This window comes from Candidimonas nitroreducens (assembly GCF_002209565.1).
GTDB lineage: Bacteria > Pseudomonadota > Gammaproteobacteria > Burkholderiales > Burkholderiaceae_B > Candidimonas > Candidimonas nitroreducens.
Map to the genome: position 1 here is coordinate 285,911 of NZ_NJIH01000006.1, position 114,589 is coordinate 400,499.

The window sequence follows — 114,589 nt, forward strand, 5'->3', positions numbered from 1 at the left end:
TCGTCGAGCAGGCTTTCGATATCGGCCGGCGCGGCCTCGGACAGGCACAAGGCTTGATCCTGGGCCGGCAGTTCCGCGATGAAGGGGCTGGGGCGCAGCTCGCGTTCGCCGGCGCGCCGCGCGTGGCTGATGCGCACCCGCGGCGCGCTGCACAGCAGATCCGCATAAAGTTCTGCCGCCCATTGCAGCTCGCGCTCGGGCGTGGCGCGCGGCGCGCCGGCGCTGCGCAGGGCCGCCAATGGGATCAACGGGTTGGGCCGCGGCGCGGCGGGCAGCACCTCGTCGTCCAGGCCCAGCACCCAGACGCCGTCCCAGCGGCCGCCCTCGGCTTCGAGCAGGCCGAGCACGTCGAGTCTTGCGGCCGGATCGCGCTGCGGCTGGAATGCGGTCTCGGCCAGTAATTGCTCCAACAGGTGCAGCGCCGAGCCGAAGCTCTTCGGCCCCAGCGCCGCCGCCAGGCCCGCCAGCCGGTCGCAGGCAGCGTCCAGCGCCTCCATGGTCTGATAGGCGCTGCTGTCCAGGGCATCGTCGCCCGGGAAACCCAAGGCCCGCAATATTTGCCGGAAGTGGCGCATCCAGGTGTCGCAGGCGGCAGTCTCGGGGCACGCCCGGGCGGCCTCCAGCGCCGCGCCCCAGGCCTTTGCCAGCAGCGGCGCATACTGCCCGAGTTCGCTGCCGAACTGCGCCGCGGCCAGCCGCAGGCGCCGGGTACGCCGCCAGCGCGCATCCAGCGCGGCGCGCGCCGGCGACTCGGCTCTGGCCCCGGCGCAGTGCCCCGCCAGCAAGGCCAGCCCAAGCTGCTGCGGGCCGCAGTCCACGCCGCGGGCATAGTCGCCCAGCACATCGAGCCATGCCAGCGCGCTGCGCGCCACGGGCCAGTCGCGCAAGGGCCGGCCCACCGCAATATTGCAAGCCAGCGGCGCCGCCGGATCCTCGGTATCCACCGTACCCTTGGTATCCGCCGTACCCTGGGTATCCGCGGCACCCTTGGCATCCGGTATATCAGGGATATCAGAGGCATCCGAAGCAGCCACGGTGGCCAGCTCGGCATGCAGCACCCGGCGCGCCAGCACCACGTCATCCTGCAAGCGCGGCGAGACAATGGCATAACGCCCCTGCGGATCGCCGCGCATGCAGTCCACGGCCCAGCGGGCGGCCAGGCGCCATTCCGCATCGGGCTCATCGGCCAGCACACGCTCGACATCGGCGGCCTCCGGCCGCCGTTCCCGCAAGCGCAGAACGCTTATGCCCTGCTCGCGCAGAGCGCGCAACAACAGTGCCAGGCGCGGCGGGAATTCGTTGAAGCCGGCCAGCACCAGCGTACGCGCCGGCAGCGCCATGCCGCCATCGAGCACGGCCTGTACGACACGCTCGCAGGACTGGTTCTCGTCTTCGGCGTCCAGGCTTTGGAGCAGTTCGCGGTAGCGCCTGCGCCAGGCGCGGAAGCGCAGGTATTCGGGGGTCTCCAGCCCTTCGGCAACGGAAATGCGCCAGTCGGACACCAGCCAATCGGCCTCGTAAGCCAGGCGCGCCGCCTGGGCCACATCCAGCAAGACGTGCTCGGCCTCGGCGGCCTCTATTACCTGGCGCCACAACTGGCGTGCGCCAAAGGCGTCGAGCACATGGGCCGCACTGCCCGCATCCGCGTCGAAAGCCAGTTGCTCCGCGGCCTGGCGCAGCCACGCACCCAGGGGCACGATGGCGGGCACGGCGATCACCGAGCGCCGCGCATCCAGCCCGCGCGACAGCTCGGCAAGAATGCGGCGCGCCAGCCGGTTGTTCACCGTCAGCACCAATGTTGCGTCGCCGGGCAGCGCGGCCAATGCCTCCAGCGGTATCGGGTCGTATGTGTCGTTCATGGTTTCTTGCATGCTGCGGGTGCCGGCCGGGCGATCGCCGCAAGCCGGCGCGTCGAGCAGCGCGGCGGCCGCCATGCAGCGCTCTTGCCGCCCGCGTTTTGTGCAGGCCACAAATTGGAATAAGCTTGTACCGCAGCCGCGGACGCGCCCGGGCATAGTACGAGGCGCCGGCCCAGGCCTGCCGCAGCCATCCCGCACTGTACACCATGACCACGGAGCAAGACAGTGAGTAAAACCGCCGCGCGCACGCAACCCAAGCGCGCCGCAAATACAAAACCGGCAGTCACAAAACCGGCAGCCGCGCCGGATGCCGTACGCCCCGGCCGCGGCCGGCCCGCCTCCGCGCAGCTCGCGGCCAAGCCTGCCGCCCGGCGGCCAACGAAGCCGACGGCCAAACATTCCGACGCCGCCCCGGCGCCGGTGGAGCTGGCCGGCTCCATTGCGCTGCGCTCGGGCTCCCGCACCTGGGGCAACCAGAAGCGCATGGCGCTCTTGGAAGCCATCGGCGAGGCAGGCTCGATCACCGCGGCGGCCAAGCGCATCGGCCTGAGCTACAAGGCGGCCTGGGACGCGGTCGACGCCATGAACAATCTGGCCGGCGAGCCGCTGGTGCTGCGCAGCACCGGCGGCCAGCGCGGCGGCGGCGCGCAGCTGACCGCGCGCGCCGTCGAACTGCTGCAGGTCTACCAGGCCTTGAATGCCGAACACCAGCGCTTTCTTGCCGCCCTGGCCCAGGCCGGGCGCGACCCCACCCACCACCTGAAATTGATACAGCAAATGATGATACAAACCTCGGCCCGCAATAAACTCGCAGCCACCGTCAGCCGCGTAGTCCAGGGCGCAGTCAATGACGAAGTCGTACTCGACCTGGGTGCAGGCCAGGAAATCACGGCCATCATCACCCGCGAAAGCGCACGCAACCTCGGCCTCGCGCCCGGCAAGCAGGCGCTGGCCTTCATCAAGGCATCTTCCGTCATGGTGGGCCTGCCCGACAGCGATGGCGCGCGCCTGAAGCTGTCGGCCCGCAACCAGCTGCCGGGCCACGTCAGCGAAGTCGTCGCCGGCGCCGTCAACTGCGAAGTGCGCATCGAACTGCCCCAAGAGCGCAGCCTGGCGGCCATCATCACCATGGAAAGCGCCAAGGCGCTGAAGCTGAAGAAAGGCACCGCGGTGCTGGCGGTTTTCAAGGCATCCAGCGTGCTGCTGGGCGTCATGGATTAGGGCCTGTTCACCAGTCTTGAAGGGGTGCGGCCTCCCTGCCTCGGTGCAGGCAAGCCGCACGCAGGGCTCAAGCGGCCGCTTGCACCTGCAGGTCGCCGCGCTCGGCCAACTCGGCGGGATTGACGCTGCCCACGATGGCTCCGGCACGGATCTCGAAGACCTCGTCGGCCAGCTCGGCCACGTCGTCGGGGTCATGCGTGATCAGGATCATGGGGATATCCAGCTGCCGCTGCAGGGCCGCGAGCTCCTGGCGCATCTTGCGCCGCAAGGTCACATCCAGCGCCGAGAAAGGCTCGTCCAGCAGCAGCGCGCGCGGCTCCAGGGCCAGGGCACGCGCCAGGGCAACCCGCTGCTTCTGGCCACCCGAAATTTCGCCCGGGTAGCTGTCGAGTATGGGCTGCAGTTCGAACGCATCGACCCAGCGGCGCGCGGCTTCTGCCAGCCGGCGGCGCCGCGGATTGCTCCATCCCGATCGCAGGCCGAAGCTTATGTTCTGCGACACAGTCAAGTGCGGGAACAGCGCATAGTCCTGGAACAGATACGCCAGGCGGCGCTCGCGCGGCGGCAGGCATATGTCCTGGCCGGAATCGAACAGCACGGCTCCATTCAGGACGATGCGCCCGCGTTCGGGGCGCACCAGGCCGGCGATGGCCTGCAGCGTCATGGTCTTGCCGGCGCCCGAGGGCCCGAACAAGGCAAGCCTGCGCTGCTCGGTGTGGAAGGCCACGTCCAGCCGGAATTCGCGCTGCCCGGACAGCAGGCGATGCTCGATGCGCACGCTCACGCTCATGAGGGCAGCCTGCGGCCGGCGCATGCGGCCTTCATCGCTTCGATCCCCTGCGCCCGTATGCCGGCAAAAAATGCCCCGCCAGCAAGAGCACCACGATGCAGGTGATGGAAGTCACCAGCACCAGGATATTGGCCAGGTCGTCGTTGCCCGCCTGCACCGCCTCGTAGATGGCAATCGACAGCGTCTGCGTACGGCCGGGAATATTGCCGGCGATCATCAGGGTGGCGCCGAATTCCCCCAGCGCCCGCGCGAAAGCCAGCAGCACGCCGGCAAATATGCCGCGCGAGGCCAGCGGCAGCACCACGCGGAAAAAGATCGCCGCCTCGCTCGTGCCCAGGATCCGCGCGGCGTTGCACAGCTGCGGGTCGACCTCTTCGAAGGCCGCGCGCGCCGACTTCAGCACCAGCGGGAATGCCACCACGGTCGCGGCCAGCACTGCGCCCTGCCAGGTGAACACCAGTTCTATGTTCCAGTGCGCCAGCCACACGCCCAGCCAGCCCCTGCGGCCGAACAGCACCAGCAGGTAATAGCCCATGACCGTGGGCGGCAGCACCAGCGGCAGGGTCAGTACGGAATCGACGAAGTTGCACCAGCGCGAGCGCCAGTGCGCCAAGCCGAACGCGGCCGCCGTACCCAGTACGGCGGCAAACAAAGTGGCCCAGCCGGCCACCTTGAGCGACAACAGCAGGGGAACGACCAATCCCGTCATGGCTTAGCGCGGTTTGTGCGTGATGCCGTCTGGCCCGGCGCGTCGCGCAGGGCCGCGGCCTACGAATGGGCGAAGGCCCGCGAAACAGGCCGGGCCATCGGGCCTGGCCGACACCGCACCCATGGAACACGATGCAGCGGGGCGTCCTGCCAGGCTCGCTCGCGACCCAGGCAAACAAGATGCCAGCCGGCAGGATACTACGAACTACACGTGCCGGCCGGGCCGAAGGGCTTTCAGGGCTTCTTGAAGCCATAATGCGCCAAGATCTCCTGGCCTTGCGGCGACAGCACGAACTTGACGAACTCGCCGGCATGCGGGCTCACACCCTTGCGCGCCACCACGGCAATCGGATACAGCACCGGCTTGGGGGCGGGCAGCGCCTGCACCACCTTGACCTTGTCGGGCATGATGGCCGCATCCGTCCCGAACACAAAGCCGGCCTCGACCTCGCCGCGCGCCACATAGTCCAGCGCCTGGCGCACGTTCTGCGCCAGCACCGCCTTGGGCTGCACCGCCTGCCACATGCCCACCTGCTTGAGGGAGGCCTCGGTATAGCGGCCCACCGGCACCGAGGCGGGATTGCCGTAGGTTACGCGCTTGACGTCGGCGCGCTTCAAGTCCTTGACATCGTGCAGGCCCAGCTTGCTGTCGGTCGGCACGATGAGCACCACGCCGTTGCGGGCGAAGTCCTTGCGCGTGGCCGGATCGACCGCCTTTTGCGCCACGGCCTTGTCCATGGCCTTTTCATCGGCCGAGGCGAACACATCGGCCGGTGCGCCATTGACGATCTGCTGCAGCACCACATCGGAAGCGCCGAAGCTGGTCAGTACCTTGGTGCCGGGATGCTTGGCCTCGAACTGCTTGGCCACGTCCTTGAACGCATTGGTCAGGCTGGCGGCGGCCGACACCACGATTTCATCGGCCATGGCGGCAGGCGTACCCACGGCGAATCCGGCGGCGACAACGGCCGCATACATCCATGCTTTCACTCTGTTCTCCTTTGATGTGCCGGCAATTCCATTTCCAAATCAACCGTGCATCGTGTCTGCTTCGTTTTCGCGTTCACGATCGATTCAGAAATGGAATCAGGCGGCGCGATGCCCGCCAACAGTGGCGGATCGGGCAGGCCCACCGGCTGCGCCGGCCTCGCCCTTGTGGCCGCCGTGCGCACCCATCGAAATATATATACCTATATAACGATAGTCAAATCGCCGCAGCGGCGGCTGCATGTGCACCCGCAGTTAACAGCAAGGCCGCAAACATCATGGAGCAGCCGTTGTCCGACGGCGCCCTGTCACTACCCGGACAGTGTGGCGAGCTGGCGTTCCAGCGCCTCATGGGCGCGTTGCGCGGCGCCGGCATCCACACGATCGGCCAATACCTGGCCGATCTGGCGCAACTGGCTGGCGGAGCAGCCGACGTTCATGCTGATGCGCATATGCGCCTGCAATTGCGCCTCGACTCCCGGCAAAACCGACAGCATGCTCAGGGTGGCGAACTCGCGGCTTTGCCAATCGAGGTTGTCGCGCTCGAATATGTCGCCGAACAAGTGGGTCTTGAGGTACTCGTCGATCGCGGGCGCGAAGTCGAGCACCGGCCCCTTGACGGCACCGCCAGACAACTTGGTCTGGTTGGCGGTTCCCGCGGTAAGCAAGGCCGCGCCCGTGGGAATGGGGCGAACCGGAGCCTGGCCGATCGCATCCTGGATGCCGCGCTGCCGGCGCGACTCCAGCACCCTCATCAGCGCTCCGAGAGCATTGAGGCTGCGCGGAAAGCCGGCGTATGCGTAGACCTGCACCAGAATTTCCCGCAAATCGCTGACCGTCAGGCCCGCGTCCAGGGCCTGGCTCAGGGCAGCATCCAATTTGACGATATCGCCCGAGGCTGCATTGGCTGCAACCGGCACAATGGCCTGCTGCCGCAGCGACAGGGAATCCGATTCGGCTGATGTACTAGACATGGTTGATGATTCCTCTGGAAGGCGCGAATTTTCACGATCGCGAGGCGGGTCGCGCCGGCCCGGATTGCCGGCACATTTCGCAGCCTCACGCTACGGATCCCGAGAAGGATCAGGCCTTGGGCGGGCCTGCAAGATATTCCTCGTCGCTGACCTTATCCATCCAGACGACGTTGACGCCGTCGAGGGCCTCCTGGATGGCGATATGCGTCATGGCCGTGGTGGGCGACGCACCGTGCCAGTGCTTGTGTCCGGGCGGACACCAGATCACGTCGCCCGCACGGATCTCGACAATGGGCTCGCCCTCGCATTGCGTCCAGCCGCAACCCGAGGTGACGACCAAAGTCTGGCCCAGAGGATGCGTATGCCAGGCGGAGCGCGCGCCAGGCTCGAAGGTAACGCTGGCGCACGAGACACGGGAGGGGGCGGGCGGGTTATTCAGCGGGTCGATACGAACCTGGCCGGTGAACCATTCGGCGGGGCCTTTGATCGCGGCCTGCGATCCGGCGCGTTTGAGTTCCATGGCAATGCTCCTGAAAAAATGCCCGAATGCCGCGACAACGGCTTGCGGCAAGGGCTTGGTGGAAATATATGGCACATGGGATTAGTTGAGAAGATAGTAAAATTAGTATATTTATGTGCATATAATTCACCAATGCCGAAAGAAAGCCTGAACGATCTGCAGGCGTTCGTGGCCGTGGCCCGCGAGCGCAGCTTCACCCGCGCAGCCGCCCAACTGGGCCTGTCGCGCTCCGCACTGAGCCACGCCATGCTGGCCCTGGAAGCGCGCCTGGGAGTCCGCCTGCTTACGCGCACGACGCGCAGCGTATCCACTACACAGGCCGGTGCCCGGCTGCTGGACGCCGTGGCCCCTAGGCTCGACGAGATCGCGCTGGAACTGGACTCGCTCAGCGCCATGCGAGACAAACCGGCGGGCACGGTGCGCATCACGGCGCACGACCATGCCATCGCCACCATCCTCTGGCCCCGGCTGCAGCCGCTGCTGGGCCAGTATCCCGACATCCAGATCGAGCTCAGCGTCGACTATGCCCTCACCGATATCGCCGCCCACCGCTACGACGCCGGGGTGCGCAGCGGAAACCGCGTCGACAAGGACATGATTGCCGTGCGCATCGGCCCCGACTTCCGCATGGCGGTAGCTGCAACGCCCGGCTATCTGGCAGGCAAACCGCTGCCAAGCACGCCGCACGAGCTGATCCAGCACCGCTGCATCAACCTTCGGCTGCCCACCCATGGCGGCCTGTATGCCTGGGACTTCGAAAAGGACGGGCAGGAAATCAATGTACGGGTGCAAGGGCAGACCGTATTCAACAACACCTTCCTGATGCTGCAGGCGGCCCTGGACGGCATGGGCTTCGCCTATGTGCCGCTAGACCTTCTACAGCCCCACATCGAGCAAGGCCGGCTGGTGCCGGTGTTGAAGAATTGGTGGCCGCTGTTGACGGGCTACCACCTGTACTATGCCAATCGCCGCCAGCTGGCGCCGGCACTGGCGTTGGTCATCGAGACGCTGCGCTGGCGCGAGGGCGGTATCGGCGCGGCGCCCCGCAGCTCCCATACACGCTGACATCCCGCGTCATGGATATAGAATGCTTCCGATGCATATACATCCCTTCTGCCACTCGCTTCGACACGATCCGCCGGCCGTCCGCCCTGCCGCTACGCCATGCATTCCGCCTCCGACTCGATAGACGCCTTCCTGGACGCCGTCTGGCTGGAGGACGGGCTGGCCGAGAACACGCTGGCCGCGTATAGGCGCGACCTGAGCGCTTATGCCCGCTGGCTGCACGACAAGGCGGGCAAGGACATCGACCAGGCCCAGTCTGCAGACATCCAGGACTGGTTCGTGGCGCTGCACCCCAGTTCCAAGGCCAGCACCTCGAACCGGCGGCTGGCGGCGCTGAAGCGCTACTACCTCTGGGCCTTGCGCCAGGGGCGGGTCGCCACCGATCCCTGCCTGACGCTGCATTCCGCCAAGCAGCCGGCACGCTTTCCCAAGACGCTGTCCGAATCCCAGGTCGACGACCTGCTGCAGGCTCCGGACGAGAACACCGAACTCGGGCTGCGCGACCGCGCCATGCTGGAAACCCTGTACGCAACCGGACTGCGTGTCTCGGAGCTGGTCAACCTCGGACTGCTGGACATGAACCCGCAGGAAGGCGTGGTGCGCGTCATCATGGGCAAGGGCGGCAAAGATCGCCTGGTGCCGCTGGGTGCCGAGGCGCTGCATTGGCTCGAACAATACCTGGCCCGCTCGCGCCCCGCCCTGCTCGGGCGCCGCCACTGCGACGCGCTGTTCGTCACCGCCCGCGCCGCTGCCATGACGCGCCAGTCCTTCTGGCTGATCGTCAAGAAATACGCCGCGCAAGCCGACATCCATACGCCGCTGTCGCCGCACGTGCTGCGCCATGCCTTCGCCACGCATCTGCTGAACCACGGCGCCGACCTGCGGGTGGTGCAGATGCTGCTGGGCCATGCGGACATATCCACCACCCAGATCTACACTCACGTCGCGCGCGAACGGCTCAAGGCCCTGCACGCGCGCCATCATCCGCGCGCCTGAGCCATCGATGGATCGATCAGCAATGAGCAGCCACTTATGCATCGGCGATCCATGCATCAGCCATCGGCGAACCGGCCGTCCATGAACCGGCCATCCAAAAACCAAAACCGCATCCTGCAATCCACGCCATGAACAGCAAGACCCGCCACGTATCCGAAACACCCGCCACGCAGATGTTGAAAAAGCATCGCGTCGCCTACGGCGAACACCCCTATGAATACGTCGATCACGGCGGCGCGGCCGAGGCGGCCCGGCAGCTGGGCGTAGCCCTGCATCAGGTCGCCAAGACCTTGATCATGGAAGATGAACACGGCCACCCGCTGGTGGTCGTGATGCATGGCGACTGCGAGGTCTCCACCAAGAATCTGGCGCGCCAGATCGGCGCCAAGAAAGTGGCGCCATGCACGCCCGAGACTGCGCAAAAGAATTCAGGGTACCAGGTGGGAGGCACCTCGCCCTTCGCCACGCGCCGGAAAATGCCGGTATGGGTGGAGGGCAGCCTGCTGGACTACCCGCTGATCTACCTGAACGGCGGACGCCGCGGCTATCTGATCAGCCTGGCGCCCGGCGCATTGGTGGATCTGCTGCAGGCCCGCCCCGTGCAAGCGGCGCTGCCGAAAGCGGGGGCGTGAACGGCACTGCTCATCAATAACGGTAGTAAGGCCGATAGGCCGGATGCACGACCACCACCGGCGGCGCCACCACCGCGGGTGCGGCGACATAACCTCTGCGCGTCGGCACCACCACACAGCCAGCCAACAACGAAAGCAGCGCGGCGGCCATGAGTATTTTTTTCATGATCGTGAACTCCCTGGAGTTGCGGGGCCTGCGGCCCGCGGCCCGATTGCCGCCAACCCTTCCCGCACGAGCCATTGCTCGACGTACCGATCATAAGCGGCCGTACACAGGCTGCGCGCACCCGCATCCGGGCAGTTATTTCGCCGAGTTACGGAACCGCGTCCAGCGCCCCGCGCGCGACATATCGCGTTACCAAGCTGCGGCATCGGCGCCACGCCCGCCACGCGCCAGCGTGTTTTCTTATACTTTTTTAATACATGCAGCCGCTTGTACAGACACATAAGGCCGCATACAAATGCGGCCTTCGAAAACATGCAGCCGTCGAAACCGCCGACGGCTGCACTCCCCGCAACTTCGCGGGCACGGCGCGGCGGCGACTGCGCCGCCGCAACCGCGATCAGACCGTCGGCATCACGAACTCGTTGCCCTTGCTGATGCTTTCCGGCCAGCGCTGCATGACGGACTTCTGGCGCGTATAGAAGCGCACGCCTTCCTCGCCGAATGCATGGGTGTCGCCGAACAGGCTGCGCTTCCAGCCGCCGAAGCCGTGCCAGGCCATGGGCACCGGAATGGGCACATTGATGCCAACCATGCCGACATGGATGCGGCGCGCGAATTCACGCGCGATGTGGCCGTCGCTGGTGAAGCACGACACGCCGTTGGCGAACTCGTGCTTGTTGATGAGTTCGACAGCCTGGCCGAAATCGTCGACGCGCACGCAGGCCAGCACCGGGCCGAAGATTTCTTCGCGGTAGATGCTCATATCGGGCTTGACGCGGTCGAACAGCGTGCCGCCGACATAGAAGCCATCGTCGTGGCCGGGAACCTTGTAGCCGCGGCCGTCCACCTTCAGTTCGGCGCCTTCTTGCACGCCCGCCTCGATGTAGTTCTCGATGCGCTCCTTGGCCTGGCAGGTGACGACCGGGCCCATTTCCGCATCCAGATTCATGCCGTCCTTGATCTTCAGGCTGCGCGCACGCTCTTCGAGCAAGGGGACGATGCGGTCGGCCACGCTGCCCACCAGCACGCCCACGGAAATCGCCATGCAGCGTTCGCCGGCAGAGCCGTAGGCCGCCCCCACCAGCGCATCGACGGCGCGCGACAGGTCGGCATCGGGCATGATCACCATATGGTTCTTGGCGCCGCCCAGCGCCTGCACGCGCTTGCCGAAATGGGCGCAGCGCTCGTGGATGTAGTGGGCAATGGGCGTGGAACCCACGAAGCTGACCGCGGCCACGTCGGGATGCTCGATCAGGGCGTCGACAGCCACCTTGTCGCCTTGCACGACATTAAACACGCCGTCGGGCAGGCCGGCTTGCTTGAGCAGGTCGGCCATGAGCAGCGAGGCGCTGGGGTCGCGTTCGCTGGGCTTGAGGATGAAGGTGTTGCCGGAGGCGATGGCCACCGGGAACATCCAGCAGGGCACCATGCATGGGAAGTTGAACGGCGTGATGCCGGCCACTACGCCCAGCGGCTGGCGCATGGTCCAGTTGTCGATGCCGGTGGCGACCTGGTCGGTATAGCCGCCCTTGAGCAGTTGGGGAATGCCGCAGGCGAACTCGATCACGTCCATGCCGCGCGCCACCTCGCCCTGGGCGTCGGTGAAAACCTTGCCGTGCTCGGCGGTGATCATCGCCGCCAGCGCGTCGGTATGCTGCTGCATCAGCGCAAGAAAGCGGTTGAGAATGCGCGCGCGCCGCACCGGCGGCGTATCGGCCCAGGCCGGCGCGGCCTTGCGCGCCGCCGCCACGGCGGCATCCACGTCTTGCGCCGTGGACATCACCAGATGCCGCGCCACGGCACCGGCGGAAGGGTTGAACACGTCCTGCTTGCGCCCCGAACTGCCGGGTACGCGTACGCCGTTGATGTAGTTGACGACGTCCTGGTCGTCGGTATAGGGCTGGGGAGCACTCATGGCGGGTCTCTGATCCTGTCTGAAGTTGGGCCCGGCGTTGCGGGCCGCGGGTAAAGGCTCCCGCCGGCGAGGCGAATCGATGGCCGGCAAGAGTGGATGCAGCCCAGTATAGGTTTCCCCTGCGGCGCCTTCAATGCCCTAAAACTGGACTCATTGTTCAAAAAAATTGACAATACGCAGGGCAGCGGAGCCCCGCGGCACGGAAACCATCATGAAAGAACACGGCAAGGAACCCCTGTGGTCGCACATCTACTGGCTCAACGCCCTGTCGGAGGCCGGCAGCTATACGGCCGCGGCCCGGCACCTGGGTGTCAGCAAGGCCGCCGTCAGCCTGCGCATCGCCGAACTGGAACAGGCTGCCGGCGTCACCCTGGTCAGCCGCACGACCCGCAGCGTGCGCCTGACCGAGGCGGGGGAATCGCTGGCCAAGCAGACCCGCCATGGCTTCGAATCCATAGAACAGGGGTTCGCCAGCGTGCGCGACCTGGCCGACAGCCCCAGCGGCACCTTGCGCGTGACCGCCCCCATGGCTCTGGGCCGCCAGAAAATCATCCCCACGATCGGCGCCTTCCTGCTGCTGCACCCCGAAGTGCGCATCGAGATCGAGCTTTCCGACCACTTGAGCTCACTTGCCCGCGAGGGCTTCGACCTGGCCATACGCCATACGTCGAACGTGCCCGAAACCCACGTGGCCTGGAAATTGCGCCCGAGCCGCACGCTGCTGGTGGCGGCGCCGGCCTATCTGGCGCGCCACGGCACGCCGCGCCGCCCCGAAGACCTGGGCGGCCACAACTGCCTGTCGTACCTGCGCCCAGGCCTGCCGCCGGTATGGGTGTTCGAGCCTAGCCAGCGCAAGCGCGACAGGCGCAGCGTCCCCATACACGGCAACTTCTGCGCCAACAACAGCGAGGCCCTACGCGAATTGGTGCTGGCCGGCCAGGGGGTGGCGCTGCTGCCCGACTTCAGCGCCGAACAGGACGTGGCCGCCGGGCGCCTGTGCCACCTGCTGCCTGGCTGGAAGCCGGCCAGCGTGTTCGGCGATGCCATTTATGCAATACGCCCCTACAGCGCCTACGTGCCGCGGGCGCTGCGCATGTTCGTAGCGCATTTGAAGGAGGCCATGGCGCAGTCATGAGCCCGCACGCGTACGAGTCGGCAACCCATATCCGTCTATAGCCGCGTGCAGGCCGGATCCGGCCTGCACGCGCACCGCTCCCCGCACGACTCAGCGGCCCGACCAGCGCGCGGCGCGCTTTTCGTTGAATGCGCGCACCCCTTCCCTGCGGTCTTCGGTGCGCACCAACAGATTATGCGCGGCGATATCCAGCGCATAAGCGCCGCGGAACTCCATGCCGCCGCCCTGCTGCACCGTGGTCTTGGCCCAGCGCAGGCTCAGGGGCGCACCCGCGGCGATCTGGCGCGCCAGCTCCAGAGCCCTAGGCAGTGCGCCGCCTGCGGGCGTGACTTCATTTACCACGCCCCAGTCGTGCGCGGTCGAGACCGGCAGCTCAGCCCCGGTATACAGCATCTGCTTGGCGCGCCGCATGCCGGCGGCGCGCGCCAGGTTCTGCAGACCGCCCCCGCCGGGCAGGATGCCCAGCTTGGATTCCGGCAGCGCATAGCGCGCGGTGGCATCGGCGATTATGAAATCGCACATTAGCGCCAGCTCGAACCCGCCGCCAAAAGCGATGCCCTGCGTTGCCGCTATCGTCGGCCAGGGGAATTCGCGCAAGGCCAGCAGCACGTCTTCGATGAGCTGGTGCTGCAAGGCCCAGGCCTCGTCGCTCATGCCATTGCGCTCTTTCAGGTCGCCGCCCGCCGAGAACGCACGCTCTCCTGCCCCGGTAAAGACCAGGCAGCGCACCTCGTCCCGGTAGGCCAGGTCGCGCAGCACGTCCCACAGCTCGTGCCACATCTGCGTGTTCATGGCATTGTGTACTTGCGGGCGTGCCAGGGTCACTATCTGGGTCGCCGCGCATTGCGGGTCGGGAGCGAGGCGGATCGTTTCCATATTGTTTTCCGGCATCATCAGGATCAGGGACTGGCTTGTCGATTTGGATATCGGCACGCTTCAGCGCGCCGCATCGGGCAAGCGCGGCAGAACCCCAGTATATATTTGCACCGGGCCGGCCCTAACGAGGATGGCAGTTGCGGCCACCCCCGAGGATGAAAGAGGCTTCTTTCACATTAAACGCTGCGGTATATGCCGAGGCTATGCGCCACGCCGTCCCAGTACTTGGTCTGCCGGCCGATGAAATCCGCAAAACCGGACGGGCTCTGGGGCGCCACGGCCTCCATGGCCAGCACCGGAAGCTGGGCCTCGACTTCGGGTTCGCGCATTACGGCTGCGAAGTCGGCATTGAGCTGCCGCACCATCGCATCGCTTACCCCCGCCGCCGCCATCAAGCCATACCAGCCCCCGTCCGGCGTGCCCTCGACACCGATACTGCCCAGAGCGGGCACTCCCGGCAGGAACTGGGACGGGTGCGCGCCGGAAATGGCCAGCGCCCGGATCCGGCCGGAACGCACGTGCGGCAGGCTGCTGGGCAAGCCGTCGAACATCAGCTGTATGGTTCCGGAAATAAGATCGGTCATGGCCAGCGAGCTGCCGCGGTACGGCACGTGCACCGCACGCACGCCGGTTGCGCGCATGAAAGTTTCCATGGCCAGATGGCTCGTAGAGCCCACGCCAATGGATCCATAACTGTACTTTCCCGGTGCCCGCTTCATGACCTGGATCAGCTCGTGGATATCGCGCGCCGGAAACGCCGGATGCACCATCAGGCCCACAGCGGTCGTGGACAGCAGAGTGACCGGCTTCAGATCCTTCTGCACGTTGTAGGAAAGATGCTTGTAGATGCTGGGGTTGATGACTATGGGTGAATTCGAAGTCAGCAACAGCGTGTACCCATCGGCGCCGGATTTCAGCACCTCATTCACCGCCAGCGTGCCATTGGCGCCCGCGCGGTTCTCGACGATGACGGGCTGTTTCCAAAGCGCATACAGGCGCTTGCCTATGGCCCGGGCCAGCACGTCCGAGCCTTGTCCGGGAGCAAAAGGCACGATCAGCCGCACGGGCCTGGAAGGGTATGTCCGTGCAGCCGCCCACACCGCTGCCGGCATCGCCAGAGCCGCCGCGCCCCCCATGATGAATGACCGCCTTTTCATGCCTAGCCTCCTGTTGATTGCAATTTTTTGATTATGATATATTGTTATATCAATTTCAAGAGCCGCCCTGGACGACAGCCATGACCAGTAACGATCCCGCCAGCTCGGCGCACATATCCACGGCCAAGCCCGGCGCGAACGAACTGCCCCTGTCTGGCGTACGGATTCTGGCGGTAGAGCAATACGGCGCCGGCCCCTTTGGAACCGGCTATCTGGCCGCACTGGGCGCCGAAATCATAAAAATAGAACAGCCCCAGGAAGGCGGCGACGTGACCCGGCACCTGGGGCCGTATTTCGATCCGCAACTGCCGGACACGGCCCGCAGCCTGTTCTTCCAAAGCCTCAACCTGGGCAAGAAAAGCCTTACGCTGAACCTCGGCAGCCCTCGCGGCAAGTCCATTTTCCGATCGCTGGCCAAGACGGCCAACGGCGTGGTCAGCAATCTGCGCGGCGACGTTCCGCAGCGCCTGGGCCTGACCTACGCACAGCTCGGGCCTGTGCAGCCCGCCATTGTCTGCGGCCACCTGACCGGCTACGGCCGCGACGGGCCGCGCGCCGCGTGGCCGGGCTACGACTATCTGATGCAGGCCGAGGCGGGTTATTTCTCTTTGACCGGAGAGCCCGACTCGGCTCCCGCGCGCATGGGCTTGTCCATGATCGACTACATGACCGGAGTGGTAATGGCTCTGGCCGTGGTCAGCGCCATACTGAAGGCGCGTGACAGCGGCCGCGGCTGCGACGTGGACGTATCCTTGTACGACGTGGCGCTGCACAACCTGAACTACCTGGCCGCCTGGCACCTGAATGCCGGATTCGCGCCGACTCGCCAGGCCCGCTCGGCCCACCCTTCCCTCGTGCCTTGCCAGCTGTACCGCACGCGCGACGGATGGATCTATCTCATGTGCAACAAAGAAAAATTCTGGGCCGCCCTGTGCGACGCAATCGGCCATCCGGGCCTGGCCGACATGCCCGCCTTCCGCAGCTTCAAGGACAGGCTCGAGCATCGTGACGAGCTCACCACGATACTGGACGGCATACTCGGAACGCGCGACACCGGAACATGGATGCAGGCGTTCGCCGGGCGCGTGCCGGCCGCGCCCGTGCATACGGTCGAGCAGGCACTGGGTTCGGAATTCAGCAACAGCGGCGGCCGCATCTCAGAGCTGGCCGCCGGGGATGCGCTCCTGCGCATGCCGCGCAACCCCATACGCGTGTCCGGCACAGGCCCGACCGGCGAAGGCGGCGCCAACGGGCCCGGCGACCCACCGCGGCCGGCTCCTGAAACGACACCGGCCCCGCAGCTCGGGGCAGACACTCGCGCACTGCTGCAGGAAATCGGTATTTCCGACGCCGAGCAGGCTACACTGAAGGCAGACGGAATCATCTAAAAAATATCCAGGCCTTCAGGCCTTGCCCATACCTTATGCCCCTAACGCATGGCGGCCCGCGCTACGCGCTGTTGGCCCAAAACCTCATCGGCAAGATCAAACAGGGGGTGTACCCGGCGGGCAGCCTGCTGCCGACCGAAGCCGAGCTGGGGCGACAGTTCGATGTCAGCCGCATCACGGTAAGGGCCGCGCTCAAGGAACTCGAAACCAAAGGCCTGATCACGCGCCGGGCACGCATCGGTACCCGGGTCAATGCGCCCCGGCCCGCCAGCGTGTTCGTGCAAACCGGCGACACGGTCGAGGAAATGCTGCTCTTCACCAAGGGCATGCCGTTTCGCAAGACTGGCTCGCGCAGCGTAATCGTCAACGCCGAACTGGCCGCCGCGATGCAACTGCCCGAAGGCCAGGAATTCCTCGAGCTGCGCGGCCTGCGCGGCCCCCGCCATCAGCCGATCGCGTACAGCCATCATTACATCCCGGCTTTGCGCGCCCCGCTGGCCAGCGCACTCGACGGCGCGGTCGCCGCCATCGCCGACATCGTCGCTGAAGCCTCGAACCGGCATATCGCAACCATCAGGCAGCAAATCGAACCCGCCAGGCTCAAGGCGACCGAAGCCAGGTTGCTGAACGCCAAACCGCAGCTCACGGCACTGCGCTCCCGGCGCTGGTTCTACGACCAGGACGGCAGCCTGCTGGTCGCAACGCTAAGCATCTTCCCGCAAGGACGCTACGTGTATAGCTCCGTACTACAGCGCAAGACGGAATAATGACGGCTACCTGCCGCCGCTGGCGTGCGCGGCGGCACCACGGCTTCCGTGCTGCGCGGGCGGCACTACCATGGGCCAAGCCGAGCCGGATGGCGCAGCCTGTTCCAGCAAAGGTCATTCCAGACGCCAGAAGCGGCGCGGCCTGACCGTAAACCTCTATCTGCCGGCCGTTATTCGATTCGCCAGGCTGCTTGCAAAGACGGGAGGCGCTTTGAAGCTCCAATCCAAGATATGCCTGCGTTGGCAGATCAGCCACCGCCCGTCATCGGCCCGGCGCAAGCTATCGATGTACCGAAGACCCCTTATAGCCATCTGATCATCGATCTCGGGGGGTGGAACCATAAAGGCGACAGCATATGTCTCAGTTTCCGCGGACTGCCCATCGAGCCGGACGAGATTGAAATTTCCCATGAAGTGCATGGTGATCTGCATCTCGCCCTTCGCAATCCGTTGGAACGTCCGCAGAGAGCCCATGACCGCGTCGATTCCGTGCTCTGGCGGCCGTCCATCATAAAGAACCTGGATATCGTCCGCAAAGCAGGCACGCACCAGCTCTTTGCTGCCGCTGTCGATGCCGCGGAAATAGCGGGCGATTACGTCGTGAATTTCAGCACGATCTGCCAGGGTCTTGATATCCATGCCGCCGCCTTATTGAGTGCTGCCTACTTGCCAAGGCCCGATTTCTTGCTGAAATCTTTCCACTTCTTGGTATCGGCCTGGACGAAATCCTGCAGCGCCGCCGGCGACCCGTTGAAAATCTCGTACCCCTGAGAGTTCATGAATTCGACTGTCTTAGGCATGACAGCAACTTGTCTTACCGCCGAGTTCAATTTTTCAACGACCGCGCCCGGTAAATTCTTCGGCCCGACCAACGCATAATACGTGTACGGATCGACACGCCCAAGCCCGGGAGCCTTGGCTTCCGACAAGGTGGGCACGTTGGGCAATTGCGGTACGCGCTTGGATCCCGTTACCGCCAATGCGCGAACCCGCCCGCTGGTTACCAAAGGCATGGCTCCCTGCACAGGCGAAAGCCCGATTTGCACACTGCCCTCCATAATGGCGGTCATGATCTGGGCATCTGCCTTATAAGGTATGTGAGTCATCTTGATGCCGGCCAGATTCGACAGAAGCTCGGTCTGGAGGTTGCTGGCCGAACCGACTCCCGAAGACCCGTAATTCAACGCCCCGGGCCGTTGCTTCGCGTAGGCAATCAATTCGTCGATATTTTTCGCCGGAAACGATGGGGTACAGACCACCACCCCCGCCGCCGTGCCGACCAGCGCAATAGAGGTGAAATCTTTCAGTGGATCGTAGGGCAGATCGCTACGAACCCCGGGGCCTTGCGACATGGCACTGCCGGAAGCCAGGAACAACGTGTATCCATCCGGGTGAGACCCCATCAATGCGCGTATCGCGACCAGTTGCAAAGCACCCGGACGGTTGTCGACGATGACCGGCTGCTTGAGCACGCCGGCAAGAGCCGTAGCATAGTAGCGCGCTATGGCATCGGTGGATCCGCCGGCGCTGAAGCCGACGAGGAGCCTGATGGGTCTTTCAGGGAATTGAGCCCCAGCCGCAGACAGGGAAACTACAAATACAGCCACGGCCAATATGGCACGGGTGAAGCTGGTCTTGATATGCACGTCTAACCTCCGCAAAAAGTGCCATCGGGCCAACACAATATGGACACGCTGGCGCACAGCTTAGCATGCTCCAATCAAAAATGGAAATAGTTTCATTGATCAAAACTCTTAAAATCACTGGAACCTTTGCCGGCCGCCCACTACCTCTCCAATTCTGCGCACCCGCTCGAAAATGGCCACACATCCGGCCGCGGCGCGGCACAGAATGCCGCCAGTGACCAGAAGGTCATCGGGCCAGCGAAGCAATGTCATCTGCAGCACGCAGCCCGAATACGGTGGATCGGGTCAGGCCTCCGATGTACGCAATCTGATCCCGGCCACCACCTTCAAGTCCGCCGGTTGCGCATCCCGCCGCATACAGCCCCGGTATGGGCCGATTCGCCGTATCGAGCACCCTGCCGAAAGAATCAACGGCGATGCCACCCATGGTGTACGTGATTCCGGCACACAGCTGCACCGCGTGATAGGGCGGGGTTCCAATCGGGTGGGCACGGTAGGCAGCGGTACTGCGCTTCGGCACCAATTCCGTGGCCAGGCCGTCACTCACGGCAGCGTTGTATTGCGCCACGGTCGACTCGAGCTGCGCGGCAGGCATGCCAAGCTGCCCGGCCAGACCATCGAGGCTATCGGCCGTGTATAGCGTCCCCCCCGCGGAAGTCAGTGTGGGATTGGCGGGAATCAGATATTCACGCCCCGGCCCGTTCCATATCGCCGCATCAAAAATCGCCGTCGCGCATAGCGGATCTGGCTGAGCGGCAATCGCATTGGCCATCGTCACGCCGCCAAGCCCCTCGTCCAGGAACCGGCGTGCCGATCTGTCCACCACGATCCCGGCGGCACATACGAAATCCATCATGGGAAAGGGCCAGAGATCGTCGTTGTGCAATGCGTCCCGTGCCAGCACGTGCCCATAGAATCGATCCAGGCCTACGAGTTGCGCGCCGACTTCGCGAGCCATACTCAGACCGTCCCCAAGCCCGGTTTGCGCATTACGCTGCTTGAGCTTTTCCGGCGCCGGACTGATGAACTCGCGCAGCAAATCCAAATTGGAATGGAAGCCGCCGTCACAAATCACCACGGCCTGCGCCCCGACCTGCAATGTTTCCGGCCCGCGCACTGCCTCGAGGCCGACACAAGATGCGCCTTGCATGCCTAGCCGCAGAGCGCGAGTGCCGCGCGCGATCTGCCCGCCGTTCCTCTGAAATTCTCCCGCCAGGGTGCGCAGGAGCACATCCCCTCCCCGCCCCTCCCAGTAGTCGCGGCCGTGTATCCGGATCGGAGGCGCCAAGGTGTGCTTGCGATAGGGTTCGTGTCCGACCTTGATGAATCGAACCCCCTTCTTTTGCAGCCAGCGAGTCGCCTCGGCAATGCCGCCGGCCAAAGCCTCAACCAGATCCGGCCTCGCAGAGCCTTGCGTGCGCTTGTTTATCGCCTGAAGTATGAGCTCGGGGTCATCCATCACATCCTGATGCGCGACGTGGAACGCGCCGCCGGCCATGCGGGTGTTGCATGGATACTTTTCGGCTTCGCCCTGTTCCAGAACAAGCGTCTTGATACCCAATTCCGACAACCGCAATGCGGTGACCATACCGGCAATACCGGCCCCGATCACCACCGCATCCGATTCAAGTCTATTCACGTCTACCCCTCTTCTCATTCATTGCACGCCACGGCACCGGCCGATTCCATTTGCCTCAGCGGACGAGAACCTCGAGCGATGGTAATGCGATCCCCCGGACAGCAGCCGGATTGCATTTTTAATGTCTTGCAAATCGACGTTGAAGATGCCGCGTCCGGGGCCGCAAACCGAGCCTCGACAATCGGCACCCATCACATCAATTTACGGAATTGATTTCAATGATTGAAACATGTTAAAGTCGAGTCGAAACACCCTACCCAACGCCGCCCCAGAGATGGCCTCGCTCGCGGGCCTCTCTCGTCTTGCGCTTGAACTGGCCGGAGCTCGACCCGAACGATGGAAAACGTCAGAGGCATAACCACTTTCATCCGCATCGTCCGCAGCGGGAATTTCAGTACGGCCGCCAGGGGGCTGGGCATAACCCCGCAAGCTGCGAGCATGCACGTAAAGCAGCTGGAGGATTGGGTCGGCGTCAGGCTGTTCAATCGCAGCACCAGACAAGTCAGCCTCACGGAAGAGGGAACCCGCTTCTATCAGACGTGTGTCGCGGCCGTCGATGCGATCGACGACGAAGTAGAAAGAATGCGCGACTCGTCAAAAGAAGTATTCGGAACCGTCAGGGTGGCGGCTCCGGTCGGCATCGGAATACATTTCGTCGCGCCGGCCATCGGGCAGCTTCTGGAAATGCACCCTCGCATATCCATCGACCTGCTGATCCAGAACAGAATCCCTGACGTGGTGGCCGAGGGCATCGACGTCGGGGTTCTTCCACATCCGCTACCCGAAACAACGCTGATTGCCCGCCGTGTGGCCACGTCTCCGTTCGTCCTTTGCGCCTCGCCCGCCTATCTGCAGCGAAACGGCACCCCGCAGACAGTCGAAGAGCTCGCGCGGCACCGCCGCATCGCCCTACGCAGCTGGATCACAAAAACCGTCCGGCCCTGGCGCTTTCGATGCGCCGGCACCATCGTGACCAGCCCCGCCGAGGCCAGCCTGATAACCAACGAGGCCGACAGCCTGATCGAAGCGATGCTGGCCGGCGCCGGAATCGGCCTTATAACCAAGTACCGTGTGGTGCCTTATCTGCGCTCGGGCCGGCTCAAGACGGTGCTCGACGGGCTTGTCGACGGCGAATTGAGCCACTCTATCTATATGCAGCAACGCCGCAAGTTGCCTAGAAAGACCCGAGTCGTAGCGGACTTTCTCTATGACGTGCTAAGCACGCATCCCGACCTGCGCGAACGATAAGCCGGATCGCTCTTCGAGTTGCCCGGCTGGATGCATCCATGCGGTGGGCCGGCAATACTACTTTCCCCGTGCTCACACACGACACGCTCGTATTTGATGAATGATAGTCCTCGCAAAGGCGAGAGTCACGAGCAAGCCAGGTTTAATTACCTACAAGATCAGTTTGTAAGTAGAGGGCGTAGACTGGCCGCAATTTCAATCTTTCGCAAGGGGAACCCAGTTGCGCTTGAACGACAAAGTAGCCATCGTCACCGGATCCGGATCGGGCCTTGGCAAGGCGATAGCGTCACGGTTTGCACTCGAAGGCGCCACAGTCGTCGTGGCGGATCTGAACGAGTCGACGACGGCCGACACTGTACGGGAAATCAAAGACGCCGGCGGCAAGGCATCGGGCTGCAAGGTCGACGTCACGCAGCAGAAGGACGTGGGCCGACTCATGGCCGATGTCGCACATGCGCACGGCCGAGTCGATATTCTGGTCAATAACGCAGGCATAACGCACTATCGCGACTTCTCGAGCACGAGCGGCGCCGACTGGGACGCGGTATTGAATCTCGACCTGAAAGGAGTCTTTTTCTGCGCACAAGCCGCCGCGCCGTACATGCGGCGCCAGCAGCACGGCAAGATCGTCAACATTTCTTCGAGCCTGGGCACCGGCACGACTCCGCACGTCGGCAGCCTCTCGCCCGGGGCGAGCTCGGCCTACGCGTCGGCAAAGGCTGCGGTCATCCAACTGACCAAGACTCTGGCACGCGAACTAGGGCCCAGCGGCGTCAACGTCAACTGCGTCGCCCCGGGGTTCTTTCTTACGCCCCTGACCGGCGCCGTCCGCTCACCCGAAGAGGTAGAAGAACACATCAGGGTCAGAAAAAGCATGGCCGTGCTGAATCGTGCCGGCAAAACCGAAGAGCTGGCACATGCCGTACTGTTCCTGGCGTCCGAAGAAGCGAGCTTCATCACCGGACACACGCTTTATGTCGACGGAGGCCGCACGGATCGAATGTGAACCGATGCCGCAGCCGGAATATCGATGCAGGCACCTCGCCCCGCCCTGTCTTCGGCGCGCCACGCGCAGACGCCGTGCGCTTGCCCGGATCCCCCCACCCCCACCCTCGGAAATCGACAAGGAAATAAACATGCTCTGGATGATTATGTGCACCGACAAGCCCAACCAGGCCGAAAAGCGTGCAGAACTGCTCGCCGCGCACAGGAAGTACCTGGACGGAAAAAACGACATGATTTTCTTTTCCGGCCCGCAGGAAAGCGATGACGGCAGCAGAATGATAGGCAGCCTCTTCATCGTCAGCGCCCCCGCCAAAAAAGGCGCCGAAGACTTCATCTACAACGAGACGTTCTATCAGGCTGGGGTTTTCGCCGACGTCGCCATCCGCCGCGTTCGCAAAGGGCGTTTTTTCCCCGAACGTATCGCCTGAACGGGCAAACCGGGCAAGACACCATGACCGATCATCAACCTCAGTACAAAGCACTGAACTTCATCGTCGAAAAAGGGGACATGCTCCCGCCGATAACGCTGCTTGGCGTGCTGCTTCTGACAGGGCTGATCTGGTGGAGCGGGGCCTCCATCATCGTAGTGCCGGCAGGCATCGCCGTGGCCGCCCTGCTTTACCTGCTGATGCGCAGTTATGTAGAGCTTGTGCGCGTAATCGTCGACATGCTGCTGCCGAAATGAACACCGGCATTCGCCGCCGGCGGCAGTGGCAGCGCATACGAACACCATGACAGGCCGAAGAGCCAAGAGGCCGACGCAGGCCGGCCGGCCAAGGCCCGCATGCTCTCGCAGACGACATATTGGAGACATCCATGCATACGCTCAAACGACGTTCTTTCCTGGCCTGCGCGATAGGCGCTATGCTGCCTTTCCTTGCGGCTCACGCGCAGAACGGCGACGCCGGCTATCCGTCAAAGCCCATTGAGCTCCTGGTCGGATTCGCGCCAGGCGGCTCTACGGACTTCATCGCCAGGCTGCTTGCCCAGAATCTGTCCAAGGCTCTGGGAACACCCGTCATAGTGGCCAATCGGCCCGGAGCCGACGGGCTCATCGCCACGACGACAGTCGCACATGCCAAGCCTAATGGCTACACGCTGCTGGTCACCAGCATGGCGTTGACGACCAACCCTTACCTGTACAACGACAACAAATTCAATCCGACCAAAGATTTCACCCCGATTACGATGCTCATCGACGTTCCCAACGTACTGGTGGTGAACTCGAACGTGCATGCCGAGAACTTGAAGTCTTTCCTCGAGGCGGCACGAAAAAGACCGCGCCCCCTGACCATGGCGACGACCGGGAAGGCCGCCCCAGGGTATCTGGCCACCGAGATCCTCAAGCAGGCCTCGAAAGTTCCATTCGAGATCATTTCCTACAAAGGATCGGGGCCGGCGCTTCTCAACGTCATGGCCGGGCACGTGGATGCCTCCATGCCGACCATCGTCGCTTCCCTCCCCGGTTTGAAGAGCGGCAAACTCCAGGCTCTCGCCGTCACCGGGCTGGAGCGTTCCCCGCTGATTCCGGATGCCCCGACATTCGGCGAGGCGGGCGTCGCAGAACTGCGTACCGGCTCCGGCTGGTACGGACTGGTGGGGCCGGCGGGCATCCCAGCCCCCATCGTCGAGAAGCTGAGCACGGAAGTGCGCAAAATCATGGCTCAGCCCGAAGTGAGAAAAGCCGTGCTTGCCCAGGGTGCCACGCCACATACCACGACGAGCAGTGGAATGCGTGAATTTCTGGATCAGCAATATAGCTACTGGGGGAAGATCATCAAGGAGGCGGGCCTCCAAGCCTCCAGCCAATAACGTATGCTTGACCGACAATTGGTATTTCCAGGGCTGCCATTCCGGGCCCGCTGACGGGCATGTATGCCGTGGGCACGCCGGTGTCACGCAGGGGCCGGGAGCCCCTGCAGCAACTTCCAGACATGCCTATCGGTTGAAATGCCCGATGCAGGGTTTTTTTCCGTGCGGCAATATACAGCCCGGAAGAAACGCGAACTCGAAAGAAACGCGAATCATGACGCCGGCGCCCATCGTGGGCGCCGCTTGCTGATCGGCTACGGCGCCATGAATCCGCCGCCGTTGATATCCATCACCGTTCCGGTGATGAAGCCGGCACGATCCGATGCAAGAAAACTCGCGGCGGCGCCGATTTCTTCGGCTTCGCCGAGGCGGCCCACAGGGAGTTCTCGAAGCGAATAGGCCTTGATGTCGTCGGAGGACAGGTCTGTGAGCGGAGTGCGAATGCGCCCCGGCGCGATCGCATTGCTCGTAATGCCGCTGGCGGCGTATTCGCCTGCGATGGAGCGTGTCAGCCCGATCAGGCCGGCTTTCGAGGCGGCGTAGAAGACACTTCCTTGCTTGGTATACGTGCGTGCGGTGCGTGACGCGATATTGATCACGCGGCCCCAGCCTCGTGCCGCCATGCCGGGCAGCAGCGCCTTGCCAAGTAGAAAAGGCGCAGTCATGTGTAGAGTCAGGGAAAAGTTCCACTGATCAAGAGATGCCTCTTCAAAGGCGTAGGCATGCCCTTCCGGCGTCTTGAGGTGAGTGCCTGCATTATTGACCAGCACATCGCAACCGTTGCCCTTTTCCGCCAGTTCAAGACACAGCGATTGAATCGCTGCCAGATCTGACAGATCCGCGATGAGGGCGCGTGCAGAATGTCCCTGCTCGTGCAACTCGGCTACACGCTGATGGATGGATTGGTTCCGGTCGACCAGAATCAGATCCATGTCGTCTTGCGCAAGGCTGCGGGTGATCGCCCAGCCGATACCCGATGCCGCGCCGGTGACAAGAGCGGTTCTCTTCGTCATTGCGTTTCTTCTATGTTGTGGCATAGCGCTTGTAGCTGTTGCCAGATATGTTTATCAATAGAAATGCCTTCGGCGCCCCGCCGTCTGCGCTCAGCGAGCGCACGTTCGGACGGTAGCCGGATATCGCTTACACCCTCCTGTTTCGGCGTGGCCTTGATACGGGCCAGTGTTTCGCTCAGTTGTCGTCGATAATCTTCGAGCGGAACCAACAGGTCGGGCCGCATGGCTACCAGAAGGTAGCCATAATCCTTGTTCGGGCTTAGGGCGGAGCCGGCCATGACACCTAGCGCCTGCATGGCCAACCCTATGGCAAAGCCTCGATAACCAGCAAAGTTCAGTATGGATCCCTCACGGGCGGACTGGGGGTCGCAGGTTGGATTGCCTATGCGATCTATTGCCACGCCAGGGGGCAGGCTACCGCCCCGCCGCTGGACGAGGGACAGTTCCGAAACCATGTAGGCGGAAGTTCCAAGATCGATCAGCAAGGGGTCTGCCGCAGTGGGGAAACCGAAGGCGATGGGGTTGGTTCCTATGGCCGGCGCAGCTGCCCCGGGCGGCGCGACAATGGAAAAGGACGATACCGCAAGCATGCCGATCAGCCCGGCATCGGCCAATTGCTCGACGAAGTAGGCGCTACGCCCGGTCATCCAGCTGTTGTATACGCCAACCACGGCAAAGCCATGCTGGGCGGCCCGCTTTTTCGCTTCTTCGATAGCGGTATGAAGCGCCAGCATTCCCACAGTGTTGCCGCCATCGATCAAGGCCGATACCGGTGTTTCGTGCTGGATTCTTGGCGCAGTGCGAGGTAGAGCAGCCTTGGGATGGCTTGCCAGGTCGAGTATCTTGGGTAGTCCGGAGTATTCGTAGCCGCACAGCGCGGCGTCCAGAAGCTGATCGGCAATGATCTCCGTTTCGTTGGTGTCGTAACCCAAATGAGGCAGGATCTCGCGCATGGCGCGCCGCGCGCCGTCGGCGGTGAAATCCATACGCTCGGTGCCGGCATCGTCATGAGAATGCATAGGAAGCCTTTGTCGGATGGTGTGGCAATCAGAACCGATGCCGGATCATGATGCTTTTTGTTTCGAGAAACGCGTCAAGCCCCTCGGGGCCCACTTCCCGGCCAATGCCGCTTTGATTGAAACCGCCGACTGGCATGTGCTTCAGGATAGAATGATCCCGATAGCCGTTGACCCATACCATCCCCGCCCGCACCCGGGTTCCAAATGCCATGGCGGTGCCAAGATCCCGCGTCCAGCACCCGGCAACCAGCCCAAAGATAGTATCGTTGGCCAACCGGATGGCTTCTTCGACTCCGTCGAAGGTCAGAATGCAAAGAACGGGCCCGAAGATTTCTTCCTGCGCAATACGCGAGTCGGGGGGTACGTTGTCGAACACAGTGGGTTCAAAGAAGAAGCCCTTGGCCAAATCAGCGCGTTCGGGGCGCTTACCTCCGGCCAGCAGCCGTGCGACCTTCTTGCCTTCTTCCACCAGAGTTTCGACTCGTTCCACTTGCGCTTCGCTGACAAGCGGGCCGCAGACGGTATCCTCGGCAAGAGGGTCTCCCATCTTGGCTGCGCCGATGTGCTCAAGCAGAAGCTCGACGAACTGTTCCTTGATCTTTCTGTCGACCAATACCCGACTGCCAGCTTGGCAAGATTGGCCGGACAAGCGGACAATGCCCTTGGCAACCGAGCTCGCCGCAAGATCCAGAGACGGGGCATCGGCAAAAACGACTTGCGGCGACTTGCCCCCCAGTTCAAGCTTGACGCGCTTGAGGTTTTCCGCGGCGGCACGCATGACGGCCTTCCCGGTGTTGGACGAGCCTGTGAACGTCACCATATCAACGCGAGCACTGCCGGCGATGGCCTGCCCGACAAGTGCCCCGTTGTCCGTTGCACTCGTGACGACGTTGAAGACACCAGGAGGCAGCCCAGCCTCCTGCAGAATTCCAGCAAGCTGCAGGATGGCGCCACAGGATTGGTGGGCCGGCTTCACGACGAGCGTGCAGCCCACCGCCATGCCCGGACAGCTCTTGTGAGTAACGGACAAAGGGGTGTTCCAGGCAGTGAGTGTACCGACCACGCCCACGGGATCCTTGGCAATGATGCCCAACGCATCAGGGTGCTGGCTGTAAATGGCTTCGTCACGGCGGCTAACGAGCAGGGCCGCATAGTACTCAAGGACGTCCGCAGCGCCATTCACTGCCTTGAGCTGCTCGCCCTTTGGCTGGCCGACCTCGCCGGCCATGAGCGTGGACAGGGCGTCGCTACGTTCCCGTATCAAAGAGGCCGCACGCTTCAGTACGGCCCCACGTTCTGCCGCACTCATGCGGGGCCAGGGCCCGGAATCGAAGGCTGCTCTTGCGGCTTCGATGGCCAGCTCGGCATCGCTGGCGTCGGAATCCTGGTAGGTGCCCACGAGAGATTGATCATAGGGGCTATGGCGCTGATACGTTCTGCCGCCAAGTGACTCCATCCATTTTCCGTTGATGAAGTTCTTCCCGATTGGCGTTGGGAGATGTCCGGTTTGATGTGTCATGCCGGACGCCCCCATCGCGAAACCATGAGGCGGATCGGGCTATCGCACGACTGGATACTTGTACCCGCTCGATTTTGGCCGTATGTCATTTGAAATCCTCCAGAATCATATCGGCGCATTTTTCACCGATCATCATGCACGGCACGCTGGTATTGCCGGAAATGATCGTGGGCATGATGGAAGCGTCCGCTACGCGCAGCCCCGCCAATCCGTGAACCCGCAGCCGTTCATCCACCACCGAGAGTTCGTCGCTGCCCATCTTGCATGTCCCTACGACGTGCTGGGTGATGTTCCCGGTGGTGCGAATGAATTCGAGAATATCCGTATCGGTCTGGACCTCGCGGCCTGGAGCCATTTCGTCGGCGATCGTCTCATGCAATGGCGACGCTTCGACAATTTCCCGAGCTTTGCGAACGGCGAGAACAGCCGTTTTCCGGTCGTTTTCAGTGGCAAGAAAGCGGTAATTTATCTTGGGCGCAGCAAAGGGATCGGCCGACCGCAGATGGATCGACCCTGTGCTTTCAGTCCGCTGCACATGTGTATAGATGAAAAACCCTTCAATGTCGGACATTCTGCGACCCTGCCCTTCCTTCAGTTCGATGATGTAGGGGTTGACGATCATCATGATGTCAGGCTGCGAAGCGTCCGGGCGCGAGCGCGCGAACACTCGCAGAGAACCATTTCCTTGAGCGATGAAACCCTTTCTGAACAATACGTACTTCAAGACTTCCAGAGCCAGCCCGAGCCCGCGACCCTTTTTGGCAAGAGAAAGGCCTGGGCGGTTGAGGCGCCACTTCATGATGGCTGCGTAATGATCGCGGAGATTTTCTCCTACCCCTTTCAGCGCATGCTGGGTCGCGATGCCATGCTGAGCCAGGATCTCGGGGTTGCCTATGCCCGAAAGCTCGAGCAGTTTAGGGGAGTTGACGGTGCCGCAGGAAACGATGACTTCATGACTCGCATGGGCTTCCTGCATGAGCCCGTCTTTCAGGAATCGAACACCAGTGCATCGCTTATCCTGCAGAATGAGCGAGGTGGCTTCGGCTCCCTGAACAATGACGAGATTGGGCCGCTTCCGGGCGGGTTTCAAGTATTGCGTAGCCGTACTCTGACGATACCCCCGATGGCTTGTTTGCTGCGCCAGGGCGATACCTTCCTGGGAGGCGCCGCTGTAGTCGGGGTTGCTGGGGATGCCAACAGATTCAGCCGCTTGTATGAATAAATCATAGAAGGGTGACATCTTGGCCATGGTCACGACCCTGATCGGGCCGTCACGGCCTCTGTACGCATCGTCTCCGATATCCGTGTTTTCGATTTTCTTGAAGTACGGCAGGACGTCTTTGTAGCTCCAGCCCGCACAGCCCAGCCCGGCCCATGTGTCGTAATCTATTTTCTGTCCGCGGTTATATATGAGGCCGTTCAAGGCACTGCTGCCGCCGAGCAGCTTGCCACGCGGCACATAGATACGCCGGTTGCCATGGCTTTCATGAGGTTCCGACTCATACCGCCAGTTCGCAACGGGGTTGTCAATAAGCTTGACGACACCTGCAGGAGGCTTGGTCCACAAGTAATCCGCGCCTTTGACCCCCGCTTCCAAGCATAGGACGCGATATTTCCCATTCTCGCTCAAGCGGCTGGCAATGACGCCTCCCGCAGAGCCGGAGCCGATGACGATGAAGTCGTAAGTGTTTTCTTGCATTTTTGTTGGATCCGGCGGTACCGCGAGCTTCGCTCAGCGAAGTTTGAAGTTGATCGAGCGGACTCGGCCGCCCGTGTCGGCAGGCCCGCTAAAGGAGGCTCGGGATAGGCTACCGCGCCGGGTGCGATGAAAGGCCATTGCTTGCCCACTAAGATTTGCGATTGCGTATTGATTCGGGTATGAGTTCGATGCGTGAGTTGCACAGGTGGCCTATCAACCCATTTTCAGCGGTGAACACCCAACGAACCAAAATGGGAGGCTGCCCCGGATAAAGAATATTCCCGTATACCGTGATGCGATTGGCTTGCGCAACGTGGGCGCACGGAAACTCCAGCTCAAGAGTAGGAACCTGGCCGATAAAAGCGGCAATCGCGCCACGCCCGGCATGATGCCGCCCCCTGAAGTCGTCGATTGCGCCTTCCTCAGCGAACAATGAGGCCGCCAGCGAACCATCGCGCGTCTGCAGCGCCTGAAAGTACTGCTCGATGATCCTGCCGCTGAGCATGAAGCATTCTCCTTTATGAGCCTTTTGATGTTGTACTTCGGGAATGTTTGTTTGTTCACTCCGTCGAGTGGCAAGTATAGTTAAAGCCTTTCAGTGAAGTCAAATAAATGAAATTAATTCCAATAAACGGAACTTTAAGAAAGGAAATAATAGCCATTCATGGCCTGATTTTTTTGTTATTTTTGTTCCATTCATTAAAACTGATTCTGAAAAATTGACATAAAAAAATACAGGCCTTAGACTGGCGAGGTCAACGGTTGCGTCCTGGAAATCTTTGAAACTTCATCCCGCTTCGGGATAGCCTGCCTGCTACTCGAACTAACCAGAGGTTCCCTCGAAAGCCGGGCCACGGTGGCCGACATATATACAACTGAGACTAGAGACAGAGAATGGATATTTCCAAAACCCGCCGTGCACTGCTTCTTTCGTCCGCGGGCCTCATGCTTGCGGGCGTCGTTCGTGCCGAGGAATCGTTCCCCTCGCGACCCATCCGCATTCTGATCGGTTTTTCAGTGGGGGGCGGAACCGATACGATCGCCAGGCTGTACGCCGAAAAACTGCAGCAGATTCTCGGGACACCCGTCATCGTCGAGAATAGGCCCGGCGCTTCCCAGTTGCTGGCAATCAGACCGACGATCCATGCCAAACCCGACGGCTACACCTTGTTTTTTGGGGCGGGCAGCTCCTTGGCGAGCGGCCCGGCAGTTCGCAAAGACCTGCACTACAACCCATTAAAGGATTTCAGCCACATTGCCATGGTGGCGACCGCACCCGGGATATTCGCGGTCAATCCGGGGTTGCCCGTGAAAACAATCGACGACCTGATCGCCTACGCTAAAGCCAACCCCGGCAAGCTCAACTATGGCAGCGCGGGGGTCGGCTCTTCAAATCATTTGCAGACGGAATACCTGAAGCACGTGACGGGCACGAACATGGTTCATGTACCGTATAAGTCGGATGCGGAAGTGGTGCGAGAAATTGCCGGCGGAAACGTGCAATTCGGTCTGACGGTGGCGCAGGCGGCCCTACAGATGGCCGTTGCGGGCAAGGTGAAAGCGATTGCCGTGACAGGCTCGAAACGTTTGCCGGAACTGCCAAATGTTCCGAGTCTGGCCGAAGCCAATGCGCCAGGACTCAAAGATATGGACACCTACACTTTCTACGGTCTTGTGGGGCCGGTTGGCATACCCTCCCCCGTCATACAGCGGATCAACGCGGCGGTGAATCAAGTATCGCAAATGCCTGACGTTGCCAAGCTCATGCGTGATTCCATGTTGTTTTATCCGGCAACGGGAACTCCCGTGCAATTCCGTCAGTACCTGGAAAAGGAAGTGGCAAAGTGGAGCGAGCTTAGAAATAGCATCAATCTCCAGATGTAGCGTTGCGCAGGCGGTGGCGCCGGCGTTTGAATTCCGCCCGGCCCATCAATGAATCAGCGAGCAGGGGTGAAAATGGAGCGAAGTCTCCGGCGGGTGATCGTGTGTGGAGGCGGATTGTCGGGGCTAGCCGCCGCCGTGACGGCTGCGCAGGCCGGGGCAAAAGTGGTACTGCTTGAAAAGGCGCCGAGCCTGGGCGGGACGACCGTGCTCTCCAGCGGTAGCGTCTGGACGTTCACCGACTATGAGGCGGTTCGCGAACACATCCCCGACGGCGACCCCGCACTGCAATGGCTGGTCTGCGAGACATTCGACGAATCGCGAGCGTGGCTGGAGAGCCTGGGCGTGAAGTTCAAGGATATCGGGCGCCTGGCAATCCATGGCCATGGCCACTCCATCGTCCCGGACGAAGCGATAGCCATCCTGGCAAGCCGCCTGCTATCGCTAGGAGGGGAAATAGCGTTGCAAACAGCGCTGCACTCCCTGCTGACCCACGCGGGGATAGTGAAAGGCGTCAGGGCGCTGCACGACGGGCGGATGCTTGAAAGACAGGCGGATGCGGTCGTGCTCGCGACAGGCGGTTTTCAGGGCAACCCGGAGCTAATTGGGCGATACATTGTATCTAATCCTGATAATCTGCTCTTGCGCGCCAACCCCTGGAGCATGGGCGATGGGTTTCTAGCAGCCACCGAGATCGGTGCGGCAAGCTCGCCAGGGTTGGATACTTTCTATGGGCATGCGCTTGCAGCACCTCCGGCACGATTGACGTTTTCCCGGTTGAGCGAGGCCACTCAGTTTCAGGGCCCATTGTCCGTCGCACTCAATATGCAAGGGCTTCGGTTCGCGGACGAGTCCGAAGGCATCGGAGAAGAAGTGCTCAATCAGCAGCTAGCGCAGCAACCCGGTGGAAGAGGCGTCTACATTGTTGATGATGAATTGATGGGCCAGCCTCCCCTCGCCCAAGGCCGAGGGCCATTGATACGCGTCATCGTCGACAGGGCCCGAAGCATAGGGGCCGTCGTTGTCGAAGGCCGAACCTTGCGGGAGCTGTGCAAAGGCCTGGCCGAGCACGGTATTCCTGAAACGCGTGCCTTGGCCACGCTGACACAGTTCAACGATGCGATGGAGTCTGGGCGCACAGATGAGCTTGCACCGGCAAGGAAAAGGTTCCGTCGGCCGCTAAGCAAAGGCCCGTTTTATGCTGTCTTCGTCAAAGCAGGCATCACGTTTACCATGGGGGGCCTGGCCATTGACGAGCAGGCGCGCGTGCTTGCTCGTGCAGGCGGCAGCTCGCCTTACGCTCCGGTGCCCATCGAGCGCGCTTATGTCGATGGAAGCACTGCGGCGAGTACATCAGTGGGTGAGCATTACCGCCAGACACCGATTCCCGGTTTGTATGCAGCCGGCTGTGACGTCGGAAACATCAGCCACTCAGCTTATATGGGGGGGCTATCGGCAGCGTTGTGCGTGGGGCGTGTCGCCGGCCGGAACGCTGCGTTGCAGTCGAATTACTCCGGCGCGAAATAGATTATTCCGAGTCGCCGTCGGATGCCGCCACATCGCCGATACCGCCTCCGAACTGCAGGCTGATTTCGGCAGCGGCGTCGATCACCAGCTTGGTGAATGCCTTTTCATGGGCCTGAACGCGTATGGAGGGGCCACCCAAAGAAAGACAATATTTCACCTCTTCATTGACATCCTTGATCGGCGCGGAAATGGCGCTCACGCCAAGCAGCCGTTCGCCGTGCGAAACCGCGTAGCCATGTTGGCGCACGTTTTCAAGATCTTCGAGTACGGCCGTCTGCGTCCGCTTGGTGCCTTTGGCAATGCCAGGCACGAACGTCATGAGTTCCTTCTTCGCCATGAAAGCCAACAGCACCTTGGAGGCGGAGCCCGCCATGAGCGGCACCTGTTCGCCGGGCTGGATGACGCTGCGCAGGGTAGAGGCCGCCGCAACCGACTCTATGCATACACGATTCTTGCCGATGACGGTATGAATCGAGCTGGCCTCTTTGGTCTTCTCCGATAGCTCTGCCATGACGGGCCGCGCAATTTCACGGATTCCGAGCGTACTCTTCACCAACCCGGCCAATCTCAAAAAGCGAAACGACAGACAATACTGCCGATCGTCCAGACGCACCAGATACCCCGCCTTCTCCAGGCTTTGAACAATACGGAATGCGGTGGATTTGGGCAGGTCGATCCGATCTGCCAGTTCCTGCAATGACAAGCTGGTTCGCCGCGGCGTGAAGCTTTCGAATACTGCAAGAATCCGTTGAACTGAGCGCATCATAGTAAGTAGTCTCGCAGATGTTATGCGGCATGTGGGCCGAAGCGACACACCTCTGTTCTTACGAGGCTGGCCGGACTGGCGTCCGCGCGGCGCCGGCTGCCTTAGAGTTTCTAGTAATGAAATACATGCCATTCAAACCCGTGCGAGTATAGCATCGCGCCCGACACCGCCACATAGAAGGGCGAGAGGCAGCTGCGACAGGGCTCGTCGATTCCGGAATCATGCGCACCCTTGTGTAATGGTTGTCCGCCCGCCGTCGACAACTATGTTCGCCCCATTGACGTAAGACGACCATGCACTGGCGAGAAACAAGGCGACCCCAGCAACGTCTTCGGGCGTTCCGGTTCGCCGGGACGGAGTGGCCTTGACCAGATCCGCATCGTTCGGGCGCGCCGCGCCATCGCGAATGCCGCCAGTGGAAATGCAATTGACGCGTATGCCGTATTTGCCGAGATCATGTGCCATGACATGGGTAAGCGGAATCACCCCGCCTTTGCCTGCCGAATACGCCGCCAGCGAGGGATTACCCAGAACCCCGTCGATGGAACCATGATTGATGATTGTGCCGCCCGGCCTGTCCTGCATCAAAGGAAGAAAGCACTGCGAGCAGACAAAAGCGGCCGTCAAATTGCGAGCGATCATCTGATTCCAGGCCTCGAGGGTGGTTGACTCGAAGTTCTGCCTGATTGTCCGCCCAGCCAGATTGAACAGAATATCAACCCGTCGCAGAATTTGCTGACACTTCGGCACAAGCGCCGCGACCTCTGCGGCATTGGAGACATCAGCAAGAAAATGCGGCGCCACGCCATCCAGGCTTGCATGGGGCGCCCAGCCATCGCTGGTGTCATCGATGCACACAACCCTGGCCCCTTCCCGCACGAACAGGTTCGCGGTTGCGCGCCCGATCCCGTACGGGTTGCCGGTAAGAACTGCCGTTTTGCCTTGTAGGAGCATAGGTCTTCAAAAAAACAGGAATGGCGATCTCGCACCCCGCCACGAGATGCCCCGAGTTTTCATCATTTCCCAAAAATTTCTGTGAATGAAACTAATATCGTTGAATGGTTTACTGTATAAACCCCGGCCTGTGCTGTCAAGTGGTCATGGCTATATCGATCGAGGCAGTCTACCCAGGCAGCCTCTTTTCCATGCGCGCCCAAACTGCGTAGCCCTATGCCTATATACAAATATAAGCAGCCCCGTTCTTCCATATAGGCAGCCCCCTCTTTTCCCGTCATTTCACTTCTCATCACCAGAAAATGTTCCATTAATTAAAACTTCTATTGACCAATGAAACTTATCGAGTATGATTTCCCAAAAAGGAGACATCATGCAAAGACGAACTATGCTCGGCGGCCTTGCCAGTGCCGCTTTGGCCACCGCACTGGGTTCGGCAACGAAGCCGGCAAAAGCACAAGCCTCGCACTATCCAAGCCGGGCCATCCGCTGGATAGTGCCCTGGCCGCCCGGCGGCGGGGCGGATCTGATGGCGCGCATCATCAACTCCAAGGCGGGCGAACTGCTCGGCCAGCCGCTGGTGATCGACAACCGCGGCGGCGCGGCGGGCAATATCGGCACTCACATCGGCGCAATGGCGCCGGCCGACGGCTACACCATTACTTTCGGCTACTCGGGCACGCTTGCCATCAACCCCTTCGTATATCCCGACCCGGGATGGAAGCAAAGCGATTTCGATCCGGTGATCTTCCTGTCCCAAGTACCGCTGATGCTGCTGGTCAATGCCAAGCTCCCCGTGAAGAACGTCCGCGAATTCATAGCTCTTTCAAAAACGCGGCAGCTTACTTTCGGCTCTTCCGGCCCGGGCTCGATCAATCACCTGGCAGGCGTGCTGTTCGCATCCATGACTGGCGCGAACCTGCTGCACGTCCCCTACCGCGGCGGCGGCCCCGCAATGACCGCCGTGCTCGGCGGCCAGGTGGACGCGCTGTTCATGGTGCCTGTGGTGGCCGAACCACAGCTCAAAGGAGGCCGGATACGCATACTGGGGGTAAGCAGTGCCAAGCGCAGCAGCACGTCACCCAACATTCCCACCATCGCCGAGTCGGGCGTGCCGGGATATCAAGTGAGCTCGTGGAATGGCGTCCTGACCCCGAAAGGCACACCAGGCGATGCAATCGCCACCCTGAACAAGGCCTTCAACGAGGCAATGGCCGATCCCGCAGTGCGCAAGAAGCTGGTGGAAATGGGATACGAGATCGAAGGAGGCAAGCCGGAACGCTTCACCCAGTGGATCGACAGTGAACTCGCCAAATGGGGGCCCGTCGTGAAACAGGCGAATGTGCACCCCGCATAGGCAATGCCGCACAGACACCTCCGCTTTTTGCATGCACGCCCCCGAAATACCCTGGAAAGCCTGACGAGAGAATTTGAATGAGCCTCATGCCGGCCTCGGAATCCACCACGCCCCGCCCCGCGGCTGCGCACGCCACCCGGATGCTCGAATTCCTCCATGCCTTGGGCGGCCTGAACGATCCGGCGCTCATCGAAAAAGCGCGCTGGTGCCTGCTCGATTCGCTGGGCTGCGGGCTGCTGGGCGCCATGCAGCCGTGGGGCCGCATCGTCGGCAGCGAGGCCATGGCGGAAGCCAGCCAAGGGCCGTGCACCGTCCTGGGGCAGTCCACGACAGTGGCCCCCAGCCAGGCGGCTCTGTGCAACGGCACCGCCATGCACGGCTTCGAATTGGACGATCTGCTTTCCGCCGCCCTGATTCATCCCGGCGCGGTAATCGTACCTGCCGCCCTGGCGACGGCGGAAGCGGTCGACGCCTCCGGGATGCAATTGCTGCGCGGCATAGTCGCCGGCTATGAGGCGACGGAGCGTATCAGCCTTGCCCTGGGCACCGATCCATCGAACCGGGGCTTTCACAAGACCAGCGTGGTCGGGCCGGTGGCGGCCGCGATTGCGGCGGGTGTGATCATGGGACTGGAATTCCGGCAGCTCCAGTGGGCGGTGGGGCTGGCATGCTCCTGTTCCTCCGGCATCAAGAACTTTGCCGCGGGCGGCGGCGCGGGCATGATCAAGCGATTGCATGCGGGGCGCGCAGCCGAGGCGGGAACGAAAATGGCGATCCTGGCGCATCGCGGCTTCACCGCCCCGCTGGGCGCCCTGGACGGCAAATTCGGCCTGCTGCAGGCGTTCAGCGGCGACACGGCCCGCGCGGAACGGCTCGATGAGGGCCTGGGCACGCACTGGGCCTTGACCGACGTGTGGGTCAAGGCCTATCCGATCTGCGGGTGGATACAAGGTGTCGTACAGCTGTTGCTGGCATTGCGGGCGCAACACGGGTTCGACCCGGCCTCGGTCGAACACATCACGGTGGCGACCAGTTCATTCGCCGTGAAGTACAACGGCAACACCGAAATCGAGGACACCATGGACGCCCAGTACAGTATCCCGTATTGTGCGGCGGTCGCATTGACCGGCGACCCCCTGGATCCCAAAGAATACGCTCCGGAACGAATCCGCAGCCCGCAACGCCAGGCGATCTCCCGCAAGGTTGAACTGACGGCCGACCCGCTGGCCGACAAAGTGTATCCGAGGCACTTCTCGTGCCGAGTAAGCCTGAGGCTCACGGACGGCAGAACCATGACGGCGCGCACGCTCGATGCACATGGCACCCCCGAGGATCCCAGCACGCCGCCGGAACGCATCCAGAAATTCTCCAGGCTCGCGCAGCTGTCGACGCTGGACATCGACGCCGCTGCAGTCATCTCGTCGGTGGAAAAGCTCGCGTCCGGCATTTCCTCGCGCGAACTGACCGCCAGCCTGCGGCTCCAGGCCTGACGCGGCGCGCGGGCGGCCCGCCCGGCGGCCAAATAAACCATACACAACACATTCTCACTGGAAACACCACATGAGCGAAACCCTGTTGGACAAAGATACCGAAGACGCAGTCAGGCTGAGCGTGGAAGACGCCCACGCGCTGGGACAATCCGCCCTCGCGCGGCTCGGATACACACAAGAAAACGCGGCAATCGTAGCCACGCACCTGGTCGATGCGTCCATGTGGGGGTACGAATTCGCCGGGCTGCCTCGCATCCTGGTCATCGCCGAAAGGTCCGAATTGAAGCATCCCTGCACACCGGTGTCGATCGTCAAGGAAAGCCCGGTGTCGGCGCTGCTGGACGGCGGCAACAACGTGGGCTACGTTTCGCTCAACCGGGCCGCAGAGATCGTCATAGAGAAGGCCGGCAAATCGGGCGTAGCCGTCGTAGGACTGCGAAACAGCTGGTTTGCCGGCCGCAATGCCTATTACCTGGAAAAAATTGCCCGCGCGGGATATGCGGTCATCTATTTCGGCAGCAGCACACCCACCGTCGTCCCGCCGGGGGCCAAAAAGAAGGCTCTGGGAACGAACCCGCTGGCAATCGCATTGCCCGGGAAAGTCAACCCGTTCATCTTCGACATGGGGACGGCTTCGGTCATGACAGGCGAAATCCTGTTGAAGTCATTTCTGGGAGAAGAATTTCCCGAGATCGTAGGCATAGACAAGGAAGGCACCCCCACGCGGGTCGCGCGCGAGCTGAAAGAAGGAGGCGTCTTTCCGTTCGGCGGATACAAAGGCTTCGGCCTGTCTCTCGCCATTCAGGCGCTGGGCCTGATGGCGGGCTCCCGGATGAGAAATGGCGAGGTCAGCGATTTCGGATATCTATTCGTGGCCTTCGACCCTGGCCTGCTGATGCCAGCCGAGCAATTCACCTCGGAGCTCGAGGAATTACTTGCAAAGATCAAGGGCCTGCCCCGAATGGACGGGGTTTCGGACATCCGGATACCTTCCGAGCGCGGATTCCGGGAACGTGAAATCCGGCGCAGACAAGGTATTCTCGTGAACAAGCATGTCGTGGAACGCCTGCGCCAGATTTGCGAAGCCCACTGATCCACTGTCCGGCCGCGCCCCCCGCTGCCCATGCACGGCGGGGGCAGAACGCCTGCCTAAATCTCGATCATTTCGAAATCGGCTTTGACGGCCGAGCACTCCGGGCAGACCCAGTCTTCGGGAACGTCGGCCCAGCGTGTGCCGGGCGGAATGCCCTCGTCGGGCAGCCCCGCGGCCTCTTCGTAGATAAAACCGCACAATATGCACTGCCACACTTTGAAGGAGGTGTCGGCGGCAGCGGGCGGAGCGGCATTCACGGCGGCGCTCCCGCGTTCCGGATCAATCGTCATTTCTATATCTCACTAAGCTGGCTACGCAAGACGCAGGCGCATCATGCGCCGGCACCCTGCGCCCCTTGAAGCTCGCGCAGATTTCCCTTGCTTGCCGCCACATCGGCCAGCAGGCGGCTGGGGATCCAGCGCTTCCCGTAACGCCGGGCCCAATCGGATATCTGGCGATGCACGCCGGATGCGCCTATGGTGTCGGCCCAGTACATCAGGCCGCCTCTGTGCCGGGGGAAGCCAAAGCCATTGAGCCACATCACATCTATATCGCTGGCACGATATGCTTTGCCGTCTTCCAGGATCTTGCACGCCTCGTTGATGGACGCGAACAAGACACGATGCAGTATCTCTTCGTCGGAGAACGTGCGCTGCTCGATGCCGAATTCCTTCGCAACTGCCGCGACGACCTGTGCAACCACGTCGTCGGGATGCGGGGTGCGGTCGCCTTTTTCGTAGCGGTACCAGCCGGCGCCGGTCTTCTGGCCTTTGCGGCCCATTTCGACGAGCCGGTCGGGTACGTGCAGCTTGCGATACTCGGGGTTGGCGAGCGCCCGCCGCTTGCGCCCCTCGTAGCTGACGTCCAGGCCGGATATGTCGTTGACGGCAAAAGGCCCCATCGGATATCCGAAATCGGTCATGACCTTGTCGATCTGCCGAGGCGTGGCCCCTTCTTCCAGCATGAGCATCATTTCGGTCATCATGGGCGCACGGCTGCGATTGGCAATGAAGCCGTCACAAGATCCCGCAATGGCGCAGACCTTGCCCATGGCACGGCCCATTTTCATCGCACGCTGCAGCGTTGCTACCGCCGTACGTTCGCCGCGCACCACTTCGCACAGCTTCATGACATTCGCAGGTGCGAAGAAGTGCGTGCCCGCGACGTCCCCGGGCCGCCCGGTGGCGCTCGCGATCTGATCGATGTCCAGCGCAGAAGAGTTGGTAAGCAGCAAAGCCCCCGGCTTCATGACGGCATCGAGCTTGCCGAACACCTGGTGCTTGACGTCCATGCGCTCGAACACAGCTTCGATTACCGCGTCGCAGTCGGCGATGTCTTCATAGCCCGGTACGAACTGTATGCGGGCCATACGCTGATCCATGGAATCCTGCGTCAGGCTGCCGCGCTTGACGCGCGCCGCATAGGTATCGCGTATGCGCAGCCTTCCGCGCTCCAGCGCTTCGGGCGAGGATTCCAGCACTTTCACTGGAATGGCGGCATCGGCAAACGCTATCGCGATGCCGCTGCCCATGGTGCCGGCTCCCACGACCGCGGCGGACTCGACCGGCGCCGCGGCGAGGCCCGATTCGATGCCCGGAATCTTCGCCGCCTCGCGCTCGGCAAAGAAAGCATAGCGCAGCGCCTTCGCCTCGGGGGTATTCTCGAGATCCGCAAAGGCCTGCTGTTCTACCTTGAGCCCATCTTCGAAACTTTGCCGAACGGCAGCCTCGACGCATTCGATGGCCCGGGACGGGGCCGGAAGATGCCGGGCCTTGCGTGCGATCGAAGCGCGCATGCTCTCGAACACCGCCGGCTCGCCATCCTGGACAGCCCAGTTCTGCTTGTCCCGCGCCCGCGGCACAGGCCTGACGGCGGCAATGGATCGGGCATAATGAATCGCCGCGGCCCGCAAGTCGGGCTGGTCAGTGACTTGATCCAATATTCCCAGGCGCAAGGCCTCGTCCGCGCCGACATGGCGGCCGGACAAGATAATGTCCATGGCGGCCCGCGGGCCGATCAGCCTGGTCAGGCGCTGCGTGCCTCCGCCGCCGGGCACGAGGCCCAGCGTCACCTCCGGCAGGCCCACCTTCGCACCGGGGGCCGCGATGCGGTAATGACAAGCCAGTGCATGTTCCAGCCCCCCGCCCAGGGCGTACCCGCTGATTGCGGCTACCACAGGCTTGGCGCTGGCGTCCAGTGCCGCTGCGCTGACACTGCTATTTATCGACCGCGTTTTGCCGAATTGGCGTATGTCGGCGCCGGCGATGAAGTTGCGCCCGGCACCGATCAATACAAAAGCCTGAACCGAGGGATCCGCATTGCCGCGCGCCAGGGCTTCGATGATGCTCTCGCGCATGCCCGGGCCCAAGGCGTTTACCGGCGGACTGTCGATGGTGATCACACCCACGCCATCGGCAGGCTCGTACTTGATTCTACTTTTATCGCTCATCTTTCCTACCTTTCTGTTTCTGTATCGTCCGGGCCGCCCTGTACGGGCCATCGAGCCCGCTGCCGCATCCCGGAACCTGCATGTCGAAACCCGGCTGCCTCGTCATAGGCGATTCAGCATGCGCCCGCCGTCCACCAGCATCGAAATGCCAGTGACAAACGCCGCTTCTTCAGAGGCCAGGAACAAAGCGGCATTGGCCACGTCCCAGCCGGTGCCGAGGCGCCCGAGAGGCACCTTGGCGACGCGCTCGGACAACACCTGTTCACGCGTCTGATTCCAGGTGCGCGCGCGCGTATCGACCGCCATGGGGGTGGAAATCAAGCCAGGCAATACACAATTCACGCGTATGCCATAGGGCGCGTTCTGCAAGGCCAGTTGTTCGGTCAGGGCAATGACGGCCGCTTTGGTAGCCTTGTAGGCGGCATACGGATAGCGCCCCACCGCAGCGGCCGAGGAAATGTTGACGATTGCGCCGCTGCGCTGCTCCCGCATGAGCGGCAGCGCATGCTTGCACGCGAATGCGGTGCCGCGCAGATTGATGCGGTAGATGTTGTCGAATGCTTCTGCGCTGACCTCGGTCAGTTCCGCGTCTCCGCCCGCCAGGCTGACCCCCACGTTATTGTGCAGGACGTCCAGCGAACCCCAGCGCTGCCGGGCGTTTTGCATGACAGCCACGAGATCGGCCTCGCAGGTCACATCGGCGGCCTGGGCGCTACAGTCGAAACCCTCTGCACGGATCAGGGCGGCGGTTTCTTCGGCCGACTGCAGGCTGCGATCCACAGCCAGCACGCGTGCACCCTCGCGCGCATAACGCATGGCCGCGGCGCGGCCGTTGCCCACGCCGTCGCCCTGACTCTGGCCAGCGCCCATGACCACTGCTACCTTGCCGTCGAGCCGCCGGGCTGCAGTCCAACCCGGGCCACGCTCATTGCTATTCACCATGTATTCGTCTCGCTTGCCAGAAAAAAAGTCTTGCCGGCGCCACGCCGAGGCAATGTCTTGCGGGCACGCGACGACTGCCGCAGCCCCTCGAGAGGCTCGCATCTTGATGCGCTGCGCAGGGGAATTGCAACATCATGCCCGCAGAAATACTTTGGGTGGCAGATGGATGAATGCTAACATAGGTTTTTATAAATAGCATTAGTTTCAATCATTGAAACAAAAAACCAGATAGAAAACAAGGAGAAAGCGTGCCGAACCCTGCAAGCATATTGATCGCCGGCGACTGCGGCCCGGCCCATGGGCCCGCTGACGGATTCCCCATCCAGGGCTATACCGAGCTGGTGGGCCCTGTTCTGCAACAAGCGGACTTCCGCTTCGTCAACTGCATGCGCACCTACTCAACGCGCGCGGTCTATACGGAACAGGCCCGCCAGGTGAATCAGGACGTGGGGATGTCCGCCATATTCACGAACGGCCTGTTCGATGCCGTAACCATGGCGAACAATCACAGCTATGACAGCGGCCCCGATGCCCTGGTGGACACTCGCGAGCTGCTGCTGTCCAAGGGGGTTCAAGTGACCGGCGCGGGCCGCAATCTGGCCGAAGCGCGCCGCCCGGCCATCGTCGAGCGCACCGGCATCAAAGTGGCATACCTGGGCTATTGCTCGGTGGGGAAACCGGGCAGCGAAGCCGGGCCGGACAAGCCCGGCATTGCCGCCGTTGGCGTGCAGACTTCCTATGACGAACGCGGCCCGCACGAGCCCGTGCGTATTCACACCAAGCCCGAGCCTGCCGATCTGGCAAGGCTGCTGGAAGATATCGCCGCTGCTCGAAAACAAGCGGACGTAGTGGTGCTGGCCTTCCACTCCGGTGTCATCCGCCTGCCTCGGGTCATTTCCGACTACCAAGTCACCGTGGCGCATGCCGCCATCGACGCCGGCGCGGATATCGTCGTGGGCCATGCCCCGCACATCCCGAAAGCCATCGAACTCTACAAAGGGAAACCCATTTTCTACAGCCTGGGCGTGTTTGCCATGACCAAGCCCTTCGCCGCGCCGTCCTGGAGCGAGCCCGCCTGGAGCCACGGCGCCGTGCGCAACCACGCGGATCTGGATCCCGAATACCCCTATATGCCTTACGGCAAAGCCTGCACGCTCGGCCTGCTGGCCAAGGCTGTCGTCACCCGAAACGGCCTCCAGCGCGTATCGTTCCTGCCCATGGCCTTCGACAAAAGCTACCGGCCGGAAGCCCTGAAGCAGTGCGACCCTCGGTTCACGCAAGTGCTGGAATACCTGGAATGGGCATCGGAAGACATGCCGCACCGGTTCATCGTCGAAGACGATGAAGTACGCATAACTTCGTAAACATCGCAGAATCGTCCGGACAACATTCCCGGCACAGTCAATTCAATTTCGAGGAAGGCGATCCACAGGCAGATCCTGCTCGTCGCCTTTCACTTTCTTGGCATTCATCGGGGACAGAGCTCATGGATTTGGGAATAAACGGAAAAGTGGCGCTGATCACTGCATCCAGCGCAGGCCTGGGCAAGAATATTGCTCATGCGCTGGCCGCCGAAGGCGTCAACGTCGTGCTCTTCGCGCGCTCGGCCGACAAGCTGCGGGCCATAGCCGACGACATCGCACAAGCGCATGGCGTCAAGGCGCTGGCCTTCCCCGGCGACATGCTGCGCGCGGATGACGTCGCGGCTCTGGGCGCGAAGATCAAAGCCGACTTCGGCGGCCTGGACATCCTGATACTGAACACGGGCCGGGCGCCCAACCCCCTGCGCGCCACCCTGGACGAAACCGAGGAGGAACGCTGGCATACGGCCTATCGCGGCCAGCTGTGGGGAGCCATACAAGTGGCCAACACCATGATTCCGTTGATCAGCGGGCGCGGCTGGGGCCGCATCGTGGCGATTACATCGGCATCGGTCAAGGCCCCGATGCCCCACCATAGTCTATCCACCGTTTTTCGCGCAGGCATGACGGCATATATCAAGCACCTGGCCAACGAAGTCGGTGCTCTGGGCATAACCGCCAACTGTGTGGCCCCGGCCCTGATCGATACCTCCCACCGCGTCGGCGCGGCCGCCTATACCCCCGAGCAGACGCAGGCGCGCAAGAAAATGACGCCCCTGGGCCGTATGGGTACTCAAGAAGAAGTCACAGGAGTAGCAACCTTCCTCGCCTCGCAGCAGGCCGGATTCATTACAGGCTCGAGCATTTTGGTCGACGGCGGGATGGTGGGGTCGCTGATCTAGCACGCAAGCCCGTCATTCCGTCTTTCCCGCCCCGATCGAGCTCCCGTTTTTGGGCCGGATCCGCTTCCGGCGGACTTAAAAGTTTTAATCATTGGAACTAATATCATTTAATAGAACTTTATGGTAAGATTGCCAAAAATCGCCACGAAGATGCAGTTGGCGGATCGATGCCCGCGGCAGGTTCATCTGCCTCGCAACTCTGATTGAAATGGAGCATTTCCCATGATCTATACACGTAGCGGTACGGATGCGCTTGCCAAGCGCAACATCGTCATCTCCCCCGGCACAGGCCAACAGCACTGGGGTACCGTGTTTTTCGGCCCACGCAGCTCAAAAGCCACTGCGCCCGGCCCGCAAGCGACGATGTCGGAGCTTCAATCCAATGAAGCCATCGTTCCCCATTTCCACGGCGTGACCATGTTCCAGCTGTTCATCGCCGGCTCGGGCACTATCGGAAATCGCGGTCAACAGCTCAAGCCGCTCACAGTCCAGTTCAAAGATCACCATACCGCCTACGGCCCCATTACCGCCGGCCCCCAGGGCCTGGCTTTCGTGGCGCTGCGCATGCATACCGGCAATTCCGAGCCTATATATCTGGACAAGCCTGGCTATCGCGATCACCTCAAGCCCAGCAAGCGCCGCAACCTTACGTCCGAGCAGGTCAGCTTTTCCATTGAACCGGTTATGCAGGCCCGCACGGAAGCCGCCTGGGAATCCTTGCTGGAAGGCGATGACGGCATGTCGGCCCGAATCGTCCGTCTTGGCGCGGGCATGTCCGCAAAAGGCCCCGATCCGTCCATCGCGGGCGGCTATTATGTATTCGTGGGCAATGGCAGCCTGGTGCACGACAACGAAGAACTACCCAAATGGTCCATGGTCGTGGTCGAGAACAGCGAAAGCGGGTTCACGATCCAGGCCGGCGGCCAAGGCCTGGAAGCCCTGGTGCTGCAATATCCGCTCGAGGCCGCTGGCTGAAGGGCCTCAAGGCTCCGGAGCATCCGCCGGGCAGATACCAAGGCATCAAAAAAAAGGGGGAGCCTGGCAGGTTCCCCCTCTTGTTTTGCACACGTTTTGCGCACGCGGCCCGCGGGCACGCCGGCGGCGCCGGATCAGCAGGCAAGCGGCCTAGCCCACGCGCACCATACCCGTCCAATACTGCAACTGCGAGCCCTGGGTGGCCACGTCCACCTTGTGCACGAAGCTCAAACAGCCGTCATCGGCCACGCGGAACACCGACAAGGCCGCCGGAACCGTTTGCAGCTCGCCGCCATCCACCACATTCAAGGCCTTGATACTGGCTGTGACGAGCAAACGCCCGTCCGGGTCGCAGGCGAATGTACGTACATGGAACGAATGCGTCTCGGCATGCTGGGCCAGCCGCGGTTCCCCGGTTTGCGGATCGATTGCGTAAACGGCGATATTGTTCTCGCCCCCGCCGAACACCTGCTCGCCATGATGCTCCACTGTGTGGTCGGCTCGATTTGCCACATAGACGGCACGGCCCGCGGGATGCACATGGATGGGACCGCCGATCTGCCTGGGCCTGACATTTTCAGGATCCGCCAGCGTGTCGCGGGTATAGGCGGGGAGGCTGTCGATCCGGTCGCCATCGGAATACCGGAACATGTACAGCCGGTTCATGCGCTCGTCCGATACGTAGATCCATGGCCGGCCGGGATGAAAGTCCACGTGGCGGGGGCCGAAGCCATAGCCGCCGTCCGGCGCAATCGCCTGGCCGGCGGCCAGCATGCCGTCTTCCATCGGGAAGGTACGCAAGGCGCCAGGGTCTTCCGGCTTTCCGGCCTGCGCCTTGTTGCCTCGGTCTACGATCAGAACAGTGCGCCCCGACGGGAAAACCCTGACTTGATGCGGATAGATGCCGTAGTTCAACCGCGGGCTTTGCACCTGCAGGCCGCCCAATGAGCCATCCGCATCCAGGCGATGCAGGCTCAGGCTGCCGCCATCGTAGTTGTGGGCATTGATCACGTGCCGGCCCGCGGGATCCACGCACATATGCACGGCCCGGCGCGGCAGTTCCGCAGCCGTCCCGCGCCGCCGCAGCGTCCCATCGGCGGCGATGTCCAGCGCCACCACCTGATTGTTGCCGGAAGGTACCCGGGGGCCGCCGTCCGATACTGTGCAATACAGTATGGGCAGGCGCGGATGACGCCATGCGTACTGAACCTTGGCCGGCAGCGTTATGCTCGCCCGCTCGTGCAGCTCGGCCGCGTCCACGTCGACATCGTAGTGGGTGAGCACGGCGCCCACGGCGCTGTACAGCGCCAATTTTGCAGGCATCAGAATCCCCTTCTTTTCTAGCGCCCCGAGGCTTGCGCCGCCGCTACCGGAGTGAACATCGGCACGGCCGTGCCATTGTCCGACTTGTGAAACACCACCTTGACCCGCTGGCCGATGCGGATGGCGTCCAGATCCGTATCGACAATATTCGTCATGACCACGGGGCCTTCGTCCAGGGTCACATAGGCGATGCAATAAGGCGCCGCGGCGCCGCGGCGAGTGATGCTGAAGGTATATATCGTTCCCGTGCCGGCCGTATCGGCCCATTTCACGTCGGAACTCCAGCAAAACGGGCAGATCGCCCTGGGGTAATGGTGCGGTTCTCCGCACGCGCCGCAAATCTTCACCATCAGGCGCCCCTGCGCCGCGGCCTCGAAATACGGCTCATCGCCGGGGTTGATCAAGGGGTCGCTGATCTTGCGCGTCGCGCTTGCTGCATCCATGGCCTATTCCCTTTCAAGAATCAATGTCGCCGCGCCATGGCGATGCCCTATGGCGCCGCCCACGCCCGTGGCCAAAGCAAGCCCGCAGTTCGGAACTTGCACTTGCGGGTGCGCTTCGCCGCGCAGCTGGCGCACGGCCTCGATGACTTTGGTCATGCCGCCCCGGTTGGACGGATGATTATTGCAAAGCCCGCCGCCGTCGGTGTTGAACGGCAGGCTGCCGACGCCGGAAATCAAATTGCCGTCGGCCACGAACCGCCCGCCCTCCCCCTTCCGGCAAAAGCCGAGGTCTTCGAGCTGCAGCAGTACCGTGATAGTGAAGCTGTCATAGATGGAGGCGTACTGGATATCGGCCGGCGTAACGCCCGCCTCTTCGAATGCCCTGGGCCCGGCCCATGCGATGCCGGTATAGCTCAGATCGATTTTCCCGCCCATCTGGTGTTTGCTGGTTTCTGCACCGCCACGAATTTTGACGCGGGGACGGCTCAATGATTTTGCTATTTCAGGACGTGCCACGACAATGGCGCCGCCGCCGTCGCTGACCACGCAGGAGTCCAGCCGGTGCAAAGGGTCTGACACCATGGGGGAATTCAAGACATCTTCGACCGTGACCACTTTCTTCAGCATCGCGTTGGGATTGTGCTGCGCATGATGCGACGCCGCCACCTTGATCCAGGCGAGCTGCTCGCTGGTGGTTCCGAACTCATACATGTGCCGCATGGCGGCCATGGCGTACAGGTTCACCGTTACCGGCCCATACGGCATTTCATAAGGCGAATCGGGAAGGTTGACGCCCCGCACCCGCACCTGGGTACCCGACAGGCCCTCTGAGTTGGGCCTGCCCGCCAGGGTGATCAGCGCGACGTTGCACTTGCCGGCTGCGATGGCCTCGGCCGCATGGGCCACGTGAATCAGATACGAGCAGCCCCCCATATCGGTGGAATCCAGATGCCGCAGCCGGTTCAGGTTCAGGTAGTTCGCCATGGACCAGGGGTTCGCGCCGGGCGCATCGCCGGCACAGAAGTAGCCGTCGATGTCGTCCCGGGTCAGGCCCGCATCCTCGATGGCGCCCTTGGCGACTTCGGCGTGCAACTGTGCGACAGAGTGATTGGGCGCCTTGCGCAAAGGATGCTCGTAGGCGCCGACGATGTAAGCCTTGCCTTTGATGGTCATTGCGGCATATTCCTGTTTGTCTTCAAGGCCATGAAAGGCATGGCATGTGTCCCCGTATCAGTGTTGAACCTTTTCCCGCTGCTATCCCAGCCTTCCCATCGCACAGGCATGCACGATGTCGTGCCCGCTGGCAGCGATTCGATTCTATAGTGATCCATTTTTTTCGTCAATTTTAGAAACTAGTTTCGATAATCGAAATCAATCGAATATCGCGCCTGCATAGCAGGACACCCCCCCCTATAGTGCCAGCCCGCCCGCATTGATCCTGGCGCGTTTTTTTTATCTTTCTTTCGTTTCATTGATCAGAACTAATTTCAAAAATTTGACATGGATCAAGGTATTGGATACAGTTCCGTTTATCAATGCGGCGCACGATGCAGAAGCCCTCGCCACCCGCCCCCATATCCATCACACACAAGCAGCGCGACTTCTTCGAGCCCGGCCTCCGGAAGCGCACAAACCAGGAGTCCTTGAAGCATGAGCAAGTTCAGACAGCTACTCGAGCCCGGCTCGATCGCCGTCGTCGGGGTGTCGGACGAGGCCGCCCGGCCCGGCTCCCAAGCGGTTCGGGCTCTGCTGGCCAACGGCTATCAAGGCAAGATATACCCCGTCAACCCGAAATACCCACAGTTCGAGGGGCTGTCATGCTATCCGTCAGTCACGGCCATTTCTGAAACTGTCGACGTGGTCGTCATAGGCGTTCCAGCCAAGGCCGTGCTTACGGTGCTGGAAGAATGCGCGGCAAAAAAAGTGCCCTTCGCCGTCATCTTGAGCGGCGGTTTCCGGGAAACCGGGGCGGAAGGCATCGAGCGCGAACAGCGCATGCTCCAGATCGCCCGGGAAGGCGGCGTACGGCTGATCGGGCCGAACTGTCTCGGGCTGGTCAACATTCACTCGGATGTCTACGCTGCGTTCGGCAGCATGACCCGGGCGCCCAAGCTGAAGCGCGGCGGCGTATCGCTGCTGACCCAAAGCGGCGGCTTCGGCTACAGCATAGCGCTGGCCTGTGCCCAGGCCGGTATCGGATTCCGCCACGTGATCGCCACCGGCAACGAAAGCGATATCGATACGGTTCAACTCATCGAAGCCCTGCTGGAAGACGACGCAACCGAATGCATCGTCGCCTATATAGAAGGCACCAACGACGGGCGCGCGCTGCTGGATGCGGGCCGCCGCGCATTGGCCGCAGGCAAGCCGATTCTGCTCTGGAAAGGCGGCGTCACCGAACAAGGCGCACGTGCGGCGGCTTCGCACACGGCGAGCATGACGGGCAGCTACGATTTTTACCAGGCGCTTTTCAAACAGACGGGCATCGTCGAGATCGGCGAACTGCACGAAGCCGTCGATTACCTGCGCGCGTTCGCTTCGGCCAAGTATCCACAAGGCCGCGGTGTGGTGATCATGGGCGTATCCGGGGGTTCCGCGATTGTATTTGCCGATGCGGGCGAGCGCGTGGGCATGAAGATGTGCGAGCTCGACGCCGATACCCAGGCCCGCCTGTCGGGTGTCGTGCCCGCCATCGGCGCCGTACACAATCCCATCGACCTGACGGCCGGCTACTTCAACAAGGCAAACCAGGAAAAACTGGAAAAGGCCATACGCGCGGCCCTGGACGACCCCAATGCCGGTGCGCTATGCATCAATCTGGCCACCACAGGGAAATCGGGCAGCATCGCCGCAGCGGAAGTCCTGCGGCGCGTGGCGCCGGACACCGACAAGCCCATTGTGGTGTTCTCGTCTGCGCCGCCGAGCGAAGTCGGGGCAGCGTTGCAGATGCTGGACGAAGCCGGAATACCAGTCTTCCCCTCGCCCGCACGGGCTGCACGCGCCCTGGCCGCGCTGGCCGCCTACCACGAACGCAGGGCAGACATCGCCGCGGAAGCCGGCCGGCAGGCGCAGCAGGCCTCTGCCCAGAATATCGGCGCCGCGCTCGATTCCATCGTGCAATCGCACGGCTCTCTGTCCGAAGCACAATCCAAGGCAATACTCCAAGCCGCCGGAATCCCGGTCACCCGCGACATCTTCGTCACGAGCGGAAATACCGCCGGGCTCGAGAACCTCTCTTTCCCCCTGGTGGCCAAGGTCGTGTCTCCAGACATTCCACATAAAACCGAAGCCGGCGGCGTCAAGGTCGGCATCGCCAACCGGGCGGAACTCGACAGCGCCATTGCGGAAGTTCTGGACAACGCCCGGCGGCACGCCCCGCATGCGCGTATCGACGGCGTTCTGGTGTCCGAAATGGTGCGCAGCGGTTTCGAACTGATTGCCGGCGTCGTCAACGATGAAGTCTTCGGCCCCGTCGTGGTCGTGGGCGCGGGCGGCATTTATGCCGAACTGCTGGGCGACAGTTCATGCAGGCTGGCGCCATTCGGCGTGGACACGGCGCGCCAGATGCTCGACGAGCTGCAGTGCCGCCGCATCCTGGACGGCGTACGTGGGGCAGCCCCGCTGGATGTGGACGCGGCCGCCCGAGCCCTGGCGGCGCTGTCGCACTTCGCATGGGATGCGCGGCATTGCGTCCGGGAAGTCGACATCAACCCGCTTTTCGTCGTCGAGGACGGCGTGCTCGCCGCCGACGCGCTGGTCGTGCCGTCCATGCGCGCCGATCTGCACTAAGCGCAAGGCACATATGTCCGGGCCGGCAGCGGCCCGGGTGCAGGAAATCGCAATGACTCAAACATCGAATGCGCAAGAGACATTTCCGCTCACCTGCGAGCCCATAGGCCGCACGATAGAGGTGCACCGCGACGAAAGCCTGCTGGCCGCCGCGCTGAAGGCGGGAATGGCTTTGCCCCACAGCTGCCGCAACGGCGTATGCGGCACCTGCAAGGCCAGAATCGTGCACGGCGTCGTCGACCGCGGGCAGTATCAGGCAGCCGCCCTATCCGAACGGGAACGGGAACAGGGCTATGCGCTGCTGTGCCAGGCAAAGCCTCGGTCGGCAGTGACGATCGAGTGCAAAGTCATCGCCGCCGCCGCAGGCATACCTGTCCGGAAAATGGTGTCGCGCGTACTGGAACTCGAACGCCTGGCGCCCGATGTCATGCGCATCCGGCTCAAGCTTCCGGCCGGCCACGAACTCAGGTTCCTCCCCGGCCAGTACATCGACATCGTGATGAACCCCAAGATACGGCGCAGCCTGTCGCTGGCCAATGCGCCGCACGGCCAGGGATGGCTCGAGCTGCATTTGCGCAACTACGGCGGCCCCTTCAGCACCCATGTGTTCACGGCCATGAAGGTCAACGACCTGCTGCGTTTCGAAGGGCCGCTGGGCACCTTCTTCGTCCGCGAAGACAGCGACAAGCCCATGATCTTCGTTGGCAGCGGTACCGGCTTCGCCCCCATCAAGGCCATGATCGAAAACGCCCTGCACCGGGGCTGCGAGCGCCCCATGATCCTGTATTGGGGCGGCAGGCGCCCCGCGGATCTGTACTTGAACGGCTTGGCGAATAGCTGGGTCGAGCGAGGCCTGTCTTATGTGCCGGTGGTGTCCGAGGCCCGGCCCGACGACGGGTGGACGGGGCGTACCGGTTTCGTGCACCGCGCAGTGATGGAAGACTTCCCCGATCTGTCCGGCGTCCAGGTCTATGCCTGCGGCGCGCCGGTGGTGGTCGACTCTGCCCGCAGCGAATTCACCACGCAGCGCGGCCTGCCCCCTGAAGAATTCTATGCGGATTCCTTCGTCCCGGGGCCGGCCCCGGCCGCCTGAGAGCCATCGCATGCCGGGACAGGCAGCCCCTCATTCACCCTATGTTTCTTGACGAACCGACCATGGAACTAAACGACGAAACGCTACTTACCGAAATGCATGACGCCAATATGTGGGTGATTTTTAATCGCCCCTCGAAGGCAAACGCGATGACGGTACGCATGATGGAGCGCGCCACGGCTGCCATCGTCCAGGCAGGCCGCGACCCTGAAATCAAGGCCATAGTGCTGACCGGGGCGGGCGAACGCGTCTTCACCGCGGGAGTAGACATACGCGAGAAGCCTGAGGACGGCAACCAGGCTCGCCAGCGCGAGCGGCGCTCGCACGCCTTGGCGGCCTTGCAGGACGCCGTTCTGGATACGCCCAAGCCCATCGTGGCCGCCCTGAATGGCAGCGCGGTGGGCGGCGGCGCCATGCTCGCGCTGCTGGCCGATGCCTGCGTGGCGGTCGAATCCGCCGCTATTTCGCTGCCCGAGATCGACATCGGCATCGCCTCTTTTTCCGGCTCGAACATTCTGGCGGTGGCGGGCGGCCGGGCGCTCGCGCTGGATCTGATCCAGAGCGGCCGGCCGCTGGACGTCGCGGATGCCCGGGCCCGAGGGCTGGTTCGCGCCGTTGTGGCGCGCAGCGAGCTGCCGTCAGCGGCCGATGCGCTGGCCCGATCGCTGGGCGCGAAAGACGCGCACGCCTTCGCCGACAACAAGCGCTGGATCAACCGCGCCATGCAAGCGGCCATCGCCGAAGCACGCGCGGAACATGCAAGACATCGCGCGAAAACAAGCCCTTGAGCCCTTTCGGCTCGAACACCGATAAACCACCAGGATACGCCATGCCCGATCTAGAACTAAGCACCGCCGGCCGCGTGATGATTGCGCGCCTGAACCGCCCCGAGAAAAAAAACGCATTGAGCGAAGACATGCTGGAGGGGCTGCGCGATGCCCTCTATACGGCGAACAATGACCCCCTGATCGGCTGCTTTGTCATCACTGGCGCAGGCAACGCGTTTTGTTCGGGAGGCGACATGGGGCGGCGCGCCGGCGAGCGCGCCCAAGGCGACCCCACGCCGCTGGAAAGGCGCACGCGCCTGCAGACCGTCACTCATCGCGTCGCGCGCGCCGTGGAGGACTTCGAGAAACCGCTGATCGCGGCGGTCAACGGCGCCGCCGTGGGAGCGGGCATGGATCTGTCGCTGATGTGCGATCTGCGCCTGGCCAGCGCCTCGGCCCGCTTCTCGGAAGGATATATCCGCGTGGGCTTGCTGCCCGGAAACGGCGGCTGCTATTTCCTGCCGCGGCTCGTCGGCCCCGCGCGCGCCCTGGAATTGATGTGGATCGGGGATTTCGTTTCAGCGGAAGAAGCCTTGCAGCTGGGCCTGGTCAACCATGTATATGGCGACGGCGAATTCAAGGAGCAATTCATGGCCTTCGCCCAGCGCATTGCCGAAGGGCCGCCGATACAGCTGCGCGACATCAAGAAGCTCATGTATCAGTCGATGCGCACCGACCTGCGCACCAGCCTGGACGCGGTGGCCGGCCACATGGCTGTCGTGCAGTGCACTGAAGACTACCGAGAAGCCATCCAGGCATACAAGGAAAAACGCAAGCCGGTATTCAAGGGCCGGTAAGCCTGTGCGCAACGATGCGCGCACGAACGGAAACACCCTCGACAAGGAAAGCCATGCATACCGAACCGCCCATGAGCTTGTACCCCATCCAACGTTCGCCTGGCGAACTCTATGTACGGGATGAACCATGACCGCGCCGGAACCCATCACATGCGATGTAGTCGTCATCGGCGCGGGCGTTTCCGGGATGATTGCGGCGGTTCGCGTCGCGCAAAGCGGCCTGCGCGCAATCGTGCTCGAACAACTCACGGAAGATCGCTACCTCTGCAACTCCAGGCTCACTGCGGGCGTCTGGCACTGCTGCGCCACCGACATCCTGTCCGATCCCGATGTGCTGTATTCGAAAATCGTCGAGTCCACCGCCGGTACCGCGCGTACGGATCTGGCAAAGGCAGTGGCCCAGGACGGGGCCAGAGTCGTGCGATGGATGCAATCTGTCGGAATCCGCTTCATCAAAGGGCCGTACAGCTATCAAAGTTTCGTACTGTCCCCGCCCTCGGTCACACCGCAAGGATGTGAATGGAGGGGACGCGGCGGAGACTTGATGCTGCGCACCTTCGAGGCCGAACTGCTGCGCCTCGGAGGAACCGTCCTACGGGGCCACAAGGCCCTCCGGCTGGAAAACAAAAGCGGCCTGATTACCGGCGTAAGCGGTGAAACCGCGACAGGGCGGCAATTCACGGCCACGGCCGCAGCGGTCGTCATTGCCGATGGGGGATTCCAGGCCAACGAAGCGCTGATACGACAGGCGATCGCGCCGAAGCCGGAAGGGGTATTCCAGCGCAACGCGGGCACGGGGGTCGGCGACGGCCTGCGCATGGCCCAAGACGTCGGCGCCGGGATCTCCGGCCTCGAAGGGTTTTACGGCCACATACTTTCCCGAGATGTATTCACCAACGACAAGCTCTGGCCGTATCCCTATCTGGACTATATCGCCACCGCCGGCGTCATCGTCGACAAGCACGCCGAACGCTTCATCGACGAAGGCCTGGGCGGCGTCGCGATAGCCAATGCCATTGCGGCATCGCCCGACCCCTTGGACAAAATGCTTATTGCGGATCAGCGCATCTGGACGGAATGCGGGGCGGTTCGCCTGGTGTCGCCCAACCCGTATTTGTCGAAGGCCGGCGCAACAATGCACCGGTCGGACTCCATAGAGGGGCTGGCGCAACAATGCGGCCTCGATCCAGAGCGCCTGCAAGCGCTCGTGCACGAGCACAACTCGGCCGTCAAGGCTCATGCCACGGCGCATCTCGTACCTTCCCGGACTACGGACAAATATACCGCCCACCCCATTGAAACCGCGCCTTTCTATGCGTTCCCCGTCTGCGCAGGCATCACCTACACCATGGGCGGCATATCGATCAACGGCAATGGGCAGGTATTGAACGCTACAGAAGACCAGCACATCCCCGGCCTGTACGCGGTGGGCTGCGCCACGGGCGGGCTGGAGGGCGGCAACAAAGGGGGATACGTAGGAGGGCTCGTCAAATCCGGCGTCACGGCGCTGCGGGCTGCCGAGCACATCATCGAGCACCCGCTGCCACAGTGACAGCGACACACAAACCAGGAACACAGGAGACAACGATGCGAAACGAGAAATTTTCCACCTTGCGTGCCTTGCTGGGCACAACGCTGCTCGCGGCATCCTGCCACGCGATGGCGGCGGGCGGCGGCGCGGCCGAACAGGCCGCGAACTACCCCGACAGACCCATCCGGATCATCGCGCCCTCTTCGGCAGGCGGAGGCATAGACACCCTGGCGCGGCTCATCGGCCCCAAGATCACACAAAGCTGGGGCCAGTCCGTAGTCGTCGAAGATCGTCCCGGCGCCGGCGGAATCATCGGCAGCGCCGCGGTTGCCCAGGCGGCGCCGGACGGCTATACCGTTCTTATCGTGGCAGGCGGCTACACGGTCAATCCATTTTTCTACAAGAAGCTGCCCTACGACACCATGAAGGACTTCGAACGCGTGTCGCTGCTGGCCTGCGCCCCCAACATGCTGGTCGTGAATGCCTCTTTGCCATTGAAATCGGTCAAGGAGCTGGTCGATTATGCCAAGCAACACCCCAATGGCCTGACCTATGCCTCTTCCGGCATCGGCACCACCAGCTATCTTTCCGCCGAATTGTTCAAAAAGATGGCCGGGATCAAAATGATTCACGTGCCATACAAGGGTGCCGGGCTTTCCAACAGGGCGGCAATTGCCGGAGAGGTCAATCTTGTGTTCTCCGCGCCGCATGAAATGATTCCGTATGCCCGATCCGGCCGTGTCCACGCCCTGGCGGTGACATCGGCCAAACGGCTCCCGCTGGTTCCGGACGTTCCGACACTGGCAGAGTCGGGATATCCGGGGTTCGATGTCAATACCTGCTATGGCGTGCTGGTGCCCGCGAAGACGCCCAAAGCCATTGTCGACAAGCTCAGCGCCAAGTTCGTCGAGGTTCTGCACATGCCGGATGTCCGCAAGCAGCTCGAGGGGCTCAGCTTTTCTCTTATCGGCAGCACTCCCGAAGAATTCACCGACTGGGCTGTCAAAGATACGGCACGCTGGCAGAAGGAGCTGCAGGCCATAGGCATCAAACCCGAATAAGAAGACCGGAAGGCAGTACGCTTGCAGCTTGTCCTGCAACACCAGGCCAAGCTGCAAGCCGTCGCATTTCTCGATATCGCGGAACAGAGTAAGATTCCCACGTTCACGTGCAGCCTGGCGCCAGCCGGCACATCGTGCGGCCCGACTCCCGCCTAGTGCGGCACACGGCATGGCAAGGACACATCCACGAGCGGCATCGACGACAACGCATCCGTGTTCGTCCGTGGCGCGCGTCGACTGACAACAGCCAAACCCACACCTGGAATTTTCCTATGAGCGACCCGAGCAAATCCCCCCTGATCATCGATATCCACGGCCACTACACCACCGAGCCGCAGGCGATGCACCAGTTTCGCGACAAGCAACTGGCCGGGCTGGCGGATCCGTCGCGGCGCCCCGCCACCACCGACCTGGGCATTTCCGACGACGCCCTGCGCGAATCCGTGGCCCCGCAGCTCAAGCTGCAGCGCGAACGCGGCGGCGACCTGACGATATTCTCGCCGCGCGCCTCCGGCATGGCGCATCACGTCGGCACGGAAGAGACCGGCAAGCAATGGACTACCTTGTCCAATGACCTGATCCATCGCGTCTGCACACTATTTCCCGACAACTTCGCGCCCGTCGGCCAGCTGCCGCAATACCCGGGCGTGGCGCCCAAGAACTGCATTCCGGAACTCGTGCGCATCGTCGAAGAGCTGGGCTTTGTCGGTGTGAACCTGAACCCCGATCCCACCGGCGGCTACTGGACAGACCCGCCGCTGACCGACCGCTACTGGTATCCCCTGTACGAGAAGCTGGAGGAATTGGAAGTCCCGGCGATGATCCACGTCTCGTCCTCATGCAATCCGGCCTTCCACTACACCGGCGCGCACTACATCAACGGCGACACCACCGCTTTCATGCAGCTGCTGCAGGGCAATTTGTTCAAGGACTTTCCCGACCTGAAATTCGTCATCCCGCACGGCGGTGGCGCGGTGCCTTTCCATTGGGGCCGCTACCGCGGCCTGGCCCAGCAGATGAAGAAGCCGCTGCTGTCCGAATACCTGCTGAAGAACGTATTTTTCGACACCTGCGTCTACCACCTTCCTGGGGTGGAACTGATGGCAAAGGTGATCCCGGTGGAAAACATTCTGTTCGCCTCCGAGATGCTGGGCGCCGTCAAGGGGGTGGATCCCGAGACCGGCCACAACTACGACGACACCAAGCGCTACGTCGACGCGCTGCCCGCGCTCGGCGCGGACGATCGCTACAAAATCTTCGAAGGCAATGCCCGGCGCGTATACCCGCGGCTGGACAAGCGGCTGGCGGCTCGCGGCCGCCCGGGGCGTGGGGCTTAAGGCCCGGGCCTGCTCCCCTTAAGGAGCTGGCGTCTCCAGCAGGAATCGAACCTGCAATCTTCCCTTCTTGCCACTACGATTTTCATCGCCCTTGCGGTTTGTGGTCTGGACTCTATCTTAACCATGCCCGCCGCGGGCGGCGGGCTGCAGGTTGCGCCTGTCGAGTCTCTACACGTTCCTGCCGCAGGCAGGCTTCGCTCGGTATTGCCTCGTTTACACAGGGGGTTCACCGACGTTAAGCGCATTCACGCCGGCCCTTTCGGCGCCGGGTGCCCAATTGTTCAGGAGGGGAAAGTTATATCCATTTAACTATGGAGACGTACCTCGGGACGAAGTATAGCAAGAAGTGGCGCGGCTTCCGGAGCCGCGACAGCGCCAGGTGGACAAGAAAAACCCGGCGGGCGCGAGTGGCGCTGCCGGGCATGGTTGCGGGCGTAGCCCTGCGATGCGCGGCCGGCACGAACACGAAGCCGGGCCCGCGCCTGCACGCTTACTTCATCTCGATATGGCCCTTGGCCACGACGTCGTGGGCCCAGTCGTATTGCTCTTTGATTTCCTTGCCGAATTCGGCCGGGGTATTGCCCGAGGGCTCGGCACCTTGCTTTTGCAGGGCTGCGACGACCTTGGGGTCTTTCAGCGCCTTGGACGCCGCCTTGTACAGCGTGTCGATGATTTCCGGCGGGGTGCCCTTGACCGCCAGCAGGCCGTACCAGGCCGGCTGGTTCAGCTGGGGATAGCCTTCCTCGGCCAGGGTCGGAACGTCTTTCAGCTCGCTGAGGCGCTGCGGCCATGCGATGGCCATGGCGCGCAGCCGTCCGGCCTGGATCTGCGGCATGGACGAGGGCATGTTGTCGAACAGGATCTCGATCTGGCCGCCGACCGCGTCGGTCACCGCCGGGCCCGAGCCCTTGTAGGGCACGTGCACGATCTGCGTGCCGGTGGCCATCTTGAAGGCTTCGCCGAACAGGTGCAGCACGCCGCAAGTGCCCGAGCTGCCGAAGGAATACTTGCCCGGGTTCTTCTTCAGCACGGCCACGAATTCCTTGAAGTTCTTGGCCGGGAATTTCGGGTTGACTTCGATGACGTTGGGCACGTTGGCGAAGTTGGTGACCGGCATGAAGTCGGTCAGGGGCTTATAGGTGAGATCCTTGGGGCGGCAAGCCGGGTTGACGGCCATGGTGGAGACCGTGGCGATCGACAGCGTATAGCCGTCGGGTTTGGCGCGCGCGGCTTCGGTCGCGCCGATGGCGCCGCCCGCTCCGCCCTTGTTCTCGATGACCAGGGGCTGGCCCAGGATCTCGCTCATGCGCTGCGAGACGATGCGCGCAACGATGTCGGTGGAGCCGCCAGGGGCGAAAGGCACAATGACGCGTATGGAGTGGTTGGGGTACCCGGCGGCCTGCGCAGGCAGAGCCAGCACGGAAAAAGACCCGGCAATCAGGGTCAATGCACCCATTTTTTTCAGTGATTTGGCAACCATAAGTACTTCTCCTCTAGGCATATATAATCATCGGGCGCTCGCGCGCCTCGGATTGCAGCGCCCATCGCCGCAAAGGCGCGAGAATAACCATTATTTCCTCTTGCGGCTACGCCGCAATTACCCTAAGACCGTCCGCAGTACTTGCGGACACACGGTTTCATGTCCGTCATTCCCCTTGTATTGCCCGATTTCCTGCTGATAGGCCTGGGCTGGCTGCTGTTTCACAAACTCAAGTTTTCCGCGGAATTCTTCCGGGGCGCCGAGCAGCTAGTGTACTTCGTGCTGTTTCCCGCTCTGCTGTTCCATTCGATTACCCAGACGCCCCTGAGCCTGGGCAGCGCCTCGACGCTGGCCGAGGCCTCGCTGGCGGTAATGGCCTGCGCCATCGCCATGGCCTGGCTGGCCCTGCCGGTGCTGCGCTCCGACCCGGCCGCGCACGCCTCGGTCGTCCAGTGCGGCTTCCGCTTCAATACCTATATAGGCTTGTCGCTGGCGGGCTCGATCGCGGGCGCGGCCGGGCAGACGACCATGGCGGTGCTGGCCGGAATCGCGGTACCCGTCAGCAATATGGCGGCGGTGCATGCGCTGGCGCGCAGCAATGGCGGCAAGGCGCTGCGCGAGATCCTGCGCAACCCCTTCATTATTGCCACCATACTGGGGCTGCTGGTGAATTTGCTGGGCATACCCGTGCCCAAGCCGCTGGCGGTAACGCTGGGCAGGCTGGGTGCCTGCGCCATTGCCATCGGGCTGATGTGCGTCGGCGCCACCTTGTCGCTGTCGGGCGGCAGGAGCCATGCGAAACTGGCGGCCTGGATGATCGCCGTGCGCCTGTTCGCCACCCCGCTGGCGGCGATTTTCATAGGCTGGGCCCTGCATCTGTCGCTGGTCGAGCGCCAGGCACTGTTGCTATTTGGCTCCTTGCCCACGGCGTCTTCGGCCCACGTGCTGGCGGCCCGCATGGGCGGCAACGGCCGGCTGGTGGCGCTGATCATGTCCCTGGGCACCTTGCTGTCGGCCATCACGATCCCGTTCTGGATCATGGTTGGGCCGCATTGACCCACTCTGGCGAGGCATCATGGCAGATAAACAAGAATTGAAATCAATTTTCCTGAAATTGAACGACGAAAGCGATACGATCGCGCTGGCAGAGCAGCTCGCTCCTTTGCTGTGCGGCACCGATCCGCGCCTGCCCGACGCCGTGCCGGGCGGCCGCATCCACCTGCGCGGCGACCTGGGCACCGGCAAAACCAGCTTCGCGCGCGCCTTTCTTCGGGCGGCCGGCATACGGGGAAGAATCAAGAGTCCGAGCTACGCGCTACTTGAAAGCTATAAACTTTCTAACTTATACTTCTATCACCTTGATTTCTATAGATTTAGAGATCCCCGTGAATGGCTGGATGCCGGATTCAGAGAGATTTTGCAGAAAGAAGCTGTGGTTTTGATCGAATGGCCAGAGCAAGCAGGTAACTCCTTACCGCCCCCCGACCTCGAAATCAGCCTCGAGTACGCAGACATCGGCCGCAATGTTCGCCTAGCCGCGCACAGCAACAGAGGACTATCATGGCTGATCACGCTTGCCCCATCCCTGCAGAAATATCTCGCCGAGGACAATCCCGGCGCCGCCTGGTAGCGACCGCCGCCACCCTGCTCACCCTGCCCGTCATTCCGCGCCTGGCGATGGCAGGCACCATCCTGGCCGTGCGCACCTGGCCGGCCGACGAGTACACCCGGGTGACGCTGGAAATGGACACCGAGCTCAAGGCCGAGCACTTCACGCTGGAGCATCCCGACCGTCTGGTGGTCGACATCGACGGACTGAGCATGAACCGCGCCATCAACGACCTGGTTTCGAAGGTGCGGCCGAACGACCCGTACATTTCCTCGGTACGAGTGGCGCAAAACCGGCCGGACGTGGTTCGCCTGGTGTTCGACTTGAAGCAGGCAGTAGCGCCGCAGGTGTTCACCCTGAAGCCGGTGGGCGGCTACAAATACCGGCTGGTGCTGGATCTGTACCCGAAGGTGGCTCAGGATCCGCTGCTGGCCATCCTGGACAACGGCAGCGGCAGCGACAAGGATCCGCTGGCCGAAGTGCTGGAAAACCTGGCGCGCAATTCTCCCGACCAGGCGCCGATACCCTCGGTGCAGGGCCAGGTGCTGCCGCGCAGCGCACGCGTCCAGCCCGAAGAGCCACCGCGCAGCGCCAGCGCCGATCGGCCGCTGCTGGTTGCGCTGGATCCCGGCCATGGCGGCGAGGATCCGGGCGCGACCGGGCGCGCCGGCACGCACGAGAAAGACATCGTGCTGCTGATCGCACGGCGCCTGAAAAAGCTCATCGACGCACAGCCCAATATGCGCGCCTACCTGACGCGCGAGAACGATTATTTCGTGCCGCTGCACGTGCGCGTGCAGAAGTCGCGCCGGGTCAAGGCGGATCTGTTCGTGTCCATCCACGCCGACGCCTGGATCAAGCCCAGCGCCCGGGGCTCGTCGGTGTTTGCCTTGTCGGAACACGGCGCCACCAGTTCCGCCGCACGCTGGATGGCCAAGCGCGAAAACGACGCCGATCTGATCGGCGGGGTGAACCTGGGTTCGCACAACAAGCAGGTGGCGCAGGTGCTGCTGGATCTTTCCACCAGCGCCCAGATCCATGACGCCATGAAGCTGGGTTCCAATGTGCTGCAACAAATAAGCAAGTTCAACCGCCTGCACAGCAGCCGCGTGGAACGCGCCGGCTTTGCGGTGCTCAAGGCGCCCGACATCCCGTCCATTCTGGTCGAGACGGCCTTCATCAGCAATCCGGACGAAGAGCGGCGCCTGCGCAGCCCCGCCTATCAGGACAAGGTCGCCCACGCCATACTGGGCGGCATCAACACCTATTTCGCTTCGAATCCGCCGCTGAATCGCCGCGCCTGACGCCGCCGTGCCGGCCCCGGGCCAGCGCGCAACGGCGATGGCGCCGCCGCGGCGCCTGATGCCGGCGTGGCGCCGGCCCCGCCGGCCAGGCCAAGACCCGCTGGCCAGCGGGCGGCACCCGCCCCCGCCTAAGCGTCCGCCTTCTTGCGCTTGAAGAGCTTCCAGAGGGCTCCCAGCGCCACCGGCACGACGGCCGCGCACACGCCTATCAGCACGATGGTATTGAGGTGCTCTTTGATGATGGGCACGTTGCCGAAGAAGTGCCCGAGCAGAATCAGCCCGCCCACCCACAGCACCGCCCCGGCGATGTTGAACAGCTGGAAGCGCAGGAAATTCATGCTGCCCACGCCGGCCACGAAGGGCGCGAAGGTGCGCACCAGCGGCAGGAAACGCGACAACACGATGGTCTTGCCGCCGTGGCGTTCATAAAATTCGTGCGTCTTGATCAGCGCGTGCCGGTCGAGAAAACGAAAATTGCTGGAAAACACGCGCGGGCCGATGTAGCGGCCGACGATATAGTTGACGGTATTGCCCGCGACAGCGGCCAGGATCAGCAGGGCCGTGAGCAGGCCAGAGTCGATCAGCCCCGAGGCGCCGAAAGCGCCGGCGATGAACAGCAGGGAATCGCCCGGCAGGAAGGGCAGCACCACCAGCCCGGTCTCGCTGAAAATGATCAGGAACAGCACCAGGTAGATCCAGGCCCCGTACTGCGCGACCCAGGCTCCCATGAACTGGTCGATGTGCAGAATCATGCTGAAGATTTCGGGCATGGTGTGAAATACCGGCGGGGAAAATACAGCAATATAGCGTACTCCCGGCCGGCAGGCGGCCGGTTGCGGCCGGCAAGGCTAAAATTGATTCAGTGACGGCCGGCCGGCGGCCCGCCCCCGCGAGTCGGCTGCTCGGGGCCGGGCCTGTATTAGCCCCCCAAGCCCCGCTCCCGGCCACGGAGTCCCGGCCCGCAGCGTCCGTCCGCCGCGCCGCGGGCGCCACCCACATTCACCAAGGAAGCTTCATGCCCGATCGCCGCCCCATCGCTACCCTGCCCGATCTGCTGGTCAGCCAGATTGCCGCGGGCGAGGTGATCGAACGGCCCGCCTCGGTGCTGAAGGAAATCCTGGAAAACGCCATCGACGCGGGCGCCCGGGCCATCGACGTGCGGCTCGAGGGCGGCGGCATACGCAGGGTGGCCGTCGGCGACGACGGCTCGGGCATTCCGCCCGAGGAACTGCCGCTGGCCCTGACGCGCCACGCCACCAGCAAGATCGCCAGCCTGCAAGACCTGGAATCGGTGGCCTCCATGGGGTTTCGCGGCGAGGCGCTGGCCTCCATCGCCTCGGTCGCGCAACTGACGATCACCTCACGCACGGCGCAGTCCGAGCACGCCTGGCAGATCGGGCGCGGCGCGCCAGCGCCCGAGCCGGCCTCGGGGCCGCTGGGCACCACGGTGGACGTGCGCCTGCTGTTCGACGAAGTGCCCGCGCGGCGCAAATTCCTGCGCACCGAGGCCACCGAATACGGGCACTGCGTAGAGATCCTCGGGCGCATCGCGCTGGCCCACCCCCACGTCGCCATGCGCCTGTTCCACAACGACAAGCCGCAGCGCCAATGGCGCGCGGCCGGCATGCAGCAGCGCATCCGCGACGTGCTCGGCGACGAATTCTGCGCGCAGGGGCTGGAAGTGCGGGCCGAACACGGCCTGATCTCGCTGCGCGGCCTCATCACCCGCCCCACCTATGCCCGCGCGCGCGCCGACCAGCAGTATCTTTACGTCAACGGCCGCTACGTGAAAGATCGTACCGTCTCGCACGCGGTGCGCCAGGCCTATAGCGACGTATTGCACGGCGACCGCCAGCCGGCTTATGTGCTGTTCCTGGACATCGCCCCGGCCATGGTCGACGTCAACGTACACCCGGCCAAGCACGAGGTGCGTTTTCGCGACAGCGGCGCCGTGCACGGCTTTGTCGCCCGGGCGCTGGGCGATGCGCTGGCGCTGACCGGCGGCGAACAGCAGGCGGGCGCGGCGCAGCCGGACGGCCTGCCGCAAGGCTTGCCCGTGGACGGCACGACGGCAGGCGGCGCCGGCAGTCCCGCATCCGCCGCTGCGTCTGCGCAAGGCACGGGCGGCGCGGCATGGCCGCCGGCCGCCGGCGCCTCGTACGAAGCCGCCGGGCGCGAGGGCGGCGGCCCACTCCAGGCCGGCCGTCCCTACGCCGGGAGCCCCTACGCCGGGCGCCCCTTGCCCGCCTCATCCTTACGCGGGCAGGCCTACCCCGGGCCGGCCATGCGCCAGGCCGCGCTGGGCCTGCGCGAGGCAACGCCGGCAGGGGCCGCCGGCTGGCAAAGCCTGTACCGGCCACTGGACGAGCCCGCGGTTCCCGCGCCCGCGGGCGTTGCGGGCGCGACCGCGAGCGAGCCGGCCGACCCGGACGAATTCCCGCTCGGCATGGCGCTGGGCCAGCTGCACGGCATCTACATACTGGCCCAGAACCGGTATGGGCTGGTGCTGGTCGACATGCACGCGGCCCACGAGCGCGTGGTCTACGAAAAGCTCAAGCAGGCGATGGATGCCAGCAGCCTGCCGCGCCAGGAACTGCTGGTGCCGGTGGTGTTCAACGCCACCGAGAAGGAAATCGGACTGGCCGAAGAGCATGAGGCCATGCTCGACGAGCTCGGCCTGACCATCCGCGCCGCCGGCCCGGCCGCGCTGGCGGTGCGCACCGTGCCCGCCCTGCTGGCCCAGGGCGACATCGAATCCCTGGCGCGCGAGGTGCTGCGCGACCTGGGCAGCGTGGGCAGCTCGCCGCGCCTTACCGAACAACGCAACGAACTGCTGTCGACCATGGCCTGCCACGGCTCGGTGCGCGCCAACCGCCGCCTGACGCTAGAGGAAATGAACGCGCTGCTGCGCCGCATGGAACAGACCGAACGCGCCGACCAATGCAACCACGGGCGCCCGACTTGGATCCAGTGGCCGCTGGCGGAGCTGGATCGGCTCTTCATGCGCGGCCAATGAAAACACCCATAGTCTGCCTGGCCGGCCCCACCGCGGCGGGCAAGAGCGCCACCACACTGGCCGTGGCGCAGCGCTGGCCGATGGAAATCGTCAACGTGGATTCGGCGGTGATCTACCGCGGCATGGACATCGGCACAGCCAAGCCCACGCCGCAGGAAAGGCGGCAGGTGCCGCAGCACCTGCTGGATATCCGCGATCCCGCCGAAAGCTATTCCGCGGCCGAGTTCCGCGCCGACGCCCTGCGGCTGATCGAGGAAATCCGCGCGCGCGGCCGCGTCCCGCTGCTGTGCGGCGGCACCATGCTGTATTACAAGGCGCTCAGGGAGGGCCTGAGCGATCTGCCGCAGGCCGATGCGGCCGTGCGCGCGGCCATCGACGCGGAAGCCCGGCAGCACGGCTGGCCCGAGCTGCACCGGCGCCTGGCGGTGTTCGACCCCGACACCGCGCGCCGGCTGGCCCCCAACGACAGCCAGCGCCTGCAGCGCGCCATCGAGGTCTATCGCATTACCGGGCGCCCCATGTCGGCGCTGCTGGCGGGCGCCGCATCGCAGCCCGAGGATCCCTACGATTACCACACGATCAGCCTGGAGCCCTCGGATCGCCTGGCGCTGCATGCGCGCATCGCCGCACGCTATCGGCAGATGATCGAGGCCGGCCTGATCGAGGAAGTGCGCGCGCTGCACGGCCGCGGCGACCTGCACCCCGGGCTGCCCTCGATACGCTGCGTAGGCTACCGGCAGATCTGGGACTACCTGGAAGGCGAAACGAACCTGGCAACGGCCATAGAGCGCGCCATTGCGGCCACGCGCCAGCTGGCCAAGCGCCAGTTGACCTGGCTGCGCGCCCAGCCCGAACGGCACGTGATCGACTGCCTGGCGCCCGATGCGCCCGAACGCGTGGTAGCGGCCATCGAACGGATCCTGGGCGCCAACGCGCCACATCCCTGATTCCATTTCTAAATCAATCGTGAACGCGAAAGCGAAGCGCAGACAGTACACCTAGTACGGCAAGCGAAGCTGACCACGAGCCAGAGCGCGAACCCGCCCTTTGGGGCGGGGGCGAGCGAGGCCTGGTTCATTTCGGCGCCGTAGGCGCCCCCGAATAGTGGCGGAGAGTCTCCGGCCGAGAGGCCGGAACTCTTCACAAAGTGCATGGTTGATTTAGAAATGGAATGACGCGGCGCGGCGTCCTGCCAAGCCTATGGATCATAGGGATGCGCCGCAGGGCGCCGCTTTGCCCGGGCTCGCCCGCTACAAGCCATGAACCCACCGATGCCGTGCCCGGCGAGAGCCGCTTGCCGGGCAAAAGCGCCGGGCAAAAGCTATGGCGCCGCTCAGACCACCACGGTCTGGGGCCCGCCGGGCTCGCGCTCGACGATTTCGCCCAGGCGGCTGACCTGCTCGCCCTGGGCGCGCAGCGTGGCCGCTATGGCGTCGGCACGGTCGGCCGGCACCACGATCACCATGCCGATGCCGCAATTGAAGACGCGGTGCATCTCGGCATCGTCCACCCCGCCATTGCGCTGCAGCCAGGAAAACAGCTCGGGCATTTGCCAGGCGTCGCGATGCAGGCGGGCGCACAGCCCGTCGGCCAGGATGCGCGGCACGTTGTCGAGCAGGCCGCCGCCGGTGATGTGGGCCAGGCCCTTGATGTCCGTGCCGTGTTCGGCCAGGGCGTGCAGCACCGGCTTGACGTAGATGCGGGTGGGTTCCATGACCACGTCCAGCAAGGGCTTGCCGCCCAGTTCCTGGGTGGGCTTGGCGTTGGCGTGCTTGAGGATGCGCCGCAGCAGCGAAAAACCGTTGGAATGCGCGCCGCTGGAGGCCAGGCCCAGCACCGCGTCGCCCACGGCGATGGAGGCACCATCTATGATGCGCGACTTTTCCACCGCGCCCACCGCGAAGCCGGCCAGGTCGTACTCGCCTTCGGGGTACATGCCCGGCATTTCGGCCGTTTCGCCGCCGATCAGGGCGCAGCCGGCCAGTTCGCAGCCACGGGCGATGCCGCCCACCACGCGCGCCGCGGTGTCGACCGACAGCTTGCCGCAGGCGAAATAATCCAGGAAGAACAGCGGCTCGGCGCCCTGCACCAGGATGTCGTTGACGCTCATGGCCACCAGGTCGATGCCCACCGTGTCGTGGCGCTGCCAGTCGAAGGCCAGGCGCAGCTTGGTGCCGACGCCGTCGGTGCCGGACACCAGCACCGGCTCGTGCATCTGCCGCGGCACCTCGAACAGCGCCCCGAAGCCGCCGATGCCGGCCATTACACCGGCCCGCATGGTGCGCGCCGCCAGGGGCTTGATGCGGTCGACCAGCGCCTCGCCCGCGTCGATGTCGACCCCCGCGTCGCGGTACGTCAGGGAAGCTGTCTTTTTGTTCGTCATGAGAAAAGCCGTGGGATGTGCAAGAATTGCGTGTTGAGCGAAATCGCGACGCAGCCGGCGGGCCGCCTGCCGCCGGTAAACAGCGCCGCACAGACAGAGCCACATAGCCGAATGGCCAAAGGAAGCAATTTTACGATGTTTGCGACATGCCGGCCCAGCCGCCGCCGGGCGGGCGCCCCCCGATGAGCCGCCAGCTCATACTGGATCTGCTGCCGCCGCCCCGGCCCACCCTGGAAAACTTCATCGCCGCCGGGAATGGCGCCGCGCTGCAGGCTCTGCGCGAGCTGCAGCCGGGCCGCGCGGTCTATCTGTGGGGCCCGCCCGGCGCGGGGCGCACGCACTTGCTGCGCGCCCTGGGCGAAGCCCCCGACTGCCTGTATATCGGTGCCACGGACGACCCCGCGCCGCTGAACGAACTGGCCACGGGCGACGCCGCGCCGCCGCGGCTGGTGGCGGTGGACGACGTCGGCAGCCTCGGGCCCGCCGGGCAGGCGGCGGTCTTCGCGCTGTACAATCGCTGGCGCGCCGCTGCACACACTCCGCAGGCCTACGCCATGCTGGTGGCCGGCGAGCGGGCGCCCATGGCCATGCCGCTGCGCGAAGACCTGCGTACACGCCTGGGCTGGGATCTCAGCTTCCGCCTGGAATTGCTGTCCGACGACGAGCGTGCGGCGGCGCTAGCCAGCCGCGCGGCAGAGCGCGGGCTGCAGCTTTCGGCCGAAGTGCTGAACTGGGTATTGACCCACTACGCGCGCGACATGGGTAAACTGACGGCGTTGCTCGACGCGCTCGACCGCTATTCCATGGAAAAACAGCGCGCCATCACGCTGCCCCTGCTGCGCGAACTGCTGGCCGGCACCGCCGGCACAGTGTCCACGCACCCGGACACACCACTCTGACACATCTACATGCTTGCAGAAACAATAAAAAACTTCGTCAGCCGGCTCTTCGCCGCTCCCGCAAAAGGGCCGCTGCGCCTGCCGCGCGACAAACACGGCATCGATCGCCGCAACGTCTCGCGGCACGCCATCAAGGTCTGCGAAGTGCTGCACCAGCATGGGTACGCCGCCTACATCGTCGGCGGCGCGGTGCGCGACCTGATCGTCGGCCTGCAGCCCAAAGACTTCGACGTGGCCACCAACGCCACGCCGGAACAGATCCGGCCGCTGTTCCGCCGCGCGCGCATCATAGGACGGCGCTTCCAGCTGGTACATGTGGTGTTCGGCCAGGAAATCATCGAGACCTCGACATTCCGCGCGCCCTCCAGCGCCGGCCAGGAAACCGACGAATACGGCCGCATCCTGCGCGACAACACCTTCGGCACGCACGAAGAAGATGCCGTGCGGCGCGACTTCACCGTCAATGCGTTGTACTACGACCCCATCAAGGAAGAAGTCATAGACTTCCACAACGGCGTCAGCGACCTGCGCAAGCGCATCGTGCGCATGATCGGCGACCCCGAAACACGCTACCGCGAAGACCCGGTGCGCATGCTGCGCGCGGTGCGCTTCGCCGCCAAGCTCAACGCCACCATAGACCCGGCCACCAAAGAACCCATACGCAAGCTGGCCTCGCTGATCGAGAACGTGCCCGCCTCGCGCCTGTTCGACGAGATGCTCAAGCTGCTGACCTGCGGCCACGCCATGGACTGCCTGCGCATGCTGCGCACGGCCGGCCTGCATCAGGGCCTGCTGCCCCTGATCGACCTGATCTTCGAAGAGTCGGGCGGCGAACAGTTCGTGGAACTGGCGCTGGAACGCACCGACGCCCGGGTGCGGGCGGCCAAGACAGTGAGCCCGAGCTTCCTGTTCGCCGCGCTGCTCTGGAAGCTGGTGGACAAGCGCTGGCAGCAGACCATGGCCGCGGGCGAACACTCGCTGCAGGCGCTGACCCAGGCGGCCGACTCGGTCATGGAAGAGCAGACCCGCAAGCTCGCCATTCAGCGGCGCTACCAGTCCGATATGCGCGAGATCTGGTTCATGCAGCCGCGCTTCGAACGCGCCAGCGGCAAGGCCGTCTGGCGCATGCTCGACCAGCCGCGTTTCCGCGCGGCGGTCGACTTCCTGCAGCTGCGCGCCGAGGCGCACGAAGTCGACAGCGTGCAGGCCCAGTGGTGGATGGATCTGGCCAATGCCGACGATGGGCAGCGGGCCGAAATGATAGAAGCCCACATGCAGCAAAGCCGGCAGCAGCGCGGCTCGAACGGGCCGGCGCGGCGGCGCCGCCGCCCGCGGCGCAAACCGGGCCAGGAAGAAGGCGGCGCAGCAAACCCGGCCCAGGGCTAGCCGCATGACGCAGGCGTACATCGGGCTGGGGGCCAATCTGGGCGACGCCGGTGCGACACTACGCCACGCCGCGGCCGACATCGCACGCATTCCGGGCGTAAGCGACCTGCGCCTGTCACCCTTCTACCGCAGCGCGCCGGTCGACTCCGGCGGCCCCGACTACGTCAATGCCGTGGCGGCGCTGCGCACCTCGCTGGCGGCCCGGCAACTGCTGCGCGAACTGCAGCGCATCGAGCTGCAATACGGGCGCACCCGCCCCTACCGCAACGCCCCCCGCACACTGGACCTGGATCTGCTGCTGTATGGCAATGAACGTATCGCGGCGCCCGACCTGATCGTGCCGCATCCCCGCATGCACGAGCGTGCATTCGTGCTGGCGCCGCTGGCCGACCTGGAGCCGGGCCTGCGGCTGGCACAGGGCGCCTTGTCCGAGTTGCTGCGGCAATGCGCAAGCCAGGCCATTGAACGCCTGGATTAGGCGACACGGTTCACGCAGCAAAGGGGCGGCACCCTTTTACGTAAGCGGATGCCAAGGCGCGGCCGCACTCAAGGGCAGCCGACGCACGCCAACCGCCGGCTCGCGCCTTTTGCCATTCAGCTCTTGTCGGCTTTCAATATGTAGACGTCGTTCTCGGGTATTACGACGGTGACCTCGCCTATGGGGAACTCCTGGGCGCTCTCTACCAATATTTTTTGCCCGTACACATCCACGCGATACTCGTAGTGGTCGCCGACATAGGCGATTTCATCGAGACGACCGGGCACCCTGTTGGCAACGGTACCGGGCGCCGCGGCGACGCCATCGCGGGGATGGAGTTCCAGCTTCTCGGCACGAATGCCGATGCGGACTTCGCCGTCGGCCGGCATTTCTTTGCCGGACGACACGCCAAAGCGCAGATTTTCCCCCACCTGCAGCACATGCAGGTCGGGCCGTTTGTCGACGACGCGCGCCGAAAAGAAGTTGCAGTGGCCGATGAAGTCGGCCACCCGCTCGGATACCGGATGCTCGTAGATGCGCTTGGGAGTATCGACCTGCAACATGTTGCCGGTACTCATGACGGCGATGCGGTCGCTTAGCGACAGGGCCTCGGCCTGGTCGTGGGTGACGTAAATGGTCGTGACGCCGACCTCTTTCTGCAGCTTCTTCAGCCATATGCGCGCGCTGTCGCGCAGCTTGGCATCCAGATTCGACAGCGGCTCGTCCAACAGCAGCAAAGACGGCGAATACACCAGGGCGCGAGCCAGCGCCACACGCTGCTGCTGGCCGCCCGACAACTGGTGCGGATAGCGCTCGCGCTGCTCGAGCAGACCGACTTGTTCGAGCACGGAATCGATCAGGTTCGACTGCTTGGCCTTGCTGACCTTGCGCAGCTGCAGCGGCAGCGCGATGTTTTCCGCGACCGACATATGCGGCCACAGCGCGTATGACTGGAACACCATGCCCAGGTTGCGCTCTTCGGGCTGCAGGAATTTCCCCGTGGCGCCGTCGCAATACACCGTATTGCCTACACGGATGATGCCGCTGTCGGGCTTTTCGAGCCCCGCTATGCACGACAGCATGGTCGTCTTGCCGCAACCGCTGGGCCCCAGCAGGGTGAAGAACTCGCCCTCGGCCACCGTGAAGCGGATGTCGCGCAGCGCCTCGTATTTGCCAAACCTTTTGCTGACGCCGTCTATCACCAGTTCATTCATTCGCGTTCACCTTAAGGACTTTCTTCGCAACCACCACGAACAACACGCAAATCAGGATCTGCACCAGGGACAGCGCCGCCACCGGGCCGGTATTGCCGTTCAGCCACATCTGCAGCATGGTCGTGCCGATGACCTGGTTGTCGGCGGATCCCAGGAAGATGGCCGGCGTAAATTCCTTGACCATCTGCACGAACAACAGCACGAAGGAAGCATACAGCCCGGGCACCAGCATGCGCAGCAGCACCCGCCGGAAGGTGAGCCACCAGTCGGCGCCTATGGTGCGGGCCGCGGCGTCGAGTTCGGTGCCGATCTGCATGACAATGGGCGCGATGGCGCCGAAAGCCATGGGAAATGCCCGGATGCCGAAGGCGATCATCAGGCCGATCAGGGTGCCGTTCAGCACCCGCATGCCAGGCACCAGGGCAAACATCCAGAAGAACCCCAGGCCCAGGATGATGCCCGGCACCACCTGCGGAGCCAGGGCGACGAATTCCAGCGGCCCGGCCAGCACGAAGCGCGAACGCTTGGTGATGAGCACGACCAGGGTGGCAAGCAAGGTGGTTACCACGCCGCCGATCAGGGCAATGACGATGCTGTACCAGATGGAGTCCACATACTGCTGAACCGCAAATACCGTCTGGAAATTGCTTAGCGTCAACACCTTGTACGGGGCGATCAAAGGCGTAAGCACCTGCGTGAAGGCGCGTACCACCAGCCCCAGCATGGGCAGTATCGGGCCCAGCAGCAGGTACAGGGCCACAAAAGCGAAACCCACCCAGCGAATGGCGCCGAGATTCAGTGTGCTGCGGCGCGCCGCCTTGCCCCTGACGCTGATGAAGCGCTTGCCGTTCTTGAGAGCCAGATACTGGATGACCACCAGCACCGCCATTACGCACAGCACCAGCACCGATGCGGCGCCCAGCAGGCCGATATCCGGATGCGGATCCAGCAGGCCCTTGGTGTAGATGAAGCTGGCGAAGAGTTCTATGTTGACCGGGCCGCCGTACAACAGCGGGATACTCAGGGTTTCGAGCGAAACACTGAATATCAAGAGCGCGGCATACAGCACCGGGGGCCGGATCATGGGCAAGACCACCCGCCGCAACACCGTCCAGGGCCCGGCGCCGCAAGTGCGCGCGGCGCTTTCCAGCGACGAGTCCAGTTGATGCATCGCCCCCGAGCAGTACAAGTAGCCGATGGGTACCAGGGCCACCGATTCGGTTACGGCCATGCCCATCAGCGTGTACAGGTTCCAGGGAGTGGTGCCGATCAAGGACTGGACGAAGATCGTGGCATACCCCGCCGGGCCATAGATGTAGACCCAGCTGAACGCCAGCACCAGCGGAGAAATATAGGTGGGCAGCAGCAGGCACGCATCCATCGCGCCCCTTAAAGGGACACGGGTGCGCACGATCACCACCGATGAAATAACCGCGATCACCAGGGCGATCACGGTGGTTGCCACGGCGAACGCAAAGCTGTTGAACGCCACTTGCCAGAACCCGGCCTCTTCAAACAGCCGCACGTAGTTCTGCAAGGTGAAATGCTGGCCGGCCTCATAGAGCGGCCGGTCGATGAAAGACTGATAAATAATGGGGAATATCGCGCCGATGACCAAAAAGACGACGACGATGAAAACCACACTCTGGATCCAGAACCCTTTGCCCCTGCCCAGAAAACGCCGATACGATATTCGGCCGTACGTTCCACCGGGCGCGCTATTTGCAATCGTGTCAGTCACGCTGGCTCCCCATCGCTATCCTCATACATGGCCGGCCCGGCGCAAGCTGCGCGGCCCGCAGCGGGCACCCATGGCGCCTCGCTGCGGGCCGCCGGCTTACGTATCGCCTGCGGCAAAATGGCCGGACTCCGGTGCCGCCATTACTTCAGATAACTCTTCCACTTCTGGGTAAGCTTCTGCGCGTCTTCCTTGGACACATCGTCGTAGCCGATGATGACCAGGTTCTTCTTGCCCAGCTTGGACTCGATGGACTCGTACGTGCGCGGCGCGGCCTTGGCGGGCAGGCCCGTGCGATATGGCGTGAAGCCGCCGTCGTACACGGCGATCTGCCCGTCCTGCGACAGAATGTAGTCCAGCATCAGCTTGGCGGTGTTGGCTTGCGGCGCCGTCTTGGGTATGCCCATGCCGCGCAGGAACATCGGCGTGCCGTCCGAGATATAGCTCCAGCCCAGCAGGCCCGAACTCTTCTCGGCGTGGGGAATGATCACCGTGCTCGACACGAAATAGCCGACCAGGTCTTCGCCGGTCTGCAGCTTGTTCACCATGGGGCCCGACGAGCGCTCGGGCCGGGTCATCGACAGCAGCTTGCCCAAGGTGTCCCAGCCGTGCTCCGGATTGGCCTTCAGCCAGCTGTAGAAAATCGCGAAACCGAAGCTGACGGCGATGTCGTAAGTGGTGATCTTGCCCTGGAAGCGCTTGGGATCTTTAGTGACCAGCTCGAGCAGCTGGCCTATGCCTTGCGGCCGGTCTTTCTCGGACAGCAGCGCCGTGTTGTACCCCATCAGGATGGGGTCGGCCGAAAAGGTATACAGGTTCGGCATGGGCTCGGCAAAATCGGGCAGGTGGGCCACCTCGGGCGACTTGTAGTCGAGCAGCACCTGCTTCTTGGCCATGCGCACCCAGCTCGTCGGGTCGCCGGACACCATCAGGCTGGCGGGCGAAGTGCCGGTCGCGGCTTCGCTGTAGTAGCGCTCGAAGACCTCGGCGCTGCTCAGGTTATTGGACTTGATGGTTTTGACCCAGGGGTATTTTTTCTGGAAACCCTTGAGTATGGGCGCCCAGTTGTAGGTGTCCATATTGGAATAAATAGTCAGGCCCGATTCTTTTTTCGAGGCCTCGACGATGGAATGGTAGTCGGACGGGTAATAAGACGGCAACGCGTCGTCGCTGCCTTTTGCCAGCACCAGGCCCGGGAACGGCAGTGTCGCTCCGGCAATCAGCGCGCTGCGCAGGAAGTCGCGCCGGCCGGTGCGCACGGCCATGCTGGAATTGGTTTTGTTTTTGCTAGGGGAATCCACTTTTGTCTCCTGTAAAGGTCTAACAACAAGGTTCTAAGGGCGATCTCGGCCGCAATACACGGACTGGCGCCTGCTATGGATTGCGTGGCGCCAGCCGACATACTGCGCGGCGCGCGCCCACGCGGCCGGAGCGCATCGGTGATGCGCGGCCAGCCGGATCCGGCACAAAAAAAGCCCTTGACATAGCCAAGAGCCAGGATTGTTGCGTGTCGGATGCCACTACGTCTTTCGAGGCGATACATGCCAAAGTGCCGCGCAAAACAGCCGCCGCCGGGAAAACCGAGAGACGCACAGGTGTTCCGGTAGTGGCGATATGGCTGCGCGATTTCATTGACTAGGCCTCACGTCGTGTTGTGGCCTAATCATAAACCCATTTTCGTGCCAGCTCTCTTATTTGCTCCAATGTTTATACGGCTCCGCCGCCGCGCAGATCGGGGCGGCGCAGGCGCCGCGGCCCCGCGGGCCGAAGGCCTAGTGGAAAACCCCAGCTCCGGCCCTGCGTCAAACGGCCGCGGCCGCCCGCAGGTCGGCAACAGCCTGCTCGCCGTAGCCCAGCTCGGCCAGGATCGCCCCGGTGTGCTGGCCCAGCGCGGGAATGGGATCCATGCGCGCCGAAGCCGCATCCGGCACACCCGGCGGCAACAGCGCGGGGATAGTGCCGGCCGGGGTACCGACCTCGACCCAGCGCTCCCGCGCCGCCAGTTGCGGATGGCTCCAGACTTCGGCCATGCCGTTCATGCGCGCATTGGCGATCTTGGCGGCATCCAGGCGGGCCACGACCTGTTCGAGCGTAAGGCCCGCAAACACCTCCAGGATCAGCGCGCGCAACTCGCCGCGCGCCTGCGAACGGCGCGAGTTCGAGGAAAAACGCGGGTCGGCCGCAAGTTCCGGACGCTGCAGCACCTGCTGGCAGAAAACCTGCCACTCCCTTTCGTTCTGCAGGCCGAGTATCACCGTGCCGCCATCGCCGGTGCCGAACGGGCCGTAGGGATAGATGGTGGCGTGCGCCGCGCCGCTGCGCGCCGGCGGGGGCGCCCCATCGAAGCTGTAATACATCGGATAGGACATCCACTCGGCCATGCTTTCGAGCATGGACACGTCGATACGCCGGCCCTGCCCGGTCTTGCCGCGCTGGATCAGGGCGGCCAGGATATTGCTGTAGGCATACATGCCGGCGGCAATGTCGGCGATGGAGCAGCCCGCCTTGGAGGGCTCGTCGGCCGTGCCGGTCACCGACAGGAAGCCCGATTCGCTCTGGATGAGCAGGTCGTAGGCCTTCTTGTCGCGATACGGGCCGTCTGCGCCATAGCCGGATATGTCGCAGACGATCAGGCCCGGATGGCGCTCGTGCAAGGCATCGAAGGACAAGCCCAGGCGCGCGGCGGCGCCGGGGGCCAGGTTCTGCACCAGCACGTCGGCCTTGTCCAGCAAGCGCAGCATCACCTCGGCGGCCGCGTCGTGCTTGAGATCCAGCGTCAGGCTTTCCTTGGAACGGTTGACCCAGACGAAGTGCGACGACAGGCCGCGCACGCGCTCGTCGTAGTCGCGCGCGAAGTCGCCGCTGCCGGGCCGCTCGATCTTGATGACGCGCGCGCCCAGATCGGCCAGCTGGCGGGTGCAGAAAGGCGCGGCGATCGCCTGTTCCAGGGTGACGACGGTGATGTCCTGCAAGGGCAGCATGGGTTCCCCTTTCAAAAAGAGCGCGGCAGTCCCAGCACGTGCTGGGCGATGTACGACAGTATCAGATTGGTGGAGATCGGCGCCACCTGGTAGAGGCGCGTCTCGCGGAATTTGCGTTCGACATCGTACTCGCAGGCAAAGCCGAAGCCGCCGTGGAACTGCAGGCAGGCATTGGCCGCTTCCCACGAGGCGTCGGCGGCCAGCATCTTGGCCATATTGGCCTGCGCCCCGCAGGGCTCGTGCGCGTCAAAGCGCGCGCAGGCGTCGAAGCGCATGAGGCTGGCGGCCTCGACATTGACGTAGGCGCGCGCGATGGGAAACTGCACCCCCTGGTTCTGGCCTATGGGGCGCCCGAACACGATGCGCTCATTGGCGTATTTGGTGACGCGGTCGACGAACCAATGGCCGTCGCCTATGCATTCTGCGGCGATCAGCGTGCGCTCGGCGTTGAGCCCGTCGAGGATGTAGCCAAAGCCCCTGCCCTCTTCGCCGATCAGGTTTTCTTCAGGGATTTCCAGGTTCTCGAAGAACAGCTCGTTGGTCTCGTGGTTGACCATATTGGGGATGGGACGCACAGTGAGCCCTTTGCCCACCGCCTCGCGCAGGTCGACCAGGAAGATCGACATGCCCTCGGACTTCCTGCGCACCTGATCCAGCGGCGTAGTGCGCGCCAGCAATATCATCAAGTCGGAATGCTGCACGCGCGAGATCCAGACCTTCTGGCCGTTGACCACGTAGCGGCCGTCTTTCTTGACGGCCACGGTCTTGATGCGCGTGGTGTCGGTACCGGTGGTGGGCTCGGTCACCCCCATGGACTGCAGGCGCAGTTCGCCGCTGGCGATGCGCGGCAGCCACTGTTTCTTCTGCGCCTCGGAGCCATGCCGCAGCAGCGTGCCCATGTTGTACATCTGGCCGTGGCAGGCGCCCGAATTGCCGCCGGCGCGGTTGATCTCTTCCATGATGATCGAGGCCTCGGTCAGGCCCAGGCCCGAGCCGCCATATTCCTGCGGAATCAGCGCAGCCAGCCAGCCGGCGCGCGTCAGCGCATCGACGAATTCGGCGGGATAGCCGCGCCGCGCATCGACCTCGCGGAAATATTCATCGGGAAACTCGGCGCACAGGTCGCGCACCGCATCGCGGATGTCCTGGTACTTTTCAGCAGGATTCGGCATTCGGGATCCTCGTGGCGTCCAGGGCCGATTCACCCTGAAAGAGCGGCCCTTTCAGGGTGAATCGGCCCCAAGCCAAAATTGCATGGGTTTAGGGAAAACAGGGGCGGGTCGCCGGCTTATGCGCAGGAACGGATGGCTCGAGTGCCGCGGGTTGCCGCCGAACAGCGCCCCGCTTGCTCGGCAAACGGGGCATCAGCGCTATAGATTGATCGATTCCGGCCCCACGCGCAATTCCGATTTCTTTAAGCGCGGCTTAGCGCCGGCTTAGGACTCGCCCATACCGAAAGCAAAAGCGGCCACGCTTTCAATGGCCGGTTCAGCCCCGCGGCAGTGCCGCAGCGGGCGGCTCGGCGGCCGCATCGCGCACCAGCTGGGCCACCAGTTCCTGCGCGAAGGCCGGCAGCCTGTCCACGGACTGCACACAGATGTGCAGCCTGCGCAGCGCCCAATCGTCGGTCAGGGGAATCAGCTGCAGCGGCATGACCCGCTGGTAGCGGCGCGCCGCCGACTCGGGCACCACGCCTATGCCTACCTGCGCGGCGATCAAGCGGCAGGAGGTCTCGAAATTGCCGACCTCGACCCGCACCCGCAGCAGGCGCCCGCTGTCCTCGGCCGCCTTGAGCAGGAAGGAATGGATGGCGCTGGACTCGAACAGGCAGACGTGGTCGTAGTCCAGCGTATCGGCGAAAGCATGCGTCTTGGCGCGCGCCAGCGGATGCGCCGCATGGGTCACCAGTATCAGGCGGTCGCTGCGATAGGGCAGGAACTCCAGGCCCGCGCCGCCGCTGTCCTGCGCCGTGATGCCGATATCGGCCGCCCCCTCGGCCACCGCCTTGACCACCTGGTAGCTAAGGCGCTCGCGCAGCTCTATATTGACGTCGGGATGGTCGACCAGGTAGTGTTCGAGCGCCGCGGGCACGAATTCGTTCATGGCCGTGGTATTGGCGCAGATGCGCACCAGGCCCTTGACCCCCGCGGCGTATTCCTGCAGATCGCCGCGCAAGTGTTCCAGCTGGCGCAGCACGATGCGGGCGTGGCGCACGAAGGCCTCGCCCGAGGGCGTAAGGGTCACGCCCTGGCTGCTGCGGTACAACAGCGCCGTGCCCAGGCTGTTTTCGAGGTTCTTGACGCGATTGCTGGCCGCAGGCAGCGACAGAAAGCTGTATTCGGCACCCTTGGTCAGGCTCATGGCACTGGCCACATTGACCATGAGCTGCATATCGGTCAGATCGAAACGCATCGGCATCCGCGCCCACCTCCTTTGGAAAATTTAAGCCGCACTTAAGCAATGGGGAATAGGCAAACCGGCGGCTTGCGTGCATAGTCTACCGTTGACTCGGGACATTGACACCCATATCCCGTGTCCGCGCCCGCAAACCCATACCTGCCCGAAGCCATGAACCATCCCAGCGCCGAACTTGCCCGCTTTGTCTCCGAACTCCAGTTCGCATCCATACCGCAGCCGGTACTGCGCCGCGCGGAAGACCTGCTGCTGGACTGCCTGGCGTCCGTGCTGGCCGGGTCGCACAGCCGCCCGGTGCGGGCCATAGCCGGCTACGCGCGCGCCATGGGCCCGGCCGACGGGCCGGCGCAGGACATAGTGGCGCGGCGCGGCACCAGCCCGCTGTTCGCCGCCATGGCCAACGCCGCCTCGGCCCACATGGTGGAACAAGACGACGTGCACAACGGCGCGGTCTTCCATCCGGCAGCGGTGGTGTTTCCGCCGGCGGTCGCCATCGCGCAGGCGCTGGGCCGCAGCGGCCGCGACCTGCTGGTGGCTGCGGTCGCGGGCTACGAGGCGGGCATCCGCATCGGCGAATTCCTCGGGCGCTCGCACTACACCATTTTCCACACCACCGGCACGGCCGGCACGCTGGCCGCAGCCGCCGCCACCGGGCGCCTGCTCGGCCTGGACGCCGCGCAGATGCTGCATGCCCTCGGCTCGGCGGGCACCCAGGCCGCAGGCTTGTGGGAATTTCTGCGCGACGGCGCCGATTCCAAACAGCTGCATACCGCCAAGGCCGCGGCCGACGGCATGACGGCGGCATGGCTGGCGCGCGACGGCTTCACCGGCGCCTCGCGCATACTGGAGGGCCCGCAGGGCATGGCCGCGGGCATGTCGAGCGACGCCGATCCCGCGCGCCTCACCGACGGCCTGGGCACACGCTGGGCGCTGCTGGAAACCTCATTCAAGTACCACGCCTCGTGCCGCCACACCCATCCGGCGGCCGACGCCCTGCTGGCACTGGTGCAAGAGCACGATCTGGGCGTCGAAGACATCAAATCGGTGGTCGCGTACGTGCACCAGGGCGCCATCGACGTGCTCGGCCCCGTGGTCGACCCGGTCAGCGTGCACCAGTCCAAGTTCTGCATGGGCGTAGTGCTGGGCCTGATCGCGCGGCACCGCCGCGCCGGCCTGCCCGAATTCGATGCGGCGCTGTCCGACCCGGCCATTGCCGATTTCCGCGGGCGCGTCAGCATGCGCCTGGATCCCGAGGTGGACGCCGCCTACCCGCGCCGCTGGATCGGTAAAGTCAGCGTGCGCACCCGCGACGGCCGCACGCTCGAATCGCGTGTCGACACCCCCAAAGGCGATCCGGAAAACACCCTGAGCCGTGCCGAGATCGAAGACAAGGCCCTGCGCCTGGGCTGCTATCAGGGCGCGGCCACGCCCGACGAGGTGGCGCGGCTCATCGCCCAGGTCTGGGGCCTGGCGGAGAACGAGCGGGTGGGCTGGTTTCTGTAGCGCAGACGCGCGCGGCACACGGCGGCACATAGCGGCGCGCAGTGGGTGCGCCGCTGGCGGCCACGCCGGGCAGGATGCGCGGCGGGCAGCTGCACCTGCCCGCCGGCGCCCCGCGTCAATCCGCGCGTTCGAGTATTTTCCTGGCGCGCGCAATGACAGGCGCGTCGACCATCTTGCCCTCGAACTTGAAGGCCGACGAACCGCTGGCCTCGGCGTGCTCCACCACGCGCCGCGCCCAGTCCAGCTCTTCGGGCGCGGGCGCATAGGCCTGGTGCACCACCGCGACCTGCGCCGGATGTATGCACAGCATGCCCGCAAAACCCATGTCGCAGGCGCGCCGCGCCACGGCCGCCAGGCCCTGGGTATCGGAAAAATCGGGGTACACCGTGTCCAGCGGCGCATTCAGGCCGTGCAGGCGGCTGAGCAGCAGCACCTGCATGCGCACATGATCCAGCACCACCGAGGCCGCCTCGGTATCGACCGCCACGCCCAGATCCAGCATCAGATCCAGCGCGCCGTAGCTCAGCCGCTCGACGCCCGGCACGGCGGCCAGCGCATCCAGCGCAAGCACGCCTTTGGCGCTTTCCACTACCGGAAACAAGGGTTTGCCGGCGGCGGCTGCAAGCTTCACCTGCTCCGCGGACTCGGCCTTGGGCAATATCACAGTCGTCACATTGGGCAGATCGCGGCAGGCGGCGATGTCGTCGGCAAACCATGCCGTGGCGGCGTCGTTGACACGCACCATGAACGAGGCCTCGGGATGCTCGCGGGCATAGTGCTGCATATTGGCGCGCGCCGCGTCCTTGGCTTCGCGCTCGACCGCGTCTTCGAGATCCACGATGACCGCGTCGGCCCCGGCGGCCAGGGCCTTGGCAAAGCGCTCGGGGCGCGTCGCCGGAACGAACAGCGCCGTACGCAGGCGCCTGGCGGTATTGCTCATAGCTTTATCGTCCTTGTGTAGATCATTTATCTGTCGGCCATTGCTGCAACGACCCCTTCTAGCATAACCATTTCATTGCAGCCCGGGGCTATGCCGCCCCCGCCAGGCCCATGCCGGCCATTGCCGCGCCGATCAGCGCGGCTCCGCATATTCGACGCGCGCCTGATGCGCCAGCATGCCGTCCTGTTCGGCCCACAGCGAGGCGGCGCCGTCGCCATCGAGGCGGCCGGCCACCCGAAAAGGGTGCGGCGCGATCAACGGGCGCAGCCCGCGGTACGAAAATGCAGCCACCGGATGCCGCGGATGAGCATGCACGAAGGCCCGCGCCATCAGGGTGGCGATGAGCGGCCCGTGCACCACCAGGCCCGGATACCCCTCGGACTGCCTGACGTACGGATCGTCGTAATGAATGCGATGGCCATTGAACGTTACAGCCGAATAGCGGAACAACATCACCGAAGTGGGCGTGACGGTCTCGAACCAGCCGGCCTCGGGCGCCGCCTGCGTGCCCTCGAGCTTGGGCGGCGCGGGCTCGCGATAGACCACGTCCTGCTCTTCGTCCACACACAGCCGGCCGCCCTGCAGGTATTCGTGGCGCACTGTGACGAACAGCAATTTGCCGGTGCGCCCTGTTTTTTCGACCACCTCGGTAATGGTCGACTTGCGCTCGGCCGGCACGCCGATGCGCAAAGGCTCCAGGAATTTCAGGCGCCCGCCCGCCCACATGCGGTTGCGCTTGGCAGCCGGCGGCATGAAGCCGCCGCGCCGCGCGTGGCCGTCTTCGCCCAGCATGTCGTAGGGCAGGGCCGAAACGAAGAAAGCCCAGTGCCACAGCAGCGGCAAGGGATCGCCGGGGCCTGGCGCCGGCTCGTCCAGCGCCAGGGCGACGCGCTGCGCGTGCCCGGCATCGAGATTGTCGGGGCAGGATTCGCTGCGGCCCTTCCAGGTAGTGGGATCAAAGTCTGTCATTTGCGGTGCGCGGCTCGGGCCGCCTCATGGGAACCCCCACACAATGCCTGTGGTGCGGGCTGCTGGCAATTTGCATTTTTGCAAGACGGCCTTGGCCGGCGGCAAACACCGGCGCGTGCCAGGCACATACGGGCTTGCGATCAACAAGAGAACAAGGCACGAGGCTGGAGAACGGCACAGGGTGCGGCAAGGCGCGGCAACTCCGTTATCTCGCAGCAACGCCGTTATTATCTTATTGATCGCGAATCCGTGTCAGGCCTTCACCAGCGATATGGTGGCAATACGCTCCTTCCATTCGCGCGGGCCGGTCTGGTGCACCGAGGTGCCGCGCGCATCGACCGCCACCGTCACCGGCATGTCCTTGACGTCGAACTCGTAGATCGCCTCCATGCCCAGGTCGGCGAAGCCCACCACCTTGGCGCCGCGTATGGCTTTGGACACCAGGTAAGCCGAGCCGCCCACCGCCATCAGGTAGGCCGACTGATGATTGCGGATCGACTCGATGGCCACCGGCCCGCGCTCGGCCTTGCCGATCATGGCGATCAGGCCGGTGCGGGCCAGCATCATGTCGGTGAACTTGTCCATGCGGGTGGACGTGGTCGGGCCGGCGGGGCCCACCACCTCGTCGCGCACCGGGTCGACCGGGCCGACGTAATAAATGACGCGGTTCTGGAAATCCACCGGCAGGGGCTCGCCGCGCTCCAGCATTTCCTGGATGCGCTTGTGCGCCGCGTCGCGGCCAGTAAGCATCTTGCCCGACAGCAGCAGCGTCTGGCCGGGCTTCCAGCTGGCGACCTGCTCTTTGGTCAGGGTGTTCAGGTCGACTTGCAGCGACTTGTTGTAGTCGGGCGCCCAGTGCACGTCGGGCCAGTCGGACAATTGCGGCGGCGTGAGCTGCGCCGGGCCGGAACCGTCCAGCTCGAAATGCACGTGGCGCGTGGCCGCGCAATTCGGGATCATGGCCACCGGCTTGGAGGCGGCGTGGGTCGGGAAGGTCTTGATCTTGACATCCAGCACCGTGGTCAGCCCGCCCAGCCCCTGCGCGCCTATGCCCAGGGCATTGACCTTCTCGTACAGCGCGATGCGCAGCTCTTCCAGCTTGTTCTGGGGGCCGCGCTGCAGCAGCTCGTACATGTCGATGTCGTCCATCAGCGACTGCTTGGCCATCAGCATGGCCTTTTCCGCGGTGCCGCCCACGCCTATGCCCAGCATGCCGGGCGGGCACCAGCCCGCGCCCATCTGCGGCACGGTCTTGAGCACCCAGTCGATCAGCGAATCGCTGGGGTTGAGCATCGCGAACTTGGACTTGTTCTCGGAACCGCCGCCCTTGGCGGCCACCTGCACGTCGACCCGGTCGCCGGCGACCAGCTCGACGTTGACAATACAGGGCGTGTTGTCGCGCGTGTTGCGGCGCGCGAACAGCGGGTCGTCCAGAATCGAGGCGCGCAGCGGATTGTCGGGATTGGTGTAGCCCTGGCGCACGCCCTCGTCGCAAAGTTCCTGCAGGCTGCGCTGGGTGTCGAAGCGCACGTTCATGCCGACCTTGAGGAAGACATTGACCACGCCGGTGTCCTGGCAGATGGGCCTGTGCCCCTCGGCGCACATGCGCGAGTTGGTCAGGATCTGGGCGATGGCGTCTTTGGCTGCGGGGCTCTGCTCGCGTTCGTAGGCGCGCGCCAGGTGCCGGATATAGTCGGCCGGATGATAAAAGCTGATGAACTGTACCGCGTCCGCAATGGACTGGATCAGATCGTTTTCTCTGATGGTGGTAGTCATGAAGAAGAGAACCAGGAGGGAGGAAACTGAAGACGAAGCGCCGGCATGAAGAGCCGGCGCGGCCCGGCGCAGCTGCGCCGCGGTTCGGCGCCTGCGCACGGCGCTACGCAGCGCCGGCCGCGGCGGGCCGGCCTGCGCCCGGCTATTTGCCCTGCCAGACGGGCTTGCGTTTTTCGGCAAAGGCCAGAGCGCCTTCCTTGGCGTCGGCCGAAGCGAAGATGTGGGCCACGCGCGGGCGCTGCAGATCGAACATGTCGGCCTGGCGCCAGTCTTTCGACTCGGTGACGATGCGCTTGGCGGTACGCACCGCCAGGGGGCCGTTCTCGACAATGACGCGCGCCAGGGCCAAGGCCCCTTCCAGCGCCTGGCCGGGCTCGACCAGGCGATTCACCAGGCCGTGTTCGTAGGCGCGCTGCGCCGGCAGCATCTCGCCGGTGAGTATGACTTCCATGGCAATGTGATGAGGAATGCGCTGCGGCAGGCGCAGCATGCCGCCCGCCCCCGCCACCAGCCCGCGCTTGACTTCGGGCAGGCCGAAATTGGCATTGCTGGCGGCCACGATCAGGTCGCTGGCCAGGGCCAGCTCGCAGCCCCCGGCCAGGGCATAGCCTTCCACCGCGGCAATCAGCGGCTTGGCCGGCGGCCGCTCGCACAGGCCGCCGAAGCCGCGCCCTTCTATCAGCGGGCGCTGGCCGGTGGCGGCGAATGCCTTCAGATCCATGCCGGCCGAGAACGTGTTGCCGGCGCCGGTGAGTATGCCCAGGACGATGTCGGGATCGGCATCGAGCCGATCGAGAGCGGCGGCCAGCTCGACGGCGGTCTCGTAGTTGATGGCGTTGCGGGCCTCGGGCCGGTTGATGGTGATCACCAGCATCCGGTCTTCGGCTTGCACCTTGACCAAATCAGACATGTACTGTTCCCCTAGAAGACGGGCGCTTATACGCGCAGACATTGAATTCGTCGACAGCCGCTATCATACGACCAATCACCACCGCGGCGAATCCGCGCGGCCCCGGCCGGCCGCCGCGCCGGCGAGAGCATGCGGCCCGCAGCACGCGCCCAGCGCATCGCCAGGCGCGGAAGCAGTTAAAATCAAGGACTTTTGCAGTCAACTTTTACGGCCCCGCCGACGGCTTTCCGACTCATGCTCTCTTTCCAGCAAATCATCCTGACCCTGCAGCAATATTGGGACAAACAGGGCTGCGCGCTGCTGCAGCCCTACGACATGGAGGTCGGAGCAGGCACCTCGCACACCGCGACCTTCCTGCGCTCGATCGGGCCCGAACCGTGGCGGGCGGCCTATGTGCAGCCGTCGCGGCGCCCCAAGGACGGCCGCTACGGCGACAACCCCAACCGGCTGCAGCACTATTATCAATACCAGGTCGTGCTCAAGCCGGCCCCGCCTGAAATCCTCGATCTGTATATCGGCTCGCTGCGGGCGCTGGGCATCGACCCGACGCAGCACGACATCCGCTTCGTCGAAGACGACTGGGAAAACCCCACGCTGGGCGCCTGGGGCCTGGGCTGGGAGGTCTGGCTCAACGGTATGGAGGTCACGCAGTTCACCTACTTCCAGCAAGTCGGCGGCCTGGACTGCCTGCCCACCACCGGCGAGATCACCTATGGCCTGGAACGCCTCGCCATGTACCTGCAGAACGTCGAAAGCGTCTACGACCTGGTCTGGACCGAAGGCGCCGGCGGCCAGCGCGTGCTGTACCGCGACGTCTTCCACCAGAACGAGGTCGAGCAGTCGGCCTACAATTTCGAGCACGCCTCGACCTCGATGCTGTTCGCGCACTTCGGCGACTATGAAGCCGAGGCCAAGCGCCTGATCGAAGTGCCGCTCGCCCTGCCCGCCTACGAGGCCACGCTCAAGGCCGCGCACACCTTCAATATGCTCGACGCCCGCGGCGCCATCAGCGTGACCGAGCGCGCCGCCTATATCGGCCGCATCCGCAACCTGTCGCGCGCGGTGGCCCAGGCTTACTACGATTCACGCGAGAAACTAGGTTTTCCCATGCTAGGCAATCATCAAAATCTGGAGGTCGCATGATAAGCGCCTCCGCCCGGCCGCCCGAAGGAGGCGCTTCCTCCCATGGGGAGGATGTCGCGCAGCGACAGGAGGACACACCCATAAGCTCCGATTCCTCGTCCACACGGCCGCTACTGCTCGAGCTGTTCACCGAAGAACTGCCGCCCAAGGCGCTGCAGGCGCTGGGCCAGGCCTTTGCCGCCGCGGTGCAGGCGGTGCTCGAGAAGCAGCGCCTGCTGGCCGCGGGCTGCGGGCTGCGGGCCTACGCCACGCCGCGCCGCCTGGCGGTGTGCCTGGACGCCGTGCTGGGCCGCGCGCCGCAACAGCCATACACCGAAAAGCTCATGCCGGCCAAGGTCGGCCTGGACGCCGCCGGCGCCATGACGCCGGCGCTGGTGAAAAAACTCGCCGCCAAGGGCCTGGGCCACCTGGGCGCAGCCGACCTGATCCGCGAATCTGATGGCAAGCAAGACTATCTGTACGCTCGCGGCGTGGCCGAGGGGGCGACGCTGCAGGCCGGACTGCAAGAGGCGCTGGACGCCGCCATCGCCGGGCTGCCCATACCCAAGGTCATGCGCTATCAACTGGCCGACGGTGTCACCAGCGTGAAATTCGTGCGCCCGGCGCACCGCCTGGTGGCGCTCTGGGGGCCCGACGTGGTGCCGGTGCACGCCCTGGGCCTGGAAGCCGGGCGCGAAACGCAGGGCCACCGCTACATGTCGGCCGGCGTCATCGCCATCGACTCGCCGCAGTCCTACGAGCGCCAGCTACAGGACGAAGGCAAAGTCATCGCCTCGTTCGAGGCGCGGCGCGCCGCGATCGCCGCGCAGCTGCGGCAGCATGAAGCCGCGCTCGGCGCCACGGTGGGCACCGATCCCGAGGTCGACGCGCTGCTCGACGAGGTCACGGCGCTGGTCGAGCACCCCACCGTCTACGTCGGCGAATTCGATCCGCAGTTCCTGGCCGTGCCACAGGAATGCCTGATCCTGACCATGCGCCTGAACCAGAAGTACTTCCCGCTGTTCGAACCCGGCACGGGGCGGCTTACGCACCGCTTCCTGATCGTCAGCAACATGCAGCTCGACGATCCGCACAACATCGTCGAAGGCAACCAGCGGGTCGTGCGCCCGCGCCTGGCCGACGCACAATTCTTTTTCGACACCGACCGCAAGGTGCCGCTGTCCTCGCGCGTGCAATCGCTGGGGCAGATCGTCTACCACAACAAGCTGGGCACCCAGCTCGAACGCGTCGAGCGTGTACGCCGCATTGCGCGCTACATCGCCGAACAGCTCGACGCCGACGCGCAGCTGGCCGACCGCTGCGCCCTGCTGGCCAAGGCCGACCTGGGCACCAGCATGGTGGCCGAATTCCCTGAACTGCAAGGCATCATGGGCGCCTATTACGCGGCCGCCGATGGCGAGCCTGCGGAACTGGTTCAAGCCCTGAAGGGGCAGTACCGCATCCGCCTGGATGCCCCGGTCGACGTATCCAGCCTGGCCGCCGCCATCCTGTTCATGGCTGAACGCACCGAGACACTGATGGGCATCTGGGGCATAGGCCTGGTACCCACCGGCGAGCGCGACCCGTACGGCCTGCGCCGCGCCGCGCTGGGCCTGATCAGCGCCTACGAACAGCTCGACGCCGGCGGCCATTTGTCGGCCAGCCATGCCGCGCGCCTGGCCTTGCCCGAGCTGCTGGCCTACACGGCCTCCACCTTCGACACCCATCCCATCGCGGCCGGCACCGCCGACGAAGTCCAGCACTTCATCTACGAGCGCTACCGCAACCAGCTGGCCAATGACTACGACCGCAACGTGGTCGACGCCGTACTGGCCGTCGAGCCGCCGCTGCACCAGGTGCTGGCACGCGTGCAGGCCTGCGCCGGCTTCGCCCTGCGTCCCGAGGCGGAAAGCCTGGCGGCCGCCAACAAGCGCATCACCAACCTGCTGAAGAAGGCCGAGGGCGAGATCGGCAAAGTCGATACGGCGCGCCTGGCCGAGCCGGCCGAACAGGCGCTGGCCCAGACCATCGCACGCCTCGAACCCGAAGCCCAGGCGCAGTTCGTGCGCGGCGATTTCGCCGCCAGCCTGGCCACGCTGGCGCAAGCGCGCGACGCGGTCGATGCCTTCTTCACCGACATCATGGTCATGGCCGAAGACCCGGCCGTGCGCGCCAACCGCCTGGCCTTGCTGGCCGGCCTGCACGGTGTCATGAACCAGGTCGCCGACATTTCAAGGCTGGCACAGTGAAGCTCGCCATACTCGACCGCGACGGCGTGATCAATCACGACAGCGAGCACTACATCAAGAGCCCCGAAGAGTGGCTTGCGCTGCCCGGCAGCCTGGAGGCCATTGCGCGCCTGTCGCGCGCCGGCTGGCGCGTGGTGGTGGCCAGCAACCAGTCGGGGCTGGCGCGCGGCCTGTTCACCATGGAAACGCTGAACGCCATCCACGCCAAGATGCGCAAGGAAGCGGCCGCCGCCGGCGGCAGCATCGACGCGGTCTTCGTCTGCCCGCATGGGCCGGACGAAGGCTGTGGCTGCCGCAAGCCCGAGCCCGGGCTGTTCCTCGACATAGGGCGGCGCTACGACACCGATCTGCGCGACGTGCCGGTTGCCGGCGACTCGCTGCGCGACCTGCAGGCCGCCAGCGCGGCGGGCTGCTCGCCCTGGCTGGTGCTTACCGGCAACGGCCGCAAGACCTGGGACAAGGGCGACCTGCCGGCCGGCACGCAAGTGGTGGAAGATCTCGCCACCGCGGTCGACGCCTGGCTGCAAGAGACCTGAAGACATGGCCGCGCTGCGCTCCGCGATCTACCTGCTGTTCCTGATAATCACCGTCATCCCGTATGCGTTCGCCTGCATGCTGTGGGCGCCGCTGCCCCTGCACTGGCGCTTCCGCCTGACGGCGGGCTGGCCCAGGCTGGCAATCTGGGGCGCCAAGGCCATCGTCGGCATACGCTGGCGCATCAAGGGCATCGAGAACCTGCCCGACGGCCCCGCCATACTGCTGTCCAAGCACCAGTCGGCCTGGGAAACCCTGTTCCTGCCGGCCCATATGCCGCGCGACGTGTGCTTCGTCTACAAAAAAGAACTGCATCGCGTGCCCTTCTTCGGCTGGGGGCTGGCGCTGCTGCGCATGATCCCCATCGACCGCAGCAAGGGCCGCGACGCCTTTGAACAAATCGTGCGCCTGGGGCGCGAACGGCTGGATCAGGGCCGCTGGCCGGTGCTGTTTCCCGAAGGCACCCGGGTCGCGCCCGGCAAGACCGGGCGCTACAAACTGGGCGGCGCCATGCTGGCGGTGCGCACCGGCGCGGGCGTCATCCCCATCGCGCACAACGCCGGCGAATGCTGGCCGCGCAACGCATTCATCAAGAAGCCGGGTTTGATTACACTATCGATCGGTCCCATGATCGCCAGCGAAGGGCTAAGCGCCGAGACGCTCAACGGCAAAGTCCGGGACTGGATCGAAAGTGAAATGCGTCAACTCAACCCCGAACGCTATGAACGAGAGTAGGCAGCTCGATCTGTTCATCGACGCCCCGCCCCCCACCCCGCCGGCGCCGCGGCCGCCGCTGCGCAACACGCCGCGCCCGGCGCGCGGCGACACGACGGTGCCAACACTGCGCCCGCAATCGCTGGCGGCCGGCATGCGTTGGCGCGAGGTGCGCGCCAGCACCCAGCTCATAGGCTTCGTGCTCAAGCGCTCGCGGCGCAAGAGCATAGGGCTGACCATCAACGACGACGGCCTGCTGGTCACCGCGCCGAACTGGGTGACGCTGGCGCAGATAGACGAGGTCGTGGTCGAGAAATCCAACTGGATCCTCGACAAGCTCAGCGCCTGGTACGACCGCCGGGCCCAATTGGCCATGGCCGATACGCACTGGCAGGACGGCGGCGCAGTGCCCTACATGGGGCGGCGCATCGTGCTGCGGCTGGGCGGCGCCCACGACCACACGCACCTGCAGGGCGTGGAGTTCGAACCCAGCGACGGCGACGTGCTGAACCTGGCGCTGCCGCGCGACGCCGATCACGGCCGCATCCGCGATGCCGCCTATGCCTGGCTGCAGCAGCAGGCCCGCACCTGGTTCGAGCAGCGCCTGCGGTACTTCCTGGATGCCCAGGGGCTGCAGCTGCGGCGCTGGCGGCTGTCGTCGGCGGCCACGCGCTGGGGGTCTTGCAACAGCGACGGCAACATCATGCTGAACTGGCGCCTGATCCATTTCGAACGCGATATCATCGACTACGTGGTGGCCCACGAAATCGCGCACTTGCGCGAAATGAACCACAGCAAGGATTTCTGGCGCGAGGTGGGAAGGATCCTGCCAGGCTTCGAGCGTGCGCGCGATGCCTTGCGACAGCACGACCCGGCCACGCTGCCGCTGATTTGATGCGGCATGGCGTGCCGCTACCGGGTGGCCCCGACGGGCCAAGGCCACGGCCCGCGCCCATCACGGACAACACGCAAACCAAGGAGTAATCGATGCGTCTTCTACACACCATGCTGCGGGTCGGCGACCTGGATCGTTCGCTGGCTTTCTACACCGAGGTCCTGGGCATGCGGCTGCTGCGCCGCAAGGATTATCCAGACGGCAAGTTCACGCTGGCCTTCGTCGGCTACCAGGACGAGTCGGAGGGTGCGGTGATCGAGCTGACCCACAATTGGGATACGGCTTCGTATGATCTGGGCAATGGCTATGGCCACATTGCGCTGGAAGTGCCGGATGCTTACAAGGCCTGTGCCGAGATCAAGTCGCGCGGCGGCAAGGTAACGCGCGAGGCCGGCCCCATGAAGCACGGCACGACTGTCATCGCGTTCGTGGAAGATCCGGACGGCTATAAGATCGAGCTGATCCAGCACTGATTTTGTGTGCTTGAGGCGCCGCGGTTGTCGCGGCAGGTCAATTTTGTGTTCTTTTGCCGCAGGACAGCCTCAGCGGTTTAAGAACCACACCCGGTGGGCCAAGAGTTCACTCAGCGGCCGAAGGATTCGGTGTATTGCGGCGATGGTGGTATTGCGACGATGGATGGTTCTTTAACCGCCGGGGCTGCCCTGCGGAGTTCCGATGCTCGGCAGACTCGCCTGCGCTTCGGACTCCTCCGGGGTCCCCGGCTCGCAGCCCAGCATCCTGATCGGTTGTTATCCCGTTTCTAAACCAAGTTTGGTTTAGAAACGGATTAAAACCCCTCGCATGCCGCAGCGCGAGCTGAGGACCCCGGAGGAGTCCGAAGCGCAGCCCGAGTTTGGGCGAGCATCGGAACTCCGCAGGGCAGCCTCAGCGGGTTAAGAACTACACCCAGCAGCCCAAGAACTCACTCAGCGCTCAAAGGACTCAATGTATTGCGGCGATGGTGGTATTGCGACGACAATTGGTTCTTGAGGCGCCGGGGCCGCCCCGCGGCTTAAGTACGACAACCAACACCGTCATCACTCTTGCGCATCGCCCTCCGATCGGGCAAACGCCCCTGCAGCAAAATCATCGACCTCGATCGCCTGCGCCGTAGCCTCTTCGGCTTGCTGCAGCAATTGCGCCTGCTCGTCGTTGATGGCGCCCTTGGCGTGAGCCTCGTGCCAATCATGCACACCCGAGCGGTGCACCAGGTCGCGTAGCGGCTGCGACTCCACCGCCAAGCGGAAGGCACGCTCCAGCGTCTGTACGCTCTTGGCCTCGAGCCTTTCCCACACACCGCCGACCAGGCGGTTGCGCGTCTCGGAAGGTTCCAGCAGTGCTTGCGCGCAGGCGGCGGTGTTCCGATCCTGCGGCGGCTTGGCCCGGGCGATCGGCGGCAGCACCACGACCCGCAACAGCAGCGCCAGCCAGCGCAGCGGGAAATTGCGCAGCACCGCATCCAGGCGCCGCTCGATGATGGCGCAGCCATTGTCGACGCACCACTGCACCAGGGGCAGATCGGCCTCGTGCCGGCCCTCGTCCTGCCAGCGCTTGAGCACGGCCGACAGCAGGTACAGCTCGGCCAGCACATCGCCGAGCCGGGCCGACAACATTTCCCTGCGCTTGAGCGAACCGCCCAGCGTGAACAGCGCCGCTTCGGATACCAGCGCAAAGGCCGAGGCGTAGCGCGCCAGGCGCCGGTAATGGCCCGCGGCCGCTCCCGCATCGCGCGGCGCGCGGGCGATGCGGCCGCCCGTCCATGCCTGGCCCAGCGCCCTGAAGAGATTCCTGGCGCTGTGCGCGGCATGGTTCCAGATGACGGCGTCGAAGGCGCGCTGCCCGGCGTCCTGGTCGCTGTCGGCGAGCGCCGAGATTTCCTGCATGAGATAGGGATGGGAGCGGATCGCGCCCTGCCCGAATACGATCAGGTTGCGGGTCAGGATGTTGGCGCCCTCGACCGTGATGGCCACCGGCACGGCACGGTACAGTCCGCCCAGATAATTGCGCGGCCCGTCGATGACCGCCTTGCCGGCGTGCACGTCCATGGCCGCGTCGACCGACTCGCGCATGCGTTCGGTGGCGTGCAGTTTCATGATGGCCGAGATGACCGCGGGCTTGCGGCCCATGTCCAGCCCGGCGCAGGTCAGGCGGCGCGCGGCCTCTACCAGATAGGCATTGCCCGCCAGGCGGCCGAGTTTTTCCTGCACGCCTTCGAACTTGCCCACCGGGATGCCGAACTGCGTGCGCACCCTGGCGTAAGCCCCCGAGGTATGGGCGGCGAAGGTGCATGCCGCCGCCGACAGCGACGGCAAAGAGATGCCGCGCCCCGCGGCCAGGGCGCTCATCAGCATCTGCCAGCCGTGCCCGGCCTTGGCCGGCCCGCCTATGAGCGCGTCCAGCGGCACGAAGACGTCGTGCCCTTCGTTGGGGCCGTTCTGGAAGGCCTGCATGGCCGGCAGGTGGCGCCGGCCGATGCGCACGCCGGGCAGGTGCGTGGGCACCAAGGCGACGGATATGCCGATCTCGGCGGGCCCGCCCAGCAAGCCCTCGGGGTCGGACAGCTTGAAGGCCAGGCCCAGTACCGTAGCCACCGGACTGAGCGTGATGTAGCGCTTGCGCCAGTTCAGCAGTATTCCTAATGTATCTACGCCGTCGAGCTCGCGGCGGCACACCACGCCGGTGTCCACCATGGAGGCGGCGTCCGAGCCCGCGGCCGGGCTGGTCAGGCCGAAGCACGGGATTTCTTCCCCCCGCGCCAGGCGCGGCAGCCAGTAGTCGCGCTGCTCTTGCGTGCCGAATTGCAGCAGCAGCTCGCCCGGCCCCAGGGAATTGGGCACCATGACCGTGACCGCGGCGGTGACCGAGCGCAGGGAAATGCGCCGCACCACTTCGGAATGGGCATACGCAGAAAAACCCAGGCCGCCGTATTGGCGCGGGATGATCATGCCGAAGAAGCCCTTGTGCTTGAGGAATTCCCATACTTGCGGCGGCAGGTCGTAGTCGCGCCACGATATGGCCCAGTCGTCGAGCATGCCACACAATTGCGCCACCGGGCCGTCGAGAAAGGCCTGCTCGCCTTCGGCAAGCCGGGCGGGCGCGACATCCAGCAGGGATTGCCAGTCGGGCTGGCCGGAGAACAGTTCAGCATCCCACCATACGTCGCCCGCGTCGATGGCTTCGCGCTCGGTGGGCGACAGGCTGGGCATGGCCGCGCGGGCCTTGCGGTACAAGGGTTCGGTAATCCAGCGCTTGCGCCAGGCTCTCCAGTCCATGATTCCCCTTTTTGTCCGGCACCGGCCGGTTCGTGTGCGCGCACCCGCCGGCGCGGCCCGCGGCGATTCGCCGCGAACTCGCTGACAAGCCGGCGATTGGATCCGGTGCAAATTCGCCCATCCATTATCGCCCATGGGCGTGCCGGGCAACAATCCGCCGGCCGGGCCGCGGCCCTGCGCGACCCAAGCGCCCGCGTGCCCGACGGGCCGGACTCTGCGACAATCTGGCTTTACCCGCAAGACGGCGTACGCCCGGTTCGACTCATGCTCAACCCCCTCTGGTTCGGATTTTTCCTGCTTGCCTGCGCATCGGGGCTGTACCACTGGCTGTTCCTGCACGATCCCCAGGTGTTTTCGCGGCTGGTGCTGAGCCTGTTCGACATGGCCAAGCTGTCGGTCGATCTGATGATTTTGCTGTTCGGCACGCTGACGCTGTGGCTGGGCTTCCTGCGCATCGCCGAACTGGCGGGGCTGATAGACCGCCTGGCGCGGCTGCTGGCGCCGCTGTTCGCGCGCCTGATGCCCGAGGTACCGCGCGGCCACCCCGCGCTGGGGCTGATCACCCTGAACTTCGCCGCCAATGCGCTGGGCCTGGACAACGCCGCCACGCCCATAGGCCTGCGCGCCATGCGCGAACTGCAGACGCTCAACCCCACGCCCGATACCGCGACCAACGCGCAGATATTGTTTTTGGTGCTGAACTCGTCCTCGCTCACGCTGCTGCCCGTAACGATCTTCATGTACCGCGCGCAACAGGGCGCGGCCGACCCCACGCTGGTGTTCCTGCCCATACTGCTGGCCACCTCGGCCTCGTCGCTGGCCGGCCTGCTGGCGGTGGCTTTCATGCAGCGGCTGCGGCTGCGCGACCCGGTGGTGCTGGCGTGGCTGGGCGCGCTGGTGCTGGGGCTGGGCAGCTTCATGGGCCTGCTCTACACGCTGTCGGCGCAAGCGGTCGAGGCACTGTCATCGCTGCTGGGCAATCTGACGATGTTCGGCATCATCATGCTGTTCCTGCTGGCGGGCGCGCGCCGCAAGGTGCCGCTGTACGACGCCTTTGTCGAAGGGGCCAAGCAGGGCTTCGCCATTTCGCGGGATTTGCTGCCGTACCTGGTGGCGATGCTGTGCGCGGTAGGCGTGCTGCGCGCCTCGGGGGCGCTGGATGCGGCGCTCGACCTGATACGCTGGGCAGTGCATGCGGGGGGGTTCGACACGCGCTTCGTGGACGCGCTGCCCACGGCGCTGGTTAAGCCGTTCTCGGGCAGCGCGGCGCGGGCGATGCTGATCGAAACGATGCAGCATTACGGTGTGGACAGCTTCCCGGCGCTGCTGGCAGCGACGGTGCAGGGCAGCACCGAGACCACGTTCTACGTACTGGCGGTGTATTTCGGCGCGGTGGGGATACAACGGGCGCGGCATGCGGTGGGTTGCGCGGTGCTGGCCGATGTGGCGGGGGTGCTGGCGTCGATTGCAGTCAGCTATTGGTTCTTCGGCTGATGCAGCCTTGCAGGTGTGATCGAGGCAGCGTGCGTGTCGTGTTTACTTGGCAGTGATTTGGTGTTCATTTTGTGTTCTTGAGACGCCAGGGCTGCCCTGCGGAGTTCCGATGCTCGGCAGACTCGCCTGCGCTTCGGACTCCTCCGGGGTCCCCGGCTCGCAGCCAGGCATCCTGGACGGTTGTTATCCTATTTCTAAACCAAAACGGTTGTTGTCCCGTTTCTAAACCGAACTCTGTTTAGAAACGGATTAAACCCGTCACATGCCGCAGCGTGAGCTGAGAACCCCGGAGGAGTCCGAAGCGCAGCCCGAGTTTGGGCGAGCATCGGAACTCCGCAGGGCAGCCTCAGCGGATTAAGAACTACACACAGCAGCTCAAGAATTCCACCCAGCGACCAAAGGATTCCGTATATTGAAGGCGATGATTATTTCTTGAGGCGCCGGGGCAGCCCCGGCGGCTAAAGAAAACAATATCAGCCCCGCAGCACCCCATCGGCATATAACTGATCGGCCAGCGCAATGAATTGCGCCACCGACAATTCCTCGGCGCGGGCGGTGTCGGGGATGCCCAGGGCGTCCCAGTCCAGGCCCTTGGCCCAGTCGCCCAGCGCGCGGCGCAGCATCTTGCGGCGCTGCGCGAAGGCCTTGGCCACGACGCTCTCGAAGGCCGCCTGGCTGGACGGCTGCGGGCGCGACGAACCCAGGGGCTTCATGCGCACCACAGAAGACTGCACGCGCGGCGGCGGGTCGAAGGCCTCGGGCGGCACGTCGAACAGCTTGAACATGGCGTAGCGCGACTGCAGCATTACCGACAGGCGCCCGTAGTCGCCGGAACCGGGCAACGCGACCATGCGATCCACGACCTCTTTCTGCAGCATGAAATGCTGGTCGCGCACCACATCGGCGAACAGCGACAAATGGAACAGCAGCGGGCTGGAGATGTTGTAGGGCAGATTGCCGACGATGCGCAGGCCCTCGCCCAGCGCGGCGAAATCCACTTGCAAGGCGTCGGCCTGCACCACCCGCAGGCGTTCTTCGGGGTATTCGCGCCGCAGCCGCTCGCCCAGGTCGCGATCGATTTCCACCACGGTCAGGTACGGCAGGGCCTGCAGCAGCGGGCGCGTGAGCGCCGACAGGCCCGGGCCGATCTCGACCATGGCGTCGCCCGGACGCGGGGCGATGGCCCGCACGATGGATTCGACCACCGCCTCATCGACCAGGAAATGCTGGCCGAAGCGCTTGCGCGCCTGGTGCCCGGACACGCCGCGCTCAGCCGGGGCGCCGGCTCGATTCCGGATCGAGCCTGTTGTCGATATAGGCCTTGCCGCGCAGTTGGCTGAGCCATGCTTCGTACGCGGGTTCTTCGCGGCGCTGGAACAGGATCTGGCGCGCCCGGATGCGCTTGTATTCCTGGGACATGTCTTTGGTGCGGCGGCCCTCGACCTCGATCAGATGCCAGCCGAAGGGCGAGCGCACCGGCTGGCTGACCTGGCCCGGCTGCAAGGCGTTCATGGCTTGTTCGAAGGCCGGCACGGTTTCGCCCGGGCTGAGCCAGCCCAGATCGCCGCCTTGAGGCGCGGTGGCGTCCTGCGAATACAGCCGTGCCAGATCGGCGAATTTCTCGCCGCTTTCGATGCGCTGGCGCAGGCGTTCCAGCAAGGCCTGCGCCTGGGAGTCGGACATCACCTTGGTGACCTTGATGAGGATATGGCGCGCATGCGTCTGGGTCACCATCATGGGCCCCTGCGGCATGGCCTGCGGCTGCGTCGGGCCCAGGCCCGCGGCAGGCTCGGGCGCCGCGGGAGCCGCGGCCGGCGCCGGCCGCTGCCCGGTGGGGCCGCGCGTCAGCACCTTCAGTATGTGAAAGCCGTTGCCGCTCTGGATGATGCCGCTGATCTGGCCGACCTGCAGCCCCTTGGTCGCATTGATGAACAGATCCGGCCAGCCGCCCACCGGCCGCACGCCCAATACCCCGCCATGCATGGCCTGGGCATCGTCGGACGAAGCCGCCGCGACGCTGGCGAAATCGGCGCCGGAGCGCAGCTTGGCGAGCACGGACTCGGCCTTGCGGCGCAGTTCCGCGACTCGCTCGGTCGACGCCCCTTCCGGCACCGCCACCAGTATTTCGGCCAGGCCGAGCACGCGCGGCCCGCTTTGCGCGGGCGGCGGCGGAGCGGGCCGGGGCTGAGCCGGCGCGGCGGCGGGCGCCGCAGGCTGGCTCGGCTGGGCGGGCTGATTGCCCTGATTCTGCAAATAGGAATCGACGTCGGCATCCGACACGACGATTTTCGTGTCGACCTCGCGCTGCCGCAATTTGTCGGTCAGGATTTCCTGGCGCAGAGTCAGCAAGTACTGATCCCAGGGAACGCCGGTCTTGGGCACTTCCTGCTGCAGGCGCTCGACGCTGATGTGGTTGCGCTTGGCCACCGTCTCGACGGCCGCCTGCAGGTCGGCATCGGTTGCCGCGATGCCCAGCGTGCGGGCTTCCTGGCGCAACAGCTCATCGGTGATCATGCGTTGCAGCACCTGGTGCTGCAAGGTCTTATAGTCGGGCACGGCGATCTTCTCCGCCTTGAGCTGCGCGGCGACTATCTTTACCTGCACGTCGACCTGGCCCAAGGTGATCACGTGCTTGTTCACCACCGCCGCGATGCCATCGACGAATTGTTCCGACTGCGGAGCCTGTTGCGCGGACTTGGCTGGCGCCGGCGCATGATGCGCGGCCGGCTTGCGCGCAGCCTGCGCAGGGCCGCAAGCCAGCGCCCCGAGCACCGGTACCCATAGCGCCGCGAGCCAGCGCTTCGTATCCGGACTATGCATTATTCATACCTCTCGAAGGTAGTTTTTGGTGGGGTGGGCGTCGTAATCGGCTCGTAGCCGGTGATGGTCTTGCTCAGCAGGCTCATGGGGTCGGTGCCCAGCGAACCCAGGCCGGACAGCTCCAGCTGGAAGAACAGGGCCGTGTTGGCCTCCTGGGCCGACACGGCGTAGCGCTGGAACACCACCCGCGCCGCCCAGCAGCAGTCGCCCTTGTATTCCAGACCCACCACCGCCTGGGTGGTGCGCTTGTCCTGCAGCGAATAGTCCCAGCGCCCCAGCCCATAGATTTTACTAGTGATGGGCCACTGGCCCGACAGGGTGAAACGCTCGGGGCTGCTGTAGTCGACATTGTTGTAGACAATGTCGGGATTGCTTACCGTCGCCGGGTAGCGCTGATAGCGATACGAAGCCGACAGGATCGCCAGCCGCTTGGGCTGCCACCTGAAGCCCGCCGACATTTCATCGCGCTCTCTGGAGTAGGGGCTGAACTGCGCGTCGAAGCGCGTGCTCAGGGTATCGGTCAGCGCGGCGCCGGCGCCCACCAGGAAATCGGACTTGGTGTTGGTGCGCGGGGCTTCGCCGGGCAGCGTAACCTGCTGATCCTCGAAATAGATGCGCTGCGCCGCCTGCAGGGTCAAGCGTTCGAAGCCGGTTTTCTCGTCCAGCCAGCGCGAAGTCAGCCCCAGGGTGATCTGATTGGCGTTGGCGATGCGATCCCAGCCTCCGCTGTACAGGTTCTCGCTGAAAGCCTGCGAGAAATTGAAAGAGGCCAGCGCGGTGTCGAAGACGGGCAGCTGCGACTGGTCGCGATACGGAATGCGCAGATAATAGATGCGCGGCTCCAGCGTCTGGATCGAGTCGTGGCCGAACAGGCTGGTATTGCGCTCGAAGGTCATGCCGGCGTCCAGGGACATGATCGGCAAGATCCGCGACTGGGTGCGCGGGTAGTTGGCCAGACCGTACCAGTCGGTGTTGTACTGGCTCATGTGCAGGCCGACCTTGGGCGTCAGGTACCAGCCCGCGTGCACGATGGGATAAGACAGCGTGGTGTACGACGTGAAGCGCGTGCCGTCCGGCACCACATGATTGCCGTAGATCTGGCGGCCGTTGTAGTAGGCGCTGCCGAAGGCGGCAATATCGCCCGAGTACACGGGCGAACGGAACTTCGTCACGTAATTGTCCGACTGCACGTCGAAGCCGCCCCAGCCGTAGCGCGCGCCTCGCACGTGCAGTTCCGGCAGCTTGTCGTAAGGCGGCAGGGTGTAGCTGGCGGTGGAGTCCTGCAAGGTCTGGTAGGTGTAGGTCTGCAGGTAGGCGCTCCAGTACTTCAGGCCGCTCCAGTTTACTTGCGCGACACTGGGCACCGTATTGGTAATGGCGTCGTTCAGGCCGAAAGAAGTGAAATCGCGGAAGTAATTGTCGTCCGACACGCGGCGCAGATCGTACATGGCGCTGAAGCCGCCGCCCAGGTTCTGGCTGTGCTTGGCGATGTACATCCAGCGCGGATTGCCGGTGTCCTGATCCTTGGGCAAATAGGCGCCGCTCAGCGAACCGTTGTAGCTGTCGCCCAGGTAGCGGAATTCACCACCCATTTCCAGGCCGCGCTTGCTCATGTACTTGGGAATCAGCGTCGCGTCGTAGTTCGGCGCAAGATTGAAGTAATAAGGCAGCGAGAATTGCAGGCCGCTATTGCTGGTGGTGCCGTAGGTCGGCAGCAAAAAGCCCGATTTGCGCTCTTTCTTGATGGGAAAGGTCAAATAGGGGGACGCAAGTATGGGCACGCTCTTGAAGTACAGCACGCCGTTGTGCGCCACGCCCTCGTTGGCGTCGAAATCCAGGTCGACCTTGGAAGACTCTATGTACCAGGACGGATCGGGGCACGGGCAGCCGGTGTAGACGGCCTGGTTCAGGCGCATCTTGCTGCGGCTCAGGATGTCGGCGCGCTCTGCGCTGCCCGAGCCGCCGTTGGCCCCCAGCCAGAAGTTCGGGTCATTCACCTGCCCCGTGCTGCTGTTGACGTTGTAGTCCAGCTCGGGGCCCGTGACGATGCTGGCATCGCGCATGATCAGGCCATGCCCGACCACGTGCACCTGGCCGGTGTTGCGCTGATAGTCGATGCGGTCGCCCTTGACCACGGAATCGATGCGGCGCACCTCGGCCGCGCCGCTCAGCGTAACCTTGCCGTCCGGGTCGGACTCGACCTTGTCGCCCACCAGGAACACCGACATCTGGTCTTCGTTCAGTTTCGTGTGCAGCTGCAGATTGGGCGAGACGGCCAGCCCGGGCAGCGTGGCGGCCTGGCTGCCCCCGGCCGCGGGCGGTTCGGCCCGCGCCGCCGGCAGGGCCGCCAGGGCCACAAATAGCATCCACCAAACCCAACGCACGAGCCTTACGTCTCCAAGAATGAACCGACACCTGCCGCGGCCCCGGCACCGCCCGCAACGCTCGGCGACCCGGTATTATAGAGAACAACGCAGCCCAGGGAAGCTCCGAGGCGGCCGGGCCGGCTGCCGCCTCCCGCAGGGCGCATTTTCATGGAGTAACTTTGAATTCCAGTCCCGACCCGCGGCTTGCCGCCGTACAGAACTGGCTGAGGCAGGTCGCCCCGGCCCACGGCCTGGACGCCGACAGCCTTGCGCCGGCCTCCAGCGACGCGAGCTTTCGCCGCTACTTCCGCGTCCACGGCCAGGACGGCCGCACGGCCATCGTCATGGATGCGCCGCCCGAACACGAAGACTGCCGCCCCTTCCTGCACGTGGACGGCCTGCTGCGGGACGCCGGCCTGAATGTGCCCAACATCTTAGCGCAAGATCTGCGGCTGGGCCTGCTGTTGCTGTCCGACTTAGGTGAAAAAACATATTACCAAGCCATCCAGGAAGGCCTGGACGACGCGCGCCTGCAGGCGCTGTATCGGCAGGCCCTGGCCGCGCTCGTCAGTATGCAGCGGGCGGCCACCACCGGCCTGCCCTCCTACGATCCGCAGCGCCTGGCCCAGGAACTGGCCATTTTCCCCGAATGGTATGCGACCAGGCACTGCGGCGCCGAACTCGGCCCGCAAGACCAGGATATCCTGCAACAAGCCTTTGCCGCGCTGATCGCCGACAATGTCCGCCAGCCCACCGTGCTGGTGCACCGCGACTTCCATTCGCCCAACCTGATGCTGTGCGAGACGCCGCGCCACGGCGCCAACCCCGGCATCATCGACTTCCAGGACGCCCTGGCCGGCCCGCTCACCTACGACCTCGCCTCGCTGGTCATGGACGCGCGCACCACCTGGGAAGAACCGCAGCAGCTCGACTGGGCGATCCGCTACTGGGAAGCCGCACGCGCCGCCGGCATCGGCATTGCCGCCGACTTCGCCGACTTCCACCGCGCCTACGAATGGATGAGCCTGCAGCGCAACCTGCGCATACTCGGCGTCTTCGCCCGCCTGGCCTACCGCGACGGCAAGCGCCACTATCTGCAGCACATGGCTCGCGTCAACGCCTACGTGCGCCAGGTCGCCTCGCGCTACAGCGTCTTCTTCCCCCTGCTGCGCCTGCTCGACCGCATCGATGACCGCCAGGTCACCAGCGGATACACCTTCTGATGCGCGCCATGATTCTCGCCGCCGGCCGGGGCGAGCGCATGCGGCCCCTGACTGACACCCTGCCCAAGCCGTTGCTGTCGGCGGCAGGCAAGCCCCTGATCGTCTGGCACATCGAACGCCTGGTGCGCGCCGGCATACGCGAGATCATCATCAACCATGCCTGGCTCGGTCGGCTTATCGAAGAACGCCTGGGCGACGGCCGGCGCTACGGGGCTAGTATCTCGTATTCCGCGGAAAGGCAGGCCCTGGAGACTGCCGGGGGCATCGCCCAAGCCCTGGAATTCTTCCGCGGCGAGCCCTTTCTGGTCGTCAACGGCGATATCTGGTGCGAGTGGGATCCGGCCGAAGCCTTGGGCCGGCAAACCGAACTGGCCGCGGCAGGCCTGCAGGCCTGGCTGCTGCTGGTGCCCAATCCGCCCCACCATCCGGGGGGCGACTTCGAGCTGCAGGCCGACGGCATGCTGCGCGACCCCGCCACAGACACGCCGCAAGCCGCCGCCAGTCGGGACGCCGGCGCTGCCGACATGGGCGGCGCCGGCTCGCATACGGCGGCCGATGCGCATCCCGGCGCCCGAACTGCGCGCGGTGCGGCGGCCGCCAGCGGATCCGACACGCGGCGGTATACCTATTCCGGCATCGGCGTTTATCATCCGGCGCTCTTTTCCGGCCTGGAAAAAGACCGGCCGGCACCGCTCGCCCCGCTGCTGCGCCAGGCCATGCGGGCCGGGCAGGTGGCGGGCCGGGTATACGAGGGCACCTGGATCGACGTCGGCACGCCGCAGCGGCTACGCGAAATAGACTGCCTGCTGGGCGCGCGCGCCGGAACCGCGAGCGCGGCAGCAAGCCCCAAGGCCTGTTGACACGGCAAAAAGCGCCATACCGGCAAGCATATGGGCTCCGGGCCAAGCCGCGCGACCGGCCGCTTCGGGCAGCGAGCCCGCAAGCAAGCATGGCGCCCCTGCCCCACCAGGGTGGATATCACAAGCCAGCAACGCTACACTGACGGGGTCGCCGCCGCGGCCCGGATGTATCAAAATCCGGAAAAACGCAAGCAAAACCATCTGTCACCGCTTGCGCATCAAATTCCAGACTAAGCTTTAAAAATTTTTTCGGCTCCCCCTGTCCGCCGGAAGGGCATGCCGCAAGCCATACAGGATATCTCTACAATGCCCGGTTTTGGTTCCTCCAAGCGCCCCGCCTTCAAACCCACCGCCTACGGCAGCACGCGCCGCACGCGCCGTGTGCCGCGCTGGCTGGTACTGCTGCTGACGGGCGTCGTGCTAGGCGCCGGAGGCCTGCTGTTCCTGCAGAAGAACTACGGGCCGCCACGGCTTACGGTAGAGCAGTCCGAACAGCTGCACAACGACCTGAACAACAGCAACCTGGACAAGCAGCGCCTGCAGTCGCAACTGAACCAGGCCACGCGCGACCTGAGCGCCGCCCGCAGCAAGATCGGCAGCCTGACGACCCAGGTGCAGCAGGCCCAGGCCCAAGTGGCCAAGACCGCCAGCGACCTGCAGCTGTTCGTCAATGCCATGCCGCCCGGCCCGCGCGGCACGTCGCCGGGCATACGCTCGGCCGCCTTCGAGAACAATGCCGGCAATCTGGACTATCAGATCCTCATCATGCAAGATCCGGCAAAAAAGATCGCCACCTACCAGGGCACCCTGGAACTGGTCGTCGCCGGCAATTACACCAGCGGCAAACACGCCAATATCACTCTGCCCATCGGCGACACCAGCCTGCAGCAATACGTGTTCGTGCGCGGCAGCGTGCAGTTGCCCGACGGCTTCAGCGCCCGCCAGGTAACCATACGCCTGACCGATGGCAACAAGCGCCTGAGCGCGACCCGCACCCTGCGCGTATCGCGCTGACGAGCCAGAGCACCGGGGCGCTGCGACAGCAATGGTGCTGCGCGCACGCCCCCGCTTCAATTTGACAGCCCGGGCCCGATTGCGCATAATTTCGCTCTTTCGCCGGTTGTTTTCGTCCATACGGGTCGTTAGCTCAGTTGGTAGAGCACCGGACTTTTAATCCGATGGTCGCGCGTTCGAGTCGCGCACGACCCACCAAAAACCGCCAGCGAAATCAAGCATCCAGCCCACCTGCCCGGTGGGCTTTTTGCTTTGCAGCCCAATGTTCAAAGAGGCTTTCCGCCTACCCGATGGCCCCTACGCCCATGAGCCGCGCTGGCCACGCTGCTGCTGTTCGCCAATACGGAGCAACCTATAATGCCAGTCTTATCAATTCCCCGGGTGAAAGGCGCATGAGGCGGCTTGCGCAATTATCCAGACTCATGGCGCCTGGGCTGGCAGCAATGCTGCTTGCCGGGTGCGGCGGCTGCGACATCATGGATCCGTCGGCCTCTGACTCGCTGGCGTGCATGCCGGCGCTGGCGGCGGCGATCGTGGCGCTGCCGGTGCGCCCCTTGATGGATGCCCACGAACAGCAAGAATTCAAATCCCGGCGTCCGGTCTGGCATCTGGCCGCCGCACAAAAATTCGGCGAGCTCGAATTGCCTGCCGGCACCACCGTCTACCTGTATCTCAATGCCCCCGAAGATCGTACTCGTGTCACACAGGAAAGCATGGACGAGATCCAGCTTCCCGCCAGCGGCATGACATGGCGCGGAACAAAACTGTACGGACATATGCTGCGCGCCGAATACGAGCAAACATACTGGCTGGTTCGGCTGACGGAGAATCAGCCGGTGCAGGGCTGGCCTTGCGCGCGGGGCGCCGCTACGCTGTGGAACGATGGCAATTTGCGCGGCTGCCGGCTTGCCACCGACCATCGCGTAAGCGGCAAGCTCGAGACGGAGCCCGGCGCGACCGTACACACCCTGCAGGCGGGCAGCGAAATACTGGTCTTCGCGGACGCGCTGAAATACACCACCGACGGTGGCCGGCAACAACGGCTGGAGCACTGGTCGCACGATCCGCAGCCATAACGCCGATACGCAGTTGTCCCCAGCTTCTGTGGACAAGCCTTGGGATAGTCCGCGAACATTGCGAAAAAACGCTGCAAGAACAAGCCTCTGCAGCCAGCGGTCAAGAACGGCTCAGGGCCGCGGCATCGGACGCTGCGGCCGCGTCCGGCGGCACAGCGCCGGAAGCCGTAAGCCATGCAAGCGCCGCCGCGCAAGGCTGCTCCACCTTCAAGGAAAGCAAGCCATCGGCACGCGTGCGGCCGAGATTGAGAGCCGCGATGGGCAGCCCGTCCTGCGCCGCGGCCTTGATGTAGCGGTAGCCCGAATACACCATCAACGACGAGCCGACCACCAGCACCGCGTCGGCCTGCCGCAGGCCCGCCAGGGTGGCCTCGACACGTGTGCGCGGCACGTTCTCGCCGAAGAACACCACATCGGGCTTCACGATGCCGCCGCAGCGCGGGCACGGCGGCACGGCGTAACTGGAAAAATCCAGGCCTTCGAGTTCGGCGTCGCCGTCGGGCGCGTCGGCGGCCTCGAGGTTGCACCATTGCGGGTTGAGGTCTTCAAGTTCGCGCTGCAGCTCGCCGCGCGGCCGCAACAGGCCGCATTCCATGCAGCGCACCCGATCCAGCCTGCCGTGCAGATCGATGACATGCAGGCTGCCGGCGGCCTGGTGCAGCCCATCGACGTTCTGCGTGGCCAGCAGCGCCACGCGCCCGCGCCGCTCCAGTTCGGCCAGGCCGAAGTGCGCCGCATTGGGCCGCGCCGCGCTGAAGCGGCGCCACCCCACCATGCTGCGCGCCCAGTAGCGTGCGCGGCGCAAGGGGTAGTCCATGAAGGAGCGGAAATCCATCGGCGGCGGACGCTTCCACAATCCGCCGGCATCGCGATAATCGGGAATGCCGGAATCGGTGCTGCAGCCCGCGCCGGTCAGCGCGAACAATTTTTCGTACTTATCGACAAAAGCTTTCAGGTCGGAGAGCTCAGCCACTTGCGCAGGCTCCCCGACTGGAAACCGAAGAAACTGAAGAAACTGAAGAAACCGCAAGCGAGGCGGGCACGCGCAGGCTGCGGCATGCCGCGAACATGCCATGCAGCCCTGGGCATGTCGAAAGCTCCGTGCCTACCCGACGCGCCAGCGGCGCCTTGCTTGTCGCCGGGTGCGGCACGCTATCCGCCCAGCCCGCAGTTGGGCACTTCGACGTCCACCGCGCCGGCCTGGGTGATGTTGCTGTCCGGCGGCACGTCGTGCGTGAGCCAGACATTGCCGCCGATGGTAGAGCCGCGCCCGATGGTGATGCGGCCCAGGATGGTGGCCCCTGCATACACCACCACGTCGTCTTCCAGGATCGGGTGGCGCGGCAGGCCCTTCTTGAGCTCGCCGTTCTCGCCCGGCGGGAAGCGTTTGGCGCCCAGCGTCACCATCTGGTAGAGGCGCACCCGGTCGCCGATGATGGCAGTTTCGCCGACCACCACGCCGGTGCCGTGGTCGATGAAGAAGCTGCGCCCGATGGTGGCGCCCGGGTGGATGTCGATGCCGGTGTCGGCATGGGCAATCTCGGCCACCATGCGTGCCAGCAGCGGCAGGCCCAGCGCGTACAGCTCGTGGGCCAGGCGATGGTACAGCACCGCGATCACGCCGGGGTAGCACAGCAGCACCTCGTCGACGCTGCGCGCGGCCGGGTCGCCCTGGTAGGCTGCGGTCACGTCCAGATCCAGTACCTGGCGCACCGACGGCAGTTTCGCGCCGAACTGGCGCACGATTTCCACCGCCTGGCGCTCGACTTCGGCAGCCGGCAGGGGCTCTGCGCGATGCCGGTAGCGCAGTTCCAGGCAGACCTGGTGCAGCAGCGCGTCGAGCGCCGTGCCCACTGTCTGCCCGACGTAAAAATCTTCGACCTCTTCACGCAGGTCTATGGGCCCCAGGCGCATGGGAAACATCGCGCCCGACAGGCTCTTGATGATTTCGCGCAGGCTTTCCTGCGAAGGGAATTCGCGTCCTCCCGGATGGCGGTTCAGGCGCCCGCGCGGCTCGCGCCACTGCTGGCGCGCCTTGCGCAGATCCGAAACGATGGCATCCAGATTCCAGTTGGCGGTTGCCGAATTGATGGTACCGTTCATCGAGTGCTCCGGGGCGCGGCGCCGCGCACCCCCAGGGTTCAAGGTAGGAAGCCCGTGCCCTGTGCGGGCGGCCTGGCGATGCTGCAAGACAGGGATGGCACGGAAACAAACATTCTAACGCCCAGCATTGATTTCAGTTGGCCACAAGGCGGTAATATGGACGAGCCGCGCCGCGACCATTTCCGACCCGCACCGAGTAGGCCCGCCCATGCCCCACCCTAGCGCCTTGCGCCTGCACATCGTTTCCGACCTGCACCTGAGCGTATCCGGCCTGCAACTACCGCAGACCGGCGCCGACGTGGTGGTGCTGGCCGGCGACATAGCCCGCCCGCAGCAGGCCGTGCAGTGGGCCCTGGGCCTGGGCCGGCCAGTAATCTATGTCACCGGCAACCACGAATACTACGGCGGGTCGATCAGCGGCACGCAGCAGGAACTGAAAGACCTGTGCCGCGGCACGCCTATACACGTGCTGGAAAATGAAGCGCTGGTACTCGGCGGGGTGCGCTTCCTGGGCGCCACGCTGTGGACCGACTTCATGCTGTACGGCGCGCAGGTGCGCGAGCGGGCGCACCGCGAGGCGCTGACGATGCTGCGCGACTTCAGCCGCATCCGCTGCGGCGGCGATGCCCAACGCCTGTTCACGCCAGGCGATGCAGAACAACTGTTCCAACGATCGCGCGACTGGCTGGCGCAACAGCTGGAGCGGGGCACGGGGCAGCCGACCGTGGTGATCACTCATCACGCGCCCGCGCCGGGCAGCGTCCACCCCCGTTACGCACAGTCGCCGCTGAATACCTGTTTCGTGTCCGACCTGAGCAATCTCATGGACGCGGATCGCGTGGCCCTGTGGATACACGGCCACACCCACGACAGCTTCGATTACCGGGTGCGCGGCACGCGGGTGGTGTGCAACCCGCGCGGCTATGCCCGCGACGGCGTGAACGAGAACGCCCTGTTCGATCCGGGGCTGGTCATAGGCATCGAACGGCCCGCGGATGCCTGAGAGCACACATGGGCCACAGGGCGCCGGCGCCGCGCCTAGCGGGCCCGCGAAATGCGCACCTCGGCACCGCGGCGCTTGACCTCCAGCCCTTCGGAGGGCAGGATCCGCAGGCCTTCCAGGCCCTTGATGTAGCTGGAACCCTGCATCTGCATGACGCGTATCTTGTTGCGCATGACCACCGGGCTGTGCTCGGGCATGCCGAACATCCAGACCTCGTCCAGGATGCGGGCGGAATTGAACTCGCCGGTGTGCTGCGCCGTGGGGCCCAGGCACAGCATGTGGCCTTCGCGGCCGAATATCGGCAGGGTGTCCAGGCCGGCCTCGACCGTCCAGGTGGTGCCGCCCTCGTAGCGCCAGCCGGTGTTCAAGTCCCACCACGCATCGCCGCGCGGCAGATAGACCTTGACCTCGTTGCCCGGCTGCAGCACCGGGGCGACCAGCAGCGCCGGCCCCAGCAGATACTGGGTGTCCCAGGCGTGCGCCAAGGGGTCGCCGGGGAAGGACAGCGCCATGGAGCGCTGCACCGGCAGGCCGGTGCGCACGGCATCTTCGACGATGCCCAGCACGTACGGCACGAGGCGGTAGCGCCACTGCAGCCAATGCCGCACCAGCTCGCGCGTGGCGTCGTCGAAATCGCCCGGCAGCAGCCCCGGCGCGCCCTGGAAGGCGAAATTGGCCGAGAACACGTTCATGGCAAGCCAGCGCACATACAGTTCCGGCGTCATGCCGGCAGTGGCATGATGCGCCGAACCCAGGCCATGCAGTTGTACGGGAACGCCGCTGGCGCCCAGCGACAACGCCGTGCGCAGCGTGTGTTCGAGGCCGGCCCAGTCGTTCGTGACACGCGGCCCGGACTGCCACGGGAAGCGCTGCACCGACGGAAACAGGTCGTTGCTGAAGATGACGCCTTCCTGCGGAGTCTTGTGGCCGGCCACCGCATCGAACAGGGCGCGGCGCGCCAGCAACGGATAAAGCGTACGCAGCGCGGCGCCGGCCTCGCCGCTGCGGGCCGTGATGCCGTCGGGAATGTCGTACTGGGCGTCGCACACCGGGGCGCCCAGGCCTTCATCGACCCATTGCCGCTGGCGTTCCGACCACAGCTTGTAGACGTCTTTGTGGGTCAGATCGAGCAGGCCGAAGGGCTTGCCGCCGCTATATTCATTGCCCGCACAGCGATGGGCTTCGCCGCTGGCATCTTCGATCAGCAGCCAGCCGCGGTCTTCCCATTCCTGGAACAGCAGCGTGTCGGCCAGCACCCCCGGGAAAGTGGGCGCAGCCAGTTGCAGATTGAGAGCCTGCAGGCCCGAGACCAGCGCGCGCGGGTCGGCGACCCGATGCGCATCCCATTCGTAAACGGGCTTGTCCGCCTGGAAGCCGCAAAGCGCCGGCGCGGCCAGCCTGACGGCATCCAGCGCCCAGCCTTCGGCGCGGAATTGCCCGGCAGTCTTGCCCAGCTCTTCGAGCGACTGCTGCGGCCCCTGCTCGAGCCACACACCCATGGGCCACAGGCCGGGCTGCCCGGCACGGCCGGTAAGCGCCGAATACTGGTTGAATATCTCGGTGGGTTCGCCGACGAACAAGAACACATCGAACACCCGGTCATGGACGCAGACCGAGTAGTAATCGGGATGCTCATGAGCCAGGTCGTGCTCGACACGCCCTACGGCATTCACATACAGGCCCCAGCCGCGCGGGCTCCAGGCCAGCGGCAGCACGCGCATCTCGGGTAGATCCGACACCAGGTACTGGCCGCGGCGATCCAGGTCGCCCGCGGTCTCGCCCAGCCCGCACAGCGCTTCGTCGCAGTCCAGTTCCAGGCTTAGCTGCCACACGCAGGCATCGCCTTCGGCCTCGCGCGCCAGCGTGGCCTCGGCCTCGCTGCGAAGCACACAGTGTTCGCCCTTGTAAAGGGCGAACTGCATCGGCGACGAGGATATCTGCAACGCGACATCGCCCTGTTCCAGCCGCCAGCCCTGTCCGCCCTCGTGCACGATGGAGCTGACTGCCAGCTCGCCCACGGCCTCGGGCCGGGCAAGCAGCATTTCGGCGGCCGGCGCCCGCCCCTTGCCCGCGGGCCGCTCTTCCAGGGTGGTGCCGGCGCCGCAGCGCAGGCGATACACCCCGGGCGCATGCGCCTCGATCTGCAGCTGCAGGTCGTCCACGACGAAATCGGCGCGATTCGCTTTCGCGGTAAGGAATTTCAAGGAAGTAAGCGGCATTACATGAGCAAGGTTGGACTTGGGCGGCACAGTGCAATCCTCGGGCTCCAGCCCCTGGCGCATCAAAAAGTGCTATTTTGACGGATTTACGCTATAAAATAAAATCGCGCTTCGCCATGCGGGACGGAACGGATTGCAGCCGGCCCCATCGGATGCGGTGAAAACCCCGACGACGGGCCTGGTTCGCGCGGTTCAGCAAGCCCCGCCCCGGCAAATCCATTTCAGCAAACGGCAACGGCTCGCAGCAGTTCCCGCTCCACCGGTACCGGCTCGCCGTCCAGGCTGGCCGCCACGACATCGCCGGCCAGGGCCGACCAGGTCAGCCCCCGAGACCCGTACGCGCAGGCCAGCCAGAGCCCGGGCAAGGCCGCCACAGGGCCAATCAAGGGCATGCGCCCCGCCGCCACCGCCCGCCATCCTCCCCAGGCCGCCGCCGGATGTCGCAGGCCGGCCAGCTCTTCGCCAGGCACGTGCAGCAGGGCGCCAAGCTTGTCCCGTATCTCGCGACTGCCCTCGGCACTAGTGGCGCAGGAAGTGGCGTTCGGCACATAGGTGCTGCCGGCCACGTTGATCCCCTCGACCGCCGGCAGGCAATATCCGTTGCCGGCCAGGATCACCCGCGGCGCCAGCCCCGCCGGCAAGGCGTAGTAGTCCAACTGCCCGGCCACGGCGTGCATGGCGCGCGGCCGCAGCAGCGGCTGCGCCTCGGGCAGGTGCCCCAATAGCGCCGGAACACCCATGGCGTTGGCCAGAACGGCCACGGGAGCCCGAGCCAGCTCCCGCCCCGCCTGATCCCTTGCCAGCCAGCCTCCGCCAGGCATGGGTTCCAGGCGGCTCACGGCGACCGGCAGGCGCCGTACCGCGGCATGGCCGAGCAAGGCCTCGATCAGCAGCGGCGGACGCAGCAATTGCCCATCGTGAAAAAACACGCCGCCTCGCGGCAGCGCCACGCCGCTGCGCCGCGAGGCCTCGGGCGCGTCCAGCCATTCGACCCAATCCCTGGGGAAATCCAGACGTGCCAGGGACGAACGGCGCGTTTCCGCATGGGCAGCGTCGGCACAAGGTTCAAAGGTTCCGCAGCGCAGGGGGCGGGCTTCTTGCGGCAAGCCCTGCCAACGCTGCAGCGCGCGCGCCGCACCGGCGCGCGAGAGCCTGGCGCGCGGATCATCGTCGCGGGAAATCAGCGGGGTCAGGGCGGCCGCGACATGCCCCCGGTGGCTGGCGCCCGGGCCGGCCGCGAACGCCGGGTCGCACACAGTGACCTCGTGCCCGCGCAGCGCCAGCGCCTGCGCCATGCCCGCTCCGGCCAGGCCGCCGCCAACCACCAGCACCGGCACGCCCCGCCACAGCGGCGGGCGATCCAGGCATAGCGTGGGCCGCAGGCTTGCGGTCATCATTTCGCGCTTGCGCCCGAAACCGGGCTCGCGGGCAAGCAGAAAGCCCGCCGCAGCCAGGTCGCGGCGCACGCTGCCGGCGCAGCACCAGCTCGCCGCGGTGGCACCCGGGTTGGCCATGCGCACCATCTGGCCGAACAGCCGAGGAGTCCACATTTCGGGATTCTTGCTTGGCGCGAAGCCATCCAGGAAATAGGCGTCGACCCGCGCCTCGATCTGGCGCGCCAGTTTTTCGATCTTGCCGAAGGCCAGCGTCAGGGTAACGGCCCCGCCCTCGAACTCCAGCCGGTGCAGGCCCGGCAGCAGCGGGGGCCAGGCGCCGATCAGCTGCCGCGCCAGGGCCCGCACCGAGGCCGGCAGGCGCGGCAGCAGCGCGCGCTCGAGGTCGGCGCGGGTGAACGGATGGGCCTCGAAAGACACCACATGCAGGCGAGCCGGGCGCCGGGCGTCTTCATGCCAGGCGCGCCACAAGGCCAGGAAATTCTGGCCCAGCCCGAAACCCGTCTCGCATACCGTGAAAGCCTCGAGACCGCGCCAGCGCTGCGGCAGCCGGTTGCCGCGCAGGAACACGTGCTCGGCCTGCGCCAGCGCCCCCATTTCGGCGTGATACACGTCGCCGTAGCGTTCGCTGACCGGCGTGCCGGCCTCGTCGTACGCCAGGACAGCCGGCACCAGGGGTTCGAAGGACATGCCACTCGCCTTTGCGGTAAAGCCCGCATCATAATCCTGCGGCCTCCCGCAGCCCTCCGGCTGGCGACGCCGGCTGTAATGTTGCGTACACTACGGTTGCGCACAATACTTTACTTGGGCGTTATTCCGGACTGATTCCAAACTTCCCCATCCGTATGCCTCACAACCAGATCAATCTCAGTGCCTGCCTCGATGCCGCCGTCACCGCCGCCCATGCCGCGGCCGCGGTGCTGCAGGCCTATGCCCACGACCGCAGCGAGCTGATCATCGACAAAAAAGCCCGCAACGACCTGGTCTCGCAAGCCGACCGCGAAGCGGAACAGGCCATCATCGGCCTGCTCAGCGAACGCACGCCGGAATTCGGCATCGTCGCCGAAGAATCCGGAGGCAGCGCGGCGGGCCTGGCCTCTTGGTATATAGACCCCCTGGACGGCACCACCAATTTCCTGCACGGCATCCCCCACTACGCCGTATCGGTGGCCCTGGTGGCGCACGCGGGAACGGCGGTCGAAGAAGCGCCGCTGCAGCGCGACGTGCCGGTGATCGGCGTGGTCTACGATCCGAACCGGGAAGAAATTTTCACCGCCATGCACCAGGTGGGCGCGTGGCTCAACGATCGGCGCATCTCGTGCTCGCAGACCCGCCAGTTGTCGGAATCGGTGCTGGCCACCGGCCTGCCGTTCCGCGATTTTTCCTTTGCCGACTCGTACATGGCGACCCTGCAGGACGCCATCCGCGGCTCGCGCGGGGTGCGCCGCTTCGGGGCGGCGGCGCTGGATCTGGCCTGGACGGCCTGCGGCCGCTACGACGGCTATTGGGAAATGGGCCTGGCGCCCTGGGACGTGGCGGCCGGCACCGCCATCGTGCGCGAGGCCGGCGGCGTGGCCGAAGACATGCATCACGAAGACCCATGGCCGATCAAGGGCTACGTGTACGCCGGCAACCCCCATACGGCCGTGGCGCTGGACGCCATGATCCAGCCGCACCTCAAGCGCGGCGCCTGATGCGGATACGCGCTCAAAAATAAGGGCGGGGTTCAGGCTGCGGCGGGCGGCGGCGCCTCGTCGCGCAGCGCGCGCCGCAGTATCTTGCCCACATTGCTCTTGGGCAGCTCGTTGCGGAATTCGATCTGGTGCGGACGCTTGTAGCCCGTCAGGCGGGCGGCGCACCAGTCGCGCAGCTGCTGCTCGGTCAGGCCCGGGTTGCGGCGCACCACGAACAGCTTGACCGCCTCGCCGCTGCGCGCGTCGGGCACGCCCACCGCGGCGCACTCCAGCACGTCGGGGTGGGCCGCCGCGACCTCCTCGACTTCGTTCGGATACACATTGAATCCGGACACCAGAATCATGTCCTTCTTGCGGTCAACGATGCGAAAACGCCCCTGCTCGTTCATGATGCCGATGTCGCCGGTCTTGAAGTAGCCGTCGGCGGTGAACGACCTGGCGGTGTCCTCGGGGCGGCGCCAATAGCCCTTCATCAATTGCGGCCCGCGGATCACCAGCTCGCCGCGCTCGCCCACGGCCACCGGCTGATCGTGTTCGTCGATCAGCCGCACCTCGGTGGAAGGCAGGGGAAAGCCGATATCGCCCGAATAGCCTTCGGCGTTGGTGGGGTTGACCAGCGCCACGGGCGAGGTCTCGGTAAGCCCGTAGCCCTCGATGATGGGTTTGCCGGTGATGTCCTGCCATTTGTCGGCCACAGCTTTCTGCACCGCCGCGCCGCCGCCCAGGCACAGCCGCAGCGCCGAGAAATCCAGGGCAGCGAATTCGGCCTTGCCGGCCAGGCCGTTGAACAAGGTGTTGACGGCTGGGAAGATATGCGCCGGGCTGCGCCGCCAGGCGCCGATGACGCTGCGCAGGTCGCGCGGGTTGACGACCAGCACGCAGCACATGCCCGCATGCACGGCGAACAGGCCGCAAACCGTCATGGCGAAAACGTGGTACAGCGGCAGAGCCGCCAGCATGGTCAGCTGCGGCCCGGACAAATCGCCCAGCGCCGGACGGGCCACGGCCTGCATTTGCAGCACATTGGCCACCAGGTTGCGGTGCGTCAGCATGGCGCCCTTGGGGGTGCCGGTAGTGCCGCCGGTGTACTGCAGCACGGCCACGTCGTCCAGGGACGGGCGCGGCCGCTGCGCCGGCATGGGCGGCGCCTGCCGTAGCAGGCCGCGCAAGCGCAGCGCGCCCGGCAGACTATAGGCCGGCACCTGCCGCTTGACGTAGCGCACGGCCAGGTCGATGAGCCTGCCGCGCAGCCCCAGCAGGTCGCCCACCGACACCAGCACCACCCCTGCGGGCCGCGCCTCGGCCGGCACCTGCTGCAGCGTGGCGGCGAAATTTTCCAGTATGAAGATCAGGCTGGCCTCGCTGTCGCGCAGCTGGTATTCCAGTTCGCGTGCGCTGTACAAAGGGTTGACGTTGACCACCACCATGCCGGCGCGCAGCGTGCCCAGCAATAGCGCCATATAAGGCAGCACATTGGGCATCATCAGCGCGACGCGGCTGCCTGGCGCCAGCCCGCGGGCGAGCAGCCACGCGGCCACCGCATCGGCCTGGCGATCCAGCTCGGCATAGCTCAGGCCGCCGCCCATCAGCGCCAGCGCGCGGCGCTGGGCATGTTTGCGGCAGGCGCGATCCAGCAGATCGGCCAGCGAAGCGTAGTCCCCTATATCGACCTGCGCCGGCACCCCCTGCGGATAGTGCGCGAGCCAAGGTTTATCCGGATTTTCCATGCGTGTGCTCCCGACTTGTTCAGAGCTTCCCGAGGGCGTACAGTTTCATCGACACTACTATAAATTATGGGGCAGCCATCATGAAGCTCGTCGAATCCATCGTCGCCTGGCAAGAAGAAATCACCGCGATTCGGCGCGACCTGCACGCCCACCCC

At 64.4% G+C, this 114,589-nt stretch carries 99 protein-coding genes and 1 tRNA gene (2 of these 100 cut by a window edge); 51 read left to right on the top strand and 49 right to left on the bottom strand.

Annotated elements, in window-relative coordinates:
• Positions 1 to 1,934, bottom strand: partial view of a PD-(D/E)XK nuclease family protein gene (locus tag CEY11_RS11470; protein WP_233154837.1) — the 5' portion only. Its footprint begins 910 nt before the window's first position; only the first 1,934 of its 2,844 coding nucleotides appear in the window; its start codon is at positions 1,932 to 1,934; its stop codon lies beyond the left edge, outside the window.
• A 345-nt stretch (positions 1,935 to 2,279) separates the two neighbouring features.
• Here CEY11_RS11470 and CEY11_RS11475 point away from each other — a divergent pair, with 345 nt between their 5' ends.
• Positions 2,280 to 3,080, top strand: a complete 801-nt coding sequence (locus tag CEY11_RS11475; RefSeq protein ID WP_233154854.1) for a TOBE domain-containing protein — start codon at positions 2,280 to 2,282, stop codon at positions 3,078 to 3,080.
• Between the two features lie 67 nt (positions 3,081 to 3,147).
• On the opposite strand, the gene CEY11_RS11480 is transcribed toward CEY11_RS11475, so the two are convergent.
• The 5 genes from CEY11_RS11480 to CEY11_RS11500 all read right to left on the bottom strand — a co-directional run bounded on the left by CEY11_RS11480 (position 3,148) and on the right by CEY11_RS11500 (position 7,059).
• Entirely contained in the window at positions 3,148 to 3,870 is a 723-nt protein-coding gene (locus CEY11_RS11480) for an ATP-binding cassette domain-containing protein (RefSeq protein ID WP_088603525.1), read from the bottom strand.
• A 31-nt stretch (positions 3,871 to 3,901) separates the two neighbouring features.
• Positions 3,902 to 4,579 (bottom strand): molybdate ABC transporter permease subunit, encoded by a 678-nt coding sequence (gene modB, locus CEY11_RS11485; RefSeq protein WP_088603526.1) that lies wholly within the window; start codon positions 4,577 to 4,579, stop codon positions 3,902 to 3,904.
• A gap of 233 nt (positions 4,580 to 4,812) precedes the next feature.
• Positions 4,813 to 5,556 (bottom strand): molybdate ABC transporter substrate-binding protein, encoded by a 744-nt coding sequence (gene modA, locus CEY11_RS11490; protein WP_088603527.1) that lies wholly within the window; start codon positions 5,554 to 5,556, stop codon positions 4,813 to 4,815.
• A 320-nt stretch (positions 5,557 to 5,876) separates the two neighbouring features.
• A complete protein-coding gene (locus CEY11_RS11495) occupies positions 5,877 to 6,539 on the bottom strand; it encodes a carboxymuconolactone decarboxylase family protein (RefSeq protein ID WP_088603528.1) in 663 nt (220 codons plus the stop codon).
• A 109-nt stretch (positions 6,540 to 6,648) separates the two neighbouring features.
• Positions 6,649 to 7,059 (bottom strand): (R)-mandelonitrile lyase, encoded by a 411-nt coding sequence (locus CEY11_RS11500; RefSeq protein ID WP_088603529.1) that lies wholly within the window; start codon positions 7,057 to 7,059, stop codon positions 6,649 to 6,651.
• A 132-nt stretch (positions 7,060 to 7,191) separates the two neighbouring features.
• Between CEY11_RS11500 and CEY11_RS11505 the strand changes: the two genes are divergently transcribed.
• The 3 genes from CEY11_RS11505 (at position 7,192) to ybaK (ending at position 9,752) form a co-directional block, all read left to right on the top strand.
• Positions 7,192 to 8,124, top strand: coding sequence for a LysR family transcriptional regulator (locus tag CEY11_RS11505; RefSeq protein ID WP_088603530.1), 933 nt, complete (start codon positions 7,192 to 7,194; stop codon positions 8,122 to 8,124).
• Positions 8,125 to 8,223: 99 nt separating this feature from the next.
• On the top strand, positions 8,224 to 9,120 hold the full coding sequence (gene xerD / locus CEY11_RS11510) for a site-specific tyrosine recombinase XerD (RefSeq protein WP_088603531.1): 897 nt from the start codon (positions 8,224 to 8,226) through the stop codon (positions 9,118 to 9,120).
• A 128-nt stretch (positions 9,121 to 9,248) separates the two neighbouring features.
• A complete protein-coding gene (gene ybaK, locus CEY11_RS11515; protein WP_088603532.1) occupies positions 9,249 to 9,752 on the top strand; it encodes a Cys-tRNA(Pro) deacylase in 504 nt (167 codons plus the stop codon).
• Positions 9,753 to 9,765: 13 nt separating this feature from the next.
• Here ybaK and CEY11_RS25550 read toward each other — a convergent pair whose 3' ends face one another.
• Together CEY11_RS25550 and CEY11_RS11520 are read right to left on the bottom strand one after the other, a co-directional pair.
• Positions 9,766 to 9,918: a hypothetical protein gene (locus tag CEY11_RS25550; RefSeq protein ID WP_198958885.1), complete on the bottom strand. Its 153-nt coding sequence runs from the start codon at positions 9,916 to 9,918 to the stop codon at positions 9,766 to 9,768.
• Positions 9,919 to 10,315: 397 nt separating this feature from the next.
• Positions 10,316 to 11,833, bottom strand: a complete 1,518-nt coding sequence (locus CEY11_RS11520; protein WP_088603533.1) for a CoA-acylating methylmalonate-semialdehyde dehydrogenase — start codon at positions 11,831 to 11,833, stop codon at positions 10,316 to 10,318.
• Positions 11,834 to 12,044: 211 nt separating this feature from the next.
• On the opposite strand from CEY11_RS11520, the gene CEY11_RS11525 reads away from it, so the two are divergent.
• A complete protein-coding gene (locus tag CEY11_RS11525; protein ID WP_088603534.1) occupies positions 12,045 to 12,968 on the top strand; it encodes a LysR family transcriptional regulator in 924 nt (307 codons plus the stop codon).
• A 90-nt stretch (positions 12,969 to 13,058) separates the two neighbouring features.
• On the opposite strand, the gene CEY11_RS11530 is transcribed toward CEY11_RS11525, so the two are convergent.
• Positions 13,059 to 13,844, bottom strand: a complete 786-nt coding sequence (locus CEY11_RS11530; RefSeq protein ID WP_233154838.1) for an enoyl-CoA hydratase/isomerase family protein — start codon at positions 13,842 to 13,844, stop codon at positions 13,059 to 13,061.
• 176 nt (positions 13,845 to 14,020) lie between these two features.
• A complete protein-coding gene (locus CEY11_RS11535; protein WP_088603535.1) occupies positions 14,021 to 15,001 on the bottom strand; it encodes a Bug family tripartite tricarboxylate transporter substrate binding protein in 981 nt (326 codons plus the stop codon).
• Positions 15,002 to 15,081: 80 nt separating this feature from the next.
• Here CEY11_RS11535 and CEY11_RS11540 point away from each other — a divergent pair, with 80 nt between their 5' ends.
• Together CEY11_RS11540 and CEY11_RS11545 are read left to right on the top strand one after the other, a co-directional pair.
• The gene (locus CEY11_RS11540; protein ID WP_088603536.1) at positions 15,082 to 16,389 is read left to right on the top strand and encodes a CaiB/BaiF CoA transferase family protein; all 1,308 of its coding nucleotides are present in this window, start codon (positions 15,082 to 15,084) and stop codon (positions 16,387 to 16,389) included.
• 35 nt (positions 16,390 to 16,424) lie between these two features.
• Positions 16,425 to 17,156, top strand: a complete 732-nt coding sequence (locus tag CEY11_RS11545) for a GntR family transcriptional regulator (RefSeq protein ID WP_088603537.1) — start codon at positions 16,425 to 16,427, stop codon at positions 17,154 to 17,156.
• Positions 17,157 to 17,312: 156 nt separating this feature from the next.
• Here the strand turns inward: CEY11_RS11545 and CEY11_RS11550 are convergent, their stop codons facing one another.
• The 3 genes from CEY11_RS11550 to CEY11_RS11560 form a co-directional block, all read right to left on the bottom strand.
• On the bottom strand, positions 17,313 to 17,795 hold the full coding sequence (locus CEY11_RS11550) for a nuclear transport factor 2 family protein (RefSeq protein ID WP_088603538.1): 483 nt from the start codon (positions 17,793 to 17,795) through the stop codon (positions 17,313 to 17,315).
• 23 nt (positions 17,796 to 17,818) lie between these two features.
• Positions 17,819 to 18,802, bottom strand: coding sequence for a Bug family tripartite tricarboxylate transporter substrate binding protein (locus tag CEY11_RS11555; protein ID WP_233154839.1), 984 nt, complete (start codon positions 18,800 to 18,802; stop codon positions 17,819 to 17,821).
• 226 nt (positions 18,803 to 19,028) lie between these two features.
• Entirely contained in the window at positions 19,029 to 20,459 is a 1,431-nt protein-coding gene (locus CEY11_RS11560; protein ID WP_198958886.1) for an FAD-dependent oxidoreductase, read from the bottom strand.
• 318 nt (positions 20,460 to 20,777) lie between these two features.
• Here CEY11_RS11560 and CEY11_RS11565 point away from each other — a divergent pair, with 318 nt between their 5' ends.
• The 5 genes from CEY11_RS11565 to CEY11_RS11585 all read left to right on the top strand — a co-directional run bounded on the left by CEY11_RS11565 (position 20,778) and on the right by CEY11_RS11585 (position 24,506).
• Positions 20,778 to 21,689, top strand: a complete 912-nt coding sequence (locus CEY11_RS11565) for a LysR family transcriptional regulator (RefSeq protein WP_088603539.1) — start codon at positions 20,778 to 20,780, stop codon at positions 21,687 to 21,689.
• A gap of 226 nt (positions 21,690 to 21,915) precedes the next feature.
• Positions 21,916 to 22,695, top strand: coding sequence for an SDR family NAD(P)-dependent oxidoreductase (locus CEY11_RS11570; RefSeq protein WP_088603540.1), 780 nt, complete (start codon positions 21,916 to 21,918; stop codon positions 22,693 to 22,695).
• A complete protein-coding gene (locus CEY11_RS25730; protein ID WP_233154840.1) occupies positions 22,664 to 23,122 on the top strand; it encodes a YciI family protein in 459 nt (152 codons plus the stop codon). The genes CEY11_RS11570 and CEY11_RS25730 overlap by 32 nt, the downstream gene beginning before the upstream one ends.
• Before the next feature lie 23 nt (positions 23,123 to 23,145).
• Entirely contained in the window at positions 23,146 to 23,379 is a 234-nt protein-coding gene (locus CEY11_RS11580; protein WP_088603542.1) for a hypothetical protein, read from the top strand.
• Between the two features lie 131 nt (positions 23,380 to 23,510).
• On the top strand, positions 23,511 to 24,506 hold the full coding sequence (locus tag CEY11_RS11585) for a Bug family tripartite tricarboxylate transporter substrate binding protein (RefSeq protein ID WP_088603543.1): 996 nt from the start codon (positions 23,511 to 23,513) through the stop codon (positions 24,504 to 24,506).
• Between the two features lie 254 nt (positions 24,507 to 24,760).
• Here CEY11_RS11585 and CEY11_RS11590 read toward each other — a convergent pair whose 3' ends face one another.
• From CEY11_RS11590 to CEY11_RS11610, 5 genes are all read right to left on the bottom strand, one after another.
• Positions 24,761 to 25,519 carry an SDR family NAD(P)-dependent oxidoreductase gene (locus CEY11_RS11590; RefSeq protein ID WP_158215287.1) on the bottom strand — a complete coding sequence of 253 codons (759 nt, stop codon included), beginning with the start codon at positions 25,517 to 25,519 and terminating at the stop codon, positions 24,761 to 24,763.
• Entirely contained in the window at positions 25,516 to 26,538 is a 1,023-nt protein-coding gene (locus CEY11_RS11595) for an Ldh family oxidoreductase (protein ID WP_088603545.1), read from the bottom strand. The genes CEY11_RS11590 and CEY11_RS11595 overlap by 4 nt, the downstream gene beginning before the upstream one ends.
• A 28-nt stretch (positions 26,539 to 26,566) precedes the next feature.
• Positions 26,567 to 28,057, bottom strand: a complete 1,491-nt coding sequence (locus CEY11_RS11600) for an aldehyde dehydrogenase family protein (RefSeq protein ID WP_158215288.1) — start codon at positions 28,055 to 28,057, stop codon at positions 26,567 to 26,569.
• Between the two features lie 85 nt (positions 28,058 to 28,142).
• On the bottom strand, positions 28,143 to 29,756 hold the full coding sequence (locus CEY11_RS11605) for a GMC family oxidoreductase (protein ID WP_088603547.1): 1,614 nt from the start codon (positions 29,754 to 29,756) through the stop codon (positions 28,143 to 28,145).
• 148 nt (positions 29,757 to 29,904) lie between these two features.
• Positions 29,905 to 30,261: a nuclear transport factor 2 family protein gene (locus CEY11_RS11610; RefSeq protein WP_088603548.1), complete on the bottom strand. Its 357-nt coding sequence runs from the start codon at positions 30,259 to 30,261 to the stop codon at positions 29,905 to 29,907.
• Positions 30,262 to 30,650: 389 nt separating this feature from the next.
• Here CEY11_RS11610 and CEY11_RS11615 point away from each other — a divergent pair, with 389 nt between their 5' ends.
• Together CEY11_RS11615 and CEY11_RS11620 are read left to right on the top strand one after the other, a co-directional pair.
• Positions 30,651 to 31,640, top strand: a complete 990-nt coding sequence (locus CEY11_RS11615) for a Bug family tripartite tricarboxylate transporter substrate binding protein (RefSeq protein WP_088603549.1) — start codon at positions 30,651 to 30,653, stop codon at positions 31,638 to 31,640.
• 72 nt (positions 31,641 to 31,712) lie between these two features.
• Positions 31,713 to 33,164: an FAD-dependent oxidoreductase gene (locus CEY11_RS11620; RefSeq protein ID WP_158215289.1), complete on the top strand. Its 1,452-nt coding sequence runs from the start codon at positions 31,713 to 31,715 to the stop codon at positions 33,162 to 33,164.
• Between the two features lies 1 nt (position 33,165).
• Here the strand turns inward: CEY11_RS11620 and CEY11_RS11625 are convergent, their stop codons facing one another.
• The 3 genes from CEY11_RS11625 to CEY11_RS25120 all read right to left on the bottom strand — a co-directional run bounded on the left by CEY11_RS11625 (position 33,166) and on the right by CEY11_RS25120 (position 35,195).
• Entirely contained in the window at positions 33,166 to 33,930 is a 765-nt protein-coding gene (locus CEY11_RS11625; protein WP_088603551.1) for an IclR family transcriptional regulator, read from the bottom strand.
• 219 nt (positions 33,931 to 34,149) lie between these two features.
• On the bottom strand, positions 34,150 to 34,884 hold the full coding sequence (locus CEY11_RS11630; RefSeq protein WP_088603552.1) for an SDR family NAD(P)-dependent oxidoreductase: 735 nt from the start codon (positions 34,882 to 34,884) through the stop codon (positions 34,150 to 34,152).
• Between the two features lie 62 nt (positions 34,885 to 34,946).
• A complete protein-coding gene (locus CEY11_RS25120) occupies positions 34,947 to 35,195 on the bottom strand; it encodes a hypothetical protein (RefSeq protein ID WP_143322801.1) in 249 nt (82 codons plus the stop codon).
• A gap of 62 nt (positions 35,196 to 35,257) precedes the next feature.
• On the opposite strand from CEY11_RS25120, the gene CEY11_RS11635 reads away from it, so the two are divergent.
• The 3 genes from CEY11_RS11635 to CEY11_RS11645 all read left to right on the top strand — a co-directional run bounded on the left by CEY11_RS11635 (position 35,258) and on the right by CEY11_RS11645 (position 38,824).
• Positions 35,258 to 36,241, top strand: a complete 984-nt coding sequence (locus CEY11_RS11635; protein WP_088603664.1) for a Bug family tripartite tricarboxylate transporter substrate binding protein — start codon at positions 35,258 to 35,260, stop codon at positions 36,239 to 36,241.
• A 77-nt stretch (positions 36,242 to 36,318) separates the two neighbouring features.
• Complete coding sequence (locus CEY11_RS11640) at positions 36,319 to 37,731, top strand: MmgE/PrpD family protein (protein WP_233154841.1); 1,413 nt, start codon at positions 36,319 to 36,321, stop codon at positions 37,729 to 37,731.
• A 70-nt stretch (positions 37,732 to 37,801) separates the two neighbouring features.
• Complete coding sequence (locus CEY11_RS11645; RefSeq protein ID WP_088603553.1) at positions 37,802 to 38,824, top strand: Ldh family oxidoreductase; 1,023 nt, start codon at positions 37,802 to 37,804, stop codon at positions 38,822 to 38,824.
• A 56-nt stretch (positions 38,825 to 38,880) separates the two neighbouring features.
• Here CEY11_RS11645 and CEY11_RS11650 read toward each other — a convergent pair whose 3' ends face one another.
• From CEY11_RS11650 to CEY11_RS11660, 3 genes are all read right to left on the bottom strand, one after another.
• Complete coding sequence (locus tag CEY11_RS11650) at positions 38,881 to 39,081, bottom strand: rubredoxin (protein WP_233154842.1); 201 nt, start codon at positions 39,079 to 39,081, stop codon at positions 38,881 to 38,883.
• 74 nt (positions 39,082 to 39,155) lie between these two features.
• On the bottom strand, positions 39,156 to 41,273 hold the full coding sequence (locus CEY11_RS11655) for a 3-hydroxyacyl-CoA dehydrogenase NAD-binding domain-containing protein (protein WP_088603555.1): 2,118 nt from the start codon (positions 41,271 to 41,273) through the stop codon (positions 39,156 to 39,158).
• A gap of 102 nt (positions 41,274 to 41,375) precedes the next feature.
• A complete protein-coding gene (locus CEY11_RS11660; protein WP_088603556.1) occupies positions 41,376 to 42,215 on the bottom strand; it encodes an SDR family NAD(P)-dependent oxidoreductase in 840 nt (279 codons plus the stop codon).
• Between the two features lie 248 nt (positions 42,216 to 42,463).
• On the opposite strand from CEY11_RS11660, the gene CEY11_RS11665 reads away from it, so the two are divergent.
• The 3 genes from CEY11_RS11665 to CEY11_RS11675 all read left to right on the top strand — a co-directional run bounded on the left by CEY11_RS11665 (position 42,464) and on the right by CEY11_RS11675 (position 45,453).
• Positions 42,464 to 43,579, top strand: a complete 1,116-nt coding sequence (locus CEY11_RS11665) for a CapA family protein (protein WP_088603557.1) — start codon at positions 42,464 to 42,466, stop codon at positions 43,577 to 43,579.
• Positions 43,580 to 43,701: 122 nt separating this feature from the next.
• Positions 43,702 to 44,478: an SDR family oxidoreductase gene (locus CEY11_RS11670; protein WP_088603558.1), complete on the top strand. Its 777-nt coding sequence runs from the start codon at positions 43,702 to 43,704 to the stop codon at positions 44,476 to 44,478.
• A 222-nt stretch (positions 44,479 to 44,700) separates the two neighbouring features.
• Entirely contained in the window at positions 44,701 to 45,453 is a 753-nt protein-coding gene (locus tag CEY11_RS11675; RefSeq protein ID WP_233154843.1) for a hypothetical protein, read from the top strand.
• Between the two features lie 150 nt (positions 45,454 to 45,603).
• On the opposite strand, the gene CEY11_RS11680 is transcribed toward CEY11_RS11675, so the two are convergent.
• From CEY11_RS11680 to CEY11_RS11690, 3 genes are read right to left on the bottom strand one after another with little or no spacing between them, the layout of a single operon-like run.
• Entirely contained in the window at positions 45,604 to 46,776 is a 1,173-nt protein-coding gene (locus CEY11_RS11680) for a lactonase family protein (RefSeq protein ID WP_088603559.1), read from the bottom strand.
• A 17-nt stretch (positions 46,777 to 46,793) separates the two neighbouring features.
• Positions 46,794 to 47,219 (bottom strand): Zn-ribbon domain-containing OB-fold protein, encoded by a 426-nt coding sequence (locus CEY11_RS11685; RefSeq protein ID WP_088603560.1) that lies wholly within the window; start codon positions 47,217 to 47,219, stop codon positions 46,794 to 46,796.
• Between the two features lie 3 nt (positions 47,220 to 47,222).
• Positions 47,223 to 48,392, bottom strand: a complete 1,170-nt coding sequence (locus CEY11_RS11690; RefSeq protein ID WP_088603561.1) for a thiolase domain-containing protein — start codon at positions 48,390 to 48,392, stop codon at positions 47,223 to 47,225.
• Between the two features lie 477 nt (positions 48,393 to 48,869).
• On the opposite strand from CEY11_RS11690, the gene CEY11_RS11695 reads away from it, so the two are divergent.
• The 7 genes from CEY11_RS11695 to CEY11_RS11725 all read left to right on the top strand — a co-directional run bounded on the left by CEY11_RS11695 (position 48,870) and on the right by CEY11_RS11725 (position 57,654).
• Entirely contained in the window at positions 48,870 to 51,008 is a 2,139-nt protein-coding gene (locus tag CEY11_RS11695) for an acetate--CoA ligase family protein (protein ID WP_088603562.1), read from the top strand.
• A gap of 52 nt (positions 51,009 to 51,060) precedes the next feature.
• Positions 51,061 to 52,101 carry a CDP-6-deoxy-delta-3,4-glucoseen reductase gene (locus CEY11_RS11700; protein WP_088603563.1) on the top strand — a complete coding sequence of 347 codons (1,041 nt, stop codon included), beginning with the start codon at positions 51,061 to 51,063 and terminating at the stop codon, positions 52,099 to 52,101.
• A gap of 62 nt (positions 52,102 to 52,163) precedes the next feature.
• Positions 52,164 to 52,889, top strand: coding sequence for an enoyl-CoA hydratase/isomerase family protein (locus CEY11_RS11705; RefSeq protein WP_088603667.1), 726 nt, complete (start codon positions 52,164 to 52,166; stop codon positions 52,887 to 52,889).
• Between the two features lie 41 nt (positions 52,890 to 52,930).
• Positions 52,931 to 53,725: an enoyl-CoA hydratase-related protein gene (locus CEY11_RS11710; RefSeq protein ID WP_088603564.1), complete on the top strand. Its 795-nt coding sequence runs from the start codon at positions 52,931 to 52,933 to the stop codon at positions 53,723 to 53,725.
• Between the two features lie 127 nt (positions 53,726 to 53,852).
• Entirely contained in the window at positions 53,853 to 55,277 is a 1,425-nt protein-coding gene (locus tag CEY11_RS11715; RefSeq protein ID WP_088603565.1) for an FAD-dependent oxidoreductase, read from the top strand.
• Between the two features lie 35 nt (positions 55,278 to 55,312).
• The gene (locus CEY11_RS11720) at positions 55,313 to 56,317 is read left to right on the top strand and encodes a tripartite tricarboxylate transporter substrate binding protein (protein ID WP_088603566.1); all 1,005 of its coding nucleotides are present in this window, start codon (positions 55,313 to 55,315) and stop codon (positions 56,315 to 56,317) included.
• Between the two features lie 296 nt (positions 56,318 to 56,613).
• The gene (locus tag CEY11_RS11725) at positions 56,614 to 57,654 is read left to right on the top strand and encodes an amidohydrolase family protein (RefSeq protein ID WP_088603668.1); all 1,041 of its coding nucleotides are present in this window, start codon (positions 56,614 to 56,616) and stop codon (positions 57,652 to 57,654) included.
• 490 nt (positions 57,655 to 58,144) lie between these two features.
• On the opposite strand, the gene CEY11_RS11730 is transcribed toward CEY11_RS11725, so the two are convergent.
• On the bottom strand, positions 58,145 to 59,110 hold the full coding sequence (locus CEY11_RS11730; protein WP_233154855.1) for a tripartite tricarboxylate transporter substrate binding protein BugE: 966 nt from the start codon (positions 59,108 to 59,110) through the stop codon (positions 58,145 to 58,147).
• 183 nt (positions 59,111 to 59,293) lie between these two features.
• On the opposite strand from CEY11_RS11730, the gene CEY11_RS11735 reads away from it, so the two are divergent.
• The 3 genes from CEY11_RS11735 to CEY11_RS11745 are packed head-to-tail and all read left to right on the top strand — an operon-like array spanning position 59,294 to position 62,047.
• The gene (locus CEY11_RS11735; protein WP_088603568.1) at positions 59,294 to 60,190 is read left to right on the top strand and encodes an AEC family transporter; all 897 of its coding nucleotides are present in this window, start codon (positions 59,294 to 59,296) and stop codon (positions 60,188 to 60,190) included.
• Between the two features lie 19 nt (positions 60,191 to 60,209).
• A complete protein-coding gene (gene tsaE, locus CEY11_RS11740; RefSeq protein ID WP_088603569.1) occupies positions 60,210 to 60,764 on the top strand; it encodes a tRNA (adenosine(37)-N6)-threonylcarbamoyltransferase complex ATPase subunit type 1 TsaE in 555 nt (184 codons plus the stop codon).
• Entirely contained in the window at positions 60,695 to 62,047 is a 1,353-nt protein-coding gene (locus CEY11_RS11745) for an N-acetylmuramoyl-L-alanine amidase (RefSeq protein WP_088603570.1), read from the top strand. Before tsaE ends, CEY11_RS11745 begins: the two co-directional genes overlap by 70 nt.
• Positions 62,048 to 62,175: 128 nt before the next feature.
• Here CEY11_RS11745 and CEY11_RS11750 read toward each other — a convergent pair whose 3' ends face one another.
• A complete protein-coding gene (locus tag CEY11_RS11750) occupies positions 62,176 to 62,817 on the bottom strand; it encodes a VTT domain-containing protein (protein ID WP_088603571.1) in 642 nt (213 codons plus the stop codon).
• Positions 62,818 to 63,062: 245 nt separating this feature from the next.
• On the opposite strand from CEY11_RS11750, the gene mutL reads away from it, so the two are divergent.
• A complete protein-coding gene (mutL, locus tag CEY11_RS11755; RefSeq protein WP_088603572.1) occupies positions 63,063 to 65,063 on the top strand; it encodes a DNA mismatch repair endonuclease MutL in 2,001 nt (666 codons plus the stop codon).
• The gene (gene miaA / locus CEY11_RS11760) at positions 65,060 to 66,010 is read left to right on the top strand and encodes a tRNA (adenosine(37)-N6)-dimethylallyltransferase MiaA (RefSeq protein WP_088603573.1); all 951 of its coding nucleotides are present in this window, start codon (positions 65,060 to 65,062) and stop codon (positions 66,008 to 66,010) included. Before mutL ends, miaA begins: the two co-directional genes overlap by 4 nt.
• Before the next feature lie 386 nt (positions 66,011 to 66,396).
• Here the strand turns inward: miaA and purM are convergent, their stop codons facing one another.
• Positions 66,397 to 67,446, bottom strand: a complete 1,050-nt coding sequence (gene purM, locus CEY11_RS11765; protein ID WP_088603574.1) for a phosphoribosylformylglycinamidine cyclo-ligase — start codon at positions 67,444 to 67,446, stop codon at positions 66,397 to 66,399.
• A 182-nt stretch (positions 67,447 to 67,628) separates the two neighbouring features.
• On the opposite strand from purM, the gene hda reads away from it, so the two are divergent.
• From hda to folK, 3 genes are read left to right on the top strand one after another with little or no spacing between them, the layout of a single operon-like run.
• Positions 67,629 to 68,345 (top strand): DnaA regulatory inactivator Hda, encoded by a 717-nt coding sequence (hda, locus tag CEY11_RS11770; RefSeq protein ID WP_088603669.1) that lies wholly within the window; start codon positions 67,629 to 67,631, stop codon positions 68,343 to 68,345.
• 9 nt (positions 68,346 to 68,354) lie between these two features.
• Positions 68,355 to 69,731, top strand: a complete 1,377-nt coding sequence (gene pcnB / locus CEY11_RS11775) for a polynucleotide adenylyltransferase PcnB (RefSeq protein ID WP_088603575.1) — start codon at positions 68,355 to 68,357, stop codon at positions 69,729 to 69,731.
• Positions 69,732 to 69,735: 4 nt separating this feature from the next.
• Positions 69,736 to 70,209, top strand: coding sequence for a 2-amino-4-hydroxy-6-hydroxymethyldihydropteridine diphosphokinase (folK, locus tag CEY11_RS11780; protein ID WP_088603576.1), 474 nt, complete (start codon positions 69,736 to 69,738; stop codon positions 70,207 to 70,209).
• Positions 70,210 to 70,325: 116 nt separating this feature from the next.
• Here the strand turns inward: folK and CEY11_RS11785 are convergent, their stop codons facing one another.
• The 6 genes from CEY11_RS11785 to CEY11_RS11810 form a co-directional block, all read right to left on the bottom strand.
• Complete coding sequence (locus CEY11_RS11785) at positions 70,326 to 71,423, bottom strand: ABC transporter ATP-binding protein (RefSeq protein WP_088603577.1); 1,098 nt, start codon at positions 71,421 to 71,423, stop codon at positions 70,326 to 70,328.
• Positions 71,416 to 73,065 (bottom strand): ABC transporter permease, encoded by a 1,650-nt coding sequence (locus CEY11_RS11790; protein WP_198958887.1) that lies wholly within the window; start codon positions 73,063 to 73,065, stop codon positions 71,416 to 71,418. Before CEY11_RS11790 ends, CEY11_RS11785 begins: the two co-directional genes overlap by 8 nt.
• A 239-nt stretch (positions 73,066 to 73,304) precedes the next feature.
• Positions 73,305 to 74,462, bottom strand: coding sequence for an ABC transporter substrate-binding protein (locus tag CEY11_RS11795; RefSeq protein ID WP_088603578.1), 1,158 nt, complete (start codon positions 74,460 to 74,462; stop codon positions 73,305 to 73,307).
• A gap of 501 nt (positions 74,463 to 74,963) precedes the next feature.
• Positions 74,964 to 76,142, bottom strand: coding sequence for a CaiB/BaiF CoA transferase family protein (locus CEY11_RS11800; protein ID WP_088603579.1), 1,179 nt, complete (start codon positions 76,140 to 76,142; stop codon positions 74,964 to 74,966).
• An 11-nt stretch (positions 76,143 to 76,153) separates the two neighbouring features.
• Positions 76,154 to 77,314, bottom strand: a complete 1,161-nt coding sequence (locus tag CEY11_RS11805; protein ID WP_088603580.1) for an acyl-CoA dehydrogenase family protein — start codon at positions 77,312 to 77,314, stop codon at positions 76,154 to 76,156.
• Positions 77,315 to 77,630: 316 nt separating this feature from the next.
• A complete protein-coding gene (locus tag CEY11_RS11810) occupies positions 77,631 to 78,560 on the bottom strand; it encodes a LysR substrate-binding domain-containing protein (RefSeq protein WP_088603581.1) in 930 nt (309 codons plus the stop codon).
• A gap of 150 nt (positions 78,561 to 78,710) precedes the next feature.
• Between CEY11_RS11810 and CEY11_RS11815 the strand changes: the two genes are divergently transcribed.
• Positions 78,711 to 80,060: an MmgE/PrpD family protein gene (locus CEY11_RS11815; RefSeq protein ID WP_088603582.1), complete on the top strand. Its 1,350-nt coding sequence runs from the start codon at positions 78,711 to 78,713 to the stop codon at positions 80,058 to 80,060.
• Between the two features lie 115 nt (positions 80,061 to 80,175).
• Here the strand turns inward: CEY11_RS11815 and CEY11_RS11820 are convergent, their stop codons facing one another.
• The 4 genes from CEY11_RS11820 to CEY11_RS11835 all read right to left on the bottom strand — a co-directional run bounded on the left by CEY11_RS11820 (position 80,176) and on the right by CEY11_RS11835 (position 84,655).
• Positions 80,176 to 81,000 (bottom strand): HpcH/HpaI aldolase/citrate lyase family protein, encoded by an 825-nt coding sequence (locus CEY11_RS11820; protein ID WP_088603583.1) that lies wholly within the window; start codon positions 80,998 to 81,000, stop codon positions 80,176 to 80,178.
• 132 nt (positions 81,001 to 81,132) lie between these two features.
• Positions 81,133 to 81,969: an FAS1-like dehydratase domain-containing protein gene (locus CEY11_RS11825; RefSeq protein ID WP_088603584.1), complete on the bottom strand. Its 837-nt coding sequence runs from the start codon at positions 81,967 to 81,969 to the stop codon at positions 81,133 to 81,135.
• Positions 81,970 to 82,221: 252 nt separating this feature from the next.
• Positions 82,222 to 83,745 (bottom strand): fumarate hydratase, encoded by a 1,524-nt coding sequence (locus tag CEY11_RS11830; RefSeq protein ID WP_088603585.1) that lies wholly within the window; start codon positions 83,743 to 83,745, stop codon positions 82,222 to 82,224.
• A 142-nt stretch (positions 83,746 to 83,887) separates the two neighbouring features.
• The gene (locus CEY11_RS11835) at positions 83,888 to 84,655 is read right to left on the bottom strand and encodes a crotonase/enoyl-CoA hydratase family protein (protein WP_088603586.1); all 768 of its coding nucleotides are present in this window, start codon (positions 84,653 to 84,655) and stop codon (positions 83,888 to 83,890) included.
• A 234-nt stretch (positions 84,656 to 84,889) separates the two neighbouring features.
• Here CEY11_RS11835 and glyQ point away from each other — a divergent pair, with 234 nt between their 5' ends.
• The 6 genes from glyQ to gloA all read left to right on the top strand — a co-directional run bounded on the left by glyQ (position 84,890) and on the right by gloA (position 90,642).
• Positions 84,890 to 85,798 carry a glycine--tRNA ligase subunit alpha gene (gene glyQ / locus CEY11_RS11840; RefSeq protein WP_088603587.1) on the top strand — a complete coding sequence of 303 codons (909 nt, stop codon included), beginning with the start codon at positions 84,890 to 84,892 and terminating at the stop codon, positions 85,796 to 85,798.
• Complete coding sequence (glyS, locus tag CEY11_RS11845; RefSeq protein ID WP_088603588.1) at positions 85,795 to 88,026, top strand: glycine--tRNA ligase subunit beta; 2,232 nt, start codon at positions 85,795 to 85,797, stop codon at positions 88,024 to 88,026. Before glyQ ends, glyS begins: the two co-directional genes overlap by 4 nt.
• The gene (gene gmhB, locus CEY11_RS11850) at positions 88,023 to 88,562 is read left to right on the top strand and encodes a D-glycero-beta-D-manno-heptose 1,7-bisphosphate 7-phosphatase (RefSeq protein ID WP_088603589.1); all 540 of its coding nucleotides are present in this window, start codon (positions 88,023 to 88,025) and stop codon (positions 88,560 to 88,562) included. Before glyS ends, gmhB begins: the two co-directional genes overlap by 4 nt.
• Before the next feature lie 4 nt (positions 88,563 to 88,566).
• Positions 88,567 to 89,295 (top strand): lysophospholipid acyltransferase family protein, encoded by a 729-nt coding sequence (locus CEY11_RS11855; RefSeq protein WP_088603590.1) that lies wholly within the window; start codon positions 88,567 to 88,569, stop codon positions 89,293 to 89,295.
• Entirely contained in the window at positions 89,282 to 90,169 is an 888-nt protein-coding gene (locus tag CEY11_RS11860; RefSeq protein ID WP_088603591.1) for a M48 family metallopeptidase, read from the top strand. The genes CEY11_RS11855 and CEY11_RS11860 overlap by 14 nt, the downstream gene beginning before the upstream one ends.
• A gap of 92 nt (positions 90,170 to 90,261) precedes the next feature.
• Positions 90,262 to 90,642 (top strand): lactoylglutathione lyase, encoded by a 381-nt coding sequence (gene gloA / locus CEY11_RS11865; protein ID WP_088603592.1) that lies wholly within the window; start codon positions 90,262 to 90,264, stop codon positions 90,640 to 90,642.
• 564 nt (positions 90,643 to 91,206) lie between these two features.
• On the opposite strand, the gene CEY11_RS11870 is transcribed toward gloA, so the two are convergent.
• Positions 91,207 to 93,441: an acyl-CoA dehydrogenase gene (locus CEY11_RS11870; protein ID WP_088603593.1), complete on the bottom strand. Its 2,235-nt coding sequence runs from the start codon at positions 93,439 to 93,441 to the stop codon at positions 91,207 to 91,209.
• Positions 93,442 to 93,705: 264 nt separating this feature from the next.
• On the opposite strand from CEY11_RS11870, the gene CEY11_RS11875 reads away from it, so the two are divergent.
• On the top strand, positions 93,706 to 94,935 hold the full coding sequence (locus tag CEY11_RS11875; protein WP_088603594.1) for a nucleoside recognition domain-containing protein: 1,230 nt from the start codon (positions 93,706 to 93,708) through the stop codon (positions 94,933 to 94,935).
• Positions 94,936 to 95,408: 473 nt separating this feature from the next.
• On the opposite strand, the gene rsmA is transcribed toward CEY11_RS11875, so the two are convergent.
• The 3 genes from rsmA to CEY11_RS11890 are packed head-to-tail and all read right to left on the bottom strand — an operon-like array spanning position 95,409 to position 100,121.
• Entirely contained in the window at positions 95,409 to 96,197 is a 789-nt protein-coding gene (gene rsmA / locus CEY11_RS11880) for a 16S rRNA (adenine(1518)-N(6)/adenine(1519)-N(6))-dimethyltransferase RsmA (RefSeq protein WP_088603595.1), read from the bottom strand.
• Between the two features lie 7 nt (positions 96,198 to 96,204).
• Complete coding sequence (locus CEY11_RS11885) at positions 96,205 to 97,755, bottom strand: peptidylprolyl isomerase (protein ID WP_088603596.1); 1,551 nt, start codon at positions 97,753 to 97,755, stop codon at positions 96,205 to 96,207.
• Positions 97,755 to 100,121, bottom strand: coding sequence for an LPS-assembly protein LptD (locus CEY11_RS11890; protein ID WP_088603597.1), 2,367 nt, complete (start codon positions 100,119 to 100,121; stop codon positions 97,755 to 97,757). Before CEY11_RS11890 ends, CEY11_RS11885 begins: the two co-directional genes overlap by 1 nt.
• A 179-nt stretch (positions 100,122 to 100,300) precedes the next feature.
• Between CEY11_RS11890 and CEY11_RS11895 the strand changes: the two genes are divergently transcribed.
• The 5 genes from CEY11_RS11895 (at position 100,301) to CEY11_RS11915 (ending at position 104,294) form a co-directional block, all read left to right on the top strand.
• The gene (locus tag CEY11_RS11895) at positions 100,301 to 101,344 is read left to right on the top strand and encodes an aminoglycoside phosphotransferase family protein (RefSeq protein ID WP_088603598.1); all 1,044 of its coding nucleotides are present in this window, start codon (positions 100,301 to 100,303) and stop codon (positions 101,342 to 101,344) included.
• Positions 101,344 to 102,204, top strand: a complete 861-nt coding sequence (locus tag CEY11_RS11900) for a nucleotidyltransferase family protein (protein WP_088603599.1) — start codon at positions 101,344 to 101,346, stop codon at positions 102,202 to 102,204. Before CEY11_RS11895 ends, CEY11_RS11900 begins: the two co-directional genes overlap by 1 nt.
• A 306-nt stretch (positions 102,205 to 102,510) precedes the next feature.
• On the top strand, positions 102,511 to 103,218 hold the full coding sequence (locus CEY11_RS11905; protein WP_088603600.1) for a DUF6776 family protein: 708 nt from the start codon (positions 102,511 to 102,513) through the stop codon (positions 103,216 to 103,218).
• A gap of 122 nt (positions 103,219 to 103,340) precedes the next feature.
• A tRNA-Lys gene (locus CEY11_RS11910) sits at positions 103,341 to 103,416 on the top strand.
• A gap of 245 nt (positions 103,417 to 103,661) precedes the next feature.
• Positions 103,662 to 104,294: a hypothetical protein gene (locus CEY11_RS11915; RefSeq protein ID WP_088603601.1), complete on the top strand. Its 633-nt coding sequence runs from the start codon at positions 103,662 to 103,664 to the stop codon at positions 104,292 to 104,294.
• 100 nt (positions 104,295 to 104,394) lie between these two features.
• Here CEY11_RS11915 and CEY11_RS11920 read toward each other — a convergent pair whose 3' ends face one another.
• Together CEY11_RS11920 and epsC are read right to left on the bottom strand one after the other, a co-directional pair.
• Positions 104,395 to 105,267, bottom strand: a complete 873-nt coding sequence (locus tag CEY11_RS11920) for an NAD-dependent protein deacetylase (RefSeq protein WP_233154844.1) — start codon at positions 105,265 to 105,267, stop codon at positions 104,395 to 104,397.
• Positions 105,268 to 105,446: 179 nt separating this feature from the next.
• Positions 105,447 to 106,397, bottom strand: coding sequence for a serine O-acetyltransferase EpsC (gene epsC / locus CEY11_RS11925; RefSeq protein WP_088603603.1), 951 nt, complete (start codon positions 106,395 to 106,397; stop codon positions 105,447 to 105,449).
• Between the two features lie 127 nt (positions 106,398 to 106,524).
• Between epsC and CEY11_RS11930 the strand changes: the two genes are divergently transcribed.
• Positions 106,525 to 107,400 carry a metallophosphoesterase gene (locus CEY11_RS11930; protein WP_332888366.1) on the top strand — a complete coding sequence of 292 codons (876 nt, stop codon included), beginning with the start codon at positions 106,525 to 106,527 and terminating at the stop codon, positions 107,398 to 107,400.
• A gap of 35 nt (positions 107,401 to 107,435) precedes the next feature.
• Here the strand turns inward: CEY11_RS11930 and CEY11_RS11935 are convergent, their stop codons facing one another.
• Positions 107,436 to 109,649, bottom strand: coding sequence for a glycoside hydrolase family 31 protein (locus CEY11_RS11935; protein WP_088603671.1), 2,214 nt, complete (start codon positions 109,647 to 109,649; stop codon positions 107,436 to 107,438).
• 191 nt (positions 109,650 to 109,840) lie between these two features.
• Complete coding sequence (gene mnmD / locus CEY11_RS11940; RefSeq protein WP_088603605.1) at positions 109,841 to 111,703, bottom strand: tRNA (5-methylaminomethyl-2-thiouridine)(34)-methyltransferase MnmD; 1,863 nt, start codon at positions 111,701 to 111,703, stop codon at positions 109,841 to 109,843.
• 155 nt (positions 111,704 to 111,858) lie between these two features.
• Between mnmD and CEY11_RS11945 the strand changes: the two genes are divergently transcribed.
• A complete protein-coding gene (locus CEY11_RS11945; RefSeq protein WP_088603606.1) occupies positions 111,859 to 112,707 on the top strand; it encodes an inositol monophosphatase family protein in 849 nt (282 codons plus the stop codon).
• Between the two features lie 32 nt (positions 112,708 to 112,739).
• Here the strand turns inward: CEY11_RS11945 and CEY11_RS11950 are convergent, their stop codons facing one another.
• Positions 112,740 to 114,434, bottom strand: a complete 1,695-nt coding sequence (locus CEY11_RS11950; protein ID WP_088603607.1) for an AMP-binding protein — start codon at positions 114,432 to 114,434, stop codon at positions 112,740 to 112,742.
• A gap of 80 nt (positions 114,435 to 114,514) precedes the next feature.
• Between CEY11_RS11950 and CEY11_RS11955 the strand changes: the two genes are divergently transcribed.
• Positions 114,515 to 114,589: the 5' portion of a M20 aminoacylase family protein gene (locus CEY11_RS11955; RefSeq protein WP_088603608.1), read on the top strand. The gene runs 1,131 nt beyond the window's last position; 75 of the gene's 1,206 nt are visible here — the first part of the coding sequence; it begins with the start codon at positions 114,515 to 114,517; its stop codon lies beyond the right edge, outside the window.

What these genes read in the sequence shown, in the direction of transcription:
- CEY11_RS11560 (WP_198958886.1), bottom strand. Translation starts at nt 20,459, where the DNA reads ATGAGAAGAGGGGTAGACGTGAATAGACTTGAATCGGATGCGGTGGTG.
- CEY11_RS11500 (WP_088603529.1), bottom strand. Translation starts at nt 7,059, where the DNA reads ATGGAACTCAAACGCGCCGGATCGCAGGCCGCGATCAAAGGCCCCGCC.
- CEY11_RS11610 (WP_088603548.1), bottom strand. Translation starts at nt 30,261, where the DNA reads ATGCTCAGCGGCAGGATCATCGAGCAGTACTTTCAGGCGCTGCAGACG.
- CEY11_RS11915 (WP_088603601.1), top strand. Translation starts at nt 103,662, where the DNA reads ATGCTGCTTGCCGGGTGCGGCGGCTGCGACATCATGGATCCGTCGGCC.
- CEY11_RS11590 (WP_158215287.1), bottom strand. Translation starts at nt 25,519, where the DNA reads ATGACGAAGAGAACCGCTCTTGTCACCGGCGCGGCATCGGGTATCGGC.
- CEY11_RS11700 (WP_088603563.1), top strand. Translation starts at nt 51,061, where the DNA reads ATGACTCAAACATCGAATGCGCAAGAGACATTTCCGCTCACCTGCGAG.
- CEY11_RS11625 (WP_088603551.1), bottom strand. Translation starts at nt 33,930, where the DNA reads ATGATGCGCTCAGTTCAACGGATTCTTGCAGTATTCGAAAGCTTCACG.
- CEY11_RS11605 (WP_088603547.1), bottom strand. Translation starts at nt 29,756, where the DNA reads ATGCAAGAAAACACTTACGACTTCATCGTCATCGGCTCCGGCTCTGCG.
- CEY11_RS11690 (WP_088603561.1), bottom strand. Translation starts at nt 48,392, where the DNA reads ATGACCATCAAAGGCAAGGCTTACATCGTCGGCGCCTACGAGCATCCT.
- CEY11_RS11660 (WP_088603556.1), bottom strand. Translation starts at nt 42,215, where the DNA reads ATGGTGAATAGCAATGAGCGTGGCCCGGGTTGGACTGCAGCCCGGCGG.
- hda (WP_088603669.1), top strand. Translation starts at nt 67,629, where the DNA reads ATGAGCCGCCAGCTCATACTGGATCTGCTGCCGCCGCCCCGGCCCACC.
- CEY11_RS11630 (WP_088603552.1), bottom strand. Translation starts at nt 34,884, where the DNA reads ATGCTCCTACAAGGCAAAACGGCAGTTCTTACCGGCAACCCGTACGGG.
- miaA (WP_088603573.1), top strand. Translation starts at nt 65,060, where the DNA reads ATGAAAACACCCATAGTCTGCCTGGCCGGCCCCACCGCGGCGGGCAAG.
- CEY11_RS11550 (WP_088603538.1), bottom strand. Translation starts at nt 17,795, where the DNA reads ATGGATATCAAGACCCTGGCAGATCGTGCTGAAATTCACGACGTAATC.
- CEY11_RS11675 (WP_233154843.1), top strand. Translation starts at nt 44,701, where the DNA reads ATGATCTATACACGTAGCGGTACGGATGCGCTTGCCAAGCGCAACATC.
- CEY11_RS11480 (WP_088603525.1), bottom strand. Translation starts at nt 3,870, where the DNA reads ATGAGCGTGAGCGTGCGCATCGAGCATCGCCTGCTGTCCGGGCAGCGC.
- CEY11_RS11800 (WP_088603579.1), bottom strand. Translation starts at nt 76,142, where the DNA reads ATGCTGCCCTTGCAGGACATCACCGTCGTCACCCTGGAACAGGCGATC.
- CEY11_RS11495 (WP_088603528.1), bottom strand. Translation starts at nt 6,539, where the DNA reads ATGTCTAGTACATCAGCCGAATCGGATTCCCTGTCGCTGCGGCAGCAG.
- CEY11_RS11735 (WP_088603568.1), top strand. Translation starts at nt 59,294, where the DNA reads ATGTCCGTCATTCCCCTTGTATTGCCCGATTTCCTGCTGATAGGCCTG.
- CEY11_RS11870 (WP_088603593.1), bottom strand. Translation starts at nt 93,441, where the DNA reads ATGGACTGGAGAGCCTGGCGCAAGCGCTGGATTACCGAACCCTTGTAC.
- CEY11_RS11635 (WP_088603664.1), top strand. Translation starts at nt 35,258, where the DNA reads ATGCAAAGACGAACTATGCTCGGCGGCCTTGCCAGTGCCGCTTTGGCC.
- CEY11_RS11640 (WP_233154841.1), top strand. Translation starts at nt 36,319, where the DNA reads ATGAGCCTCATGCCGGCCTCGGAATCCACCACGCCCCGCCCCGCGGCT.
- CEY11_RS11530 (WP_233154838.1), bottom strand. Translation starts at nt 13,844, where the DNA reads ATGGAAACGATCCGCCTCGCTCCCGACCCGCAATGCGCGGCGACCCAG.
- CEY11_RS11705 (WP_088603667.1), top strand. Translation starts at nt 52,164, where the DNA reads ATGGAACTAAACGACGAAACGCTACTTACCGAAATGCATGACGCCAAT.
- xerD (WP_088603531.1), top strand. Translation starts at nt 8,224, where the DNA reads ATGCATTCCGCCTCCGACTCGATAGACGCCTTCCTGGACGCCGTCTGG.
- CEY11_RS11670 (WP_088603558.1), top strand. Translation starts at nt 43,702, where the DNA reads ATGGATTTGGGAATAAACGGAAAAGTGGCGCTGATCACTGCATCCAGC.
- CEY11_RS11525 (WP_088603534.1), top strand. Translation starts at nt 12,045, where the DNA reads ATGAAAGAACACGGCAAGGAACCCCTGTGGTCGCACATCTACTGGCTC.
- CEY11_RS11855 (WP_088603590.1), top strand. Translation starts at nt 88,567, where the DNA reads ATGGCCGCGCTGCGCTCCGCGATCTACCTGCTGTTCCTGATAATCACC.
- CEY11_RS11900 (WP_088603599.1), top strand. Translation starts at nt 101,344, where the DNA reads ATGCGCGCCATGATTCTCGCCGCCGGCCGGGGCGAGCGCATGCGGCCC.
- CEY11_RS11825 (WP_088603584.1), bottom strand. Translation starts at nt 81,969, where the DNA reads ATGACAGACTTTGATCCCACTACCTGGAAGGGCCGCAGCGAATCCTGC.
- CEY11_RS11830 (WP_088603585.1), bottom strand. Translation starts at nt 83,745, where the DNA reads ATGACTACCACCATCAGAGAAAACGATCTGATCCAGTCCATTGCGGAC.
- CEY11_RS11750 (WP_088603571.1), bottom strand. Translation starts at nt 62,817, where the DNA reads ATGCCCGAAATCTTCAGCATGATTCTGCACATCGACCAGTTCATGGGA.
- modA (WP_088603527.1), bottom strand. Translation starts at nt 5,556, where the DNA reads ATGTATGCGGCCGTTGTCGCCGCCGGATTCGCCGTGGGTACGCCTGCC.
- CEY11_RS11890 (WP_088603597.1), bottom strand. Translation starts at nt 100,121, where the DNA reads ATGCTATTTGTGGCCCTGGCGGCCCTGCCGGCGGCGCGGGCCGAACCG.
- epsC (WP_088603603.1), bottom strand. Translation starts at nt 106,397, where the DNA reads ATGAACGGTACCATCAATTCGGCAACCGCCAACTGGAATCTGGATGCC.
- modB (WP_088603526.1), bottom strand. Translation starts at nt 4,579, where the DNA reads ATGACGGGATTGGTCGTTCCCCTGCTGTTGTCGCTCAAGGTGGCCGGC.
- CEY11_RS11645 (WP_088603553.1), top strand. Translation starts at nt 37,802, where the DNA reads ATGAGCGAAACCCTGTTGGACAAAGATACCGAAGACGCAGTCAGGCTG.
- CEY11_RS11820 (WP_088603583.1), bottom strand. Translation starts at nt 81,000, where the DNA reads ATGAGCAATACCGCCAGGCGCCTGCGTACGGCGCTGTTCGTTCCGGCG.
- CEY11_RS11685 (WP_088603560.1), bottom strand. Translation starts at nt 47,219, where the DNA reads ATGGATGCAGCAAGCGCGACGCGCAAGATCAGCGACCCCTTGATCAAC.
- CEY11_RS11815 (WP_088603582.1), top strand. Translation starts at nt 78,711, where the DNA reads ATGAACCATCCCAGCGCCGAACTTGCCCGCTTTGTCTCCGAACTCCAG.
- CEY11_RS11505 (WP_088603530.1), top strand. Translation starts at nt 7,192, where the DNA reads ATGCCGAAAGAAAGCCTGAACGATCTGCAGGCGTTCGTGGCCGTGGCC.
- mutL (WP_088603572.1), top strand. Translation starts at nt 63,063, where the DNA reads ATGCCCGATCGCCGCCCCATCGCTACCCTGCCCGATCTGCTGGTCAGC.
- CEY11_RS11905 (WP_088603600.1), top strand. Translation starts at nt 102,511, where the DNA reads ATGCCCGGTTTTGGTTCCTCCAAGCGCCCCGCCTTCAAACCCACCGCC.
- CEY11_RS25730 (WP_233154840.1), top strand. Translation starts at nt 22,664, where the DNA reads ATGTCGACGGAGGCCGCACGGATCGAATGTGAACCGATGCCGCAGCCG.
- CEY11_RS11810 (WP_088603581.1), bottom strand. Translation starts at nt 78,560, where the DNA reads ATGCCGATGCGTTTCGATCTGACCGATATGCAGCTCATGGTCAATGTG.
- CEY11_RS11600 (WP_158215288.1), bottom strand. Translation starts at nt 28,057, where the DNA reads ATGACACATCAAACCGGACATCTCCCAACGCCAATCGGGAAGAACTTC.
- CEY11_RS11655 (WP_088603555.1), bottom strand. Translation starts at nt 41,273, where the DNA reads ATGAGCGATAAAAGTAGAATCAAGTACGAGCCTGCCGATGGCGTGGGT.
- CEY11_RS11680 (WP_088603559.1), bottom strand. Translation starts at nt 46,776, where the DNA reads ATGCCTGCAAAATTGGCGCTGTACAGCGCCGTGGGCGCCGTGCTCACC.
- CEY11_RS11730 (WP_233154855.1), bottom strand. Translation starts at nt 59,110, where the DNA reads ATGGGTGCATTGACCCTGATTGCCGGGTCTTTTTCCGTGCTGGCTCTG.
- gloA (WP_088603592.1), top strand. Translation starts at nt 90,262, where the DNA reads ATGCGTCTTCTACACACCATGCTGCGGGTCGGCGACCTGGATCGTTCG.
- CEY11_RS11615 (WP_088603549.1), top strand. Translation starts at nt 30,651, where the DNA reads ATGGATATTTCCAAAACCCGCCGTGCACTGCTTCTTTCGTCCGCGGGC.
- glyQ (WP_088603587.1), top strand. Translation starts at nt 84,890, where the DNA reads ATGCTCTCTTTCCAGCAAATCATCCTGACCCTGCAGCAATATTGGGAC.
- CEY11_RS11945 (WP_088603606.1), top strand. Translation starts at nt 111,859, where the DNA reads ATGCCTCACAACCAGATCAATCTCAGTGCCTGCCTCGATGCCGCCGTC.
- CEY11_RS25120 (WP_143322801.1), bottom strand. Translation starts at nt 35,195, where the DNA reads ATGGAACATTTTCTGGTGATGAGAAGTGAAATGACGGGAAAAGAGGGG.
- CEY11_RS11695 (WP_088603562.1), top strand. Translation starts at nt 48,870, where the DNA reads ATGAGCAAGTTCAGACAGCTACTCGAGCCCGGCTCGATCGCCGTCGTC.
- CEY11_RS11835 (WP_088603586.1), bottom strand. Translation starts at nt 84,655, where the DNA reads ATGTCTGATTTGGTCAAGGTGCAAGCCGAAGACCGGATGCTGGTGATC.
- CEY11_RS25550 (WP_198958885.1), bottom strand. Translation starts at nt 9,918, where the DNA reads ATGAAAAAAATACTCATGGCCGCCGCGCTGCTTTCGTTGTTGGCTGGC.
- CEY11_RS11745 (WP_088603570.1), top strand. Translation starts at nt 60,695, where the DNA reads ATGGCTGATCACGCTTGCCCCATCCCTGCAGAAATATCTCGCCGAGGA.
- CEY11_RS11785 (WP_088603577.1), bottom strand. Translation starts at nt 71,423, where the DNA reads ATGAATGAACTGGTGATAGACGGCGTCAGCAAAAGGTTTGGCAAATAC.
- CEY11_RS11595 (WP_088603545.1), bottom strand. Translation starts at nt 26,538, where the DNA reads ATGCATTCTCATGACGATGCCGGCACCGAGCGTATGGATTTCACCGCC.
- CEY11_RS11545 (WP_088603537.1), top strand. Translation starts at nt 16,425, where the DNA reads ATGCCCCTAACGCATGGCGGCCCGCGCTACGCGCTGTTGGCCCAAAAC.
- purM (WP_088603574.1), bottom strand. Translation starts at nt 67,446, where the DNA reads ATGACGAACAAAAAGACAGCTTCCCTGACGTACCGCGACGCGGGGGTC.
- CEY11_RS11710 (WP_088603564.1), top strand. Translation starts at nt 52,931, where the DNA reads ATGCCCGATCTAGAACTAAGCACCGCCGGCCGCGTGATGATTGCGCGC.
- CEY11_RS11950 (WP_088603607.1), bottom strand. Translation starts at nt 114,434, where the DNA reads ATGGAAAATCCGGATAAACCTTGGCTCGCGCACTATCCGCAGGGGGTG.
- folK (WP_088603576.1), top strand. Translation starts at nt 69,736, where the DNA reads ATGACGCAGGCGTACATCGGGCTGGGGGCCAATCTGGGCGACGCCGGT.
- CEY11_RS11885 (WP_088603596.1), bottom strand. Translation starts at nt 97,755, where the DNA reads ATGCATAGTCCGGATACGAAGCGCTGGCTCGCGGCGCTATGGGTACCG.
- CEY11_RS11720 (WP_088603566.1), top strand. Translation starts at nt 55,313, where the DNA reads ATGCGAAACGAGAAATTTTCCACCTTGCGTGCCTTGCTGGGCACAACG.
- CEY11_RS11565 (WP_088603539.1), top strand. Translation starts at nt 20,778, where the DNA reads ATGGAAAACGTCAGAGGCATAACCACTTTCATCCGCATCGTCCGCAGC.
- CEY11_RS11535 (WP_088603535.1), bottom strand. Translation starts at nt 15,001, where the DNA reads ATGAAAAGGCGGTCATTCATCATGGGGGGCGCGGCGGCTCTGGCGATG.
- CEY11_RS11860 (WP_088603591.1), top strand. Translation starts at nt 89,282, where the DNA reads ATGAACGAGAGTAGGCAGCTCGATCTGTTCATCGACGCCCCGCCCCCC.
- glyS (WP_088603588.1), top strand. Translation starts at nt 85,795, where the DNA reads ATGATAAGCGCCTCCGCCCGGCCGCCCGAAGGAGGCGCTTCCTCCCAT.
- pcnB (WP_088603575.1), top strand. Translation starts at nt 68,355, where the DNA reads ATGCTTGCAGAAACAATAAAAAACTTCGTCAGCCGGCTCTTCGCCGCT.
- tsaE (WP_088603569.1), top strand. Translation starts at nt 60,210, where the DNA reads ATGGCAGATAAACAAGAATTGAAATCAATTTTCCTGAAATTGAACGAC.
- CEY11_RS11585 (WP_088603543.1), top strand. Translation starts at nt 23,511, where the DNA reads ATGCATACGCTCAAACGACGTTCTTTCCTGGCCTGCGCGATAGGCGCT.
- CEY11_RS11520 (WP_088603533.1), bottom strand. Translation starts at nt 11,833, where the DNA reads ATGAGTGCTCCCCAGCCCTATACCGACGACCAGGACGTCGTCAACTAC.
- CEY11_RS11540 (WP_088603536.1), top strand. Translation starts at nt 15,082, where the DNA reads ATGACCAGTAACGATCCCGCCAGCTCGGCGCACATATCCACGGCCAAG.
- CEY11_RS11805 (WP_088603580.1), bottom strand. Translation starts at nt 77,314, where the DNA reads ATGCCGAATCCTGCTGAAAAGTACCAGGACATCCGCGATGCGGTGCGC.
- mnmD (WP_088603605.1), bottom strand. Translation starts at nt 111,703, where the DNA reads ATGTCCTTCGAACCCCTGGTGCCGGCTGTCCTGGCGTACGACGAGGCC.
- ybaK (WP_088603532.1), top strand. Translation starts at nt 9,249, where the DNA reads ATGAACAGCAAGACCCGCCACGTATCCGAAACACCCGCCACGCAGATG.
- CEY11_RS11580 (WP_088603542.1), top strand. Translation starts at nt 23,146, where the DNA reads ATGACCGATCATCAACCTCAGTACAAAGCACTGAACTTCATCGTCGAA.
- CEY11_RS11875 (WP_088603594.1), top strand. Translation starts at nt 93,706, where the DNA reads ATGCTCAACCCCCTCTGGTTCGGATTTTTCCTGCTTGCCTGCGCATCG.
- CEY11_RS11715 (WP_088603565.1), top strand. Translation starts at nt 53,853, where the DNA reads ATGACCGCGCCGGAACCCATCACATGCGATGTAGTCGTCATCGGCGCG.
- CEY11_RS11620 (WP_158215289.1), top strand. Translation starts at nt 31,713, where the DNA reads ATGGAGCGAAGTCTCCGGCGGGTGATCGTGTGTGGAGGCGGATTGTCG.